The 108,549-nt window shown below is 59.2% G+C and carries 94 protein-coding genes and 10 pseudogenes; 29 read left to right on the top strand and 75 right to left on the bottom strand.

Annotation, left to right across the window (positions count from 1 at the left end; all coding sequences use genetic code 11):
- Positions 1 to 220: 220 nt before the first annotated feature.
- Complete coding sequence (locus tag AC3A5O_RS25780; RefSeq protein WP_487753901.1) at positions 221 to 1,396, top strand: integrase core domain-containing protein; 1,176 nt, start codon at positions 221 to 223, stop codon at positions 1,394 to 1,396.
- A 707-nt stretch (positions 1,397 to 2,103) separates the two neighbouring features.
- Here the strand turns inward: AC3A5O_RS25780 and mdeB are convergent.
- The 4 genes from mdeB to AC3A5O_RS25760 form a co-directional block, all read right to left on the bottom strand.
- Positions 2,104 to 4,803 (bottom strand): alpha-ketoglutarate dehydrogenase, encoded by a 2,700-nt coding sequence (mdeB, locus tag AC3A5O_RS25775; protein WP_487753900.1) that lies wholly within the window; start codon positions 4,801 to 4,803, stop codon positions 2,104 to 2,106.
- Positions 4,800 to 5,222: a hypothetical protein gene (locus tag AC3A5O_RS25770; RefSeq protein ID WP_487753899.1), complete on the bottom strand. Its 423-nt coding sequence runs from the start codon at positions 5,220 to 5,222 to the stop codon at positions 4,800 to 4,802. The genes mdeB and AC3A5O_RS25770 overlap by 4 nt, the downstream gene beginning before the upstream one ends.
- Positions 5,223 to 5,278: 56 nt before the next feature.
- Positions 5,279 to 5,740 carry a transketolase gene (locus AC3A5O_RS25765; protein WP_460078875.1) on the bottom strand — a complete coding sequence of 154 codons (462 nt, stop codon included), beginning with the start codon at positions 5,738 to 5,740 and terminating at the stop codon, positions 5,279 to 5,281.
- A gap of 170 nt (positions 5,741 to 5,910) precedes the next feature.
- Positions 5,911 to 6,927: a 1-aminocyclopropane-1-carboxylate deaminase gene (locus tag AC3A5O_RS25760; protein ID WP_487753898.1), complete on the bottom strand. Its 1,017-nt coding sequence runs from the start codon at positions 6,925 to 6,927 to the stop codon at positions 5,911 to 5,913.
- A 199-nt stretch (positions 6,928 to 7,126) separates the two neighbouring features.
- On the opposite strand from AC3A5O_RS25760, the gene AC3A5O_RS25755 reads away from it, so the two are divergent.
- The 4 genes from AC3A5O_RS25755 (at position 7,127) to AC3A5O_RS25740 (ending at position 10,583) form a co-directional block, all read left to right on the top strand.
- Positions 7,127 to 7,636 carry an Lrp/AsnC family transcriptional regulator gene (locus tag AC3A5O_RS25755; RefSeq protein ID WP_163006837.1) on the top strand — a complete coding sequence of 170 codons (510 nt, stop codon included), beginning with the start codon at positions 7,127 to 7,129 and terminating at the stop codon, positions 7,634 to 7,636.
- Between the two features lie 169 nt (positions 7,637 to 7,805).
- Positions 7,806 to 8,324 carry a transporter suffix domain-containing protein gene (locus AC3A5O_RS25750; protein ID WP_487753897.1) on the top strand — a complete coding sequence of 173 codons (519 nt, stop codon included), beginning with the start codon at positions 7,806 to 7,808 and terminating at the stop codon, positions 8,322 to 8,324.
- A 74-nt stretch (positions 8,325 to 8,398) separates the two neighbouring features.
- Complete coding sequence (locus AC3A5O_RS25745; protein WP_487753896.1) at positions 8,399 to 9,529, top strand: HlyD family secretion protein; 1,131 nt, start codon at positions 8,399 to 8,401, stop codon at positions 9,527 to 9,529.
- A complete protein-coding gene (locus tag AC3A5O_RS25740; protein ID WP_305470587.1) occupies positions 9,519 to 10,583 on the top strand; it encodes a DUF2955 domain-containing protein in 1,065 nt (354 codons plus the stop codon). Before AC3A5O_RS25745 ends, AC3A5O_RS25740 begins: the two co-directional genes overlap by 11 nt.
- Positions 10,584 to 10,600: 17 nt before the next feature.
- On the opposite strand, the pseudogene AC3A5O_RS25735 reads toward AC3A5O_RS25740, so the two are convergent.
- The 11 genes and pseudogenes from AC3A5O_RS25735 to peaA all read right to left on the bottom strand — a co-directional run.
- Positions 10,601 to 10,942: pseudogene (locus AC3A5O_RS25735) on the bottom strand (ATP-binding protein); the annotation flags it as partial.
- Positions 10,943 to 11,461: 519 nt separating this feature from the next.
- A pseudogene (locus tag AC3A5O_RS25730) lies at positions 11,462 to 11,797 on the bottom strand (response regulator transcription factor); the annotation flags it as partial.
- Between the two features lie 213 nt (positions 11,798 to 12,010).
- Positions 12,011 to 13,060, bottom strand: a pseudogene (locus AC3A5O_RS25725) (sensor histidine kinase); the annotation flags it as partial.
- A 1,286-nt stretch (positions 13,061 to 14,346) separates the two neighbouring features.
- A complete protein-coding gene (locus tag AC3A5O_RS25720; protein ID WP_305470585.1) occupies positions 14,347 to 15,447 on the bottom strand; it encodes an ABC transporter substrate-binding protein in 1,101 nt (366 codons plus the stop codon).
- A 471-nt stretch (positions 15,448 to 15,918) separates the two neighbouring features.
- Complete coding sequence (locus tag AC3A5O_RS25715; RefSeq protein WP_305470584.1) at positions 15,919 to 16,449, bottom strand: DUF2867 domain-containing protein; 531 nt, start codon at positions 16,447 to 16,449, stop codon at positions 15,919 to 15,921.
- A gap of 23 nt (positions 16,450 to 16,472) precedes the next feature.
- Positions 16,473 to 16,673 (bottom strand): annotated as a pseudogene (locus tag AC3A5O_RS25710) (DJ-1/PfpI family protein); the annotation flags it as partial.
- A 521-nt stretch (positions 16,674 to 17,194) separates the two neighbouring features.
- Entirely contained in the window at positions 17,195 to 18,883 is a 1,689-nt protein-coding gene (locus AC3A5O_RS25705) for an AMP-binding protein (protein WP_487753895.1), read from the bottom strand.
- An 84-nt stretch (positions 18,884 to 18,967) separates the two neighbouring features.
- Positions 18,968 to 20,086, bottom strand: a complete 1,119-nt coding sequence (gene peaD / locus AC3A5O_RS25700; protein ID WP_305470582.1) for a quinohemoprotein amine dehydrogenase subunit beta — start codon at positions 20,084 to 20,086, stop codon at positions 18,968 to 18,970.
- A 24-nt stretch (positions 20,087 to 20,110) separates the two neighbouring features.
- Positions 20,111 to 20,434 (bottom strand): quinohemoprotein amine dehydrogenase subunit gamma, encoded by a 324-nt coding sequence (qhpC, locus tag AC3A5O_RS25695; protein WP_007933151.1) that lies wholly within the window; start codon positions 20,432 to 20,434, stop codon positions 20,111 to 20,113.
- Between the two features lies 1 nt (position 20,435).
- Positions 20,436 to 21,866 (bottom strand): quinohemoprotein amine dehydrogenase maturation protein, encoded by a 1,431-nt coding sequence (peaB, locus tag AC3A5O_RS25690; RefSeq protein ID WP_487753894.1) that lies wholly within the window; start codon positions 21,864 to 21,866, stop codon positions 20,436 to 20,438.
- An 81-nt stretch (positions 21,867 to 21,947) separates the two neighbouring features.
- A complete protein-coding gene (peaA, locus tag AC3A5O_RS25685) occupies positions 21,948 to 23,528 on the bottom strand; it encodes a quinohemoprotein amine dehydrogenase subunit alpha (protein ID WP_305470580.1) in 1,581 nt (526 codons plus the stop codon).
- Between the two features lie 478 nt (positions 23,529 to 24,006).
- Here peaA and AC3A5O_RS25680 point away from each other — a divergent pair, with 478 nt between their 5' ends.
- The gene (locus AC3A5O_RS25680) at positions 24,007 to 25,497 is read left to right on the top strand and encodes an aldehyde dehydrogenase family protein (RefSeq protein ID WP_305470579.1); all 1,491 of its coding nucleotides are present in this window, start codon (positions 24,007 to 24,009) and stop codon (positions 25,495 to 25,497) included.
- Positions 25,498 to 25,614: 117 nt separating this feature from the next.
- On the opposite strand, the gene qhpG is transcribed toward AC3A5O_RS25680, so the two are convergent.
- The 6 genes from qhpG to AC3A5O_RS25650 all read right to left on the bottom strand — a co-directional run bounded on the left by qhpG (position 25,615) and on the right by AC3A5O_RS25650 (position 32,974).
- Complete coding sequence (gene qhpG, locus AC3A5O_RS25675) at positions 25,615 to 26,910, bottom strand: flavin-dependent monooxygenase QhpG (RefSeq protein ID WP_487753893.1); 1,296 nt, start codon at positions 26,908 to 26,910, stop codon at positions 25,615 to 25,617.
- On the bottom strand, positions 26,907 to 27,584 hold the full coding sequence (gene qhpE / locus AC3A5O_RS25670) for a subtilisin-like serine protease QhpE (protein WP_487753892.1): 678 nt from the start codon (positions 27,582 to 27,584) through the stop codon (positions 26,907 to 26,909). The genes qhpG and qhpE overlap by 4 nt, the downstream gene beginning before the upstream one ends.
- Complete coding sequence (locus tag AC3A5O_RS25665) at positions 27,574 to 29,292, bottom strand: ABC transporter ATP-binding protein (protein WP_305492149.1); 1,719 nt, start codon at positions 29,290 to 29,292, stop codon at positions 27,574 to 27,576. The genes qhpE and AC3A5O_RS25665 overlap by 11 nt, the downstream gene beginning before the upstream one ends.
- Positions 29,292 to 31,196, bottom strand: coding sequence for a sigma-54-dependent Fis family transcriptional regulator (locus tag AC3A5O_RS25660; protein WP_305470575.1), 1,905 nt, complete (start codon positions 31,194 to 31,196; stop codon positions 29,292 to 29,294). The genes AC3A5O_RS25665 and AC3A5O_RS25660 overlap by 1 nt, the downstream gene beginning before the upstream one ends.
- Positions 31,197 to 31,323: 127 nt before the next feature.
- Positions 31,324 to 31,953 (bottom strand): LysE family translocator, encoded by a 630-nt coding sequence (locus AC3A5O_RS25655; RefSeq protein ID WP_305470574.1) that lies wholly within the window; start codon positions 31,951 to 31,953, stop codon positions 31,324 to 31,326.
- Positions 31,954 to 32,017: 64 nt separating this feature from the next.
- Complete coding sequence (locus tag AC3A5O_RS25650; RefSeq protein WP_305492147.1) at positions 32,018 to 32,974, bottom strand: aromatic alcohol reductase; 957 nt, start codon at positions 32,972 to 32,974, stop codon at positions 32,018 to 32,020.
- A 96-nt stretch (positions 32,975 to 33,070) separates the two neighbouring features.
- Between AC3A5O_RS25650 and AC3A5O_RS25645 the strand changes: the two genes are divergently transcribed.
- Positions 33,071 to 33,529 carry a winged helix-turn-helix transcriptional regulator gene (locus tag AC3A5O_RS25645; RefSeq protein WP_305470572.1) on the top strand — a complete coding sequence of 153 codons (459 nt, stop codon included), beginning with the start codon at positions 33,071 to 33,073 and terminating at the stop codon, positions 33,527 to 33,529.
- A 127-nt stretch (positions 33,530 to 33,656) separates the two neighbouring features.
- Here AC3A5O_RS25645 and AC3A5O_RS25640 read toward each other — a convergent pair whose 3' ends face one another.
- The gene (locus AC3A5O_RS25640) at positions 33,657 to 34,823 is read right to left on the bottom strand and encodes an MFS transporter (protein WP_122568305.1); all 1,167 of its coding nucleotides are present in this window, start codon (positions 34,821 to 34,823) and stop codon (positions 33,657 to 33,659) included.
- A 95-nt stretch (positions 34,824 to 34,918) separates the two neighbouring features.
- Between AC3A5O_RS25640 and AC3A5O_RS25635 the strand changes: the two genes are divergently transcribed.
- The 3 genes from AC3A5O_RS25635 to AC3A5O_RS25625 all read left to right on the top strand — a co-directional run bounded on the left by AC3A5O_RS25635 (position 34,919) and on the right by AC3A5O_RS25625 (position 39,145).
- Positions 34,919 to 35,812 (top strand): LysR family transcriptional regulator, encoded by an 894-nt coding sequence (locus tag AC3A5O_RS25635; RefSeq protein ID WP_122568304.1) that lies wholly within the window; start codon positions 34,919 to 34,921, stop codon positions 35,810 to 35,812.
- Positions 35,813 to 36,261: 449 nt separating this feature from the next.
- Positions 36,262 to 37,509, top strand: coding sequence for an OprD family porin (locus AC3A5O_RS25630; protein WP_305492146.1), 1,248 nt, complete (start codon positions 36,262 to 36,264; stop codon positions 37,507 to 37,509).
- Positions 37,510 to 37,534: 25 nt separating this feature from the next.
- Positions 37,535 to 39,145, top strand: a complete 1,611-nt coding sequence (locus AC3A5O_RS25625) for an argininosuccinate lyase (RefSeq protein ID WP_122568302.1) — start codon at positions 37,535 to 37,537, stop codon at positions 39,143 to 39,145.
- Between the two features lie 125 nt (positions 39,146 to 39,270).
- Here the strand turns inward: AC3A5O_RS25625 and AC3A5O_RS25620 are convergent, their stop codons facing one another.
- A complete protein-coding gene (locus AC3A5O_RS25620; RefSeq protein ID WP_487753891.1) occupies positions 39,271 to 40,497 on the bottom strand; it encodes a cation:dicarboxylate symporter family transporter in 1,227 nt (408 codons plus the stop codon).
- A 121-nt stretch (positions 40,498 to 40,618) separates the two neighbouring features.
- Between AC3A5O_RS25620 and AC3A5O_RS25615 the strand changes: the two genes are divergently transcribed.
- Complete coding sequence (locus AC3A5O_RS25615) at positions 40,619 to 41,533, top strand: LysR family transcriptional regulator (protein ID WP_122568300.1); 915 nt, start codon at positions 40,619 to 40,621, stop codon at positions 41,531 to 41,533.
- A gap of 64 nt (positions 41,534 to 41,597) precedes the next feature.
- Here the strand turns inward: AC3A5O_RS25615 and AC3A5O_RS25610 are convergent.
- Together AC3A5O_RS25610 and AC3A5O_RS25605 are read right to left on the bottom strand one after the other, a co-directional pair.
- A pseudogene (locus AC3A5O_RS25610) lies at positions 41,598 to 41,789 on the bottom strand (response regulator transcription factor); the annotation flags it as partial.
- A 649-nt stretch (positions 41,790 to 42,438) separates the two neighbouring features.
- A complete protein-coding gene (locus tag AC3A5O_RS25605; RefSeq protein WP_305470568.1) occupies positions 42,439 to 43,872 on the bottom strand; it encodes an HD domain-containing phosphohydrolase in 1,434 nt (477 codons plus the stop codon).
- 114 nt (positions 43,873 to 43,986) lie between these two features.
- Between AC3A5O_RS25605 and AC3A5O_RS25600 the strand changes: the two genes are divergently transcribed.
- Positions 43,987 to 44,748 (top strand): alpha/beta hydrolase, encoded by a 762-nt coding sequence (locus AC3A5O_RS25600; RefSeq protein ID WP_122568297.1) that lies wholly within the window; start codon positions 43,987 to 43,989, stop codon positions 44,746 to 44,748.
- A 165-nt stretch (positions 44,749 to 44,913) separates the two neighbouring features.
- Entirely contained in the window at positions 44,914 to 46,473 is a 1,560-nt protein-coding gene (locus AC3A5O_RS25595) for a GMC family oxidoreductase (protein ID WP_487753890.1), read from the top strand.
- A 43-nt stretch (positions 46,474 to 46,516) separates the two neighbouring features.
- Here AC3A5O_RS25595 and AC3A5O_RS25590 read toward each other — a convergent pair whose 3' ends face one another.
- Positions 46,517 to 47,440, bottom strand: coding sequence for a LysR substrate-binding domain-containing protein (locus AC3A5O_RS25590; protein WP_487753889.1), 924 nt, complete (start codon positions 47,438 to 47,440; stop codon positions 46,517 to 46,519).
- Between the two features lie 117 nt (positions 47,441 to 47,557).
- On the opposite strand from AC3A5O_RS25590, the gene AC3A5O_RS25585 reads away from it, so the two are divergent.
- On the top strand, positions 47,558 to 48,331 hold the full coding sequence (locus AC3A5O_RS25585) for an SDR family oxidoreductase (protein WP_122568295.1): 774 nt from the start codon (positions 47,558 to 47,560) through the stop codon (positions 48,329 to 48,331).
- 134 nt (positions 48,332 to 48,465) lie between these two features.
- On the opposite strand, the gene AC3A5O_RS25580 is transcribed toward AC3A5O_RS25585, so the two are convergent.
- The gene (locus AC3A5O_RS25580) at positions 48,466 to 49,242 is read right to left on the bottom strand and encodes an EAL domain-containing protein (RefSeq protein ID WP_122568294.1); all 777 of its coding nucleotides are present in this window, start codon (positions 49,240 to 49,242) and stop codon (positions 48,466 to 48,468) included.
- A gap of 198 nt (positions 49,243 to 49,440) precedes the next feature.
- On the opposite strand from AC3A5O_RS25580, the gene AC3A5O_RS25575 reads away from it, so the two are divergent.
- Positions 49,441 to 50,181: an NAD-dependent epimerase/dehydratase family protein gene (locus AC3A5O_RS25575; RefSeq protein WP_305470565.1), complete on the top strand. Its 741-nt coding sequence runs from the start codon at positions 49,441 to 49,443 to the stop codon at positions 50,179 to 50,181.
- 64 nt (positions 50,182 to 50,245) lie between these two features.
- On the opposite strand, the pseudogene AC3A5O_RS25570 reads toward AC3A5O_RS25575, so the two are convergent.
- Positions 50,246 to 50,377 (bottom strand): annotated as a pseudogene (locus AC3A5O_RS25570) (LysE family translocator); the annotation flags it as partial.
- Between the two features lie 106 nt (positions 50,378 to 50,483).
- Complete coding sequence (locus AC3A5O_RS25565) at positions 50,484 to 51,389, bottom strand: LysR family transcriptional regulator (protein ID WP_122568292.1); 906 nt, start codon at positions 51,387 to 51,389, stop codon at positions 50,484 to 50,486.
- 111 nt (positions 51,390 to 51,500) lie between these two features.
- On the opposite strand from AC3A5O_RS25565, the gene AC3A5O_RS25560 reads away from it, so the two are divergent.
- Positions 51,501 to 52,352 (top strand): NmrA family NAD(P)-binding protein, encoded by an 852-nt coding sequence (locus AC3A5O_RS25560; protein ID WP_487753888.1) that lies wholly within the window; start codon positions 51,501 to 51,503, stop codon positions 52,350 to 52,352.
- A gap of 144 nt (positions 52,353 to 52,496) precedes the next feature.
- Here AC3A5O_RS25560 and AC3A5O_RS25555 read toward each other — a convergent pair whose 3' ends face one another.
- From AC3A5O_RS25555 to AC3A5O_RS25500, 12 genes and pseudogenes are all read right to left on the bottom strand, one after another.
- Positions 52,497 to 52,796: a hypothetical protein gene (locus AC3A5O_RS25555; protein WP_122568290.1), complete on the bottom strand. Its 300-nt coding sequence runs from the start codon at positions 52,794 to 52,796 to the stop codon at positions 52,497 to 52,499.
- Between the two features lie 104 nt (positions 52,797 to 52,900).
- Positions 52,901 to 54,121: an organoarsenical effux MFS transporter ArsJ gene (gene arsJ, locus AC3A5O_RS25550; RefSeq protein ID WP_487753887.1), complete on the bottom strand. Its 1,221-nt coding sequence runs from the start codon at positions 54,119 to 54,121 to the stop codon at positions 52,901 to 52,903.
- A 9-nt stretch (positions 54,122 to 54,130) separates the two neighbouring features.
- The gene (locus tag AC3A5O_RS25545) at positions 54,131 to 55,135 is read right to left on the bottom strand and encodes an ArsJ-associated glyceraldehyde-3-phosphate dehydrogenase (protein ID WP_122568288.1); all 1,005 of its coding nucleotides are present in this window, start codon (positions 55,133 to 55,135) and stop codon (positions 54,131 to 54,133) included.
- A gap of 45 nt (positions 55,136 to 55,180) precedes the next feature.
- Positions 55,181 to 55,897: an arsenical resistance protein ArsH gene (arsH, locus tag AC3A5O_RS25540; protein WP_305470562.1), complete on the bottom strand. Its 717-nt coding sequence runs from the start codon at positions 55,895 to 55,897 to the stop codon at positions 55,181 to 55,183.
- Positions 55,898 to 55,963: 66 nt separating this feature from the next.
- Positions 55,964 to 56,434 (bottom strand): arsenate reductase ArsC, encoded by a 471-nt coding sequence (locus AC3A5O_RS25535; protein ID WP_305470561.1) that lies wholly within the window; start codon positions 56,432 to 56,434, stop codon positions 55,964 to 55,966.
- 27 nt (positions 56,435 to 56,461) lie between these two features.
- On the bottom strand, positions 56,462 to 56,833 hold the full coding sequence (locus AC3A5O_RS25530) for a metalloregulator ArsR/SmtB family transcription factor (RefSeq protein WP_122568285.1): 372 nt from the start codon (positions 56,831 to 56,833) through the stop codon (positions 56,462 to 56,464).
- Between the two features lie 8 nt (positions 56,834 to 56,841).
- Positions 56,842 to 56,931 (bottom strand): annotated as a pseudogene (locus tag AC3A5O_RS25525) (arsenate reductase ArsC); the annotation flags it as partial.
- Between the two features lie 329 nt (positions 56,932 to 57,260).
- On the bottom strand, positions 57,261 to 58,331 hold the full coding sequence (locus AC3A5O_RS25520; protein WP_305470560.1) for a flavin-containing monooxygenase: 1,071 nt from the start codon (positions 58,329 to 58,331) through the stop codon (positions 57,261 to 57,263).
- Positions 58,332 to 58,368: 37 nt separating this feature from the next.
- Positions 58,369 to 58,719: an ArsR/SmtB family transcription factor gene (locus AC3A5O_RS25515; protein ID WP_122568283.1), complete on the bottom strand. Its 351-nt coding sequence runs from the start codon at positions 58,717 to 58,719 to the stop codon at positions 58,369 to 58,371.
- A gap of 223 nt (positions 58,720 to 58,942) precedes the next feature.
- A complete protein-coding gene (catA, locus tag AC3A5O_RS25510; RefSeq protein ID WP_487753886.1) occupies positions 58,943 to 59,872 on the bottom strand; it encodes a catechol 1,2-dioxygenase in 930 nt (309 codons plus the stop codon).
- A 41-nt stretch (positions 59,873 to 59,913) separates the two neighbouring features.
- Positions 59,914 to 60,204 (bottom strand): muconolactone Delta-isomerase, encoded by a 291-nt coding sequence (gene catC, locus AC3A5O_RS25505; RefSeq protein WP_122568281.1) that lies wholly within the window; start codon positions 60,202 to 60,204, stop codon positions 59,914 to 59,916.
- Between the two features lie 12 nt (positions 60,205 to 60,216).
- On the bottom strand, positions 60,217 to 61,344 hold the full coding sequence (locus AC3A5O_RS25500; protein WP_122568280.1) for a muconate cycloisomerase family protein: 1,128 nt from the start codon (positions 61,342 to 61,344) through the stop codon (positions 60,217 to 60,219).
- A gap of 114 nt (positions 61,345 to 61,458) precedes the next feature.
- Here AC3A5O_RS25500 and AC3A5O_RS25495 point away from each other — a divergent pair, with 114 nt between their 5' ends.
- Positions 61,459 to 62,334 carry a LysR family transcriptional regulator gene (locus AC3A5O_RS25495; RefSeq protein WP_487753885.1) on the top strand — a complete coding sequence of 292 codons (876 nt, stop codon included), beginning with the start codon at positions 61,459 to 61,461 and terminating at the stop codon, positions 62,332 to 62,334.
- 163 nt (positions 62,335 to 62,497) lie between these two features.
- Here AC3A5O_RS25495 and AC3A5O_RS25490 read toward each other — a convergent pair whose 3' ends face one another.
- The 10 genes from AC3A5O_RS25490 to AC3A5O_RS25445 all read right to left on the bottom strand — a co-directional run bounded on the left by AC3A5O_RS25490 (position 62,498) and on the right by AC3A5O_RS25445 (position 70,961).
- On the bottom strand, positions 62,498 to 62,995 hold the full coding sequence (locus AC3A5O_RS25490) for a flavin reductase (RefSeq protein WP_092169021.1): 498 nt from the start codon (positions 62,993 to 62,995) through the stop codon (positions 62,498 to 62,500).
- A gap of 10 nt (positions 62,996 to 63,005) precedes the next feature.
- Positions 63,006 to 63,965 (bottom strand): PDR/VanB family oxidoreductase, encoded by a 960-nt coding sequence (locus AC3A5O_RS25485; protein WP_487753884.1) that lies wholly within the window; start codon positions 63,963 to 63,965, stop codon positions 63,006 to 63,008.
- Between the two features lie 51 nt (positions 63,966 to 64,016).
- Positions 64,017 to 64,757 carry an SDR family NAD(P)-dependent oxidoreductase gene (locus tag AC3A5O_RS25480; protein ID WP_122568277.1) on the bottom strand — a complete coding sequence of 247 codons (741 nt, stop codon included), beginning with the start codon at positions 64,755 to 64,757 and terminating at the stop codon, positions 64,017 to 64,019.
- A gap of 11 nt (positions 64,758 to 64,768) precedes the next feature.
- Entirely contained in the window at positions 64,769 to 65,245 is a 477-nt protein-coding gene (locus AC3A5O_RS25475) for an aromatic-ring-hydroxylating dioxygenase subunit beta (protein WP_122568276.1), read from the bottom strand.
- 15 nt (positions 65,246 to 65,260) lie between these two features.
- Positions 65,261 to 66,535, bottom strand: coding sequence for an aromatic ring-hydroxylating oxygenase subunit alpha (locus AC3A5O_RS25470; protein WP_122568275.1), 1,275 nt, complete (start codon positions 66,533 to 66,535; stop codon positions 65,261 to 65,263).
- Between the two features lie 19 nt (positions 66,536 to 66,554).
- Positions 66,555 to 66,917, bottom strand: coding sequence for an IacB protein (locus tag AC3A5O_RS25465; RefSeq protein ID WP_122568274.1), 363 nt, complete (start codon positions 66,915 to 66,917; stop codon positions 66,555 to 66,557).
- A gap of 16 nt (positions 66,918 to 66,933) precedes the next feature.
- Positions 66,934 to 68,106, bottom strand: coding sequence for an indole-3-acetate monooxygenase (iacA, locus tag AC3A5O_RS25460; RefSeq protein ID WP_487753883.1), 1,173 nt, complete (start codon positions 68,104 to 68,106; stop codon positions 66,934 to 66,936).
- Positions 68,107 to 68,581: 475 nt separating this feature from the next.
- The gene (locus AC3A5O_RS25455) at positions 68,582 to 69,205 is read right to left on the bottom strand and encodes an NIPSNAP family protein (protein WP_122568272.1); all 624 of its coding nucleotides are present in this window, start codon (positions 69,203 to 69,205) and stop codon (positions 68,582 to 68,584) included.
- Between the two features lie 93 nt (positions 69,206 to 69,298).
- A complete protein-coding gene (locus tag AC3A5O_RS25450) occupies positions 69,299 to 69,829 on the bottom strand; it encodes a nuclear transport factor 2 family protein (RefSeq protein WP_305471180.1) in 531 nt (176 codons plus the stop codon).
- A 7-nt stretch (positions 69,830 to 69,836) separates the two neighbouring features.
- A complete protein-coding gene (locus AC3A5O_RS25445) occupies positions 69,837 to 70,961 on the bottom strand; it encodes an amidase (protein ID WP_354336503.1) in 1,125 nt (374 codons plus the stop codon).
- Positions 70,962 to 71,165: 204 nt separating this feature from the next.
- Between AC3A5O_RS25445 and AC3A5O_RS25440 the strand changes: the two genes are divergently transcribed.
- Complete coding sequence (locus AC3A5O_RS25440; RefSeq protein WP_122568270.1) at positions 71,166 to 71,642, top strand: MarR family winged helix-turn-helix transcriptional regulator; 477 nt, start codon at positions 71,166 to 71,168, stop codon at positions 71,640 to 71,642.
- Between the two features lie 139 nt (positions 71,643 to 71,781).
- The gene (locus AC3A5O_RS25435; RefSeq protein ID WP_122568269.1) at positions 71,782 to 73,266 is read left to right on the top strand and encodes an aldehyde dehydrogenase family protein; all 1,485 of its coding nucleotides are present in this window, start codon (positions 71,782 to 71,784) and stop codon (positions 73,264 to 73,266) included.
- 140 nt (positions 73,267 to 73,406) lie between these two features.
- Here AC3A5O_RS25435 and AC3A5O_RS25430 read toward each other — a convergent pair whose 3' ends face one another.
- A complete protein-coding gene (locus AC3A5O_RS25430) occupies positions 73,407 to 73,871 on the bottom strand; it encodes a nuclear transport factor 2 family protein (RefSeq protein WP_122568268.1) in 465 nt (154 codons plus the stop codon).
- Between the two features lie 213 nt (positions 73,872 to 74,084).
- The gene (feaR, locus tag AC3A5O_RS25425) at positions 74,085 to 74,984 is read right to left on the bottom strand and encodes a transcriptional regulator FeaR (RefSeq protein WP_122568267.1); all 900 of its coding nucleotides are present in this window, start codon (positions 74,982 to 74,984) and stop codon (positions 74,085 to 74,087) included.
- 237 nt (positions 74,985 to 75,221) lie between these two features.
- Between feaR and AC3A5O_RS25420 the strand changes: the two are divergent.
- The 3 genes and pseudogenes from AC3A5O_RS25420 to AC3A5O_RS25410 all read left to right on the top strand — a co-directional run.
- Positions 75,222 to 76,505, top strand: a pseudogene (locus AC3A5O_RS25420) (methyl-accepting chemotaxis protein); the annotation flags it as partial.
- Positions 76,506 to 76,607: 102 nt separating this feature from the next.
- The gene (locus tag AC3A5O_RS25415) at positions 76,608 to 77,363 is read left to right on the top strand and encodes a methyl-accepting chemotaxis protein (RefSeq protein ID WP_439653601.1); all 756 of its coding nucleotides are present in this window, start codon (positions 76,608 to 76,610) and stop codon (positions 77,361 to 77,363) included.
- A 152-nt stretch (positions 77,364 to 77,515) separates the two neighbouring features.
- On the top strand, positions 77,516 to 78,016 hold the full coding sequence (locus AC3A5O_RS25410; RefSeq protein WP_305481364.1) for a hypothetical protein: 501 nt from the start codon (positions 77,516 to 77,518) through the stop codon (positions 78,014 to 78,016).
- A gap of 3 nt (positions 78,017 to 78,019) precedes the next feature.
- On the opposite strand, the gene AC3A5O_RS25405 is transcribed toward AC3A5O_RS25410, so the two are convergent.
- From AC3A5O_RS25405 to AC3A5O_RS25375, 7 genes are all read right to left on the bottom strand, one after another.
- Positions 78,020 to 79,231 (bottom strand): MFS transporter, encoded by a 1,212-nt coding sequence (locus AC3A5O_RS25405; RefSeq protein WP_240998513.1) that lies wholly within the window; start codon positions 79,229 to 79,231, stop codon positions 78,020 to 78,022.
- 40 nt (positions 79,232 to 79,271) lie between these two features.
- Positions 79,272 to 80,579 carry an NAD(P)/FAD-dependent oxidoreductase gene (locus AC3A5O_RS25400; protein WP_122568264.1) on the bottom strand — a complete coding sequence of 436 codons (1,308 nt, stop codon included), beginning with the start codon at positions 80,577 to 80,579 and terminating at the stop codon, positions 79,272 to 79,274.
- 208 nt (positions 80,580 to 80,787) lie between these two features.
- The gene (locus AC3A5O_RS25395; RefSeq protein WP_305470553.1) at positions 80,788 to 81,984 is read right to left on the bottom strand and encodes a multidrug effflux MFS transporter; all 1,197 of its coding nucleotides are present in this window, start codon (positions 81,982 to 81,984) and stop codon (positions 80,788 to 80,790) included.
- Positions 81,981 to 82,229 (bottom strand): alpha/beta fold hydrolase, encoded by a 249-nt coding sequence (locus AC3A5O_RS25390; protein WP_436278744.1) that lies wholly within the window; start codon positions 82,227 to 82,229, stop codon positions 81,981 to 81,983. Before AC3A5O_RS25390 ends, AC3A5O_RS25395 begins: the two co-directional genes overlap by 4 nt.
- A 31-nt stretch (positions 82,230 to 82,260) precedes the next feature.
- On the bottom strand, positions 82,261 to 83,553 hold the full coding sequence (locus AC3A5O_RS25385) for an NAD(P)/FAD-dependent oxidoreductase (RefSeq protein ID WP_487753882.1): 1,293 nt from the start codon (positions 83,551 to 83,553) through the stop codon (positions 82,261 to 82,263).
- Positions 83,554 to 83,611: 58 nt separating this feature from the next.
- Entirely contained in the window at positions 83,612 to 84,034 is a 423-nt protein-coding gene (locus tag AC3A5O_RS25380; protein WP_092169062.1) for a RidA family protein, read from the bottom strand.
- Positions 84,035 to 84,067: 33 nt separating this feature from the next.
- The gene (locus AC3A5O_RS25375; protein ID WP_122568261.1) at positions 84,068 to 85,207 is read right to left on the bottom strand and encodes an ornithine cyclodeaminase family protein; all 1,140 of its coding nucleotides are present in this window, start codon (positions 85,205 to 85,207) and stop codon (positions 84,068 to 84,070) included.
- Between the two features lie 189 nt (positions 85,208 to 85,396).
- On the opposite strand from AC3A5O_RS25375, the gene AC3A5O_RS25370 reads away from it, so the two are divergent.
- Complete coding sequence (locus tag AC3A5O_RS25370) at positions 85,397 to 86,224, top strand: AraC family transcriptional regulator (RefSeq protein ID WP_305471178.1); 828 nt, start codon at positions 85,397 to 85,399, stop codon at positions 86,222 to 86,224.
- A gap of 245 nt (positions 86,225 to 86,469) precedes the next feature.
- Here the strand turns inward: AC3A5O_RS25370 and AC3A5O_RS25365 are convergent, their stop codons facing one another.
- The 6 genes from AC3A5O_RS25365 to AC3A5O_RS25340 form a co-directional block, all read right to left on the bottom strand.
- Positions 86,470 to 87,810, bottom strand: coding sequence for an MFS transporter (locus AC3A5O_RS25365; RefSeq protein ID WP_122568260.1), 1,341 nt, complete (start codon positions 87,808 to 87,810; stop codon positions 86,470 to 86,472).
- A 69-nt stretch (positions 87,811 to 87,879) separates the two neighbouring features.
- Positions 87,880 to 89,202: an MFS transporter gene (locus AC3A5O_RS25360; RefSeq protein ID WP_305470552.1), complete on the bottom strand. Its 1,323-nt coding sequence runs from the start codon at positions 89,200 to 89,202 to the stop codon at positions 87,880 to 87,882.
- 82 nt (positions 89,203 to 89,284) lie between these two features.
- Positions 89,285 to 90,163: an SMP-30/gluconolactonase/LRE family protein gene (locus AC3A5O_RS25355; RefSeq protein WP_122568258.1), complete on the bottom strand. Its 879-nt coding sequence runs from the start codon at positions 90,161 to 90,163 to the stop codon at positions 89,285 to 89,287.
- Between the two features lie 56 nt (positions 90,164 to 90,219).
- A complete protein-coding gene (kce, locus tag AC3A5O_RS25350; RefSeq protein ID WP_305492127.1) occupies positions 90,220 to 91,152 on the bottom strand; it encodes a 3,5-dioxohexanoate:acetyl-CoA acetone transferase in 933 nt (310 codons plus the stop codon).
- A 94-nt stretch (positions 91,153 to 91,246) separates the two neighbouring features.
- A complete protein-coding gene (locus tag AC3A5O_RS25345) occupies positions 91,247 to 92,035 on the bottom strand; it encodes an SDR family oxidoreductase (protein WP_305470551.1) in 789 nt (262 codons plus the stop codon).
- A complete protein-coding gene (locus AC3A5O_RS25340; protein ID WP_122568255.1) occupies positions 92,032 to 92,757 on the bottom strand; it encodes a GntR family transcriptional regulator in 726 nt (241 codons plus the stop codon). Before AC3A5O_RS25340 ends, AC3A5O_RS25345 begins: the two co-directional genes overlap by 4 nt.
- A gap of 256 nt (positions 92,758 to 93,013) precedes the next feature.
- Between AC3A5O_RS25340 and AC3A5O_RS25335 the strand changes: the two genes are divergently transcribed.
- Positions 93,014 to 93,532 carry a hypothetical protein gene (locus AC3A5O_RS25335; RefSeq protein WP_122568254.1) on the top strand — a complete coding sequence of 173 codons (519 nt, stop codon included), beginning with the start codon at positions 93,014 to 93,016 and terminating at the stop codon, positions 93,530 to 93,532.
- 181 nt (positions 93,533 to 93,713) lie between these two features.
- On the opposite strand, the gene AC3A5O_RS25330 is transcribed toward AC3A5O_RS25335, so the two are convergent.
- Positions 93,714 to 95,432, bottom strand: coding sequence for a RopAA-2 (locus tag AC3A5O_RS25330; RefSeq protein WP_240998512.1), 1,719 nt, complete (start codon positions 95,430 to 95,432; stop codon positions 93,714 to 93,716).
- A 202-nt stretch (positions 95,433 to 95,634) separates the two neighbouring features.
- Positions 95,635 to 96,009, bottom strand: coding sequence for a hypothetical protein (locus tag AC3A5O_RS25325; protein ID WP_305470548.1), 375 nt, complete (start codon positions 96,007 to 96,009; stop codon positions 95,635 to 95,637).
- A gap of 160 nt (positions 96,010 to 96,169) precedes the next feature.
- On the opposite strand from AC3A5O_RS25325, the pseudogene AC3A5O_RS25320 reads away from it, so the two are divergent.
- The 3 genes and pseudogenes from AC3A5O_RS25320 to AC3A5O_RS25310 all read left to right on the top strand — a co-directional run.
- A pseudogene (locus AC3A5O_RS25320) lies at positions 96,170 to 96,385 on the top strand (MFS transporter); the annotation flags it as partial.
- A gap of 218 nt (positions 96,386 to 96,603) precedes the next feature.
- On the top strand, positions 96,604 to 97,356 hold the full coding sequence (locus AC3A5O_RS25315; RefSeq protein WP_460078948.1) for a hypothetical protein: 753 nt from the start codon (positions 96,604 to 96,606) through the stop codon (positions 97,354 to 97,356).
- Between the two features lie 29 nt (positions 97,357 to 97,385).
- Positions 97,386 to 99,077: a thiamine pyrophosphate-binding protein gene (locus AC3A5O_RS25310; RefSeq protein ID WP_487753881.1), complete on the top strand. Its 1,692-nt coding sequence runs from the start codon at positions 97,386 to 97,388 to the stop codon at positions 99,075 to 99,077.
- On the opposite strand, the gene AC3A5O_RS25305 is transcribed toward AC3A5O_RS25310, so the two are convergent.
- The 4 genes from AC3A5O_RS25305 to AC3A5O_RS25290 are packed head-to-tail and all read right to left on the bottom strand — an operon-like array spanning position 99,060 to position 102,624.
- Positions 99,060 to 99,926 carry a sugar phosphate isomerase/epimerase family protein gene (locus AC3A5O_RS25305; protein WP_305492112.1) on the bottom strand — a complete coding sequence of 289 codons (867 nt, stop codon included), beginning with the start codon at positions 99,924 to 99,926 and terminating at the stop codon, positions 99,060 to 99,062. The two genes, AC3A5O_RS25310 and AC3A5O_RS25305, sit on opposite strands and share 18 nt — an antisense overlap.
- Positions 99,919 to 101,169: an NAD(P)/FAD-dependent oxidoreductase gene (locus tag AC3A5O_RS25300; RefSeq protein ID WP_487753880.1), complete on the bottom strand. Its 1,251-nt coding sequence runs from the start codon at positions 101,167 to 101,169 to the stop codon at positions 99,919 to 99,921. Before AC3A5O_RS25300 ends, AC3A5O_RS25305 begins: the two co-directional genes overlap by 8 nt.
- 9 nt (positions 101,170 to 101,178) lie before the next feature.
- The gene (locus AC3A5O_RS25295; protein ID WP_076384093.1) at positions 101,179 to 101,499 is read right to left on the bottom strand and encodes a MocE family 2Fe-2S type ferredoxin; all 321 of its coding nucleotides are present in this window, start codon (positions 101,497 to 101,499) and stop codon (positions 101,179 to 101,181) included.
- 36 nt (positions 101,500 to 101,535) lie between these two features.
- Positions 101,536 to 102,624: a fatty acid desaturase family protein gene (locus AC3A5O_RS25290; RefSeq protein ID WP_305492110.1), complete on the bottom strand. Its 1,089-nt coding sequence runs from the start codon at positions 102,622 to 102,624 to the stop codon at positions 101,536 to 101,538.
- Between the two features lie 162 nt (positions 102,625 to 102,786).
- Here AC3A5O_RS25290 and AC3A5O_RS25285 point away from each other — a divergent pair, with 162 nt between their 5' ends.
- Complete coding sequence (locus AC3A5O_RS25285) at positions 102,787 to 103,836, top strand: LacI family DNA-binding transcriptional regulator (RefSeq protein WP_487753879.1); 1,050 nt, start codon at positions 102,787 to 102,789, stop codon at positions 103,834 to 103,836.
- 366 nt (positions 103,837 to 104,202) lie between these two features.
- Positions 104,203 to 104,349 (top strand): annotated as a pseudogene (locus tag AC3A5O_RS25280) (IS4 family transposase); the annotation flags it as partial.
- Positions 104,350 to 104,431: 82 nt separating this feature from the next.
- Here the strand turns inward: AC3A5O_RS25280 and AC3A5O_RS25275 are convergent.
- The 3 genes from AC3A5O_RS25275 to AC3A5O_RS25265 all read right to left on the bottom strand — a co-directional run bounded on the left by AC3A5O_RS25275 (position 104,432) and on the right by AC3A5O_RS25265 (position 108,371).
- Positions 104,432 to 105,202: a hypothetical protein gene (locus AC3A5O_RS25275; protein WP_305470541.1), complete on the bottom strand. Its 771-nt coding sequence runs from the start codon at positions 105,200 to 105,202 to the stop codon at positions 104,432 to 104,434.
- A gap of 140 nt (positions 105,203 to 105,342) precedes the next feature.
- Complete coding sequence (locus AC3A5O_RS25270) at positions 105,343 to 106,995, bottom strand: N,N-dimethylformamidase beta subunit family domain-containing protein (protein WP_305470540.1); 1,653 nt, start codon at positions 106,993 to 106,995, stop codon at positions 105,343 to 105,345.
- A 53-nt stretch (positions 106,996 to 107,048) separates the two neighbouring features.
- Positions 107,049 to 108,371, bottom strand: coding sequence for an MFS transporter (locus AC3A5O_RS25265; RefSeq protein ID WP_487753878.1), 1,323 nt, complete (start codon positions 108,369 to 108,371; stop codon positions 107,049 to 107,051).
- Positions 108,372 to 108,549: the final 178 nt, after the last annotated feature.

The raw sequence follows: 108,549 nt of genomic DNA, 5'->3' as shown, positions 1-108,549 counted from the left end.
ACTGCGGTGCATGCACATGTTTCAACGGACCGGGTAATCAAGGCCGCCAAAACGAAAAGACCTTGAAAGGGATGGCCCTTACGGCGGGTCACTTTTGAAGAGCGCAAAAGTAACCAAAACGCTTTTGCCCGGTATGACTCACCCACATGGGTTACAAATCAGTTCACGCACATAGGTAACAGTTTTTAACTGGCATGGTCGATTTCGCGAGGATTTGACCATGCCTTGGAGAGAGCTGAAACCTATGGACCTCAAAGTGATGTTCATCGCTGAATATCTGTCTGAAAAGCACAGCTTTAGCCGGCTGTGCCAGGACTATCAGATCAGCCGAAAGACCGGCTACAAGTGGGTTGAGCGCTATGAACTGGAGGGGCCCAGTGGGCTCGACGAGCGCAGTCGCCGACGGCACAACCAAACCTATGTGGTGCCGCTGGTTGTGAGACAAGCAATCATTGAGCTTCGCTCTACTGGCGAGACGGTTCCGGGGCCTAAAAAGATCCAGAGCGACCTGATAAAGCGTTTTCCGGGGCAGGATCCGCCGTCGAAAACGACCATCTACAACATCCTTAAGACAGCGGACTTGATCGCGCCTCGGCCGTTGCGCCGGCGTGTCGCTGTCTACCCCAAACCTTTGCGTAAGGCCGAAACGCCTAACCAGCTCTTCAGTGCAGATTACAAAGGCCAATTTCTCACCGGCGCGGGTGTCTGGTGCTATCCGCTGACGATCATGGACCATGCCAGTCGCTTCTTACTTGCCTGCGAGAGCATGGCTAACACCAATCTCAAGGAGACCCAGCAAACCTTCGAGCGCGTTTTTCGGGAATATGGGATGCCTGAGCGCATCCGCACCGATAACGGCGTGCCGTTTGCCAGTACGGGTCGTGCCGGGCTGTCGCAGTTGTCAATCTGGTGGCTACGCCTTGGGATTATCCCCGAGCGAATTGAGCCCGGTCGGCCAGATCAAAATGGGCGTCATGAGCGTATGCACCGGACGTTGAAAAGTACGCTTCCCAAACCACCAGCCGTTGCCTGGGAGGCCCAGCAAAAACACTTTGATCGATTTATGCAGCACTACAATCACGAGCGGGGACACGAGGCGCTTGGCCAGAAAACCCCGGCCTCCTGCTATACACCCTCAACCCGAGCTTACCCGGAAAAATTACCGGAAATGGGGTATGCGAGCCATGTTGAGTGTTACCTGGCTGATAGTTGCGGAATCATTAGTCGAGATGGTCTGCGGATATACGTGGGGAACCTGCTCAGGCATCAAACTATTGGAATGGAGATGATCAAAGACGGAGTATGGAATGTGATCTTCGGCCCGGTGATCCTAGGTCACGTCAATGCCAGGGACGCAAAGAACGGCTACGTTTCAATCAAAGTGTCACCTATGTGAATGCACTTTTTTGTAACCCATGTGGTTGTCCCGTACATGCCCCACCACTTGGTGCCTCGCCTAGGCTCGGCATGCCCTCACTCCGGCATTGCTCCGTGGGCCCGCCGCGAAGGGCCATCCATGGCCCAGCGCGGCTATCCCGGCATCCATGCCGGGATGCCCACTCCACAATGCCTGCGTTCGGCCAGCGTGGTTTAACGGGGCGTCCAGATCAAGATCCAAAGCAAAGCAAAGCAAAGCAAAGCAAAGCAAGAGCGGTAGCATATCCAGCATCCATGTGGCTGAGCACCGCTATCGCGAGCAAGCTCGCTCCCACATGGGATCTTCTGCAGCAACAAAACTCATGTACACCGAAAACCCACTGTGGGAGCGAGCTTGCTCGCGATGACGCCGGCACATCCAACATCACCGCAAGCTGACACACCGCCTTCGCGAGCAAGCCCGCTCCCACAGGAGAAACGCGATCACCCAGAACCAGGTCGGCTATCAGGCCGCCTCGTGGTGGACGTTGATCTCGGACGCCCCGTTAACCACGATGCCTTCGTTCAGGCATGCCGAGCCTAGGCGAGGCACCGAGTGGTCGGGCAAAAGCGTTTTGGTTACTTTTGACTGGGCCGGCTTCCGGGCTCTTCAAAAGTGACCCGCTGTAAAAGCGGAACCATAAGCAGCCGTTACCGCAGCAACGGATATACACACCAACCCTGAAATCAAGCATCCCAAGGGACTACCGCGTCAACGTCAATGGCATAACGCTCAATAGCCTCGGCACAGACACTGGCGTCCAGACGCCCCTCATGCACCAATGCAGTCAGCGCACTCAAGACAATCTGGTGGCGATCCACTTCGAAGAACCTGCGCAACTGGTCGCGGGTATCGCTACGGCCAAACCCGTCGGTCCCGAGTACCGTGTACCGGACATCAAGATAACTGGCGATCAACTGCGGCAAGGCGCGAACGTAGTCCGTGCTGGCAATGATCGGCGCCGAGTCGTTGAGCGACGCCTGCAAATGGCTGCAGCGCGAAGGTTGTCCAGGATGCAATCGATTCCAGCGCTCCACTTCCCGGGCATCACGTGCCAACTCGGTGAAGCTGGTCACGCTCCAGACCTGACTGTCGATACCCCAATCGCTCGCCAGCAACTCGGCGGCGGCAATCACTTCACGCAGGATGGCGCCGGAACCCAACAACTGAACACGCCCACGCGCCCCCTCGACTTCATACCGGGCGAACCGATACATGCCCTGGATAATGGCCTGTTCGACGCCTTCAGGAAGGTTGGGCTGCGGGTAGTTCTCGTTCATCAAGGTGACGTAATAAAACTCGTCCACCTGACGCTCCAGCATCTGGCGCATGCCGTGATCCAGGATCACCGCGAACTCGCCGGCGAATGCCGGATCGTAGGCCCGGCAATTGGGGACCATCGCCGCCATCAGATGACTGTTGCCGTCCTGGTGCTGCAGACCTTCGCCCCCCAATGTCGTGCGGCCTGCGGTGGCCCCGAGCAGAAAACCGCGGGCCCGTTGATCCGCCGCCGCCCAGATCAGGTCGCCGATGCGCTGGAAGCCGAACATCGAGTAATAGATGTAGAACGGCAGCATCGGCAAACCATGTACCGAATAGCTGGTCGCCGCCGCAACCCAGGAACTGATCGCCCCTGCCTCGCTGATGCCCTCTTCGAGAATCTGGCCGTCCAGCGCTTCCCGATAGCTCAGGATCGAACCGATGTCTTCCGGCTCATATCGCTGCCCCACGCTGGAGTAAATGCCGATCTGCTTGAACAGGCTGGCCATGCCGAACGTACGCGCTTCATCCGCCACGATCGGCACAATGCGCGGGCCCAGTTGTTTGTCCCGCAGCAAACCACTGAGCATTCGAACGAACGCCATGGTGGTGGACATTTCCTTGCCTTGGGCACCGATGGCAAACCCGCCATAGCTACTGACGTCAGGCACCGCCAATGGTTCGGCAGTCGAAGGGCGCGATGGCATGTACCCACCCAATGCACGACGACGCTCATGCAGATAGCGCATTTCAGCACTGTCTTCAGCGGGTTTGAAGAAGCTCAACGAGGCGGCCTGTTCATCGGTCAACGGCAGGTTGAAACGATTGCGGAACGCGATCAGCGCCTCCCTGTCGAGCTTCTTCTGCTGGTGCACGGTCATCTTGCCCTGCCCTGCATCGCCCATGCCGAAGCCCTTCTTGGTCTGCGCCAGAATCACAGTGGGTTTGTTGCCTTCGAGCAGCGCGCTTTGATAGGCGGCGAAGATCTTCACCATGTCGTGACCGCCACGCTTCAGGCGGTCGATCTGTTCATCAGTCAGGCCCTGTGCCAACTGCGCCAACGCCTCGTTCTGACCAAAAAAATGTTCACGGTTAAAGCGCCCGTCTTTTGCCGCAAACGTCTGGAACTGCCCATCGACGGTGCTGGATAACGCCTTGACCAGTGCGCCATCTGTATCGCGCGCAAACAAACTGTCCCAGTCGGACCCCCAAACCAGTTTGATGACGTTCCAGCCTGCACCACCAAACAACGCCTCCAACTCGTCGACGATGCGACCATTGCCACGCACCGGCCCGTCCAGCCGTTGCAGGTTGCAATTGACCACCCAGACCAGATTATCCAGCCCTTCCCGGGCGGCCACCGTCAGTGCCGACATGCTTTCCGGCTCATCCATTTCCCCGTCGCCAAACACGCCCCAGACGGTTCGCCCGGCGTTGTCTTGCAGGCCGCGATGCTCCAGGTAACGCATGAAACGCGCCTGGTAGATCGAGCTGATCGGACCAATGCCCATGGAGCCCGTCGGAAACTGCCAGAAGTCCGGCATCAACCAAGGATGCGGGTAACTCGACAACCCTCGGGCCCCCTTGGCGCGTGCGCCGATCTCTTGGCGATAATGCAGCAGGTCCTGTTCTTCCAGGCGTCCCTCGAGGAACGCCCGAGCATAGACCCCTGGCGCCGAGTGCGGCTGATAGAACACCAGATCGCCACCGCGCCTTTCGGTTCGCGCTTTGAAGAAATGGTTGAAGCCTACTTCGAACAAATCCGCCGCGCTGGCATAACTGGCGATATGGCCGCCCAATTCGCCATAGGCGTGGTTGGCCCTGGCAACCATGGCCAACGCATTCCAGCGCATGATCGAGGCCAGCCGCTCTTCGATGGCCAGGTCCCCTGGAAATACCGGCTGGCGCTCGACACCGATGGTATTGATGTAAGGCGTGCCATGGCTGGGCCGCCAACCGAGGTCCGAGGCGCTTGCCACCGCCACTAGCATGTCGAGGATCTGCTTGGCCTGTGCCGTGCCGCTATGGGTGATAACCGACAGCAAGGCGTCCCGCCACTCAGCAACTTCTTGAGCATCTTCAGTGCTCTGGCCCGGCCATTGGGCATGAATATCGGACAGGTTCATGGGCATCTCCTGCAAATGTCGGGCAACGCTTCAAGGTGGCGCGAATAGCTCAATCGGGCGAGTTTTTTGACGTGCTCTACCGCATCAATGACGGAGCGCTCGGCCCAGTTGCCTTGCCCTATCTGGTAGATGCACGGATGGCCAATGGAAAGATTGTTTAACAGATACTCCTCAAGTACACCGCAAACGAGAAAGCTGTAATCACACCCCGTTACGTGTACTTCAACACACCTGTCAGTCCCGATATCCGGAGGTTCAACCTGCACCAGTGCAATATTGTCAAAACAGCTGAAGCCATGATGCATCAGATCAATATGATCACTGTCCATTGCGGACACTACGACAACGATGTGCGTACAGTTCGAAGGCTCACGCATCCACTTTATGGTTTTAGAACCACAGTCGGCAGATCGGCTCATGGGTTTGGCCTTTCTATTTGGGTAATCGATTCAGCCATGAATGGCGATGACTTTTGCTAGCTGAAACAGCGTTCCTGCAACCCGCTTTTCACCAGTGTCCGCGTCACCGATAAAATCTCTTCCACCTGTTTATCGATCGCTGCATGGGAGGCTGCGTCTCCCAGTTTGAGGACACGCAGTGGGTGACCGCAGACTGATCCCAGCCAGGTGAAACGGGGTATCGGGCTGGCTTCGACATCCAGTAAAAAACAGCCTTTGGATACGCCGTGCAGCAGTTGGCCGGCCCGGCAGGTGGTCGCCGGCGCCGACGCTATTGGGTTGGACCCAAATTGCAGCCAGTCGAGCATAAACGCCCTGGATTGCTGGACCACCAGATAAGCAACCTGGTCCCAGTCGTCGATCTCCATATGCAACTGGTCAATCATGTATTTGGGCAAAGCGGCGCTGGTCACGATGACGACCCGGGTATCGGCCAGCGGTTCTTTCACCCAGATTGCAGACTGCGATATCGCATGCATGGTGGTACTCCCGGCGTGATTCGTGAGCCTGGCTGACATAATCCCTTGTGGGAGCGAGCTTGCTCGCGATAGCGATTGTCAGTTACTTCTGTAGACACTGAACCAACGCAATCGCGAGCAAGCTCGCTCCCACAGGGGCTCCCCACAGGAAACTCCAAGCAGTTCTACACTTAGCCGTTACGAAACAGGAAGCTGTAGGCATTCAGCGCCGGTGCTCCACCCAAGTGTGCGTAAAGCACTTTGGAACCTTCGGGAAATTCACCACGACGCACCATTTCAATCATGCCATGCATCGATTTACCTTCGTACACCGGATCTGTCAGCACCCCTTCAAGGCTGCCGCACAGTCGGATGGCTTCCAACGTACCTTCGTTGGGCAAGCCATATTCCGGGTAGGCGAAACGCGTATCGAGCACCACATCCTCTTCCGTAATCTCGCGACCCAGCTCCACCAGCTCAGCCGTGTGCCGGGCGATGCGCAGGATCTGTGCCTTGGTCTGTTCCGGCTTGGCCGAAGCATCAATACCAATCACATGCTTGGAACGACCGTCAGCCGCGAAACCGACAACCATGCCCGCCTGCGTACTACCGGTCACCGAGCAGACCACGATGTAATCAAACTTGAAGCCCAGTTCTTTTTCCTGCTGCCGTACTTCTTCGGCAAAGCCGACGAAACCGAGGCCACCATACGGGTGCTCGGAACAACCCGCCGGAATCGGAAACGGTTTGCCCCCCTGCGCCACGACATCGCTCATGGCCTTTTCCCAACTTGGCCGGATACCAATATCGAAACCTGCTGCGTCAAGCCGCACGTCAGCGCCCATGATCCGCGACATCTCGATGTTGCCTACCCGGTCATACACCGCGTCGGAATAGTTCACCCAATTTTCCTGCACCAATACGCACTTCATGCCCAGGTGGGCAGCGACCGCAGCGACCTGGCGAGTCTGGTTCGATTGAATGCCACCGATGGAAACCAGCGTATCGCAGCCTTGCTCGAGCGCTTCGGGAATGAGGTATTCGAGCTTGCGTGTCTTGTTCCCACCAAAGGCCAGGCCACTGTTGCAGTCTTCACGTTTGGCATACAGCTCCACCTTGCCCCCCAGATGTTTACTGAGGCGCTTCAAAGGCGTGATGGGAGAAGGACCAAAGGTCAACGGATAACGTTCAAAACGATTCAGGTTCATGACTCTGCTCCTTGATATGGGATATCCAAGCGCCAGACCGAAAGGGAAAAGACCGCATTCCAGGCTCTTTCCGGAGGGGCTTCGATGAGTTCAATATTAAGAAGAATTCGAAAAATATGTGTTGCAAGTTTCCATCAATTGGAAAAACATAATTTCCATGAAGGCACATCAAACATACTTTTAATGCGTGGAATTCAATATGAGAGCAACAAACGCTCACAAGAACCCGGGCGCCACGGTCCCGGTGCCGCATCCATTGGATCGAACCGACCGCGCTATTCTCAAGGTCCTGCAACGGGATGCCTCCATCTCCAACGTGGCGCTCGCAGAGAAGGTGAAACTGAGTGCCCCGGCCTGCCTCAGGCGCGTCGAACGACTCAAGCAGGTCGGCCTGATCAAGAACATCGTCGCACTGCTGGACAATGAAGCGCTGGATGCGGGGATGGTGGTCTTGATCGGTGTAGTGCTGGACCGCTCCACACCGGAATCCTTCGCCGCATTCGAGGCGGCCGCGCAAAAAGTGTCCGGCTGCATGGAGTGCCATGTGGTGACGGGGGAGTTCGACTACTTCATGTTGCTGCGCACCAAGGACAGCAACAGTTTCAACCGGCTCCACGCGGAGCAATTGCTTTACCTGCCTGGGGTTCGTCAGATTCGCTCGTTCATGGGGTTGCGCCAGGTCTTGTCGACAACCCACATCCCCCTTTGAGGCTCCACTCAGGTCGCCTTGACCCACAGCCTCAGCGCCAACCTTTTTGCAATGGATTGGGGCAGGCGCAGAAAAACTGACGCGACTGAATGCGTTGGCAATCCAGCTGCTAAGCTCAATTTCGCTCCAGACCACAACCAATAACAATGTTAAAGAAAGGTAAGGCAGCATGACCACGGCACAGTCTCCGGCAACGTCCGCGAAATGGCGCTTCAAGTTAGGCATCGCCATTCTTTGTCTAATGCTCACGTTGTGGTTGTTGGTGCCGCTGGCCGCGGCCGCGGATGTGCCCAGCGCCACCATCGCGGCGATCACCGGTGCCCTGTTCATCATCAACAAGGTGCTGTTGCTGCTGGTCATCGCCGTGATGGGCAAGGCGGGTTTTCAAGAGCTCAAGCAGCATGTGTTCAGCTATGTGTCAGGCCTTGTGCCCAGCGCTGAGCAGGAGGTCAGCGTCACCCGCCACCGTATTGGCCTGGTGATGTTCTGCTTGCCGTTGGTGTGCTCCTTTCTCGAACCCTATGTCGATACCCTGGCGCCCGGTCTGCGCCCCAATAGCTGGGCATTGCAACTGCTCGGCGATGCACTGCTGGTTGGCAGCTTCTTCGTACTGGGTGGCAATTTCTGGGAGAAATTGCGCGCGCTGTTTATCCGTACCGCACGGGTCACTGCCACTGACCCGGTCTGAGCCAACGCCCCGGATCGCCTCTCCCCGGCGCGCTGCCAGTTTTTCTTGAGTTGCCATGACTTACAGGTGCCGACATGCCCGAAACACAGAACTCGCCAGTTTCCGTCGAACCTGAGCGCCAAACTGAACCGCCTCCTGAAAAGCCTGCGCCAGCCAATCCGCTGCGGCGCATTGCGCTAGGCGTCACGGTGTTGATCGCCGTGCTGTTTACCCTCTCCATTTTTATGGAGCGGCGCACGCCCTCGACGTCGCAAGCCGTGGTGCAAGCCTATGTGGTGGAAATGGCTGCCGAGGTGGGTGGCCGTGTGACAGAGATTGCGGTGCTCGACAATGCCCGGGTGAAGGCCGGCCAGGTGCTGTTTCGTATCGACCCGCAACCCTACAAGCTTGTCGTCAGCGAAGCTGAAGCACGGCTGGAGGAAACCGGCCAGACATTGGGTGCCAGTACCGCCTCGGTGGATGCCGCCCAGGCACAGCTGGTGTCGGCGCGTGCACAGCGCGACAACATACGCGAGCAAGCCCGGCGAGTGAATCAATTGGTCGAGCGCGGTGTGTTCGCCCCCGCCCGCCAGGATGAAGCCAAAGCCTCGCTGAGCTCCGCCGAGGCGGCCGTGAGCAAAGCCCAAGCCGACCTGGAACGATCGCGCCAGCAATTAGGGCCCAAAGGCAACGACAACCCGCAATTCAAACAAGCCCTGGCGGCGCTGGAAAAAGCCCGGTTAGATCTGGTGCGTACCGAAGTCATTGCACCGGCCGATGGCGTGATCACCCATCTCCAGCTCGCCGTTGGCCAGGTCGTCAGCGCTGGCCAACCGGCACTGACCTTCATCGACAGAACTACCGTATGGGTGTCTGCCGCCTTCAAGGAAAACAGCCTGGAACATGTGCAGGCTGACGACCCGGCGGAACTGGTGTTCGATGTATTGCCAGGTCGCGTGTTCAAAGGCCGCGTTGAAAGCGTGGGTTGGGGCGTCGCGCAACAGGACAGCAGCAACGCAGCCCTGCCCTCGGTGCGCAACGAGAGTGGTTGGGTGCGCGACCCGCAGCGCTTTCCAGTTCGCCTGATAGTGGAGGAACCTCACCCGATCGGCCCGCGTTATGGCTCACAGGTAACCGTGGTGATCTATACCGATGACAACCCCATGACTAACGCACTGGGGGCATTCATGACACGCCTGGGCGCCTGGCTGAACTATGTCAATTGATCGGCAAGTTGCGCTGGAGCTGCTGCGAATCAAACGCCAGGGATTGCGCGTCGCCCTGGCAGTGACCGTGGGCTTGTGCACGGGTCTGCTCCTGGACGACATTTTGCCTTTTCTCGCGCCGCTGTTCGCCATCCAGTTCCTCTTGGCCAACCGCCGTGCGCCAGCGCTATCTCAGGGATTGACAACGTTGCTGGTGTGCATGCTGGCCGGCGCGCTGCTGGTGTGTATTACCGGCATGCTCGGTGAGCGGCCGTGGGTGCTCCTGCCGGTGCTGTGGCTGTTCTATTTCGCCTGTTTTACCGCGCAAGGCCAACAACTGGGCGGCGCGGGACCGGCGCTGATGCTGGTCATTGCCATTGTGGTGCCGACGCTCGATATCGTGCAGCCTGATCTGGGCGAGTCCATCGTGCTAGTGCTGGTCAAGGCGGTCAGCCTGGGTTTGCTGCTGACTTGGGGCGCCCATGCGCTGCTGCCCGACCCTGCAAGTGAACACACCGACCCGCAAATCCCCCAGCCACGCGAGCTGACGCGGGTGATTCATCAGGCCATGGCCAGCGCGGCGATTCTGCTGGCCATGATTGCCCTGTGCCTGAGCGACCCGCGACTGGCCACGGCGATGGTCGTCCCCATCACGGTGGCCTCGTTGCTTAGCCAGTTTTCCCTTGGCATGAGCAGCCGCACCGCCCTTGGCCTGGTGATGGTCAACCTGCTGGGCGGGGTGGTGGCTTCCCTGGCCTTCACGCTGTTCGAACTGCGGCCGACCCTATGGCTGGTGGCGCTGATCCTGCTGCTGGTAAGCCTGCTGTTTGCCGGCCGAGCCGCCATGGGTAACGCCGCTGGCAAAGTATTCGGCGGGGGGCTCATGACCTTCCTTATTCTGTTCGGGCTCGGTGTATCACCGTTGCCGACAGAAACGCCCCAGCTGTTTTCCACCCGTATTGCCTACGTGCTATTTGCGGTTGTCTATGCCATTGGCCTGGCCACGCTGCTGTGGCCAAGCACCCATGCCGGCCGAGGCGACCAGTGCCCAGCGCAGCCGATCGTCGACCAGTAGTCTCTGCGGTCCGGTGTTCACCGCTTACTCAGCGAAGCCTCAAGAGGAATATCGAGAGTAAAGGTTGCGCCCTGTCCAACTCCGTCGCTATGCACCGTCAAGCTGCCACCCATTTCCTGCGCGGCCAGCGCGCAGCTGTGCAGGCCGAAACCGTGACCGTCTTTGCGCGTCGTGAAGCCATGGGAAAAGATACGCGGCAGGTGCTCAGGCGCAATCCCATTGCCGTTGTCGGCCACCGTGATACGCAATACCTGCCCTTCAGCGAGGGAGGCGCTGAGCGTGACACATGGGCTGCGATCGATCACGCCGTCCAACGCCTGCTTGGCATTACCGATCAGGTTCACCAGAATCAGCAGCACCCGGTGCCGGTCCAACGGCAACAGGGGCAAGTCGGCGATGTCCTTGACCATCGTCACCTCCTGGCGGGCCAGCAATCCAGCACTCATGCGCAAGGCATCGTCGATCAACGCTGCGACCGGCACTGTCTCGACAATACTGACGGCAACGGCATAGGACTGTTGGGCCGCGACAATGGTTTTGATGTGGTCAATGCCCTTGGTGAGTTGTCCGAGTTCTTCGATGATGCTCTGTTGCTCTGCCGCCACCACCCCCGCCAGCTTGAGCAGGTAGTCGGGCAGCATCTTTCCCTTGTGGTCTTTGGTGAGAAAGTCGCTCAGGTCGTGAACGTGTTCGTTCATCAACTGAGCCACCTTGCCCAGTCCCCGGGCTTTGGAGGTGCGCATCTGGCTGCTGACCAGTTCTGCCGATACGTTCACGCTGTTGAGGACGTTGCCGACGTTGTGCAGCACCGTCGTGGCGATTTCGGCCATGCCCGCCTGACGGGATTTTGCATGCAGTTCGGTTTGCACCTGGCTCATGCGCAGCGCCGCGCGTACGCGCGCCTTGAGTTCCAGCGGCGAAAAGGGTTTGGCAATATAGTCATCGGCACCACTCTCCAGCCCGGAGACGCAGGCCTCGCTACCGCCGCGGGCGGTCACCAGGATCACGGGCAAATGGGCAAAACCGGCGCTGGCCTTGATTCTGGCTGTCAGGCCAAAGCCGTCGAGCTTGGGCATCATCACATCCGAAACCACGACATCAATGGGTCGAAGCTGCAGCAGTGCCCAGGCCTGCTCCCCATCAGTTGCGGTGGCGACGATGTAATCGTCTCGCAAAAGCTCGCTGAGATAGCCCAGCATTTCCGGGCTGTCGTCGACCACCAGTACTCTGGATCGCGAGGCATGTTCCGGGAGCTGCTCGTCGTCGGCGCCTTGGGGCGAAGCTCGATCGTTGCGACTGCCACTGTGGCCGTCGTCGAAACGCAGGTGGCGCTGCTCGGTTGCGCTTGTCGTGCTCGGTGACGATCGCTGCTGCATAGGGCTGGCTTCGGTCGGCATGGTGTTCTGCTCAACCCCCAGCGGCAGTCGAACAAAGAAGCACGAACCCCGTCCGGGCTCGCTGCTGACACCGACTTCCCCCCCCATCAGTTCGACCAGATCCTTGACCAGGGCCAGACCAATGCCTGTACCGCTGTAGTGGCGCGTGGCGGAATTGTCGATCTGGGAAAAACGCTGGAACAGCAGCGGCAGTTTGTCAGGCGCGATGCCAATCCCCGAGTCTTGCACCGCGAGCTCAAATCGCTCGCCATCGAACGGCGTGACTGCCAGGTGCACGGTGCCGCCAGCAGGCGTGAACTTAATGGCATTGCTCACCAGGTTGAGAAGAATCTTCTCGAAGTGTTGGGGGTCCAGAAACACCGTACCCAGCGCGGGATCGATGCTGCAGGTCAAGGTGCAGCCTTTGCCCGCGGCCACCATGGCGGCGTCCTCGGCCAGAACACCCACCACCTTGTTCAAGTCAATGGGTGTTGGACACAGCTCAAACTTGCCCGCTTCGGCCTTGGAAAAATCGAGGATGTCGTTCACCCGGTTCATCAAGCGCAGGGCGTTGCGTTGGGCGCGGTCGATTTGCACATGCCAGTCCGCTGGCGGGGTAGTCGCCGCCGAGAGCTGCTCCAAGGGGGCGAGAATGAGGGTCAAGGGGGTGCGCAACTCGTGGCTGACCGTGGCAACGAAATCGCTCTTTGCCTGGTTAGCCGTCTCGGCCTGGTTGCGCGCCTGAATGAGTTCGATGGCCTGCGCCTCCAGTACCTCGGTCTGGTGGTGCAGCGTGTCGGTCCGTTCGGCGACCATTCTCTCCAAGGAGGCCTGGACTTGCTGGCGTTCGGCCTCGGCCTCGGCCTCCAGCACCCGGATGCGCAGGGCGTTCTCCTGGAACACCCGTACGGCGCGGGTCATGATGCCAATCTCATCGCCGCGTCCGGCGCTGGCGATCTCGGCGTTCAGGTCGCCAGCCGCAAGCCGGCGCATGACCGAGGCCAGGGCCACGATGGGCTGCGCGACGAATCGCGACGTACTCCAGGCGATGGCGCCGGCCAGCAGAATGGCGACGGTGCCGGCAACGATCGTCGCAAGCATGCTGCGATCATTGTGGATCAAGGCGTCGGAGCGTGCTTGGCCAGCGAAGCGCGCCACCAACAGGCCGGCGCTCCGTGCCTCGTCGCGAACCTGGTCGCGTGCGTCGCTCAAGGCACTGCTCGCTTGATGGAACCTGGCGAATGCCGCCCGGTAGCCGGCAATCTGATCGCTGACCGTCAGGGACGTAGCCTTGGCCTGCAGCCCCACGGACGCAGGGAGAACCCGAGAGAGCCGGGAGAGTTCGTCCAGGATATGGCTGACTGAGCCGGCGACCTCGGCCGACGGTGACAGGCGAAACGACAAGGTCTGCGCCTCCAGGGTGGCAACACGCTCGGCGAAACGCTTGGACAACGCGGCGGCATTTCGCAGCAGACCGGTTGCTGCCTGAATGTCGCTGGCGTCATGGGCGACGTGTCCATCCACGTCACCCAACATTGCCTCGAGGCGCTCGGCCATATCCCCGACGGTGGCGAGATACCGCAAAGCCTCGCCTCCCCGAAGCTTGGGCGCTTCGCCAAGGTGCTCGACCGCCAGGCTGGCAGCAGCGAGCGCCGTCGCCAATTGCTCCAGGGCCTCTCTCTCCTGCGGCGCTCCCATCAACTCGTGCAATTGCTCGACCACAGGCTGGAGCGCCGCGCTGGCGTTCCGCGCCGCAGTAGCGGCCTCCCCGTCACCGGTCACCAGCATCCTGGCCACATTGGCGGTGATGATCCGTTCGCCATTGCGCAGGATATCCAGGATGCGATGGGCGCTTTCGATGTTGCTCACCCGCGCCTCGTGCTCCACGGTGCGGGACTCAAGCCCTTTCAACCCATCGGCGATGCCCTGTTCGACGAGGATCGTCGCCTCTCGCATCCGGCCGTAGTGGGCTGTCATGTTCTCCGTTTCGCCGTCCATGGTCAGGCTCGCCGCCCGCAAGGCGGCGATCGCCGCAGCGAGCCGTTCCAGACTGCCCTTGAGCGATTGCGCCTCGGCCACCGCAATGGCGGAGAGGCCGTCGATCGCCGTCGCCACCATGCCTTCGGCCTGGGACAGGCTTTCCTGGTCGCGGGTAGCGATGAAGTTTTCCACCCGCCCGGTGGCCCCGTTGACCGAAGCCAGGATTTCCGCGGAATGGCTGGCGGAATCCACCGCACGTACCATGCCGCGCAGGCCGTAGAGGTTCACCAGCGACACCGCCAGCATCAGGAACACCAGCGCGGCGACCGCCAGGCCAATCCTGACGGCAATGGGCCTGTCCGTAGCGGGTCGGAATGTCGACATGGCGCCTCGCCTCCCGTGCGCCACTACTGCTTCGTCACCTCCGGCAAAGGCGTCGGCGGCGCCGTCTTGTTGATGGCCGCGTCGATCATCGCCACAACGGAAGCCTGGTCATAGGAAGGATTGGCAGCGCCGCCCACCGGCATCGTGGCGAGCCAGGCGTCCAGGTCTTTCCCATCGATACGCACCAACGGCACTTCGACGAACTTCGGCACCTGCTTGCCCGCCAAGATCTGCTGGGCCACCCAGAACCCCACCTGGGAGACGCTTGGGGAGGCAGAAACGGAGACCGTCTCGTAGCCATTGGCATCGCGCTCCTGTTTCCACAGGGCAAGTTCATCCTGACGATTTCCCATCACGATGATCGGCAAAGGGCGTCCTGCCGCCTTGAATGCCATGGCCGCGCCATAACCGTCGCCCCCTTGAGTCGCGACGGCATCAATGCTGGGCAGCGACGGCAGCGCCAGCGCCACCTCCTTGCGTGCGACGGAAGCGGTCCAGTTCCCGTACACAGTCTTGGCGAACTTCAGGCCCGGATAGTCGCTGGCGGCCTTGCGAATGCCGTCGCTGATGTTTTTATCCGTGGCATCGCCGGCAATGCCGCGGATCTCCAGCAACGTGCCGTTACCCTTGAGGCGCTCGGCGATATAATCGATTTCCACGCGGCCCATGGCGGACCAGTTGTAATCCACGGTATAGACGCAGCTTTCGGTGACGAGGCTGGCCATGACCACCACCACGATGCCGGCGTTGCAGGCGTCGCGGATCACCCCGTTGAGGGCGGTGTCGGACGCGGCCAGGACGACGATGGCGTTCACGCCCTTGACGATCAAGTCCTGGATATGGGCCGCTTGTTCCGACGCCGAGTTATTCGCGCTGACCACCGGAGCCTCGCGGATCAAGCCATCCTTTTGCGCCTGGACCGCGATCTCCTGCCAGTTTCGCACCATCACCTTGCGAAAATCGCTGCCTGCGTAGGAGTTGCTGAAGGCGATGCTATGGCTTGCGGTAGGGGCGCGGGCGATGCCACCGTCGGCAGCCAGGGCTGGATGGGCGGCAACCATTGCCAGCCCGGTCACGCAGCCAGCGAAGCGCCACAAGAGTTTGTGGATCGGTTTGGTGTTCATGTTGTTCTCCATCGTGCTTGGGGATTACCAAAAGTCATCCACCTGCACCTGCCGACAGCCTGGATCGACTGCTTGATCTGGTTTGGAGAAGTCGGCCTGCAGATTGGAGATTCGACCCTGTGAAGTTTGGAGCAGGCATTCAACTTGAGCTCGTAGTCGGACGGCCGCTAGCGGCCAGACCAAAAACCTCACGCAAATGCTCACGAACTGACGATGGGGCGCCCAGGGATCAAAATGCGCCGATGGGCACCTGTTACCAGATGGCTCATTCGGTCACTCCAACAGTAGAACCGGGCATGTAGTACTAGACACATACAGACTCCTTTCCTTGGCGGTCGATCATTGAAACCCGTAGATTGCCTGCAGTGGCAATGAGCATAGTCGCAACGTGCCCGATTCGCTCGCGGTCGTGGAGGATTTCAGAATGGACCTCTTTTCAGAGATCCATTTGTGCACACAGCGCTCTCAGCCTTAGGGGCAGCCAGCCAGAGGCCAACCGACGCGCGCCGCGCGCAGGAGGCTGGCCTTGACGACCAAGCGGTGAAAGGGGGCGATCACGAAAATGTAGACCCGGCCCAGACGGTTGTGGCATTGGACCACGGTTGAAAGAACGAGTTGGCGACTGCCTTCTGGCTCTGCCCCTTCAGAACATAGGATCGATATCCGGAAGTCGAGGTGCTTGTCGTCCTCGCCCAACACGATTTCAGTCTGGTTCGTGCTGTAGACCTTGAAGACGCCAACCCGATCAGCAAGGGTTGCCAAATGTTTGGCTGTCTTGAGACCAAAACAGGCAACGATAGTGTCTCGGATGTTCAAGAGCCATCCGATCCAGGATGGCTGATGGGAAAAGATGAATCGAGCCAGCAAATCTGGATTGCCGGATGTGCCCGCAGGGAGCCGAATCGCAAAAGCGTCCGCCAGGTTCATCGACTGGTAAAGATGGGTGATGCCGGACCTCGAAGGGACTGGCACCGCCTTAATGAGCTCAAATTCTTGGGGCATCGGGGTTCTCTCCTGAGTTCCAACTACCAATTAGACGACCTGCCATGTCGCGCTTCCTGTTGGAAGGCGCGCACTTCTCCTTGTCGGATACTGAGCCCGATCAAGGCATCATAGAGCGCTTGCTGTCCTGTGGGTAGAACAGGCAGCAAGGTCGCACGGCGCTTGTCGGCATCGAACCAGGATTCAACCAACCATCCCACCAGATAGCGAAGACTTTGTACGCACCTTGCTCACCGCTTGGGAAGAAGACTACACGGAGCGCATGCTCGCTTATGCGGCCCAGGGTCGCAGCGCGGGCGAAATATTGAGACGCTACTTGAGTATTGCCGCTGAGAAGCAACCTGGACGGGAGGTTTCCATCCGAGCCTGGTCGCTGCACGACCCGTTGGTAGGCGAGTTCCACAGCGTGTTGACACAAGAAGACTGGACTTCGCGATACGGACGTGCCGCCGCTTGGTCCCTATGCCAGGCCAAGCGGAAGTGATTGGACAGGTGGCCCACCTGTGCCTGATTGGCGGTCAACAGGCCGGGCTGCGGCGTGATGCCGCTCGCTTCAACGGTTTCCTGCACCGAGCCTTTTCACTTTTCGAGGGGCGCTTGCACCGTGGCGGGCCTAAATCATGAAATCAACTGGATAACTGAATAAATAACGTTTGCGTGCCGCTGCAAATGTATGGGGTAGCGACGTCGCTACCCATCTATCGGGTCCTGGCGATCAAAGCGGCCTGCGGCGAAGAGCCAATGACTATAAAAGGTCGCTTCTCGGTGCTCCCAGTTCCTCAACGCTGATTTCACGCATGCGGAATTTCTGCACCTTACCGCTGACGGTCATGGGGAAATCGTCAACGAACTTGAAATGGCGCGGCGTCTTGAAGTGAGCGATCCGGCCTTTGCAGTAATCGCGCAGCTCGTCGGCGCTTGCCTGGTGCCCCTCATGCAACCTGACCCAAGCTACGATTTCTTCTCCGTAAACGTTGTCCGGCACGCCGATCACCTGCACGTCTGCCACCGAAGGATGGGTAAAGAAAAACTCCTCGATCTCTCGCGGATAAACGTTCTCGCCCCCTCGTATGATCATGTCCTTGTTGCGTCCGACAATCTTCAAGTACCCCGCCTCATCCATGATTGCCAGGTCACCGGTGTGCATCCAGCGCGCCTCGTCGATGGCGTCGGCGGTGGCTTCCCGGTTATTCCAGTAGCTCAGCATCACGCTGTAGCCGCGAGTACAAAGCTCGCCTATGTGCCCGCGTGGAACGATCCGATTGTGCTCGTCAACGACCTTGCTTTCCAGATGCGGTTGGGTGCGGCCGACGGTAGTGACACGGTGTTCAAGATCGTCGTCCGGCCCGGTCTGGGTGGAGACCGGGCTGGTCTCGGTCATGCCGTAGGCGATCTGAATCTCCTTGAGGTGCAGTTCCTCGATCACCCGCTTCATGACTTCGATCGGACAAGTGGAGCCGGCCATGATGCCCGTGCGCAGATTGCTCAAATCCAATGACTGACGCTCCGGGTGGTCGAGCATGGCAATGAACATGGTCGGTACGCCATACATGCCGGTCGCTTTCTCCTGTGCGGCGGCCCGCAGGGTATCCAGCGGATCGAAGGCTGCGCTGGGGTAGATCATCGTGGTCCCATGGGTGACACACCCCAGATTGCCCATGACCATGCCGAAACAGTGATACAGCGGCACGGGGATCACTAAGCGATCGTGCTCGCTGAGTTTCAGGCTTTCACCGACCATATAACCGTTATTCAGAATGTTGTGATGACTGAGAGTGGCGCCCTTGGGAAAGCCAGTGGTGCCGGAGGTGTACTGGATATTGATCGGGTCGTCGAACTGCAGTTGCTCGCTGCATTGCCGCAATTGCTCCGGAGCCACTTGTTCCGCCAGATCCAATAGTCTCTCCCATGACAACATACCTTCAGCCGGTGTGTCGCCGAGGCTGATCACGCCACGCAATTCAGGCAACCGGCCACTTTCCAGTGCCCCCACGGCGCAGCGCTGGAGCTCGGGCAGCAGATCATGAAGCATCGCGTGGTAGTTGGAAGTCTTGAAGGAATCGGCACAAATCAGCCAGCGGCACCCCGATTGCTTGAGCGTGTACTCAAGCTCGGTCAGCCGGTAGGCCGGGTTGATGTTCACCAACACCGCACCCACCTTGGCGGCCGCGAACTGGGTGATACACCATTGTGCGCAGTTCGGCGACCAGATGCCCAACCGCTCACCCGACCTGAGCCCCAGCGCGAGCAACCCTCGTGCGCAATCTTCCACCTCCTCGGCCAACTGTGCCCAGGTGTAACGCAGCCCTTGATGTCGCACGACCAAAGCTTCGCGATCGGTGAAGCATTCCACCGCTCGGTCGAACGCCGCGCCAATGGTCATCGCCAGTAAGGGTTTGGTCTGCGGTCCACAGGTATAACTGGGAACACTCATATCGAATCTCTCTATACGGTCCAGGTGTGCGCCGCGGGCCTACATCACACAGGCGCCCTTGTTGAATGGCTGCCCGCTTTGTTTTTAACGCGTGAATATCTGGGCGGTGGTGATCGCCATGTCACCACCCGGCAATTTGATGTTGCCGATCTGCTTCAGGCTGTCGGCATCAAACACCGCTATGTCGTTGAAGGTACCGGCCAGGTAGATTTTGCTGCCGGCCTTGTTAAAGGAGATGCAGTAGTAGGAATGATCCAGAGTGGCGGCCTGAAGTAGTTTTTTCTGCTTGATGTCGTACTTGGCCAGACGGTTGAGCACGCCGAACATCAGGTTGGGGTCCTTGGGGGAGCGCATGCCACTGAAATAGATTTCCGTCAGGGGACCGAAGTCGGTGGTTTCGGTCTTGCCGGTTTTCAGGTCGATGCTGAACAGCCCATAAAGGTATTCGGCCGTGGCCGGGTCCTGCTGCTTGTCCTTGAATTTCGCGGCGGTGTAGAGCAGCGAAAAATCATGACGGTAGGTCTGTTGATTCCACACATAGAGCACGTCCGGCGCGCTGTAGTTCGGGCGTTTCCAGTGACGGCTGGGGATCAGCACCTCGAACTTGCCGCTGTTCACATTAACCTTATAGACATCCGCCCCCGCCACATACAGCGTGCCGTCGTCACCGCTTTGCATGATGGTCAGCTGCCGCGGCGCCGCAAAGCTGCGCACGGGTTTGGCATCCATGCCGGCATCGGTGGCGTAGACATCGAGCCGAGGTTGCTGCACTTCGTATCGGTCGTTGAGCATCAACGTCGGGTTGGCGATGGTGAACAGTTCCTTGCCGTCATGGCTGACGGTGAAGGCGAACATCGACTTCGCTTTTTCCCCCGGTTTCTGCGTGATGCTGGCGTGGAAGACCTGCTTGCAGCTGTCCAGCTCAACGCCGTAGACATCCGCGTAATGGTTGTTCAACACGTAAGCGGTCTTGCGATCCGGCGACAGCTGCACGGTGCCAGGGCCGAAGGCGTCCGGCATTTTGCAGGTTTTGAACAGGCTGTCGGTGGCCAGGTCGATCACGTGCAGATTGTTCGGATAATTGGTGGTCACCATGTATTCGTGACCGCTTTGGAGCGCGGTGTTTTCATCGGCCAGAGCATTGAGCGACATAGCGCTCAGGACACCGAACGCGGCCAAGCCGCAGGCTTTGATGCATTGCATGCTGGAATCCTTCTTCATGTCCAATCACTTGTCTTTTGGAAAGACAGTGCCGAGATTGCGCCAGTTTTCGTTGGACGCTTGGGCATCCTTGTTCCAGTCCGGGTAGGTGCTCATCATGTCCGGCACCTGGGCCGGCCACCAGCACGGGTCGGAGCAGCCATACAGGTCGGCCTCCATCGGCTGACACAGCGACGAGACACCGCCAAAGGCGTCGATTTCCCAACCTGGGTCGGTGGTCGAGGCGCAACCGGCGACAGAACTCATCGCCACCACTTCTTCAATACGGTTTTCGGCCGCGGCCTGATCGAGCTTCTGGGCTTTGTTGTTGATTGCCTTGAGATGTTTCATATCAGTGAGCCTTGCGCGGAGTGATGTAGCTGCTGATGAACGCAGGGTTGTGAGTCATGATCCGGGTGTAGACCTCAATGCCGAAGTCGACCCAGTCACGCATCAGTTCGCAGTAGTGATAGGTCGGATGAGTCGGGTCGCCATATCGGGCGTAGCTCTCGTGGTAGCAGCCGCCGGAGCAGAGATTGCGGATCTGGCAGTCTTCGCAACCGGTGTTGGTGCGGTCCAGGCGCTGGGACAGGAAGTCATTCAACTCGACCTGCTTGACCCCGCTGCGAACGTTGCCGAAGGTCGGCAGGCTCGAACCGGTAAAGCGGTGGCACAGGTTCAACTCACCCTTGTGATCCACCGCCAGCATCTTCAGGCCCGCACCGCACGGCAGAGCCTTTTTGTGGCCTTCGTGGATGTCGGTGATCAGCTGGTGCAGGTTGGAGAAACCGATATTGCGATGCTCCAGCGCCGCCTCCAGATAGCGCCGACCGAGCTTTTTCATGTTGGCGAAGACTTCGATCAGCTCGGCGCCGGACAGGTTGAAGCTGCTGATATCGCCGGAAGTCACCGGAGCGAAACCGACTTCGGCAAACCCCAGTTCGTTGAACAGGTGATCCCAGATGGTTTCAACGTCGGTGACGCCAGTGGTCAGGGTCACCCGGGCACCGACGGGGCGGCTGTTGTAGCGCGACAGCAACATTTCGGCTTTACGCCGCACCACGTCATACGTGCCCAGCCCGCCCACGGTGATGCGGTTACGGTCGTGCACGGTTTTCGGCCCGTCGATACTCACCGAGAGCCCGAAGCGGTGGGCGTTGAGGTAGTCCACGGTGTCTTCGGTGAGCAGCGTGGCGTTGGTGGTCATGACAAACTCGACGAACTTGCCCGCCTCGGCAAAGCGCTTTTCACAATAATCGACCATGTACTCGATCAGCTTTCGATTGCTCAGCGGCTCACCGCCGAAGAACACCACGGTGAAACGCTCTTCATCCGGGGATTCGCGCAGCAGCATTTCAACCGAAGCGACTGCGGTTTCAACGTCCATCTTCTTGCCGGCCGAGGGCTTGTCGAGGTCTTCTTTGTAGCAGTAGGTGCAGCTCAGATTGCAGCCCGTGTTGACGTTGAGCACCACAGTATTGATCGCGGTGCGCTCGACGCGTTTGGTACCGATGTCCGGGGTCAGTGGCGAGCCGTCGCTGACCAATTCCAGGGAGATCAGCTCACGCAGGGTTTCGGTGATTTCTTCACCGTTGAAACGTGCCGCCAGGCGCTGGATCAGGTCGTCCGACGAACAGCCGGGGCCGCGCAAGGTATCGATGATGGTGCCCGTCAGTTCATCGCTGGCGAACAGCGAACTGCTGGGAATATGGAACAGCATGCGGTCGGCGTCGACATGCACTTCGTGCAGATTGCGTTCGACCAGATTCAAAATAGCGCCCATTGCAAACCTCCTGTGCAAACCCCGATTCACGAGGCCTGCGGTCATTCCGAAAAGTGTCTGGAACCGCTAAAAACAGCCAACTTATGGAATGGGTGGATTGTTCCAGCGTTGCACGGTGACGATCATGTGGCCTTCGCCGGTCAGGGATCTCCCTGCGTCATCGACGGCGGCGATCACCTTGAGGTTGCCGGCATTGTTGGTGGACATTTTGCGCTGCGGGTTCGGCCCCGCATCGCCTGGGGTAAACACGCCGGTATCGGCCTGCATGGTGCCGGCAAACTTGACGTCTTCATCCTCTTTGGCACGGTCATCGAAGGCCTCGACCGTCCATTGCGCCGGGAACACACCGATGCGATATGGCTTGCCGTCAGCCGCCTTGCCCCAGGCTTCAGCATCGAAGCGGCCCTGGACTTTCGGCGTCGAACCACCGCCCTCGCCGATCCGCGCCACCGAGAACTCGGGCACGACTTTGACTTGCGCGATCTTGCTGTAGACCGACAACGTCGGGCCTTTCAACGTGCCGACCGTGACATGGCGCAGGCCCGGTTGCGCATTGGCAGCCGCCTTGAGTTTGACCCGCATGCGCACAGGCGTTTGCTCCAGCACCTGGACCACTTCCACGCCATTGCCAAAGCTCGGTTTACCGGTGAGACCGCTGCCAATCAGGGTAACTTCAGTTTCGCTGCCCGCCTTCAGATAACCCGGCTGCACCGCCAGCAAACGGTTGGAGCCCTGTTTGGCGGCGACGAAGTCCAGCCCCCGCTCGTCGTGCTCGGCCTCGAACATCCGGCCCTGCATGGCGTTGCCCTGGGCGGCGAATACCTGGCGCATGGTCACACCATCGATGGACACGTTGCCGCGCCATTCATAACCGGTGTAGAGAATCGCGCTGCCATCGCCGTTGAACGGGCTGCCGTCGGCGTATTGGCCTTTGACGCTGACCTTGAACGTGTCACTGCCATCGGCAGTCACACTCATGACGCCGGCCAGTTCGCCTTTACCCGGCAGGTGCCCGCTGAAGCTCCAGTCGCCGACCAGCGCCTCGGCTTTCGGCGCGCTACCCAGCCATTTTTTCCAGGCCGGGTTATCCAGCGGATACCGCTTGGCCAGCAGCGGCACCATCTCTTTGCGGGCCAGATCGAACCAATCGCGGTCGCGGGACAGGGCCTGGTATTCGAGGGACGGCCACTGACCGAGGTGAAAATTCACCAGGCGTTCCCATTCCTGAGCAGGTCGACGTTGCAGGGCAACCCGTGCACCGGAATGGCAACGGCCGCACATCTGGCTGGTCTGGTCATCGAATTTCTCGACGGTATTGAGCCGTCGCTCCAGCGCATAACGCACGCCGTCGGTTTCGCTCGGCGCCAGGCCCTGGGTGTCGGCCAGGTATTTGACCAGGGTGCGGCGGTCGTCATCGCTGATCTGCAAACCGTGCATGATTTGCATCCGGGCGATGCTCATCAGCCAGCCTTCCGGGGTTTTGCGCTGGTGGCTGATACGGCTCAGGGCGTTATCGGCTTCGGGGGTGTGACAGCCCTGACAGGTTTCCTTGAGGATGGTCTGGGCGTCGCGAGCTGCCAGGCTATAAGGCGAGTGCAGCGCCACGCAGGCCGCCACGGCCAGCAGACTGACACTCAGGCCTGATCGGAGTTTTCTCTTCATCAACGTCGAACCTCGCACGGTGCTTTCTTATTGTTGTGGCTTATCGTTTTTATGGTTTCTGCCGTCGGCGGCAACCCGCTGGCGGAGGCAAGAGAAACGTCTGCGATGAGCAATACACGGAGCGTGCCAGCTTAACGGCAACCTTATTAATCAATTAGTTACGGAATTATCCTGGCTTTTCAGCATGTCAGAAGGAGATCGCCTGCGTCTAATATCGCGACAGCTGTTTCAGTCTGAGACAAGCATAGATGCCCCCGGCTGGAACACTCATAGCCAACGACGATGTTTAGGTACAAACGGGCATTGCACGTCGTCTCATGTGGTGTCGCGATTTGCGACAAAACCCTGGGTGCCTACGTTCCCCTTTCATCACTAACCCCCCACCAACAAAGGGCTATCCGCCCGTTCCCGATACTTGGCACAGCCATTGCCAACCTTGGAGAAATCCCCGTTCTCACGCACAACAAGAGGTCTCATCATGCCCCTGCCTTATCTGCTTCCCGCCACCTCGGCCTTTGTCCAGCGCGCCCCACGCATGCTCATCGGCGGCGATTGGGTCGAGGCCGCCGACGGCCAGACCATGCCCCTGCACAATCCGGCCACCGGCGAAGAGCTGTGCGTGGTGCCACGGGCCACACCCGAGGATGTCGACCGCGCAGTGCTCGCCGCCCGTCAGGCCTTCGACGATTCGGCCTGGACCCGCACCCGCCCTCGGGAGCGGCAAAACCTGTTGTGGAAACTCGCCGACCTGATGCAGCGCGACGCCGAACTGCTGGCGCAACTCGAATGCCTGAACAACGGTAAAAGTGCGGCAGTGGCTCAAGTGATGGACGTGCAACTGGCCATCGACTTCCTGCGCTACATGGCCGGTTGGGCCACCAAGATCGAAGGCTCCAGCGTTGACGTGTCGCTGCCGCTGATGCCCAACGATCAGTTCCACAGTTTCATTCGCCGTGAAGCGGTGGGCGTGGTGGGGGCCATCGTCGCCTGGAACTTCCCCCTGCTGCTGGCTTGCTGGAAACTCGGCCCGGCCCTGGCCACCGGTTGCACCGTCGTGCTTAAACCTGCCGATGAAACGCCACTGACCGCGCTGAAACTCGCCGAACTGGTGCTGGAAGCCGGGTACCCCGAGGGCGTGTTCAACGTGGTCACCGGCACCGGTATCACGGCGGGCTCCGCCCTGACTCATAACCCGTTGGTGGACAAGTTGACGTTCACCGGTTCCACCGCCGTGGGCAAGCAGATCGGCAAAATCGCCATGGAATCCATGACCCGGGTGACCCTGGAACTGGGCGGCAAATCGCCGACCATCGTCATGGCCGACGCCGACCTGAAGACCGCGGCTGCGGGTGCCGCCAGTGCGATCTTCTTCAACCAAGGCCAGGTCTGTTGCGCCGGCTCCCGGCTGTATGTGCAGCGCAAGCATTTCGACAATGTGGTGGCGGACATCGCTGACATCGCCAATGCCATGAAGCTCGGCAATGGCCTGGACCCGAGTGTCGAAATGGGCCCGTTGATCTCCGCGCGTCAACAGGAACGAGTTTATGGTTACATCGAAAGAGGTCGGGAAAGCGGCGCGACCATCGCCTGCGGCGGTGAGCAATTCGGGCCGGGGTTCTTCGTCAAACCCACGGTGATTGTTGATGTCGACCAGCGGCATTCATTGGTCCAGGAGGAAATCTTCGGCCCGGTGCTGGTGGCGATTCCGTTCGATGACGAGGCCGACGCCTTGCGCATGGCCAATGACAGCCCTTATGGTCTTGGGGCGAGCATCTGGTCGAATGATTTGGCGGCGGTGCACCGGATGATCCCACGGATCAAGTCGGGTTCGGTATGGGTCAACTGCCATAGCGCCTTGGACCCGGCGTTGCCGTTTGGCGGCTACAAGATGTCGGGGGTCGGGCGTGAGATGGGTTACGCGGCGATCGAGCATTACACCGAGTTGAAGTCGGTGTTGATCAAGTTGTGATTGGCGGCGTTCTTTAGACCGCTATCGCGAGCAAGCTCGCTCCCACATTGGAATTGTGCTCGACGCAACTGTGGGAGCGAGCTTGCTCGCGATAGGCCAGCCCAGGCACCCCAAATATCAGGGCTTGAACCCCTGCCCCAATAACCAACCCCGAACCATCCTTCCCTGCTCCACCGTCAGCCCCTCCAACACTCGCTCGGCCGGCTCGCTGCGCAACCGTCGCACCAACGGTGCCAGCTCCACCCCGTGCACATGCCAGATCCCCAGCGGCTGATCCGCCGTGATCACCACCTCGGCCTCATCCACAAATCCGTCCCTGAGCACCGGCGCAGGCTCAATCTTCAGCGCGGAGAAATCCGCCTCGGCGTGGGCAACCTCAGCATCCGGCCACTGCCGCCGCGCCTGCCAGAAAGGCCGATCTGGCCAACGCTGCTCATCGGCATAAAAATCCCGGCCAATACGCGCAAACCGCAAAAACAACTGATCTACCCGCTGCTGATGAAAACGTCGTGCCAGGCACTTTCGCTCGGGTTTGCGCAACAGCGTGTTGATCACCGTTGGCGCCTGCAACGCCGAGGACAATGACTGAAAAATACCATTCCCCGACAGCGGATCCACCGCCATGGCCGCGTCGCCCACCCGAATCCAGTAATCGCCACAGACGCGCGGAGACAAAATCGCCGTGCTGCTGCGGGCATGCAGGTGCAAATTGGTTTGCGGCTCGCTCCCGAAAAATGCCCGGGACAACGCCGAATCCTGGCGGCGCTGACGGCAGTAATCGAGTAACAGCGCCTTACCCGGCAGCTCGGCACTGGCCACGTCCACCGTCCATTGCCAATAGCACTGGCCATCAGCCCGGCGCGCCATCCAGGCCCACCCGTCCTCAAGGCTTTCCACAGCGCTGGCGGTGCTACCCGCCACACCTTGCCAGCGATTGAGCAAACTGACCGTCTCTGGCCCACGAAGGCCTTTACCAAGGGCTGGTGCCTGACGTCCGCGGGCCTCCACCAGAAAATCCGCGACCAGTGCTTGGCGCCCTTGCAGTTCGATTCGATGCCCCGAAGCCTGCGACTGCACCTTCAACACTCGGCCTTCGATCAACTCGACACCGGCCAGGCGCAAATCCTCGCGCAAGCCTCGATCGAAGCTCGGGCGGTCCAGTAAAAATTCGATGTTCTGCGCATGCTGCTGACCGTTCCAGGACACCTGCCGTTGGGAAGGCAGCGCCGCATCCGCCAACGCTTGATGCAGCCCCGCACCACGCAAGGCATCCAGTACCCGCATGGAAACTCCTTCCAACGCCGCGAAGCGCCGCCACTCACTGACCAGCGTTACGGGGTACCCGAGCCGCCGCAGCCCCAGGGCCACCGCCGCCCCCGCAGGCCCCGCGCCAAGAATCACAATCGGTCTCATGCGCCGACACGCCGTTCCGGGCCGTGATAACGGGCGTTTTTTTGCAGCCATTGGACAATCTGGTCGTTGCTGGCCTCGGGATGTTCAATGAGGAAACCCGCAATGTGCCCGCTCAATGCCGCACAGCCGAGGCTCGCGCCGGACTGTCCCGGGTAGGAGCCGTGAACACACGCGGCGAAATCCGCCTGGGCGCTGTTGAGCCACGACCATTGCTGCTCGGTGCAACGGGCATCGCCGGTGACCCTCAGCACCTGCGGATAATTCGCCGGAAACACCCCTTCGCCCTGGGCCGGACTGGACGCACACAGCAGAATGCCTTGCGCCACCGCGACTGTGCAGGCTTCACGCAACAGGCTGCGATCCTGCCGCACGCCGAGGCTCAGATTGATTAACCGCACGTCCTGCGCCACCAGCCAATCGATGGCGGTAGCGATCTGCAAGGCGCTGGTGACACCACGTCGATCGAACACTTGGGCGACGCAAAAAACCGCCGTCGGCGCCCGCTGGCCGATGGCCGCGATCACCGCGCTGCCATGGCCCAGCGGATCGTCGCCTAAATCGCTTTCTGCCAGTCCATCTTCCAGCAGCGAGAACCGTCGACCGGCAATCACCTGTGCCCGTTGCGCCGCCGAATGACCACTGTCCACCACCCCAATCCGCAGTTCAGGTTTCATGCTGCACCATTTTTGACGTGAGCACGCCATCCAGCAGTTCGAAGTGCAGATCGGCATCGGCCAGGGTCGAGGGGCGATGGCTGATCAGAATCCGCGTGCGCCCGGCGAACAACCGGTCGATGGCCTCGATCACTTCGCGCTCGGTGACTTCGTCGACCGCCGAGGTTGCTTCGTCCAGCACCAGGATCAAGGGATCCTGCAACAGCGCTCTGGCGATGGCGATGCGCTGTTTCTGTCCGCCGGACAACTGCTGGCCACGCTCGCCCAAAGGGCTGTCGAGACCTTCGGGCAGAGACTCGATCAGGCTATCGAGCTGCGCCAACCGCGCTACTTCGGCAATGGCTTGGCGACTGGCGTCCGGCACGGCGTAGGCCAGATTGTCGGCGAGGCTGCCGCGAAACAGCACGATGTCCTGGCTGACCACGGCAATCCGCCGACGCAGCTGGAACAGGTCCAGTTCCCGCAGGTCGACCTCCCCCAGCAATACTCGTCCAGACTGCGGATCGTAGTGCCGCTGCAGCAGGTCGATCAGGGTCGATTTACCGACACCGGAGCCGCCGCTCAGGGCGACTTTCAAACCGTAAGGAATTCGCGCCTCGACGCCACACAGGGTGGTTGGACGACCGGGATGGCTGAAGTGCACGTTGTCGAAACGCAGTTCGCCAGAAGTCGGCATCGGCTGCGGCTTGATTGGGGTGAGTACGGTCGGTTCTTCACCGCGCAGCTCCATGACTCGGCCGAGGCTGACGGTCATCCGCTGAATCGCGACGTAGAGCCCAAGCAGGCTCTGGACCGGGCCGACCGCCATGCCCAGATAAGTCGAAAACGCGATCAGCGCACCCAGTTGCCAGGTCCCTTGCACCACCCAGTAACCGCCAATCAAAAACGCACAGGCCCGCGACAACGACGTCAGTGTGCCGGGCACCGCCTGGGTGAAAAACTCGGTGACTTGCAGGCGCAGAAGCTGGCTCATATACCCCTGGCCCAACGCCTCCAGCCGTCGCGCTTCGCGCTGTTGCTGACCAGCGGACTGGATGAATTTCATCACCGGCAAGGTCTCGACCATGAACGAGGACATGTCCGCCGAACGCTCGCGCAACTGCCGCACATCGCGCTCGACCTTGCGCCGCATCCAGCGTAGCCAGAGCACGTCCAGTGGGATCAGCACCAAGGCCAGCAGCGAGAGTTTCCACGACAGGGTCACCAACATCGCCACCGCGACCACCAGGCCGATCACGCTCGACACCGCAGAGAACAGCGAATCCACGGCAAAACGCTGGATCTCCGCGACATCGCCATCCAGACGCGACATCAAATCGCCGATTCGCCGCTGGCCGTAGAAACCCGGCGAGAGCATCTGCAAATGCCGATAAAGGTCATCGCGCAACGCAAACAGAATTCGCCCGGACAATCGCGTGTGCAAATACCGATTGATGCCTGACAGCGCCGTGCCCAACAGCCCGGCGACAATCATCAACCCGGCGATCAGCACCAACATCGCAAAATTGCGCGCCAACAGACCGTCGTCAATCAGCAGCTTGGTTAGCCAGGGTTGCACCAGTACCAGTGACGAGGCGCAGACCGACAGTCCAAGCAACCCGGCAATCGCCAACCGGTGCGGGCGCACGAAGCTGTAGAGCCAGCGCAACGCCGCTTGCAAGGCCGCGGGGTTCCGGCTGTCGATCAGCCGAACGATCAAGCGCAGCATCACGAGCGCAACTGTTTTAGCTTGCGATACAGGGTCGCGCGGCTGATGCCCAGGGCATCGGCGGCGGCCGAAACGTTACCTTGGTGCGTGTCCAGGGACTGACGAATCAGCTCCAGTTCATGTTCACGAATACTGCCGCTCTGAGGGCGTTCGCCGGCGGTCAGTTCGTCGAGCATACTGTCGGGCAGATGATCGAGGGTGAGCACGGTATCCCCCGGTTCACGCATGGCCAGGGCGGTGCGCAAAACCATTTCCAGTTGGCGAATGTTGCCCGGCCAGTGATAGCCGCCCAGCAAGCGGATCAAATCGTCATGCAAGACTGTCGTCGGCGCGTCGAGTTTGGCCAGCAAACGCTCGACCAGGCCATTGAAATCGTCGCGCTCGCGCAGGGCCGGAAGCATCACGCTGATGCCGTTGACCCGGTAGAACAAATCCTCGCGAAAGTGTTTGTCTTCCACCAGACGCTTGAGGTCGCGGTGCGTGGCACAGATCAGTGCGATGTCGATGTCTTGCTCTTCTCCGGCACCCAGCGGCGCGACTTTGCGGTCCTGCAATACCCGGAGTAAACGGGCCTGCAAGGCCAGCGGCATGTCGCCGATTTCATCGAGAAACAACGTACCGCCATGGGCCTGCTGCAGACGCCCGACCATGCCGCCCCGGCGCGAACCGGTAAAGGCGCCTTCGCGATAGCCAAACAGCTCCGACTCGATCAGGCCTTCGGGGATAGCCGCGCAGTTCACCGCGATGAAAGGTTTGTCGCAGCGCGTTCCAGCCATATGCAGCGCGCGGGCAATGACTTCCTTGCCGGTGCCCGTTTCGCCTAGCAGCAGCACCGGCAATTCATTGGCCAGGCCTTGGCGGGCCATGCGCAGCGCCCGGGCGTAACGGACATTGTTGCCGGCCAGGGACTCAAGATCGGGTTGCGGTTTAGCGGTTTTAGCGGGGGTGCGCGGTGGGAGGCTGACGTTGATCGAGCGCTGCGGCGCGCGCAGGGCTTTGTAGAAAAACTCACCTTTGGCGGTTTGCACACTGCCGATGCCGCCCTGATGCAGACGCGATAGTAGTTGCACGCCATCGACGCCCAAAAACTCTTCACAGCGTCGACCCACCAGCGCCGAACGCTCGGCGTGGAGCAACTGACACGCCTGGGCGTTGGCCGCGAGAACCTGCCCGCCGAGACTCACCGCGAGCAAGCCCTGCCAAGGGGATTCGAGATACTGCCGGCGGCTGTGGAAAGCGAGGACGATCTGATCCGGGTAACAGGTGTTGAACAGGCGACTTTCGATCTGGCTGACGGCCATGGCCAGCAACGCAGTGCTGTCCTGAACCCGGCCGAGCGGACCTTCGCGGGTCAGGTCAAGGACACCAAGGATGTCGCCCTGCGGGCAATAAATCGGCACCGACGTGCAGGAGAAATCGGTCAGGCGATCGAGGTAATGTTCGCCGCAATCAATCATCGTCGGCCGGGCTTCCACCAACGCGGTACCCAGCGCATTGGTGCCGCGCGCCGCTTCGCTCCAGCAAGCGCCCAGTGTGATGTCTTGCAGGTCGCTACCTTTGAAACGGTCGGCGCGCCCTTCGGCTGCCAGGATGGTGGCGTCGGAATTGGCGAGGATGATGAGCCCTTCCTTGCCCTGGCGTTCGGCCAGGTAATCGATGGCCGGCATCGCGGCATCGATCAACAACCGATTACTCTCCAGCAGCACTTCAAGGCTTGCGTTCGATTCCAGCGCCAGCTCTTGCTTGGCATTGAAATGCACGCCATGGCTGAGACTACGCCGCCACGAAGCATCGATTTCCGCGCGCAATACGCCATCGGGGACGGTGCCTTCGAGGTGCAGTTTTTCCCGAGCCAGCCGGGCTTCGCGATGAAGTTTGGGATGAGTTGTTTTTATCAGCGTCATCAAGCGCTCCGAATCGGTCCGCCCTGCGCCCTTCCATGTTCAGCGCCCTGTCGCCATCTTTACGTTAACGTCAGGGGATTGGCAAGTGCCTTACGGCATTTGCGCTTCATCCTTGGCGCGGTGAGGCTCAAGCCGGATTGGAAACCGCCAACTTGAGCCCAAACGCGACAAAAACGCCACCTGTGAGTCGATCCAGCGCCTTCAAGGCTGCCGGGCGCTTCAGGAAATTGCTCAGTGGCACCGTCGCCGCCACCAGAATGCCGAACCAGGCCAGCGTCAACAGCACGTGTAACGCCGCAAGGAAGAAGGAGTAACTGGCCACGCTCACGCCACTGGGGACAAACTGCGGGAGGAACGTGATGTAGAAGACACCTATCTTGGGGTTCAGCAGATTAGTCAATAAACCGCGAACAAAGGCGTCACGCGCAGAGGCAGCCACGTTCTCGCTCCCCTGCCCTTGCAGCGTTGTCCGAGGTCGCAGCAGCAGTTTGACACCCAGCCAGACGAGATAAGCGGCGCCGACAATTTTCAGCGCAAGGTAAGCCCACTCCGAAGCTTGCAACAGGGCACCGAGCCCCAGTGACACCGCGGCGCCCCACACCAGACACCCGAGCACGATACCGATAGACGCCATCGCCGCCGAACGTCGCCCCCCGGTCGCTGTAGCGCGAAGCACCATGGCGGTGTCCACGCCGGGAGTAACCGTGAGCACTGACGCAGCAGCGATGAAGGCAAGCAGCAGGGAGAAGTCGCTCATGTGGATGTCCATGGCAGTCGGCAGCCGTACGGTTATCCACTCTAGTGAGCCACTTGGCGTTTGGTCAAACGTTCTGTGTAGCCCGTCGGCCGAGGTTATTCCGAGCCCACTGCTCGGCGGTGGTGACTTGAATCGACTGCCGCTCGTTGAACGTGCCAACTTTCGGCCACGCCACGCCTCTGCCTTGGGCGAACACAGCGCGGTACTTTTTGATGTGATGAGTGGGGTCTTTTTCCAGCTCCTGGATCAGGTACGGAACAGTCCACACGTTACGTTTGAATGGACGCCCCAAAACACGTTCAAGGAGGCCCGCAACCTGCCCATACGTCACAGTGTCGCCAGAAAGGTAGACGATTTGATTGCGCAAGCGAGGTTCGAAAAAAACGATTTCCGCCGTCAGCGTACCGATGTCGTCGGGTGTCGTGAGCGTCACGCTGTTCTCAAGACTGCCCAGGGCGTTCACTGTGTCGTTTTCGAAGTCAACCACCTCAAATACCGGCTCGAACAGGAAGCTGGTGAACATACCCGTCGAAATGATGACCCATTCAGTTTTGTCTTGGGCGCGAAGCAGCTCGCGCACATCGAGCTGGGCATCGAACAGATCCTGGGGACTGCCCCGACCAATCACCTCGAAATCGACGCCAAACTGCCATGGTAAGTAGCGCTTCACACCGGACTTGAGCGCTGCCGTAGCCAACTTCATCGGGGTTTCTCGCCCCGCAACCATGCCTGCGCAGCCTATTACGGTATCGAATCGCGAGAAGACCTCAGCGAGCTGATCGATTGAATCACTCACCAGATCTGCCGCGACCATGTGGATGCCCAGGCTACGAAGCTCATCGATTTCTGCCTTTTTCTCAGGCACCTGAGTGTTGATGGTCGAATCCCTGAGCAGGACGCTGATTTTGGAGCCGGGCGCGCGCGTTGCCACCCGCGCAAGATTGCGCAAGACAGGAAGGCCAAGTTCACCGGCGCCTAGAACGAGAATGGATTGGGGGGAAAGCTGGGTCACTTCGGTCATGATGTCTCCTGAGACCTGTTACCTGTAGGATGAGCAAATGCTTGCACGATTCAGCAGCGCTCGTAAGAAGGCACACGTGTGATACCAGGGGAAGAAATGACCGATCATGAAACTCTTAGTCAGGCAGAAGCCATCTGCCAAACGCTTAGAGAAGATGATGATGGCGTCAGACGGGAAGTCCTCGCTCACGCGGGTAGCCGCTGGTCATTGGGCATTCTGCATGCCTTGGGCGTGTACGGTAAGATGCGCCATGCCGAGATAAAAAGGCAGATGACGGGTGTGACTCAGCGAATGTTGACGAAGACGCTACGGTCCCTGGAGCGTGATGGTCTCCTGATTCGGCGAGAGTTTGGTGAAATTCCGCCCCGCGTTGAATACGAGCTGACGCCACTGGGCATGGAGTTGTTGATCCGTATGTCCCCTATTTGGACCTGGGTCGTCGAAAACGTCGACGACTTCCGCAAGGCGCGATGCACTTTCGACAGTCAGGAGGGTAAAAAACCTTCATGGCAAATCCCCACGTCAATGCCAAGAGATCCAGAAGCGCCTGATTAATCGTTAGCGGTACAAGAGCGTCTTGAAGCGTCCGTCCAGCTCACCGTGCGTCAGTCAGGCCCGCATCCACTGATGCGGGCGCAGTCGATCAACCTCATTCGCAGCCCCACTTGCATTCGCGCCACCGTCACAACGCCGCAGCCACAACCACTCTGGAACGCCAGGCAAAAGCCAGCACCATCAGCAACCCCAAGCCAGCCATTGCCGCTCCGGCCAGGGCAATCGCCGGGTAACCCAACCCCGCGTTGATCACCGCGCCGCCCAGCGCCGCGCCAATCGCGTTGCCAAAGTTGAAGGCCCCAATATTCACTGCCGAGGCCAGATTAGGCGCGTCCTTGGCGGCTTCCATCACGCGCATTTGCAATGGAGGTACCAAGGCAAAACTGGCGATCCCCCAGATCAAGATGGCGACCGCAGCCGGTAGCGGCCAGCGCATCAATACGGTGAACGCCAGCAAGACGAGAATCAACACGCTCAGCGAAACGATCAGGGTGCGGTCTATCGAGCGATCCGCCGCCTTGCCGCCCCACATATTGCCCAGCGTCAGCCCCACCCCGAACAGCACCAGCATGGCCGTGATGAAAGTGGCGGAGGCATGCGTCTCACTGCTCAGGATCGGGGCGATATAAGTGAAAACGGTGAACATCGCACCTGAGCCGACGACGGTCAGGGCCAGCGCCCCCAACACCGGTCCACGGCCCAGTACCCGAATTTCGGCCAACACACCGATGCTTTGCGGCGTCGGCACGTTGGGCAGGGCGAACCACAACGCGGCCATGGCCACTACCCCCAGGCCGGTAATCCCCCAGAATGCGCTGCGCCAGCCGAACAGTTCGCCAAACCAGGCGGCCAGCGGCACGCCGCCGATGGTCGCCAGGGTCAGGCCCATGAACATGGCCGCGACCGCCCCGGCCCGTTTCTGCGGGGCGACCACGCTGGCGGCGACGATGGCGCCAACGCCAAAGAACGCACCGTGATTCAGTGAGGTCACCACCCTGGCGACCATAAGGCTGTAGTAATCGGTCGCCAGCGCTGACATCAGATTACCCAGTGTGAAAATCGCCATGAGTCCGATCAACAGATAGCGCCGGGGAATCCTGCCGGTGGTCAGGGTCATCAGCGGCGCGCCGAGCAGTACGCCAAGAGCGTAAGCACTGACCAACAGGCCTGCGGCTGGAATGGAAACGCCGAGATCCGCAGCGATGCCCGGCAACATGCCCATGGGGGCGAACTCGGTGACGCCGATGCCAAAGGCACCCATGGCGAGTGCGACAAGTGGTGGATTGATACGCATTGGAAGGCTCCTTATCTATGCCGCAGATGCTACGATCCAGCCTTTCCTGGCGGTAGATAGCATTTCTGGCAATCACCTTTGCGCAAGGAGCACAAATGGACTTCAACGGCAGATCCGGTGAAATGACTATGTTCGCCACGGTAGCGCAGGAAGGCAGCTTGTCGGCCGCCGCGCGTGCACTGGGGCTGACCCCCTCGGCGGTCAGTCGGGTCATCGCGCGTACCGAACAACGTCTTGGCACCCGCCTGCTGTTGCGTACCACTCGATCGATCACCCTCACCGCCGAGGGCGAGGCTTACCTTCGCGGCGCCCGGCGTATCCTGGCTGACATGGCCGAGGTCGAAGAAGCTGTCGCCGACCAGGGCGTGCCCAAGGGCCGGTTGCGGGTCAGTGCCGCCCTTGGTCATGGGCGACAGACCATCGTTCCTCTGGTGGCCGCCTTCAGCGCCCGTTACCCGAACATCGTCGTCGACCTCACCCTCGGCGACGAAGTCGTCGACATTCTCGGCGGCCAGGCCGACGTGGCGGTACGCTTTGGCCATTTGCCCGACAGCCCACTGACCGCGCGCAGGATTGGCGACACCGGCCAGGTGGTGGTGGCCTCGCCCGAGTATCTAGAGCGCCATGGCACACCCCTGGAACCGGAAGACCTGCTACGGCACAACTGCCTGCGCTTCAATTTCCGTCGCGCCGAACCCAACTGGCCGTTCACTCGCGACGGCAGAGCGTTTTCCCTGAAGGTCAGCGGCAACATCGAATGCAGCAGTGGTGAGGCGCTGGCACAACTCGCACGGGTAGGCGCGGGCATCGCGCGTATCGGCGATTTCACCGTCGCCGAGGACCTGCAGCGCGGCGACCTGATACCGCTGCTGGAAGAATGGAACCCCGGAGACCGGGAGCCGATTCATGCGGTGTTCGTAGGTGGCTCGGCGATGCCGGCGCGGGTGCGAGTGTTCGTGGACTTTCTGCTGGAACATCATCGGATGTGAGGGCTGTTAGCCGAATGATCCCTTCGGAAAATCGCAGCTATCGGCCCAGCGTGTGTGAAAACGCGTATGACGTCGCGGTGACGTTATGCAGGTTCGAGGACCTGCACCCACTGGCTTCTCAACTAACGCCTCAGGTCAGGCCTTTTCTCCAGTAGGTCTCAGTTCCTGAACAGACCACCCGTGATGATCGGCCATGACCTGAGAACGGCCAAGACAGGAAACGGCGGACTCTGTTGAAAAAATCGTCTCCGGTAGTTTAAGACTTTTTCAGGGAGTACTTGGCCGATAAACAAAAGCCGCTAGCCATATTCAAAACATCTGCAATCGACACTTTCTATATATTTTCAATCTGAAAGCCGACTCGTTAGCCTGCACTTGCCGGACGTCGTCTCCCTTCGCCCTCCGGTCACACAACTCTAAAAACAAAGCAGCAGCCAATGGGTATAACAATGACAAGATCCCCTATCGCCCTGGGGTTGACTTCGGCCACCCTGGGTTTGACCCTCGCCTTCCCTACCTTTGCTGAAGCTGACTTTTTCGAAGACAGCAAGGCCGACCTCGAACTTCGCAACTTCTACTTCAACAGTGATTTCCGCCAGGACGGTGCCAACCAGTCCAAGCGAGATGAATGGGCCCAAGGGCTGATTCTCAACTACCAGTCGGGCTTTACCGACGGGCCCGTAGGATTTGGCGTCGATGCCATGGGCTTGCTGGGTTTGAAGCTGGACTCCGGCCCTGATCGGCAAAACAGCGGACTGTTACCCGTGGGTAATGACGAGGCCCCGGACAGCTACAGCCGCATGGGCGCTACCGCCAAAGCACGGATTTCCAAAAGCGTGCTGAAAGTCGGGACCTTGATTCCCAAGCTGCCGACCGTGCTGCCCAACGACGGACGCCTGTTGCCACAAACCTTTCGCGGCGCGCAGTTGACCAGCCAGGACATCGACGGCCTGACCTTCGACGCCGGGCGCCTGACCAGCAACACCTTGCGTAATGTCAGTGGCCACGATGACATCGAAGTCGCCGGCAAAGGCATCAAGGGCGCCGTGCCCAGCGACAAATTCGACTTCGCCAGCGCCAACTACAAGTGGAGCAAAGACCTCGCCACCGGCTACCACTACGCCCGCCTGGAGAACAACTACAAGCAGAACATCTTCAACGTGGTGCACACCCTGTCGCTGGGCAAGTCCCATTCGTTCAAGACCGATTTACGCTACGCCGACTCCAGCAGCGACGGCCATACCAACATCGACAACCAGGCCTTCGGTGCGCGGTTCACCTACAGCATTCAGGGCCACTCGTTCGGCACGGCCTATCAGGTCATGAAGGGCACCACCGGCTTTCCGCACCTCGATGGCACCGACTCCTACCTGGTCAACTACGTGATGATCTCGCCGGATTTCGCCAACCCCGAGGAGAGGTCCTGGCAGGCTCGCTACGACTACGACTTCGCCGCCCTAGGCCTGCCCGGCCTAACTTTCATGACGCGCTACCTCAAGGGCGACAACTTCGAACGCTCCAAAGGCGTGGAAGGCACCGAGTGGGAGCGCAACACCGACATCGGCTACGTATTCCAGAGCGGCGCGCTGAAGAACCTCGGTGTGAAATGGCGCAACGGCACTTACCGCAGCAACGGCAAGGGCAATGACATCGACCAGAACCGGTTCATCGTCAGCTACACCCTGCCCCTGTTGTAACCCATTAAAAATGCGGAGCATTAACATGAACGCCTATAAGACACTCATCCACCTCGCCGTGGCCTTCGCCCTGTTCAGCAGTTACGGCGCCTACGCCGCCGACACCGGGCAGCTGCCCTGCAGCACGACTGAACAGTGCGCGGCCCAGGCCGCGAAAGTCGGCGCCACGACCGATACCTCGCAGGCGTCGCGCAAGGCCAAGGTCGATCCGACCCAAACCCAGTTTGCCTGGCTAAACCGTATCAACAAAGCCTCGATTGTAATGCTCACCGAAGAAGGCATCGTCAAGCCGAACATGGGCCACAAGATCGCTGGCGGCGTGCGTTACGCCATCGACCAGGCCGACCAGCCCGGCGGCAAGCGTCCCGATGATGTGCTGCAACTGGAAAAAATCATGACCGACAAGATCGGTCCCGAGGCGTCGCTGATCCATTCCGGCCGCAGCCGCCAGGACATGCTGGCGACGTTCCGTCTGGCCAAATTACGTACACAGGTACTGGCCTACAGCGAAGCACTGAACGCCACCCGCCAACGGATCCTGCGCCTGGCAGAGAAAAACGTCGACACCCTGGTGCCGGCCTATACCAACGGCGTGCAGGCCATGCCGATCAGTTATGCGCACTACCTGTTGGCGTTCGAAGCCGCGTTTGATCGCGATGGCCAGCGCATTCGTGAACTCTACAGCCGTCTCAACCTGAGTCCTATGGGCACTGCCGTGCTGGCGAACTCCGCCTACCCGCTGAACCGCGAGCGCCTGGCCGAGCTGCTGGGGTTTGATGGCGTGCGGGAAAACTCCTTGGATTCGAGCCAGGTCTCGACCTATGACATCCCGATAGAAGCGGCGAACCTGGCAGCGTCCTCGGCGATTCGGGTGGGCGCGATGATTGGCGACATCCATACCCAGTATCATCAGATTCGCCCTTGGCTGCTGCTGGATGAGGAGTCCACCTATACCAGCAGCGCGATGCCGCAGAAACGAAATCCAGGCTTGCTGATGCGCACCCGTGAGTCGGCCTCGGATGTAGTCGGGCTGTCGCAGACCGTAACCTTACGCGCCCATAACGTTACCACCGGCATGACCGACTACAAGTTCGCCTTCGATTCGCTGGGGCTGTTCCAGTCCACCGGCGAGATGTTCAAGAACCTGAATGCGGTGCTCGACGCGCTGCAAATCAATCCGCAGCGCGCCCTCGAAGAACTGGAGTCGGAGTGGTCCACATCGATGGAACTGGCCGACACCCTGGAGCGGCAATTCAAAGTGCCGTTTCGCATTGGCCATGGCTTCGCATCGCTGATCGTCACCGAGGCGCGCAGCAACGGCACCACGCCGAAGACTTTCCCTTATGCCGATGCGCAGAAGCTGTATCGCCAGGCGGCGGACAAGTACAACTGGACGCCCAACATCTTGCCGTTGGATGAGTCGGGCTTCCGGGCGGCGTTGTCGCCGACCCAAATGGTCAAGACTCGCAAAGGCACGGGCGGCCCGCAGCCGGAAGAGGTCAAGCGGATGCTGGCTGAGGCGCGTAAAACGCTCGATAGCGATCAGAGATGGCTGGCCGAGCGTCGCATAAAACTGAAAGACGCTGAAGACACTCTGAATAAGGCATTCGACAAGCTGGTAGACGCCAAAAACTGAACCGTAAAACACTGGAGACCAAGCCTGGGATGGCGCAGTGTCAGTCAGCCAACCTGACTGATGCTCCGCCATCGCAAGCCAGCCAGCGCCCGCATTTCGAACTGATGTGGACTTGGAAAATGTAGTTACTTCAGACAGGCAAATTCGCGTTTCAAGGCCTCACGATCGATGGAGTTTTGCCACCCACATATCGCCAGGCATGCCACGCCATTACCCAGCACATTGGTCAGCGATCGGCACTTCATCAACCGCTCCACCCCCAGCAGCAGCCCCACCCCTTCCAGCGGAACCAGTTGCAGAATGCTCAAGGTCGCAATCAAGGTAAACAACGCAGAACCGGCGACACTGGTAGCTCCCAGCGAGGTAAACAAAAAAATCAACAACGCCGCCAGCATCTCCGGCACGGCGATATCCACCCCCGCCTGATGCGCAAGAAACATGAACGCGGTGGTGAGATAAAGGTTTGTGCCGGACAAGTTAAAGGTATATCCGGTGGTCAGTATCAGGCGCACTAACTGGCTATCACACCCTAGTGTCTCAAGTTTCCCAATAAGCCCTGGAAGGGCGGCAACCGACGAGCCGGTAAACGTTACCAATAGCAACTCTTCCTTCAAGTAGACAATCAGCCTTGACAATTTGACACCTACCATCCGGGTGATGATCGCGAATACCACGACGATAAAAATCCCGCACACCAAATAAATAACAACTATAAACTTCAACAGCGGTATGACCGAACCTAGACCATATTTTCCGACGACAAAAGCCATGGCGCCAAATGCCGCCAGCGGCGCGAACGTCAAGACGATCCGCAACAGCCGGAACAGCACCTGTACGGCAGTTTCCAACCACCCCCGGCATCGATTGCCGAATGCGCCACAACGCTCAAGCAATAGCCCGCAAACCACAGCAAGAAACATCACCTGCAACATCCGATCCTGGGTGAAAACCCTGTAAATGCTGGTCCAAACGGTTGTAAAAGAGAGCTCGCGAAGAGAGTTTTCCAGCACGCTCTGTGCCGGCGCGGGGGCAAAAACGGCCGCGTGATCAAGGTTAAACAGCCCGCCCGTGGCCATTCCCAACGCGAGCGCAGCGATAGACATCATCTGGAAATACAGCACCACCCGGCCGACTACATGGGGGTGTTTGTGTTCGCGATTAAGGCCGGCAACACCGGTAGAAACCAATACAAACAGCAGGAACGGCATCAATAAGCCGACCGTTTTTATGAAGATGTCACTGAACAGTTTCATATCAATCGCCACGTCCGGATAAACCAGGCCCAGCGTCAAGCCGCAGGCAATGGCAATCAATATAGGCAGAGTTCCATTTTTGGCATGAGGGTTCGGCATCCGTACTCCAGGCGATTTTTATTTTTTGTTATTGTCGTGACAGCCCACTTTCGGCATATTGGTCACCCTGAAGATTCATTCAGATCGCAAATAATAAGGTCTTGTCACGGGACATACCACCATGGAACTTCGTCATTTACGTTATTTCATCATGGTGGCAGAAGAACGGCATTTCACTCGCGCCGCCGCGCGCCTGAATATGCAGCAGCCGCCCCTCAGCCAACAGATACGAGCATTAGAGCAAGAGTTGGGTTTCGAGTTGTTCAAACGCCACCCCAAGGGCGTCGACCTGACCGCTGGCGGCCTGGTTTTCCTTGATGAAGCGCGGGTGATTCTCTCACGTGTCGTACAAGGTTCCCTCAAGGCCTCCCGCGCAGCACATGGTATTGAAGGCACCCTGATCATTGCGTTCACCAGCTCGGCCTCCGCGCACCCGCTGATCCCGCGCATCATTCGCGCCTACCGCGAGCAATACCCCGGTGTAGAACTCTCGATCAAAGAAGGCAGCGCCCGTGAAGTCACCGAAGACACTACCGAAAAACGCGTCGACCTCGGTATCCTTCGCGCGCCGGTCACCGCCCCCCAGAGCCTGAGCTTCCATCGCCTGCTCAACGAGGAAATGCTCCTAACCCTGCCTGTCGGGCACTCGTTGCTCAAAGGACCTGACCCCAAAATCAGCATGATTGACCTCAAAGACGAACGCTTCATCCTCGTGCGCCGCCCCGGCGCACCAGGCATGTACGCCAACCTGATCAAGGCCTGCCAGAACGCCGGCTTCGAGCCGAAGATCGCCTTTGAAGTGGAGCGGATGCTTACCAACGTCAGCCTGGTGGCTGCCGGTGAAGGCATCTCGGTGGTGCCCGCCTCCATGCGCGACGTACACCGAGAAAGCGTGGTGTATTGCCGCATACGTGACGCACGGCCTCGGTTGCTGGCGCCAATTACTCTGGTACGGCGCACATTTAACCCCTCGGCGCCGTTGCAGAATTTTATTAGCTTGGCACGGGAGTTGGCCGGGGTTTATCGAAAGACATGAAAGGGGCCTGTTCATTCCCTTGGTCGCCTCCGAAGGCAGACACTCCACCCAGATGCGCTCTGAATCAGATCAACCCCAGGCTCAGCGCCTTGAGCGTGGCCGCTGCGCGAGTGGTGCACTGCAGTTTGCGGAACATGCTTTCGACGTGAGTGCGCACCGTACTCGGGCTGATACCAAGCTGGCGCGCCACTTCCTTGTTGCTGCCGCCCTCACTGATGCAGCGCAAGATTTGTGTTTCACGTTCGGAGAGTGGGCTGCTTGCTCTCGAGACCGCCATGGGGCGCGTGCCCTCCTCGCTCAAGCCGGGTTGCCGAGGTTGCTGGCTGCGCAATGCCTGCAAGGTCAGTGTTGCAACGCCCAGCCGATAGCGGATCTGCACGGCATCACCCTCGAAGCCGCGGACATAGTTGCGGCCATCGAGCCGCTCATAAGACTGAACCGCCCCCTGAGCTGCCAACGAGCACCCAGCTGCCTGGCCACAGGCTCGCGACGTCCAATGAGGCACCCCCGCGTTCTTTTCAAAACCGTCATCTGGAAATGCCCCAGGAATGAGCCAGATATGATCAGCCGCCATGGCACGGCTCTCGGCATCGCTTGACAAGCAACTAAAACCGTTCAGATCCATCATGCTCAGCTCCTGGTTATTTTATTCAAGCTTGTTCGTCAGGTCCGCCGCCTAATCTTAGGTAGATTTACTAAAAAACGTGTTGCATCTTTTTAGAAAAAATCGAAACAATATTTCGTATTAGTCCAGATAAACTATTTTTATTTCAAATCAACGACAAACTACGCAATAAAAATAACACCGCATCTACTCAGGCCTTTTTCCACCCGCACGCAAGTGCACCTGCCGAGACCACCGAGACTGTCAAGCGATTGAATCAAAAGACTTATTCGGCTCGGCCTCAAATCAACCCCAGCGTCAGGGCTTTGAGGGTCGCAGCCGCCCGGGTGGTACATTGAAGTTTTCGGAACACGTTCTCCACATGGGTGCGGACCGTGCTCGGACTGATGCCTAGCTGACGCGCCACTTCCTTGTTGCTTCCTCCTGTGCTGATACACCGTAGAATTTCGGTTTCACGCTCGGAAAGCAGACCACCGCTTGGCCTGCAGGCAGTTGTCATCGTGTCCCCGCGCGCCGCCGCGATGACCGCCTGACAGGCTCGTCGATCAAAGCGCCCCTGGTCCGCCTCGTCCAGTAACAAGCGGGCGGCATCGTCCTGACTGAAGGCTGGCCGCCACGGCCGCTCGCTCAGCAACGCTTGCCAAGCCAGGGCCGCGGCCAGCAAGCGATGTTCGCTTTGCAGCGCGTCACCATGGAGACTGCGGAAGTAACCACTGCCATCCAGTCGCTCGTAGGCATGGGCCGCTATCTGGCCCGACACTGCCAGCGCCGGTATCTGGCTACAGGCCCGCGACGTCCAGTAAGGCACCAACCGCACTTGCTCAAGATCGCCTTCCAATAACGCACCCGGGGCATTCCAGACTCGATTGGGCACTGCTGCGCGGCCAAGGCCATGGATCAGCGCCGCTTGGCCGAGATGGTCTACGGATGCCTCTGGCAACCCCGAAAGCCTGGCGGCCTCTTGGACCAATTCCGAAGAACGTCGCGAATACCCCGACAGCCATGGCAGCTTGAGATCGATCACATCGCTGACAAGGGTCAGTGGCACCGATGGTGCGGTGTGCCGCGACGCAGCAACATGTGGCGTGCGCAGTTGAGCGAGCCAATCTTCGGCGTGTTGCAGCATTTGGGCGGCGAGCGCTGCTGGATAGCGTCGATCACGCTTGCTGGCGATCCATTGCAATGCCACTTCCAGACCGTGACTGCGGGACAGGATTTCCAGATCACCGGCGAGCAACACTTGGTAAACCACCTCCGGCACCTGCGGATGACGCAGGCCGGACGGCCGTCCCTCGCCGTCGTATTGCTCAAACACATGACGCAGCCCGTGTTCGACTTCGGTGCTCAAGCCCAAGGTATGAGCGATATCACCGGACACCTCACAATGAATCTGCGCCAGCGGCGTGGACCTGCGCATCGCTCGCTGGCCCGCCGCGCTGAGGGTTTGCGTCAGCATCGCGTTGCGGCCCTCGACGTCATCGCCCAGCAGTCGGGTGAAGCCCTCGGCATTGGCGGTGCAGCCTGACCAGCGCAGCAAGGCCACCTGGCGTCCGATCTCGGTGTGCTCGCCAGCGCCATTGCACGCCTGCGCGAGCATCTGCACCAATCGGGCGGTGCGGCGCGACTGATCGAACGGCTGGCCCATGCTCAGGTCGCCCACCATGGACAACGCCAGGATGGCGTCTTCCAATTCGATACAGTCACCTGCTGACATGTCGTTTCCTCCGGGTATCCGATTGAACATTGTTGATGGCCTCGGATAAATGACCGATACCTCAGCCGCCGAGTATCGCTGAAACTGCGCTCACCCCATACAGGAGATCGCATCATGTTCAAACCCAAGGCCCTTGCCCTCACACTCGCCATGACCTGTTCATTGTTCGGCGGCGCGGTCCATGCCGCGGCGCAGCAACCCTCTGTTGTCATCGTCCATGGCGCTTTCGCCGACGGATCCGACTGGGGCAAGGTCGTCCCGCTGCTGCAGGCGGAAGGCATCAAGGTCACCGTGGTGCAAAATCCGTTGACCTCGCTGGCGGACGATGTCGCCGCCACGCAGCGTGTGCTGAACAACCAGGAGAACGACGTCGTATTGGTCGGCCACTCCTGGGGCGGTACTGTCATCAGCGAGGCTGGCACCGACAAGAAAGTACGCAGCCTGGTGTACGTCGCCGCGTTCGCTCCGGATGCCGGTCAAGCCAGTAAAGACTTGGGCAAGGACTACCCTGCCCCGTCCGGCGTGAAAGACATCGCCGCCGACAAAAACGGTTTCCTGTACATGACCACCGAGGGCATGGCCACCGGTTTTGCCCAGGATCTTTCCCCAGAGCAAACCGCGGTAATGGCGGCGACGCAAGGGCCGATCCGGGCCTCGGCCTTCGATGACAAAACCAGCGTCGCCGCCTGGAAAGGCAAGCCAACCTGGTACGTTGTGGCCAAGGAAGACCGGATGATCCAGCCTGATCTGCAGCGCGCTTTTGCCAAGAAGATCGGTGCCAAGGTCACCGAAATCGAAGCCAGCCACGTGCCACAACAATCTCGTCCGGCAGATGTCGCAAAAGTCATCATCCAGGCGGTCCAGAAGAGCCAGTGATTCCAGGCCCCTTCTGCGCCGGGATCGAGGGAAGCGCTGCTGCATCTGAATGGATTGCCACCGGTTTCAGGACAGGGTGGCCGGAAGCTCGGATGCAACGCACTTCCCTCGCAGCAGTCATCGCATCAGGCGAGCAATACCACACCGTCCAAGGAAACCCGCTCAATGCCCATGAATTCCGAGCAGCAAAAGCACCATTATGATTTTATCGTCTGTGGAGCAGGCACCGCCGGCTCCGTCGTGGCGGGACGGCTGGCCGAAAATCCCGAGGTTGAAGTATTACTCATCGAGGCCGGAGGCAGCGATGATCACCCCCACGTGCTGGAGCCGGGGAACTGGCCCCTGAACCTTGGCACCGAGCGCGATTGGAACTTCGTGGGTGCCGCAAACCCTCATCTCAACGACAGGAAAATCCCGCTGAATATGGGCCGCGGATTGGGCGGTGGGTCCAGCGTCAATGTCATGTTGTGGGCCCGCGGCCATAAAAACGATTGGGAAGATTTCGCAGCGCTCAGTGGTGATCCTGCGTGGAACTACGCGTCGGTCCTGAAGATTTATCAACGCGTGGAAGACTATCGGGGCACCGGCGATCCGGTGCGTCGCGGCAGGGGCGGACCGGTTCATGTCGCGCCTGTGCGAGACGCCCAACCGATTGCCAACGCCATGATCAGTGCGGCTGCCGGCATGGGTATACCGGCTTTCGAGAACCCGAACGGCGCCATGATGGAAGGCCGCGGAGGTGCGGCCTTGAACGACCTCATCGTCAAGGACGGCCGGCGTAATTCCATTTACCGCGCCTACGTCGCTCCACGCTCTGGTCAGCCCAACCTCACGGTCCTGACTGATACGCTTGTCAGTCGCGTGCTCTTCAGGGACCAACGCGCCATCGGCGTACAAACCATAAAAAATGGGCAGATCGAGTGCTTTTACGCCGATCACGAAGTCATTCTTTCGTTGGGGGCGGTCAACACGCCCAAAGTCCTGATGCAATCAGGCGTGGGACCGGAGGAGGAATTGCAGCGCCATGGTATTCCGGTCCTCCAGCATCTCCCCGGCGTCGGCGCCAATCATCAAGATCACGTGTCCTTTGCGGTTATTTTCGAATACGCGACGCCACAACCGGTGGGTTACGGCGGCTCGGAGGCGACGCTGTACTGGAGCAGCGAAAGTGCTTTGCATCTCCCGGACATGTTCCACTGCCAGGTCGAATTTCCAGTACCCAGCGCAGAGACCGCCTCACTTGGCGTGCCTGCACATGGCTGGACAATGTTCGCCGGCCTTGCCCACCCGGAAAGTCGCGGATGGGTCAAGCTCAGCGGCCCGAATGTGACGGATGCCCCCATCATTCAACCCAACACGCTGTCGCATCCCACCGACCGGCGCAACGCGCTGGAGAACATCCGTTTTGTCCAGGAACTGGGCGCGCAGGCCCCCTTCAAGGGCTTGGTGAAACGTGAAAGCCTGCCTGGAAACCTGGACACCCAGTCGCTCGAACACTACGCGCGCAACGCTGCCGTCACTTACTGGCACCAATGCGGTACGGCAAAAATGGGCCAGGACGCGATGTCCGTGGTTGATGGTCAATTGCGCGTCTACGGAATCCAGGGCCTGCGCGTTGCCGATGCGTCCATCATGCCCCATGTCACGAGCGGCAATACGATGGCCCCGTGCGTCGTGATCGGCGAGCGGGCCGTGGAGGCTATACGGGCCACTTACGACCTATGAGCTTCATGCATGCGCCCGTGACTCCGTTCGTGCGAACAAGCTGCTAAGGGCTGTTTCCTGCTGCCAAGGGTTGAATGTTGGCACGGGCCAAGTCGGTAAACGCCTTGAGCGCCGCCGAAGGGTTACGCCGGTTCGGGTAATACAAACACAAGTTGTCTCGAGCGGGTGTCCAATCCTCCAGCACCCGCTCAAACTCTCCGTTGTCGATTTCGGCTTGAACGTCCTGTTCCATGAAAAAACCGAGGGCCACGGCGGCCCCAACTACCGCCTTGGCAAGGCCAGGCTCGTCCAGCGTGAATTGCCCGTTAACATCCAGCCTGATGACCTCCCCGTCGCGTTCCAGATGCCAAGGAAAAATGGCACCGTTGGGCAGGCGGATCCGCAAGCAGTGATGAGTGAGTAGATCGGCTGGCGTCCGAGGTTGGCCGTGCACCTCGAAGTACGCTGGCGAGCCCACGATGGCATAACGTTGCGGTCGGCCCAGCGGGACGACAATCATGTCGCTGGGTACCAGATTGGCAGACCGCACACCGAGGTCGAAGCCGTCAGCGACGATATCCACCAGGCGCCCTTCGGTAACCAGATCGATGTGCACCTTAGGGTAACGCCGCGAAAACTCCAGAATCAGCGGCATCAGGGTCGTACGCGCGGCACTGGCAAAGGCATTGATGCGCAAGACTCCCGAAGGTCCGACATTGTGCGAGCGCACCGCCTCGAGCGCCGCGCGAACATCCTGTAGCGCCGGCCCGACTTGCTCCATGTACAGCCTGCCGGCCTCGGTGAGCGACACGCTGCGTGTGGTGCGGTTGAACAGCCGCGTTTCAAGGTTCGACTCCACCTTGGCGATGGTATTGCTCAACGCAGTCGTCGAAACACTCAAGTCGATAGCGGCTTGTCGAAACGAGGCCCGGCGCGCCACGGCCGTGACCGCCTCCAACTCGTTAAGCCCTACACGAAGATCCGGCATTTTATTGTCCTGATTATCGGGATTAGTCATTACATTTATGCCAGTTGAGCAAACTATCCCGTGGACGGCAAGATCATTGGGTGTCATCAACTCACCGTCAGAGATGGAAATTACGCCATGAATCTTGATTTGAAAGGCAAGCGCATTCTGGTTACCGGCGGCACCAAGGGTGTCGGCAAAGCGGTGGTTGAGCTGCTGCTCGACGAAGGCGCAAAAGTGCTGACCTCGGCTCGCCAGGCAAACATCGAAATGCCGCCAGACTTATGCATTCCGGCTGACCTGTCGACTCGGGAAGGTTGTGAGACCTTGGTGGCCGCGACCAAGCGAATATTGGGCGACGTCGACATCATCATCCACGTACTGGGTGGCTCATCGGCACCGGGTGGCGGCTTTGCTGCACTGGACGAGGAGCACTGGCAACGCGAGCTCGATCTGAACCTGTTTCCAGCCGTGCGCATCGACCGTGCCTTGTTGCCGAACATGCTCGAACGCAACGAGGGCGTCATCATCCACGTGACGTCCATTCAGAACCGGCTGCCGCTGCCTGAAGCAACGACCGCTTACGCGGCTGCCAAGGCCGCGCTTTCGACCTACAGCAAAAGCCTGTCGAAGGAGGTCTCGCCAAAAGGCGTGCGTGTTGTCCGGGTATCGCCGGGCTGGGTTGAAACCGAGGCGTCGGTTGCCTTCGCCGAGCGCCTGGCGAAAGAAGCAGGCACCGACTACGAAGGCGGCAAGCAGATGATCATGAACGCGTTAGGCGGTATTCCACTCGGCCGCCCTTCGAAACCTGCAGAAGTGGCGAACCTCATTGCCTTCCTGGCTTCGCCTCGCGCAGCATCCATCACGGGCAGCGAATTTGTCATTGATGGCGGCACTATTCCAACGGTTTGATGAGAGGTGTGGGGCGTTTCGGCTGTCCGCCCCAAAAGCCCCGATAACACCATCGTCGTTTACATTTTCATTTACTGGGGCGTCCATCTAATCAATCCACCCATCAGGAAACATGATTGAAAGGCTTGGACACATCAACCCAAGTCAAAACACCCAGCTGGGAGATGACCAACCTCGGGCCTTGCATACAAATACCCCTGCATCAGCTCGATCCCCATGCCTAGAAGCGTCGAGCTTTCTTCACGGGTCTCGACACCTTCGGCGATGACCAGGATACCCAAGCGCCTGGCGACCAGGATGATGCCTTCGACGATCGCTTGTTTGACCGTGTCTCGATCGATGCCTCGGGTCAGTGCCATGTCAATCTTCAGTACCTGGGGTTGGAACATGGCCAGCAGGTTAAGACCCGAATAGCCCGCGCCAAAGTCGTCGACGGCGGTAACGAAACCCTGGCGCTCGTACTCCACGAAAATCGATTTGAGGTGTTCAGGGTCGACCACCTTCTCGCCTTCGGTCACTTCGAACATGAGCCTTTCTGGCGGGAAATGGGTCAAGCGCGCCGCTTCCAGGGTGGCCCGGATGCACGTCTCTGGCCGGTATACGGCGTTGGGCAGGAAATTAATGCTCAGCAAGCAATCGGGAATATCCAGCAGGCCCAGCCTTGCGGCTTCCTCGATGGCTTTCACCCGGCAGGCCTGGTCGAATCGGTAGCGGTTGCTGTCGTTCACGAGCCCCAGGATGTAGCCCGCCGACTCGCCATTGATACCTCTGACCAACGCCTCATAAGCAAACGCAGCGTGTGTCCGAACGTTGAAAATAGGCTGGAAGGCCATGGTGAATTCAAACCCCAGCGCATCATGGTTGCGGCATTCGGCGCAGCCGAGCGATTGGAACGGAGGGCGTTTCGTCATGAGCAATATTCCGTGGCGGTCGTGATACATTCCTGCGGTTACAAGGAACTGTAGCCGACACCACCTGAGTCGGCACAGGCCGAAGTTTTTGAAGCGTTATCGGCCGGTCCCCCACCGTTCACCTTGATCGGTGCGACATGTATCGGGCACTGCTGATCTCAAATGCTCAATGCAGCTTAACGGTAAGGACACATACACATGAGCGCACGAAAAATTTTAGTCACAGGTGCGGCGGGTCGGATTGGCACCGCTTTTTGGACAGCGCAAGCCGATAGATTGGATTTGCGTCTTGCTGATATAGATGTGCAGACATTTCCGAAATCCGCACAAAGTTTCTCTCTCGATGTCAGGGATCAGTCAAGCTGCCTTGAGGCCTGCGAAGGCATCGATACCGTGATTCATCTAGCTGCCGACCCGAGTCCAGACGCTAACTTCATGAGTTCTCTCCTGCCTGTAAATATCGTTGGCACCTACAACATGTTGTTCGCCGCGAAGGCACAAGGTTGCAGGCGGTTCATATTTGCGAGCAGTGCCCAAGCCATTGAGGGTTACCCGAAGGACGTCCAAGTACATGAACATATGTTGCCCAGGCCAGGAAATCTTTATGGGGTTAGCAAAGCATTTGGGGAGGCTCTCGCATCGATGTATGCGAACGATGGTCAAATGACAACCCTTGCAGTGCGCATTGCAAACGTAGCCCAGTTTCAGCAGGGAGAGACCCACAGCCACAGGGATGTAGCTGCGTTTATCAGCATGAGGGATGTCGTAGCGCTACTTAGAAGTTGCGTGGATGCAGAGCTGAGCGGGTTCCATGTGATTCATGGCGTATCAGACAATAGATACAAGCGCCTTTCCATCGATAAGACCCGAGAAGTTGTTGGTTACGCACCCACTGACGACGGGTTTGAGATTTTAGAGGGACATGCTCTCCCTGATTGATTGGCACTCGTTTGCTGCGGCCCATTTGTAGTCAGAACTCATTCTGATGAGCAAAGGCGTGCTTTCAGGTATGGACAGGCAGAGCCAACCCGAAAAGTACAAAAAAACCACCGCAGACTTTATTGAATCGCCGCCCGGTTCGGGCTAACCAAGGCCTGACCTGGTGCGCAGCGCTGGTCACCAGTGAAAGCACGACAGCAAAGCCGAGCATAATTTACGTCGTAGTAATTCAACCGGCGCTGGGGGAGATGACCGGGTGAAAAGCCGGATCGAAGACTATGTTGAGTATTTTGAAGGCTTTCTCATCGACTAAGAGCTGCTACAAACTCAAGAAATGCCCGCACCTTGGCTGGCGGCAAATGCCGTGAGGGGTACAACGCGTAGAGAGGAAAATATTCATCGGGCCAATCCGCAAAGAGCTCAATGAGCCGTCCCTCACGCAACGCGGCCTCTACACCTAACTCCAATACCTGGGCCACAGCCTGCCCTTCCTCGCAGATTCGGTGCATCGTGCCTACGTCATTGACCATTAGCCTTCCGTGCGTTTTGACGCTCACACGCTCGTGGCCTCGATGGAATTCCCAAATGAACGGTTTGCCCGTCTGAGGATCTCGAAAATCGACACACACATGCTCCGAGCTCTCAAGCTCTGAGGGATGCAGTGGACGACCGTGTTTTTTCAGATAAGCCGGAGAAGCAACAGTGAGCACGCGTGTTTGCAGCAACTGTCTGCCAATTAGCGAGGAAGAAGGTTGCTCGCCAAAGCGCACAGCAAGATCAACTCCGTCGGCCACCAGGTCCCCCATCTGTTCTCGAGTCACGAGATCCAGCTCAATAGCGGGGTAGGCCGCCATGAAGCTTCCGAGGGCCGGGGCCAAGATCAGTCTGGAAAAATACGGGTCAACATTAACGCGAAGCCGTCCCCGCACTGCGGTTGCACTGCCAGATGCCATCGTTGCTGCTTCCTCCAATGCGGCGAGTAGTGGCGCTATTTCTTCATACAGTCGACGCCCTTCATCTGTGAGCTTTACCGATCGAGTGGTTCGGTCAAACAAACGGATCCCCAACCTCGTTTCGAGACGAGCGACAGCCCTACTGACCCCGGACTGGGTCATGTCCAGCGCATTGGCAGCTTTAACGAAACTCCCGCTATCAACTACGGCAGAGAGCACACCCATACCGTTGACCAAACGCCCGTCGAAACTCATTAATGATTCTCCGTCATTGAATCAATGACACTCATGATATCGAAGAAAACTCGCAAGCAACGCAATAATTCGCCCATAGCGACAACGGGTCGCTCTTAAAGAAGAACTCATATGTATACGGTAATGGGTGTTACAGGTCAGGTAGGTGCAGAAGTGGCTCGCAATCTGCTGGCTGCCAATAAGCGCGTCAGAGTCGTGGTACGTGACGCTGAAAAAGGCAAAGCATGGGCTGCCAAAGGGTGCGAGGTTGCGGTTGCAGACGCTAATGATGTGAATCCGCTGGCTGCCGCGTTCAGTGACAGCACCGGCGTATTCATTCTGCTGCCTCCCAACTTCGATCCTTCCGAAGGCTTTCCAGAAGCACGCTACATCATCGAGAACCTGCGCGCCGCGCTGGAAACAGCGAAACCTGAGAAAGTGGTGTGCATCTCCACGATTGGCGCTCAAGCACATCAGCCTAACTTGCTGAACCAGCTTCAAATCCTAGAACAGAGTTTTGGCACGCTGGACCTGCCGATCACGTTTTTGCGTCCAGCCTGGTTCATGGAAAACAGTCTTTGGGACATTGAGCCCGCCAAGAGCAATGGCGTGATCCCAAGCTTCCTTCAGCCATTGGATAAGCCAGTTCCTATGATCGCGACGGCTGACGTCGGCAAAGTAAGCGCTGAATTGCTGCAGGAAAGCTGGCACGGCAAGCGAATCGTGGAGCTGGAATCCGAGCAACAGGTTACGCCCAATGACATCGCGGCGACGTTGTCAGAGCTGCTGGACAAGTCGGTGAAAATGGAAGCGGTACCCAGCGATACCTGGGAAGCGCTGTTCCGCTCTCAAGGCATGAAAAACCCTCATCCGCGCATTCAGATGCTCCATGGTTTCAATGAAGGCTGGATTCGCTTTGAAGGCATCCCACGCAAGGGACGTGTTGAATTGAAAGAGGTTCTGGCGGCGCTTCTGTCCCGCTGATAGCTTTTGGGTGCGACGCGATGTTGCCTCGTGCCCAATGCCATCCTGGAAAACATGAGCCAGGAGCTGGCCTTGCCGCTTGCGTAACGGGCGGCAATTTAATCCAGAGTCCAATATATGACTCCTATCAGAGCCGCAGAGCGACTATTGATGAGTGTCTGCCTCTTCAGCCGGATAAAACTCGCCCTCCTTTCCCATCTTTTTCAGCCGTTCGCGCGCGATCAGCTCAACGCTGGCCACTGCGGCCTGATCGTCAGGGTCGACCAACTGCAAGCACAGGCGTCGGACATTCTGATCGTGGGTGCCCTCGCTGAGCATTTCGTGGGTGAAGACTTGTTCGCCACGCCATAGGCATAGCTGGGTATGAGTCCCGCCGAGCCATATCTCGTTGATTGATCTAAGGTCAGTGGTAGCCAATTGATCCACGGTGATTGTCTTATCCATTGCGCTGTACCTTAACAATGACTAGATACAGGTAGACTTACAGGCACAGCGGGCGTTCCCAGGCCGCCAACGTTTTTCCTTGCCGCTGCCCCATCAGAACGCCTTCAAATCGCCTGGGCATGCCTTGGTAATGCGATGGAAATCAGGGCGGCCAGCAATACGAACACGCTCGAGATCCACAAGCATGCCTCCAGACCGTACAGCTGATAAACCCAGCCGGAGAGCACGGTGCCGATCAGTCGTCCCATGGCGTTGGACATGTAGTAGAAACCCACGTCCAGGGATACGCCGTCTTCGTTGGCATAGGACACGATCAGGTAGCTGTGCAGGGACGAATTCACTGCGAACAACGCGCCAAAGATCATGAGGCCGCCTAGCAGTACCGTCTGCGGTGACCACCCGCTATCGAGCCCAAGCGCAATCAAGGCTGGTAGGCCCGCCAGGGCAAGTGCCCACACAAAAGCTGCACGACCATCCGGCACAGGCCCCCTTTTCTTACCGGTGATGTTGGGTGCGAAGGACTGCACAATACCGTAGCCAATCACCCAGGCCGCCAGGAAGCCGCCCACCTTCCAGAAATCCCAGCCGAACACGCTGCTCAGGTATACCGGCAAGGCCACCACGAACCAGACATCCCGGGCGCCGAACAGGAACATTCGCGCCGCCGAAAGGATGTTGACTGCCCGGCTTTTGGACAAGATATCGCGAAACTTGGGTTTGGCTTTTGCCTTGCCCAGGTCCTTCTTCAACAAAATCACGCTGCTGATCCAGATCAGCGCCAGGACGCCCGCCATGGCCAGCAAGGCGCCTTTGAAGCCGATCAGGGCCAGCAAGGCTCCACCCAGAAAGAAGCCGACGCCCTTGAGTGCGTTCTTCGAGCCGGTGAGGACAGCCACCCATTGATAGAGCGTGCCTTGCTGCCCATTGGGCACCAGCAGCTTGATCGAGCTTTTGGCGCTCATTTTGTTCAGGTCTTTGGCAATCCCAGAGAGCGCCTGGGCGCCCATTACCCAGGGGATGGTCAGCCAGGCAAGCGGAACCGTGAGCATCAGCAGCGCTGCGACCTGGATGCCCAGCCCGATGTTCATGGTCCGGTTAAGACCCAGTCGAGCGCCGAGATAACCACCCACCAGGTTGGTGATCACCCCAAAGATTTCGTAGAACAGAAACAACGCGGCGATTTGCAGTGGGCTGTAGCCCAAGGCGTGAAAGTGCAGCACCACCAACATGCGCAGGGCGCCGTCGGTGAGGGTGAAAGCCCAGTAGTTGCCCGTCACGAGCAGGTACTGCCGAACTTCCGGTGCGAGGGCTGACAAGGCTTTCATGACCGCTCCTCAGACTGCCAGACCGACCAGCCTGGCCAATTCGACGGCGCGGTTGGCATAACCCCATTCGTTGTCGTACCAGGCATAGAGTTTGACCTGGGTGCCATTGATGACCATGGTCGACAGCGCATCGATGATCGATGAGCGCGGGTCGGTACGGTAATCGATGGACACCAACGGACGCTCCTCAAAACCGAGGATATCTTTCAGCTCGTTCTCGGAAGCGTCCTTGAGGAACTGATTCACTTCTTCGACAGTAGTGGCCCGCTCGACTTCGAAGACACAGTCGGTCAGCGAAGCGTTGGCCAGCGGCACGCGCACGGCGTGACCATTCAGGCGTCCACGCAGCTCCGGGAAGATTTCGGCGATGGCGGTGGCCGAGCCCGTGCTGGTCGGAATCAGGCTCATGCCCGAAGCACGTGCACGACGTAGATCCTTGTGCGGCTGATCGAGGATGCTCTGGGTGTTGGTCAGGTCATGGATGGTGGTGATCGAGCCGTGACGAATGCCCAGCTTTTCGTGGATGACTTTCACAACGGGGGCCAAACAGTTGGTGGTGCACGAAGCCGCGGTAACGATACGGTGCTGCGCAGGATCGAACAGGTGCTGGTTGACGCCCATGACAACGTTCAACGCGCCCGGCTCTTTCACCGGAGCGCAGACCACTACACGCCTGACGCCCTGATCCAGGTAGGCCTGCAACACCGCCACGGTTTTCATCTTGCCGCTGGCCTCGATCACCAGATCGCAGCCCGACCAATCTGTCTCGGCAATCGCCTTGTTGGCCGTTACTTTGATCCGTTTACCGTCGATGACGACGTTGTCGCCGTCAGCGCTGGCTTCGTTGTTCCAACGGCCATGCACCGAGTCGAAGTTGATCAAGTGCGCATGGGTCAACGCGTCGCCCGCCGGGTCGTTGATCTGCACGAATTCGAACTCAGGCCAATTCCAGGCTGCCCGCAGAGCAAGGCGACCGATCCGACCAAAACCATTGATGCCAATTTTAATAGTCATGTTGTTGTGCTCTGTCTCTGTTGTCAGTGGGCGTTCGATTGGGTGTCAAATCGACCGCTGGTTAACACGCTTCATCAGTTCTTCTGCCGACTCCTTGCGCTCGGAATAACGATCCACCAGATAGTCCTGACGGTCGCGAAGCAATAGCGTGAATTTCACCAACTCTTCCATCACATCCACGACACGGTCGTAGAACGCCGAAGGTTTCATCCGCCCGTTATCGTCGAATTCCATATAGGCCTTCGGCACGGACGATTGGTTGGGGATGGTGAACATACGCATCCAACGTCCCAGCACTCGCAACTGATTGACCACGTTGAACGACTGCGAGCCGCCGCACACTTGCATCACCGCAAGGGTCTTGCCCTGAGTGGGTCGAACCGCGCCCATGGCCAGTGGCACCCAGTCGATCTGCGCCTTGAACACAGCGCTGATGTTTCCGTGACGCTCTGGAGAGCACCAGACCTGTCCCTCGGACCACAGCACCCAGTCACGCAGCTCCTTCACGCGAGGATGGTCGTCGGGTGCGTCATCTGGCAGTGGCAAACCTGACGGATTGAAAATCCGCGTCTCGGCGCCGAAGTGCTCCAGCAGTCGAGCGGCCTCCTCCACCAACAGACGACTGAAGGAGCGCTCACGAGTGGACCCGTACAGCAGCAAAATGCGTGGCTTGTGGATGGAGATTTTTTCGATGCCGAGCTTGTCTGTCGACGGTAGATCGATCAGTTCAGTATTGAGTTGGGGGATGTGGTTATCGTACATAGTCATTGTCCTGCGCAATGGCGCTCTTGGAGTCTTCGAACCAGCGGCGTTTCATTGCTCCTGTGGTTACAGCGTGCCAATGAGAGCCAGCTCTGCCTTGAGCTGCTCGGAACTCAGTTGAGAAAGCGGTAGAGCCAGGAAGGCTTGGATGCGGGTTCTGATTTGTTCCAGGGTGACTTCAAACGCCGCCTCTATCTCTTCTTGAGTTCCGTGGTATTGCGAAGGATCAGCCAACCCCCAATGGGCCTTGGTGGCCGGCCCGAAAAATACAGGACATGCCTCCCCGGCGGCCTTGTCGCACACCGTGATGACGAAATCAGGTGCCAAGCTCATATGGGCATCACTGGGCTTGCTGAACAGCCCGAGCGTCGAGATACCGGCCTTTTCCAAGGTTTTGAGACTCAGCGGATGCACTTCGCCTTTGGGTTGACTGCCTGCGCTGTAGGCTTTCATGCCGTCAGCTGCCAAGTGATTGAAGACCGCTTCACAAAGGATGCTGCGGCAGCTGTTGGCAGTGCAGAGAAAAAGGATTTTCATCGAGCGGTCTCGTAGTCGAGGACGGAATCAAGCGACCTTGTTTTCACAGCACACGGCTGCACGTTCAGGACGGTCACCCATTGCATCAAGGCGTTTGGCATCAGGGCTTAACCAATGCTTGTTGCTTTCGAACGTAGTGGTCAGCACTTGATGAACCCAATCGGGGAGATTGGGGTGCAGCCGGTAATAAACCCATTGGCCTTGCCGACGATCCGAAAGCAGACCGCATGTGCGCAACTGCGCCAGGTGCCTGGAGATTTTTGGCTGACTCTCGTTCAACGCGCAGGTCAGTTCGCAAACACAAAGCTCCCCTTCTCGAGTGATGAGCAGCATGGTGCGGACACGGGTTTCATCAGCCAGGCATTTAAAAACAGTGGTGGGTGTCAGATGGTCAGCCATGTCGATTCTCAGCGTTTGGTTCTCACCAAGACGAACATCTTGATGCGCTCATGAATTTCATGAGGCGTGTGGCGAAATGCGTCGGGCTTGGACTGCGTGCGGTCAGCGTTGACGGTACAAACGAACAGAACTCGGGTTTTGCTGGTCATCGTGAAGATCTCAGCTCACATATGGTTTTCCGAATATATGTTTTTATGCATACATGGTAAAGCCCTGCGACAAAGAAAACGCTGTAAAAATCGACTCCTGCCAATAACGCCACTCTTAAGCCCAGTACTTACGGGGCTAACAGAATATTTATCAGCAGAAAGCCCCATGCGCATCTGGATAGTCGAATATATGAATTTTGTAATAAGTATGTCATACACTTGAGGGTAGCCTCGGCTCCGATCCAACCAACCTGGAGCTTGAAAATCGATAACCGGCATCAAGCGAACACCGGGGCCGATGCATTGTCGATAAAGCGCATCAAGCCAGGAATGATGTGAGAAGCATCGGGTCCGACACCTCTAAGGGTGGCCGAGGCGAAGTTACGCTGCTTCGGTAATCCCACAAAATACAAACCCGGCACGTGCTCCGCCTGCCCGTTACGTTGTCTCAAGCGTTCATTGCCCGCCACGTGCAGACCCGCCAAAAAACCAAGGGTCGGACGAAATCCGGTCGCGAAAACCAGACTGTCCACTTCGGTGTGCTGCCCATCAGCCCAGATCACCCCCGTTGACGTTACCTCCGTGAACATCGGTTTACGCTCAAAAAGCCCATGCTTCATGGCTCGACGATAGGTGCCGTCATCCAGCACAGGGGTACTTTGATCATTCAGCCAACGAGTCTTCTCAAGTCCTGTCCACTTGAGCCAAGCATGAAAATCCATACCGAGGACCTTTTGCGGAAAAAACCGAATCGATTCCCGTGTCGCCAATACAACGCGACTGACTTGAGCCAACTCATGGGCAATTTGTACGGCAGAGTTGGCCGCACCGATGACCACGACGCGTTGATCACTGAAGCCCTCGGCATTTCGGTAATCCGCACTGTGTAAACGTTGCCCGCGAAAACTCTCCAGCCCTGGAATGTCAGGGGTGAACGGCTGATTGAATCCGCCCGTGCAAACGATCAATGCTTTTGAGCGCAAACACTGGCCATCAGATGCCTGAAGCAAAAACAGCCCATCGTCTCTACGCACGTTCTGGACGCGCGTGTTCTGGCGAATGGGTAGCTGGAAAGCGTTCGCGTACTGCTCCAGATAACGTACGACTTCATCGCGTAACGGGTAATGCTTGGCTTGCGCCGGAAAAGGCATTCCAGGTAACGATGAGTAAGCAGCAGGGGAAAAAAGTCTCAAGCTGTCGTAATAATTGCGCCAGTTTCCACCTGGCTGGCTCTCGGCATCCAGAATAAGAAACCTGAGATTCTGCTGCCGCAGATGCCAACCGCACGCGAGCCCAGCCTGGCCCGCACCAATAACGATGACATCCATGGACTCGTTAATTATGTTCATATATGCACATCCATACATATATACAGATAAATAAAAACTACTTTGGTGCACCAGGGCAGCAAAATGGAGTCAGACTTTTCATGTGCTGGAGAATGGCTTCGAGCCGTGTCACCACTGCCGGTCCATCCACCTCGTAGAACATTTGCCGACTGACCTTGGTGGCACGGACGATGCCCGCCTCTAATAGCACTTGTAGATGTCGGGACACCACTGAACGTTCTTGAGGCAGCCCTTCTGCAATCTCGGCGATATCCGCTCGCCCCAGTTGCATGACTCGCTTGAGCACAGCTACCCGCGACGGCTCGCACAGAGCTTTGAAAAAGGATCCATCGAGCGAGTCGATAGCAGCATCAATTGCACGGGTACGTGCGGAGGTTGGGTTTGTCATGCGGTGGACTATATGTGCAGACTCATGCACACGTCAACTTGTTGGTCTCCCGTCGGTACGCCCTCCACCAGGCCGGCCAAGGCCCCCCTGGCCAGGCCCAAGGCGCTCGATTGCTGCCGAGCTGCAGGGAATGCTGAACTCGGTCCAAGCCTGAGCACAACACAAATCAAGCGGGCTTGATCGCGATTGCGAGCAAGCCCGTGCACACATTTGTTTATCGCGTTCAATCCTGGAGTGCGCGAACGCGCTGCATGCGTTGCTGCTCTGCCGGCGCAGCGGCCACCTGCAGTTCAAAGTCAAAATCAATCTGCGCAAACCGCCCCTCCACGCCAAACTCCCGCGCCAGTTGCTGATCGTCACTGAAGCGGATCTCTGCAATCAACTCATCGCGCGTCGCATAGGCAAAGTCATCGTGCAGATACGGGTCGTCCGATAGATTGATTTGCGTGGTCAGGTGCCGATAACCCGGTGCCGAAATGAAGAAGTGAATATGCGCCGGCCGTTGCCCATGGCGCCCCAATTGGTCGAGCAACTGCTGGGTCGGCCCGGTCGGTGGGCAGCCATATCCCGACGGTACAATGCTGCGAAAGCGGTAGTTGCCCTGGGCATCGGTCTCGATGCGCCGACGCAGGTTGAACTCCGATTGCGTTGTATCGAACCAGGAATAGGTACCGGCGGTATTGGCCTGCCACACATCGACGATCGCCCCCGCCACGGGTTTACCATCGGTGTCGCGTACCTGGCCGCGCATGAACAGCGGTACCGCAGGATCCAAGCCATCATCCAGGCGTGCTTCGTGCTTGGACAACGGCGCACCGGCCACGTACAACGGACCTTCGATGGTGCGCGGCGTGCCGCCGGTCTTGCCCGCTTCTTCGTCGGCGGCGTCCATCAGCATATCCAGGTAATGCTCAAGGCCCAGGCCGGCGACGAGCAAGCCAGCCTCCTGGTTCTTGCCCAGCTCGTTCAGGTAGTTGACTGCCTTCCAGAACTCCATCGGGGTTACGTCCAGGTCTTCGATAATGTTCACGGTGTCGCGCAGGATCCGGTAGATCAAGGCCTTGGTGCGCGGGTTACCGCCGTCGTTGAGATTGCCGCTGACTTCTTCGAGAAAATGCTGGGCGTGGGCAGTCTGGGAAATTCGAACGGGCATGGTGTACTCCTCATCTTGTCGTTATTAGGTAGAAAGCAGGCTTAGCTGTCGTCTTCATGGATCGACGACGGATGCCGACACAGGGCGTTCACTTCGATGGCCATGTAGGGAAAAAGCGGCAGCTGCATTAGCAAGTCATGCAGATCCTGAACGCTATCGACATCGAACACGCTGTAGTTGGCATAGTGCCCGGCAATGCGCCACAGGTGACGCCATTTGCCCTCTTGCTGCAGCCGTTGCGCCAAGGCTTTTTCTTCGGCCTTGAGGCTGGCGGCACGTTCGGGGTTCATGTCGACGGGCAGGTTCACGGTCATTTTTACGTGAAACAACATGGCAGGCGCCTCTTAGTGTTTGTCACGACGAAAGAACGCCAGGCGCTCTTCATCGATGGCCAGGCCCAGGCCCGGAGCGGTAGAGACATGCAGCTGAAAATCGCGATACACCAACGGCTCGCTGAGAATGTCTTCGGTGAGCAACAGCGGGCCGAACAGTTCGGTGTCCCAGGCCAGCTTGTTCAGGGTGAGGAACGCATGGGCGGAGGCCAGGGTGCCGATACCACCTTCAAGCATGGTGCCGCCGTACAAAGCGATGCCGGCTGCTTCGGCGATCGCCGCCGTGCGCAATACCGCTCGCGGGCCGCCGTTCTTGGCAATCTTGAGGGCAAACACCGAAGCCGCACCTTCGCGCGCCAGGTTGAAAGCGTCCTCGACACATTCGATGGATTCATCCGCCATGATCGGCGCCGGACTCGACAGGTTCAGCCGCGCCATACCGCCACGGTTGTTGCGCGAGATCGGTTGCTCGATCAGGTCGATACCGTTGTCGCCCAGCACCTTGCACGCTCGCAGCGCCACGGCCTCATCCCAGGCCTGATTGACGTCAACGCGCACACTGGCGCGCTCACCCAACGCCTTTTTGATCGCGATCACATGGGCCAGGTCGCGCCCAACATCACCGGCACCGATCTTCAATTTGAAAATTCGGTGCCGGCGCAGGTCGAGCATCTTCTCGGCCTCGGCGATATCTTGCTCTGTGTTGCCGCTGGCCAAGGTCCAGGCCACCGGCAAGGCGTCACGCACACGGCCGCCGAGCAGTTCGCTGACCGGCAGGCCCAGGCGCTTGCCCTGCGCATCGAGCAAGGCGCTTTCGATACCGGACTTGGCAAAGGTATTGCCGCGAACGCTGCGCTCCAAGCGCAACATGGCCGCGTTGATATTGCTGGCGTCCTGGCCGATCAACAGCGGCGCGAAGTGGCGGTCGATGTTGATCTTGATACTGTCGGGGCTCTCGTTGCCGTAGCTCAGGCCGCCGATGGTGGTGGACTCACCGATGCCCTCGATGCCGTCGGCGCAACGCACGCGGATGATCACCAGGGTCTGGTTTTGCATCGTGTGCATCGCCAGCTTGTGCGGGCGAATGGTGGGGAGGTCGACGATAATCGTCTCGATCGACTCGATGGCGCAAATCGGCATGGTAATACCCGTTGGGTTCTTTATAGGTTTTAACCGATTCTGCGCCGCCTCTTTCCAGGCTTCCAATATAGAATTAGTCTTGATTAATACCCTGTAGGTATGAATGGAGCCATCATGGAACTGCGTCATCTGCGTTATTTCCAGGTGCTGGGCGAAACCCTCAACTTCACCCGCGCCGCCGAACGCCTGCACATCGCCCAGCCCCCGTTGAGCCGGCAGATCCAGCAATTGGAAGAGGAACTGGGGGTGATCCTGCTGGAACGTGGCCGGCCGCTGCGCCTGACCGAAGCCGGGCGGTATTTCTATGAACACGCCAATGTGTTGCTCGAACAGTTGAACAAGGTCTGTGACAGCACGCGGCGCATCGGCCAGGGCGAAAAAACCTGGCTGGGCATCGGCTTCGCCCCATCGACCTTGTATGGCGTGCTGCCGGAACTGATCCGACGGCTGCGCACCCATGAGGCGCTCGAGCTGGAATTGGGCCTGTCGGAGATGACCACCTTGCAGCAGGTCCAAGCGTTGAAGGCCGGGCGCATCGATGTGGGCTTCGGGCGCATTCGCATCGACGACCCGGCGATCGTCCAGCGCGTACTGGTGGAGGATCGGCTGGTGGCGGTATTGCCCGCCGGTCACCCGTTGCTCGCTGCGCCCGCCACCCTCGGCCAACTCGCCGCCGAGCCGTTTGTGCTGTACCCCGGCAACCCACGCCCCAGTTATGCCGACCATGTGATCGCGTTGTTCGACACTCACGGTTTGAGCCTCAAGGTGGCGCAGTGGACCAACGAGTTGCAGACCGCCATCGGCCTGGTCGGCGCTGGAATGGGCGTGACGCTGGTGCCGGCCTCCGTGCAACTGCTGCATCGCGCGGACATCGGCTATACGCCAGTTGTGGAAGCCACTGCGACCTCGCCGATTATTCTCAGCCGAAGGGTAAATGATAAGTCGCCGGGGCTCAGTCATTGTTTGCAGTTGGTGGAGGAATTGATCTGAACTCTTGTAGCCGACGTACAGTTGCGCCAGACGATTCCACACCGGCCCTGTCACACAACTCAAAACGGGCCGATGGGGAATCCGTCCGCCAGCACGCTGAGCGAACTGGCCGCCGACGCACCGAAGAAGCAGCCGCCCGTCCGGGCAGCACACGTAGTGAGACTCAGCAAGCCTTCGATGCTTCGCCCAGACGATGGTAGGCCCGGTTGAAGTACACCAGGCCCTCGTCCGCGCCGCTCTGGCGAATGGTCTGGATCTCGCAGTAAAAAATACTGTGGGAGCCCACCTCGTGGACCTGCACGATGCGGCAGTCGAAATTCACCAGCGCATCAAGCATCACCGGCGCGCCACTTTCCAGGGTGGTCCACTCTGTGACGGCGAAGCGTTCATCCATCGTCAGCGTGCGGTCGGCGAAAGCGCCGGAGAGTTGCTGATGATCACCGCACAGCGTGTTCACGCACACCGCGCCGTTACGCTTGAAATGCTCGTTGGAATGGGAAGAACGGTTCATGCACACCAACAACGTGGGCGGCGAATCGGTCACGCTGCATACCGCTGAGGCGGTGAAACCGAACCGGCCCGCCACACCATCGGTGGTGATGACCGACACGGCGCCGCCGAGCATGGCCATTGCATTGCGAAAATTGCTTACGTCTACCATGGTCGACTCCTCAGATATCCAACACGAGTTTTTTGGATTTTGCGCGCGAGCAACACACCAGGATCTGGTCGTTGCCGGCCTTCTCATCGTCAGTGAGGTACACATCGCGATGGTCCGGTTCGCCTTCGAGCACATCGCACAGGCAGGTCCCGCACACACCCTGCTCGCAGGAAATCTCGATCTTGATCCCCACCTGTGCCAGCGCGGCGAGAATGCTCTGCCCTTCGGCCACCTGCACGGTCTTGCCACTGCGCGCGGCGACCACTTCAAAGCTGCCGCCTGAGCTGTCCACCTCCACCTGGAAATACTCCTTGTGGATATGCGCCTCGGTGTAGCCGCGATCACGTGCCCCCTGGATCACCCAGTCCATGAAACCGGCGGGACCGCAGGTATACAGATGCACGCCCGCCTCGCCCTGGCCCAGCACCTTGTCCAGATCGAGCCGCTGTTCGACGCCTTCGTTGTCGAAGTGGGTGAACACATTCGCCGCAAACGGCGCGCCGGCCAGCTCAGCGAGAAACGCACTGCGACCTCGTTCACGCCCGCAGTAATGCAGTTCGAAGGCCTTGCCTGCCGCGTGCAGGCTGTAGGCCATGGCGATCATCGGCGTGATGCCGATGCCGCCGCCCAGCAGCAGCGAACGGCACGCATCGGCGGCCAGTGGGAACAGATTTCGCGGTGCACTGATCTGCAACTGGCGACCTTCGAGCAGGTACTCATGCACACCCACCGAACCGCCGCGCGAGGCCGGGTCCTTGAGTACGCCGAGGCGGTACATACGCGGGTCGGCCGGGTTGCCGCACAGCGAGTACTGTCGCACCAGCCCCGGGCCGATGTGGAGATCGACGTGCGCGCCGGCATCGAATACCGGCAGCGGCGCACCGTCACGACGGATCAGGTCGAGGACGACCACGCCGTCCCCTTGCAGCTCGCGCTTGCGCACGACTACGTCCAACAGTTCTTCAATCATGGCCGTTATTCCATGGAATTCGCAAAGGCCGCCGTGGCGGCTCGGTAATAGTCAGCGCATGAACAGGCCGCCATTCACGTCCCAGGTCGCCCCGGTGGTGAAATAGGCCTCGGGCCGCGCCAGTTGCACAATCAAGTCAGCCAGAAAATCCGCATCGCCCAGGCGCTGCACCGGAATATTCGCCAGCAGCCCCGCCAGACGCTCCGGCGGTATCGCCGCGCGCACCGCCGTCGAATCGATCGGCCCTGGGGCGATGGCGTTCACCGTCACCCCGTGTGCGGCAAATTCCTTGGCGAAGATTTTGGTCAGCGTCACGATGCCGCCCTTGCTCGCGGCGTAATGCGCGCCGGTTGCGGTGCCGCCGTTCTGCCCGGCCAGGGACGCCATGTTGATGATGCGCCCGTAGCCGGTTTCGGCCATGTACGCGCCCAGCACCTGGCAGCCCAAGAACACGCTGCGCAGGTTCAGGCCCACCACGGCGTCGAACTCCTCGGGGCTGATCTGCATCAGCGGCGTGGTCTTGGTCACCGCGGCGTTATTGACCACCACGTGCAGCGCGCCGAAGCGCTCCAGCACCTGGGCCAGACCGTTTTCGAAATCAGCCTTGCAGCCTGCGTCCAGTTGCAGCGCGAGGGTGTGCTCACCACCGGGGTCCAGCTGAGTGGCGCAGGCCTGGGCGGCCTCAAGCTTGATGTCGGTGACCACCACCCGATACCCGGCCCGCAGCAGGCCGGCACAGAAATGCTGCCCCAGGCCCTGCCCTGCCCCCGTTACCAATGCGATCTGGCTCATGTCGGCGCTCCTTAAAGGATGTAGCCGATACCGGCGAGGGCATCGTCACTGTTGATCAGGCTGACCACTTTGCGGTGGATCTTGAAACCGCGCTCACAACGGATCAGGTCGTAGGTCAAGTCGGCGCTGTAGAACTTCAGGCTTTCCTTGCGGAACTCACGCACGTTCTGCGCACAGCGCACGGTGACGTAATGACCGTCATCGCTCAGCACCCGGAAGCGCGACTGCATGCGCACCGTGCGCGGTTGCGGGCTGGTGGAGATCGACTCACCACCGATCAAACGCTGTACCCGCAGCTCACGCATATGATGGTCGTCGTAGGCGTAATTGAGGGTGTTCTCAAAGTCGGTTTCCCTGGGGTCGATGGGAATGATGTAGGTGCCTTTTTCGGTCCACATCTTCAACCAGCTGTCGTATTCACCGTGGTCGAGCATGTCGCCTTCCTGCCAGATGAAAGCGGTCACTTCTTGCAGCAATTGCAGGTTCATAAGGTTCTCCACGGGTCAGGCCGACATCATCTTCTTCCACTGCTGGTAGCCGGCGCGCATGCCGGTTTCGGCACTCACATCGGATACCAGCCCGTCTTCACTCGCCTGCTCGCCGGGCAAGCCCCGGTTGAGCATGATCCACAGGTCTTCACCGGCGCTGGCACCCTTCTGCACACGCTCCCAGGCCTCGGAATCATCCGGGGTGCCGAAGCCCATCGGCCCCTGGAAGTGCTCATGCAAGCGCAGGCGATAACGGTTGGCCACGGCCGGACCGCCGTCCATGGTGATCACCGAATGGTGGATTTCGGTCTCGGTCACCGAGATCGGTTGCAGCACCCGGAAGAACGCCATCGAGCACGCTACATTGGGAAACAGATTGAGGTTGAAGCCGGTACCGCCTACCGCGCGCACAATGCGGCGCACCTGTTGCTCCTCGATGCCTTCGTCGCGCAATTCGGCCGCCAACTCCTGGAAGCGCTCGGGGATCGGCTTGTCCAGGTCGGCTTCGAGATCGATCAGGTCAGGAATCATCACCATCACGCTGTGGCCGTTGCCCAGGTCCTCGACGTAGCCAGGCCCCTTGACGAAGTCGAAGAGCTCCATGGTCTGCTCATCCACCGACGACAGGAAACTCTTGTGCACCAACGGGAAGTGGTAGGCGTCGGTGGTGTTTTCCAGCTGGATCTTCCAGTTACCGGGGAAGCGGAAACGATGTTCCCCCGGAACCTTGATGCCATAGCCGGCGCCCTGCTTCATGAACAGGTCCATCCACTTCTTCGCCGCGCCGAGGTAATCCTCCAACGGCTCGATGTCGTCCTTGAAGGTGGCGAAGATCATGCCGGCGTAGCTTTCAGTACGCAGGCTGACCAGCGGCAGCTCGGCCTTGTCGATGCAGTCGCCATAGCTTTCCGGGTGCGGAATGCCGCGCAGCGAGCCGTCCAACGCGTAGCCCCAGCCGTGGTATGGGCAAACAAAACTGTTGGTCTTGCCTTTCTTGTGTTCGCACACAGTGGCGCCACGATGGCGGCAACGGTTGAGCAGCACGTGCACGTCTTTCTTGCGATCACGCACCACAATCACCGGCTGCTTGCCGATGTAGGTGGTCTTGTAGCTGCCGTTATCGGGGATCTCGCTGGCGTGGGCCACCCAGATCCAGGTGCTGTAGAAAATTTTCTCCAGCTCGGCGTCGAACAGTTGCGCGTCGGTGTACATCGACGTGTGGACGCGGTCGGCCTGCACCAGGTCGGCGGGATCGACGGCGAGGTTTACAGCGGGAATCAGCTTGGTCATGGGAGTGTCCTCGTCGGCATCAAGTACGCTGAATGATCAGCTCGCGCCCAACCCGGGCTTCAACCTTGGTGTAGCGCCAGAGCTTGTAAGGACCGTCGCCCACCGGCGTGCTGCGAAACAGATTGCACGCGGCATGCACGGTCTCGATGTCCGGCACGTCGGCCAGCAGATAGGTGGTCCACGGAAAGCCATCGGACGGCCCGACCATGCTCTGGTCGTCATCCATGTTGCCCAGCACCTTGACCCCGGCGAGGTCGTGAATGCCGTTCCACATAGCGCTGAACGCCGCCCACACCTGCAATTGTTCATCGCGCGGGGCATCGAAAAAATTCTGGTTGATGCCCATGCAGAACAGCACGCGCAACATCTTTTTATCGCTCATTTTTCTTTCTCGACGGTTAGAGATAGCCAGGCAGAGGCTGTTTGCCGAAGAACATGGCTCCGGCGTTCTGGTAGGTGATATCGCCCATGAATGCGTGCTGGGTCACCACCTGTGCATCGTTGACGCAGCGCGCCAGTGGGCTGTCGTTGTACACGCCGCTCATGCCTGAGAGCATCTGCGCGGTCCGCGCCACATCCGCGGCTACTCGGGTGGCATGGGTCGATGAGAGGCGAAGCAGGTTGATCGCGGCCGCGGGCACCGCATCGCCGGCCAGTACGTAGTCCCAGGCGCGATCGATGGACTCGTAGAAAAATGCCCGCGCGGCCCGCAGTCCGGCTTCCGCCCGGGCGATGTCGACCTGGGCCAAGGGGCGATCGGCAATCGCCGGTGCCCCGGTGACCGAGACACGTCCGCTGGCCATATCGGCCAGGGCGTCGAGTGCCGCGCGAGCTACGCCCAGGCCGACCACCGAAAGCACCTGAGTGGCGAATGACAGCGATGGGTAGCGGAAGAACGGCTCGTCCAGGTTCGGCAGGCCGCCGCGCACGAACGTCCACTCTTCGGCGACCCGTACATTTTCGGCCACCAGATCATGGCTGCCGGTGCCGAGCAAACCGACGGTGTCCCAGGTTTCTTCGATGCGGATCTCACTGCGCGGCATCACCGCGATACGTGGCAGGCCGAAGGTATCGCCGTTTTTCGGGGCGATGCCGACACCGACGATGTCCGCGCCCAGAGAACCGCTGGAGTACTTCCAGCGACCGTTGACCACAAAACCGCCATCGACTACTTCAGCCGGTTGCGGCGGAAAGATGCCGCCGGCGAACACCAGGTCGGGACCGTCGGCATACACCTTGGCGATGCTCTCAAGCGGCAGTGCCGCCAGGTAGACCGGGCTCATGCCGAAACTGGCGACCCAGCCGGCGGAACCGTCGGCCTGGGAGATGCGCTCGATCACCTGACAGAACTCCGCGGGCGAACACTCCAGGCCACCAAAGCGCTTGGGCACCAGCGCCCGGTAAATGCCGTGCTGCTTGAAGGCTTCGATTACATCCAGCGAGATGTAGCGCTGACGGTCGAACTCACCAGCACGGGCACGCTCACGCACCTCGTCAAGCAACACCTCAAAAGTGGGGCCACTGGCAAGCGAACTCACAACATCTACCGCTGGTTTTTTTAGCGAATGCATAGATTTACTCCGTCGACAGGAACGGTATGGGGCTGAGCTGAAAGTCAGTGCCGCGCTCGGATGGAAAAGCGCGCAGATCGAATGAGCGGTGCTGACGCAGTTGACGAGCCTTGGGTCTGAAGGACGACTGCGCGGGCAGAGCGAGCGGGATGAATCGGCATGGTGGTTACCTTTGTTTTTGTGGGTGCCGTTGAGGCGAATCTGAGCCAAGTTACGTGAATTGTCAATTGATTTATCACACTTAAAAACACCAAAAATCACGTATAAATAGACAAGAAAAAAACACAAAAACTAGACTATCTTGTTGTTTTATATAGATAACTATTACTTTCACCTAGTAAGAAAACAGCCTCATGATAAAAAAATATTTGTATTTTTTAGCTATCCTTATCGCAAAATCGAAAGACGACTGACACTCCGCTATCACAGGCAAGCCCGCTCCCACACTGGATATACAGGCGAACCACAGATGCCTTCAGCGCAACGGCGAGAACGGCGCCGGCAGGTAGACCGTGGAGTGCATCTGCAAGAGCTGCGGCGCGGAGTTTTCCGGCGGCCAGGCGCCGTCGGCCACGGCGCGGGTGCGCACATCAAGACGCTGTTCCAGCGAGCTGTAGGGCCAGATGTGCAGGTAGCGAGGAATCTGCCCGCTGGTGGCATAGAGCGCGGCATACACCGGGGAATAATCCGCCCCGGTGCGACGCGCTACGGCCTTGCCCCAACCCTGCAGCGTTGGCGCGAGCCCACTGGGTACGAGGTTGTATTCACGCAACTCGTAGAACGGGCCATGAACCCCGGGCGGCAACGGTTCGATAAAGGCAAAGGCGCTGTAATCATCGACTTGCTGGCCCAACACAAATGCACCAATCCCGAAGCCATCGGCCGCCAGTAGATACCGCTCGCGCTCGCGTTCGCGAGACTCGGCATCGTCGAACCCACGCAGGACCGCGATACGATTCTGCGAACCGATTTCCGACACCCAACAGCCCATCAAATGAACGCCCTCGCCCGCCTCTTGCAAACTCTGCTCAAGACGCGGCAAGGCTTCAGGCACGGTTCGTACACGCAAGGTAAAGGTCAATAGTTCGAACAGTTTCACGGCGGTCTCCAGAGATCATGCGCACGGCGCGACCGCCGTTATCGGCAGTCGCGAGACAATGGAAGGTGGGGGGTTGTCAGTGAGCGCGTCGGGTCACTGTGCAGCAGGCTGGGGCACCGGCAGCTCGGCGTCGCTGTTCCATGCCTGTACCGGGCGGCCGAACAGGTTCTCGGTCTGGAAATGCGCCATTCGCCACTGCCCATCTTCTTCGGCGAAGCGCACCGTCAGGCGTGCCGCATTGAGATGGGAGGCGCCGCTGGCGAAGGTGGACGTCTGCAACATCACCCAACTACCAACGACGGCGCCGTCCTGCACCTCGATCAGCTCGCTGGTGAGGAAGTGCACGTTGAGGGCAAAGTGCGCCGGCGTTTTCATGTAGCCGGCAAACATCGCCGCAATGGCTTCGCGCCCGCGGTAACCGCCGAAACTCTTGGTGTACTTGGCGCCCTTGCCCTCCCATATCGCATCCTGGGTGAACAGACCAGCCAGCTCGTCGAGCGGCGTGTGGGCGTCGAGTGCATCACACAGCACCATGTAGCGGTTCATGCAGGCGCGGGCGCTGTCCTGGATTTCAAAACGGCGCAGGCGTTGTTCCAGGTCTGCGCGTGGGATCACCGTGCTCATGCTCATCTCACCCCTCGTGGCTGGCGTACAGGCGTTCAAGCAAACGGCCGGCAATGGCCAGCAGCTGTTCATCGGCGTCCTTGGCCCCCACCAGTTGCAGGCCCACCGGCAAGCCCTCGGCGCTGGCCAGCGGGATGCTCAACGCCGGGTGCCCCGACAGGTTGAACGGTCGCACGAAGGCCGTCATGCCCAACACCGCCTGGGTGTCGGCTGCGTCGGCGAGGGTCAAGGGCAAGTCCGGCATGGTCGGCAGCACCAGCACATCGACCTGCTGCAATGCGGCGTCGACTTCGGCGCTGAACTGCACGCGCACCTGCTCGGCCTGAGCCAGCGCCGCGGCCGTGGTGTTGCCGGCAGCGGCCAGGCGAGCGGCGATGTCGGCGCCCACTTTGCCGGTTTCCAGCAAGTGCCCACAGGCATCGAAGGTCTCGCGGTTAATCACCACCATGCCGGCGTCATAGGCCGCCTTGAGGCTGGGCAAAGCAAGGGTTTCGCTGGGCAGTCGACTGCCGGCGATGGCCGCATCGATCACACGCTGTACCGCTGCGCTGGCCTGCACCGTCACGATGCCCAGGCGCGGCGTATTGGGTACCGACACAGGCTTGAAGGTTGGGTCGATCGCCAGCATGGCTGTGACCAGCATCGGCAGGCTCGCGGCAAACGGGCCAACGCAATCGAGGCTACTGTGCGCCGGCATCACCCCGCGACGGCTGACCCGACCGAACGTCGGCTTAAAGCCGAACACTCCGCAGCAACACGCCGGGATGCGCACCGAGCCCCCCGTGTCGGTCCCCAGGGAAAAATCCGCCAGCCCAGCCGCCACGGCCGCCGCCGAACCGCTGGAGGAACCCCCTGGAATACGCCCGGGAAAACGCGGGTTCGGCGCGGTACCGGTCCAGTGATTGATCCCCGTGGTGCCGAACGCCAGTTCATGCAGGCTGGTCTTCGCCACCAGGCGGCAGCCCTTGTCCAGCAGGGCCTGCACCACATCGGCATGGACCGTGGCCGGCGCGGCGTCAGCCAACGCCTGGCTGGATGCACGGGTTGGCAGGCCGGCAATATCGATGGTGTCCTTGACCATCACGGTCGGCCCATCGCCGCCAAGGGAAAGCTGTTCAATCACCAGGGTCATGTCACGTCACCTTCAGTGCCAAATGCGGAATCAAGACGCCCGATGCGCCGTTCCCTTTTTCACACTCACCGAATATCACGTGAATTGTCAATCAAATTTCAGCCCTACCATGCGACCTTCACCCGCACCCTCAATGCCTGAATAATCGCGCCGAAATCACAAGAAAAGTCTATTATTGGCCGCCTCCCCTGAGCTGAGCACACCATGACTTCTGCAAAAAAACCCGCAAATCGCTACGACCCCGGCAGCGAAAACTTTCACAAGGAAGACTTCCCGTACTACTGGCTGGCCATGGTGCATGGCCGCTACAGCCAGTACATGGAAAAGGCGTTGAAAAAAATCGGCCTGGATATCCCGCGTTGGCGCGTGCTGCTGATCCTCAAGGAGAACGGCCAGTCGAGCATTTCCGAGATCTCCACCCACGCGATCGCCAAGCTGTCGACCATCACCAGGACGGTCTATCGCATGAAGGAAGACGGCCTGGTGGATACCGCGCCCTGCGAGGGCGACGGCCGGGTCACCCAGGTCCGGATCACCACCGAGGGACGCGCGGCGATCGAACGCATCCAGGTGGCGACCAGTGACGTGTTCAAACGCAGCTTCACCGGCATGACTGAAGCGCAGATCCAACGCCTGAGCCGCTTGCTCAAAACGATGTTCGATAACCTCGGCGAACCTTGAGCCAGGCGCTGGCAGGGACTGTCAGGCATATCCAAGTTCCAGGCAGACTCGCACAAGCAGGCAAACGTGCATCCGCTTTTAATGCAGAGGTCTTTCGAGCGCCCTTCGGGCGCGACAACCCCCTCATTGGAGCGCCGCCATGCACATTGCCTTATTGCCTTCAGTCGCTGCCTTCCTGGCCCGCGACCATTCCAACTTCATCGACGGCGCGGTGCACACCAGCGCATCCACCCAGCGCATCGGCGTCATCGACCCCGGCACCGGCGAGACGGTCGCCCATCTGCGTGACGCCCAAGCCGAGGATGTAAACCTGGCCGTCGACAGCGCAGGCATTGCCTTCAAGGGCGCCTGGGCGCGCGTCACACCTTACCAGCGCGGTGTCCTGCTCAATCGCCTGGCCGACCTGATCGAAACCCATGGCGAAGAACTGGCGCAATTGGAAACCATGAGTTCTGGCAAGTCGATCAACTTGTCGCGCCATATCGAAGTGGGCCAGAGCGCGGTGTTCCTGCGTTACTTCGCCGGCTGGGCGACCAAGATCGGCGGCCAGACCATGAGCCCGTCGTTTCCCTCCATGGACGGCGAGCAATACAGCGCCTATACCCTGCGCGAACCCGTGGGTGTGGTGGCGGCCATCGTGCCGTGGAACTTCTCGTTGATGATCGGCGTGTGGAAACTGGGCGCCGCACTGACCACCGGCTGCACCGTGGTGCTCAAACCCAGCGAATACACCCCCCTGTCCTTGCTGCGCCTGGCGGAGCTGGCAATCGAGGCCGGAATTCCGGCTGGCGTGATCAACGTGGTCAATGGCCGTGGCCAGGTCGGCCAGCAGTTGATCGAACACCCTGGCGTGCGCAAGGTGTCGTTCACCGGTTCAGTGCCCACCGGCATAGCCGTGGGCAAGGCCGCCATGGCCGCCGACCTGACCCGAGTTACCCTGGAACTGGGCGGCAAGAACGCCGCTGCGCTGCTGGCCGACGCCAATGTCGATGACGCCGTGGCGCGCTTCGTGCAGTCGGCCTATGTGCACCAGGGCCAGGTGTGCGCATCGCCCGAGCGCTTGTTCGTGCACCGCTCCATCGTCGAGCAAGTGACGCAGAAGATTTCAGCAATGCTGTCGCAGATGGTCATCGGTTCGCCCTTGGATGAACACGCCCAGTTCGGCCCGCTGTCAAACAAACCGCACTTCGACAAAATCCTCGGCTTTTTCGACCGTGCCCTGCAGGGCAACCAGGTGGTGTGCGGCGCACGCGCCGTGGACCGCGCCGGTTACTACGTGGAACCGACACTGATCGTAGCCACTGGCAAGGACGATCCGCTGCTGCACGAGGAAACCTTCGGCCCGGTGGTGTGCGTGCTGGCGTTCGACGATGAAGAAGAACTGGTCACACTGATGAACGACAGCCCGTTCGGCCTCACGGCGAGTCTCTGGACCAACGACCTGTCCAAGGCCTTGCGCTTGATCCCACGGATCGAGGCGGGCACGGTGTGGGTCAACATGCACACGTTCGTCGACCCTAGCGTGCCGTTTGGCGGGATGAAGGCTTCGGGCATTGGTCGTGAATTCGGCAGTGCATTTATCGACGATTACACCGAACTGAAATCCGTGATCATTCGCTACTAAACAACATCGATAGCGACGCTGTTCGCAAAGCGCGGACTGACAAGATCAGAACCTGGTCGAGATCAGTACCGCGCTATACACATTGAGCTTGTCACCACCTAACTGCTTTCGGACGGTTGTGCGCGCCAGTACACTTTCTGTTACTGAGCGATTGCACCGTTGGCGAACATGTCCGCGACGATGAACCAATTGCCATGCTCTTTTTTCCAGACAAACAGGCTCTTCATCTTGAAGGGAGATTCGTTGCCCACTGGCGTCACGTCCCAGGTCACCCAGGTGTAGGCTGACTCATCGTTGAGTTGTACCAACCGGTTGAGATGGATGACGGTACTCTTCGACCCCTCCATCAGATGCTGAACCAGACCGGTAAGCTGTGCCCTACCCTGATAGAGTTCCGGGACACCTTCGCCGGTGATCTGGGTCTGCTCGGTGTAGACCTGCTCGACAACTGCCTTGGCATCTTTCTTCGGCCAGCTGGCGGCAATGCCGTCGAGTTTGCTCTCGATGATTGTGTGCAGCGGTGTGGGCGACTGCGCATGTGCGCGAGGAAAACCACAGGCCAGAGCAGCCAGAAGCACAAGGGAGGACGACACTTTTTTGTTCATGGGGCACCCGTTTCAAGATTGAATGGCTCAGATCGCTGTAGGCCAGGTTGTAACTGGCACACAGAAATCCTGAAGCAGATGGGCGCCGATTGATTGGTCGTGCTGGACGGCATTTTGCAAATCATTGCCAGTCGCGCTCAAATCGCGGCCAACAAAAAGCCGTGCGGATGCGACACAAAGACAATCACATCGCACGGCTCGCTGAACCCAAGGTCAGTGCCCCAGGCTTCTGTAGGTACTCGGTGTGAGGCCCATCTGCTTCTTGAAGGTCTTGGAAAAATGCGCCGAGTCGGCGAACCCCCAATAGCTGCCGATATCGGTGATTGAGCGATGCGCGCAAACGGGGTCACGAAGATCCTGCGCTGCTTTCAAAAGCCTCTCGCGCAGGATGTAACGGCAAACACTATCGCCACTCGCCTCGAACAGCCTGTAGAGCTGGCGGCTGGAAATACCCAGCTCTTCGGACAGCGACGCTGGCGACAGCCGCGGTGAGTCAAGCCTTTGCTGGATGACCGATTGCACTTCATGCAACTGCCATCCCGGCGAATGGTCGCTCGCCCGGTACTCCAGCACCGACTCAAGCAAGGCCACCAACGCCCCCTGCACGCCCTCGCCATCCTGCGGGCAAGACCAGTGAGCCAGCTCGCCTCCAGCGACCTGACGCACCAGCGTGCCAAGCAGTTGGCCACAGACACCCGTGGTCGACAGCTTGCCGAAACGGGTACGGTCCAGGCCTTTGAACAACTCACGCGGCAGAGGAATCGACACATGGGAAAACAACCCTTGGGGTGTCATTTTCACCGAGTCGGAAAAATCGAGCAAAGCGAGGTCACCTGCTCGCAGGTCAACGACCCGATCCCCCAGCTCAATGGCCATCGAGCCTTGTTGTTGTAACACAAGGAAACACCTATCCGACGAATCGCGCGCACCTACCCGAACTGATTTGGCAATCACATTGGCATTGCTACGAATGTGGGCGACAGCCGTGCTGCCTACCTGCGTGTGTTTGATTTCCCCAATGAAAAGGCTCTGGCAATGGTCATAGCGCGTTTCGAAACGGCCGCAGGCCGCGCGTACACTTTCGTTCCATGCCGACAACGCTTGACCACTCATAGATATTTTCTCCGGGGCTTGCCCAAACTTAGTGCGATTTTCACGTGATTTCGGTAACAAAAAACAGCATTTTCAAGGAGCAAGCACAGAGCGCGCCAACTCGTGAATAAAACAATTGAAGGGGCATTATTTGTCTGTCAACGCCAAGCCTTTGTGCCAGGGTGCCAGCCCATTTGGTTTGCAACCCAAGCCCGCTAGCCTGTGGTGTCAATCACGCGCCGCGGAATCGAACACACTATGAGCCTCGCATTGAGCATTCAAAACAAGATCGCCCTGCTGGCCAGCGTCTGCCTGGCTACAGTGGTGGCACTGGTCGTGGGGCTGTCCCTTGGGCAACGCCAGACCAGTGAGGACTTGATCGTCGACGCATCCGGCCAACTGTTGCTTACGGCGGCCCAGAACAACTTGCAGGCCCAAGGCCAGTCCCAGGCCCTGGCTATTCAACAAGGGTTCAGCCGGGCCTACGAGTTCGGTCAAGGTCTCAGTCGCCAGGTGATGCATCTGCGCGACCGCGCCGACAAGGACCCAGCAGCGTCCCGCGCCTTGAGGCAGGACCTGGCGCAGGTGCTGCATCAGGCAATTACCGAGCGCCCTGAATTGCTGGGCCTGTTCGTTGTCTTCGAACCCGATGCATTGGATGGGCGCGATGCAGAGTTCATCGGTCAGCAAGCGCTGGCCAGCAACGACAGCGGGCGCTTCTCGATGTACTGGCTACAGCCCTCGTCCGGAAAACTGGAAATGGTCCCGGGCGATGAAAAGCTCCTGGCCGATACCTCTCCAGGCCCCAGCGGCGCGCCGTTCAATACGTTCTACACCTGCGCCCGCGACCACGCCAAAGCCTGCCTGCTCGACCCCTACGTCGACAATTCGAGCGCACCGGCGCGGCTGGTCACCACGATTGCCTTGCCACTGATTGAAAACGGCAAAGTCGTGGCGGTAATGGGTCTGGACATCAGCCTGGAGACTCTGCAACGGGATGCTCAAAAAGCGAGCGCCACTCTCTATGACGGCCAGGGCGGCATTTCGATTATCAGTGCGGCAGGCTTGGTGGCCGGTGACAGCCTTCACCCGGAGCAACTGGGCAAGCCATTGCAGGCAACGCTTCCCGCTCAGGCCACGGATGTGCTCAAGACCATGCACGAGGCACAGGTTCGAACCCTTGAAAACGACCAACGAATCAGCGTGATCGTGCCGATTCGTCCCTTTGCCGATGCAACACCGTGGGGCGTGGTGGTCACCGTTGCAAAAGAGGTGCTGGCCGCCCCGGTGGTCACCTTGAAGGACCGGATGTACGCGCAGCGGGTAAGCAGCCTGCTGCTTGAACTCGCCCTGGGCATTGCCGCGGCAATACTGGGCGTCGCCATGATGTGGCTGACGGCCCGCAGCGTAACCCGCCCCCTGCTGCGGGTGGCTCGATTGCTCGAGGATATCGCCGATGGCGAAGGTGACCTCACGCGACGTCTGGCGTACCCGGCCAAGGATGAGCTGGGCCGACTGTGCAACGCCTTCGATCGGTTTCTGGATCAATTGCAACCGGTGATCGCCACAGTGCAGGGAGCCGTACACAACGCTCGCGAGACGGCCAATCAGTCGGCCCAGGTCGCCAGCCTCACACATGCCGGCATGCAGCAGCAGATTCGCGAGTTCGAACAAATGGCAACCGCTCTGCACGAGATGTCAGCGACTTCGCAGGATGCCGCCCAGAGCGCCGCGCAGGCGGCGGATGCCGCGCGGCATGCCGACCAGGCCACCAGCAATGGGGTGCGCGTGATCGAAAACACCGCCCAAGGCATCCAGTCGCTGGCCACAGGCATGAGCAACGGCATGGTGCGTCTGCAAGCGTTATCGTCGAGCAGTCAACAGATCGGCACAGTCATGGAGGTCATCCTCTCGATTGCCCGACAAACCAATCTGCTCGCCCTCAATGCCGCTATTGAAGCCGCGCGGGCCGGTGATGCCGGTCGTGGTTTTGCGGTAGTGGCCGATGAAGTCCGTAGCCTGGCCCAGCGCACTCAGGCGTCAGTCGAAGAGATCGGTGCCGTGGTCGAAAACCTGCACAGCGGTACCCACGATGTGACGGCGGCGATGCAGCAGAGCCATGACCTGGCCCAACGTAACGCCGTCGAGGCGCGCCTGGCCCTTGAAGCGCTGGAACAGATTCGCCAGGCGGTCAGCGTCATCACCGACATGAACGTGCAGATCGCCTGCGCCACGGAAGAACAGAGCAGCGTCGCCGAAGAGATCAACCGCAACGTCGTAGCGGTGCGTGATGTCACGGCCTCGCTGTCGACCCAGGCCGAACGCTCCGCGAGCATCAGTCAGCAACTGAACGAACTGGCCACTGAGCAACAGGCACTGGTGCAGAAGTTCAAGACCTGAGCGCAGACCAAGCAGAAGCTTTCACTCATTCAGGTGCTGTACGCGTACGCACTGGCCGCTGCCTTTTTCTATCCACCCAGGATGCACCTATGTTCAAGACCGCTTTGCTGACGTTATCGCTGACGTGCACACCTGTACTTGCCGAGACAAATATGAATTCAGATGTCGATGAAAACGCCTTTGTGGCACTGATGCAGAAGGAAATCACCAACCGAGCCACGGCGCGCTACGCCATCGGGGCCATTCTGGGGCGGGATCAGCCACAAGCGGCCGTACAGTTCTGGAGCAGCTATCAAGCACTGGAGGCGTTGAACGAGGAAGTCTATGCAGCGCCGACCGCACAATTGGGTGTGGAACCGAACCGTTTCAGCGCGTGGCTCAAAGGCCATTCAGCGGCGTTGTACTACTGGCTGGCACCCAAGCGCATGATCACGACCATGGCGCAGGCAACCGGGGAGTACTATCAGGAGCTACGTGCCGATGCCGCGCAGGTACCTGCACGGCATGAGGATTTCTATCAGTACGTATTACGCCAGGAGAAGGTTCAGGTTGAAGCCTTCACCCTGGCCGACAAGGATGACTACGCCACCGCCAGCGAACGCCTGGCGGCGTTCGTCGAGGCTCAGCGCAACACCCTGGTGCGCGCTGAGTAGCGCTTACAGTCGGGAAAGGACTGCGGTGTCTGAACCCTGGGTGCGCTTGAACGCAAGCTGTACTCTCAACACCGCAACACCGTAGATGGCCAGGACCGCCACCGAACAGGCGCCGGAGAACACCAATACTGCAGAGTAGCCGAATTCCTCGATCAGGAACCCGCCAATGGCCGGCCCGAATGCCGCACCGAGGGACAGGCACAGCGCGCCCAGTGCGACCAGCTTGCCCGACAGGTCGAACTCAGCCATGACGCCAAAGGTATAAGCCAGCACGAAGCTGATCGAAAAGAGAAAGCAGATAACCCCAGCAACGTACGTAGCAAGAGAAGAGAACTGCGCCAGGGCCACCAGGCCCAGCAGCTCCGCCAGGATGATCACGGCCACCGGCATGAAGCGCCCCACCTTCAGGCCAATCGCCGACGCGATGAAACCACCGCCGGCATTGATCAAAAAGCCCAATGCCAGCACCATCCCGATGGTATCGGAGGTCAGTCCGGTCTTTTTCCCCATGAGTTCAAGGAACGCCCACACAGACATGATGCCGGTCAGGAACACCAGGCTGGCAACCAGACTCAACCATACGATGGCTCGACTCTCGGCGCTGGCAATCAGCACGGAGGCATCGGACGCATCCAGTTGTCGCTCGCTGCGGCGCGGCACCCAGGGCAGCGGCAAGATGCCCATCACCACCATGGCAATGGCGATGGTGATCAACATGCCTTCAAAGCCCCAGACGGGCGCCACCGCCACCGGCAGCACGATGAGCAAAAAGGCACCCGGCACGGTCTCGATACCCAGCTTGAAACCAAACGCACGTTCAGGCTGAGAACTGTCACCGAAGATCGTCATGGCCAGGGCATACAAAGCACCTGTCCCGGCGCCGGCCAGGGCCATGATTACCAGCAGCATTTCATAGGAAGGGGCACGCAAAACAGACAACACCGCGCCCACCACTACAGCCGACGACAGTGCCGAAATAACCCGCCAACTAAGCTGGTGAATCCACAGCAAGGAGGCCAGCCCGAACGCCCCAAACCCCAGGTTCATGGCCATGGCGAGATTGCCCAGTTGATGCTCGCCAAGGCCGAAACGCTCCGCAAGCGCTCCAAACAGTACGGGAAGCACGTTCAATAACAGCGCGCCTGCGCCCGAGACCAGCCCTGCACACAGATAAACGGATACTTTATCGATCGGATTTTTTTTTGTAGTTTTCATTTTAAGTGTCCTGGCTTGATAAACAGAGGCTCAAGTTTGCTTAACGGCGGCCTACACGGTAGGCATTGAGTTGGCGAGAAACCTTGCCCAGGGAGCACAGCACAGCCCTGAAACGGTCCTTGCCGAAAATACGCTTGCGCGGAATCGAGCTCATCGCATCCCATGCTGGCGAGCCACCGCTCATGCCATCGGCGATAACCCTGGCGATCACCTGACTGGGTGTGACCCCGAACCCGGAGTAACCCTGCACATAGAACACATTCGGATGCCCTTCCAGCGTGCCGACCTGTGGAAACAGGTTCATCGTGCAGTCCATCGGGCCGCCCCATGCCAGATCGATCTTGGTATTGGCAAGGTAGGGAAACAACCTCAACATCTTTTTGTGGGTCCAGACCTTTAGGTCCAGAGGGACATACTCAAGCAGCATGCCGGCGGTGCCGTACATCAGGCGGTTATCCGAGGTGATCCGGTAATAATCGATGATCGGCGTGATATCGCTGAAGGCGCCACGGATCGGGCTGATACGCTCGACCATTTCGTCGGTCAGCGGCTCGGTGACCGTATTGAACGCATACACGTTGATGGTGGAACGGTCGAGTGAACGGTCCAGCTTGTTGAGGAAGGCCCCGCAGGCAAACAGCAGCTTGTCAGCCTTGACCGAACCTTTTGCCGTCCTCACGGTGACCTGGGGCCCGTAGTTCACCTCAAGCACGGGAGATTGCTCGAAAACTCTAGCACCATGGATTTCAGTCAATGCCTGAGCCTGCCCAAGCAGCAGGTTCAGCGAATGAATATGCCCATTGCCCATATGCTTGAGCGCGCAGGTATAGACGTCGGACCCGACAATACTGCGTACCTGTGAACCTTCCAGGTAAGTGATTTCCTGATCTGGGTTCAGGCTCTGGAAGTCTTTGGCCCAGGCCTGCAACAGCTTGCCCTGACGCTTGTTGAAGCCAAGGTAACCGTAACCATGCCGAAAATCCGCCTGGATGTCGTACCGCTCGATGCGTTGCTTGATCAGGCTCGCACCCAGGTCGCTGATTTCGAAGATCGCCTTGAGCCCCTCGGGGCCGACATCCTTTTCGATCGTCTCCAGATCATGGCCGATGCCCGCCATCACGTGGCCGCCATTGCGCCCCGAACCGCCGAAGCCCAGGTAATTGGCTTCCAGCACCACCACATTGGTAATACCCCGCTCGGCCAGCTCCAGTGCCGTGTTGATACCCGAAAACCCTCCCCCGATGATCACGACCTCAGCCTCGATATCATCTTCGAGGTCCCGATAATGCAGGTCGTACTTACGGGTCATGGTGTAGTACGAAGAAGGGTTTTCCAGAGACAACGACATGCCAGCCTACCTTTTTATTATCAGGGCCATACAGCGACGATAGCCTCCCTGGATGCATCGACAGCCAACATTGCATTGGCCGCGTAATGCGCATCCGAACGACACCGCTCTGCTTATCACGCCTATAGTGTGTAGCGGATTGGCTGGGCTGGCATGTCCAATATTGCCGGATTTTTGGTTAAGGCTGACAACTCATCCGCCAGTTGGCTCAAGCCTGCACTGCTACCGAGCGGGCAGGCGTACGGAGGGTGAAAACATAGGCTGCGAGGCAACCCAGCCCGCAACACCCCACCACCAGGCACATGGGCCACGACGTGCCGTCGGCCAAATGGCTCACCCACAGACTGGCCAGCGCTCCGGTAGCGAATTGCACCGAGATTCCCAGTGCGACGCTCGCCCCGGCCTGGCGTGGAAACAGCGCCATCAGGCAGGCCGTGCAATTGGCCCCGAGCAAACCGGTCACGCCCATGTAGAGCACCATGCAACACACGATGCTCGCCAGCCCGCCCCATTCGGTAAACCCTACGAGCAACAGCATCAGCCCAGCCCCGCCCGCCAGCACGGCGCCCACGCCCAGCATGCGTTGCGGCCCGTAACGGCCCACCCGGCGGGCATTGATGAAGGTCACCAGGATGATGCCGAGGATGTTCAGGGCGAACAATCCACTGAACACCCGTGGCGACACCCCGAAGTAAACGACATAAACAAAGGGCGAAGCAGTGATAAAGGCGAACATGCCGCCAAACGCCAGAGACATGCACAGGATCAACGCCACCGCCCTCGGCTGGCGGGCGATGGCAAGGTAGGCCGCAAAGGCCGCCTTAACCGACGCGCCACGCTCCTGCACCGGCAAGCTCTCCTTCAAGCCCAGCGCGACCATCAACAGGCACAGGCTGGACAGGATGAACAACGCGGCGAAGATCGTACGCCAGCCCTGGATCAGCACCAGCCAGGTACCAATCATCGGCGCGACCAGCGTCGCCATCATGGTCAACAGGTGCATCCACGACAGTACCTTGGCCGCCTGCACCAGGCCCACCAAATCCCTGGCGACAGCGCGGGCCAGCACCAATGCGCCCGCCCCGCCCAGCGCCTGAAGAAAGCGCCAGGCAATCAGTTGCTCGACACTGCCGGCAAACAGGCACCCCAGGGTTGCTACCACGTAGACCATCAGGCTGCCCAATAGCAGGGGACGACGACCATAACGATCGGACAGCGGACCGTAGAACAACATGCCCAGGCACAGCCCGGCGAGAAAAGCACTGATGGTATGTTGCACCTGCGCAGTGCTGCTCGACAGGTCCTGGGCGATTTGCGGAAGACTGGGCAAGTAAGTGTCGATCGAAAACGGCACGAAGGCCGTCAGCGATGACAGCAATGCAATCAGCCGCGCACGTGCGTTCATCGGCCCGGCCTCTCGAGGCGTTCAAGAAACGCGACGACCAGCCGATTGAAGACCTCACCTTGATCGTCATACACAGAGTGGCTGGCGTCCGCGACTTCGGCCATGCACGCCTGCCCATTGCTGTCGCGCATGGCTTGCAGCGTCGCCGCCGGCAGAACATCCGATCGCGCACCACGAATGAGCAAGGTCGGCCAATCCAGGGCACGCACCGCCGGATTGATGAAAAAACGGCTGTCCGGGGACATCGTTTTGCTCCGTGAGTGCAGGACCTGCGACTTAGAAACGATCAAAGCGATATGGGCTTGGATCGATGATCGGCGTATGCCCGCTGACGAGATCGGCTGCCAGGTGACCAGCCGCCGGCGAAGTACCGAAGCCGTGTCCGGAAAAACCGGTGGCCACGGTCAGGCCGGGAATTTGCGCGACCGGCCCTATCACCGGATTCGAATCCGGAGTCACATCGATGGTACCCGCCCAGGCCTGGGCTATCTTCGCTTGCTCGAACACCGGCCAGGCAGCCTTGAGGTTATTCATTGCATCATTATTGAGCCGCGGGTTGGCGGCCGGATCCTGCACGCGTACGCGTTCGAACGGGCTGACGCTGTCGGCTGACCAGCGCCGGGACAGCGCCAGGTCGTTGAAAAAATACTTGCCCAGCGACACGTTCAACACGCTGCGCTGTGCTCGGAACTGCGGCATGTATTGCTTGGCAAGTAACAGGTGGTCGAGCGTCAAAAAGGCGTCCAGCTTGCCGCGCTGGGTAATGATGAAGCCGCCGTCCTTGTGTTTGCGAAACGAAAAGTCCGGCGCCCCCACGGCAATTTCGGTGGGCCCTTGCATCGGATGGGTACGCAGCACCGAACAGGTCAAGGCCAGCGTCGGCAACGACACGCCGAGATTGCCCAGAAAACGCCGCGACCAAATCCCGCCTGCAAGCAATACCTGGTCGCAGCGGATCTCGCCTTTCTCTGTGACCACCCCACTGACCTTGCCGGCGGACATTTGCAGCGTCCGCACCGCACACTGCTCGATGATCACCACGCCCAGGGCCATGGCGGCCTTGGCAATCGCGCTGCTGGCCAACGTCGGTTCCGCGCGAGCATCGGACGGCGTGTAGATCCCGCCGGCCCAGTCATCCTTGCCGCCCGGCACGAGCTGCGCGATCTCGCGCTTGCTGAGCAATCGTGAATCAAGGGAGAGGTGCTCGACCGACTTGAGCCAGCCTTCATGCATCGCCATCTGCGCTTCGTTGCGCGCGACGAACATGATGCCCTCTTGCCGGTAGCCCACATCCGCGCCAACGCGCTCAGGCATTTGTGCCCACAAGCGGTCCGCGGCCAGAGCCAGCGGAATATCGCCGGCATGGCGACTGGTCTTGCGCACCCAGCCTAGGTTTCGTGAGGACTGCTCGCCGGCAATACGGCCTTTTTCCAGCACCACTACGGCAATATTGCGCTCGGCCAGGGTCAGCGCAGCCGTCAAGCCGATGATTCCACCGCCGATGATGACGACAGAGGTCGCGGTGGGAAACACGGTAGACGTATTCACGGGCGCAATAGTCGGGGCCATGATCAAGACTCGATAAGCAATGGAGGTTGGCCGCGCAAGCGCACGGCCGTGTAATGGTTTACTGCGACAGACGAATGACTTCGACTTGCGCCTTGGAGGCGTTGCGATAGGCAGTCACTTCCAGTTCCACCTTGTAGACCGTCGAACCCAACGGCGGGCACGTGACCGTACTGGCCGGGTCGACGCCGCGAAACTTCTCGCCGATCAGGGTCATGACTGCCGGCACATCCTTGGGGTCCTGGATGAACACCCGCGAGCACACCACATCGGCCAGGCTTGCATCGACGGCGGCCAGGGCGGTTTCGATGTTGGCGAAGACCTGGTGCGTCTGCTCGAGGATGTCCTCCGGGATCAGTTTGGTTTGCGGATTGCGGCCAGCGGTATTGGACACATAGATCCAGTTGTCCACCACCACCAGGCGCGAATAGCTGGCCTGGTCTTCAAATGGGGAACCGGTCTTGAGCTTGATGATTTTTGTCATGTCGAAGGTCTCGTCAGTTGGGTCAGGAATGGCTCAGCGCAGCACCGGGGTTTCCCACAGATTCAGTTTCACGCCGATGCCTTTTTCGATGGCATTGCGGTACACCACGGTGCCCCAGGCCACGTCTTCCACGGGCATGCCGCCCACCGACATGATGATGATCTCTTCATCGTTGCGACGGCCTTGGGCTTCGCCGGCGACGATCTTGCCGATGTCTTCGAGCTCGTCCGCCCGCATCTTGCCTTCGGCGATCATGTCCATGAAACGCACGCCGATCACCGGTACGCAGTGGTGCGCAGGCTTGGGCAACTCTTCGAACCAGGCTTCATAGAGACCGGTGTTATCCAGCACCTTGCGCACGTCGGCACGCTCCATCCCTTCATCCAGGGAGCAGGACGCCGGCATCGCCATGAAGGCCCCCGGTTTGACCCACTCGCGTTTGACGATTGGGTAGTTTGAGGGGTCGCCCACCTCACCAGAGCTACAATAAGTAACAAGGTCGGAGTCACGTACCACCTCTTCGAGGCTGTCGACCACTTGTATCGTGGTGACCTGTGGGTAGGTTTCCTTAACCCAGGCAATAAAATCATTCAGGCTTTTCTCGCCACGGCCCTTGATCTTCAAGGTATCGATTTGCGGGCATACGGCGATGAATGCGGCGAGCGTGGTCTTGCCCATCACACCCGGACCGAGCAGACCGACCACTTTCGAGTCCTTGCGGGCCAGGTGGCGCGCGCCGACGCCGGGAATCGCACCGGTGCGATACGCCGACAGCAGGTTGGCGGACATATGCGCCAGCGGTGCGCCCGTGTCGGGGTCATTGAGGGTAAACATCAGAATCGAGCGTGGCAGGCCTTTTTCGCGGTTGGCGATATTGGAGCCGTACCATTTGACGCCCGCGGTGCAAAAATTGCCGCCCAGGTAGGCCGGCATTGCCATCATGCGCCGGTCAGCGGTGGGCTTGGGCATGTTCGGGAACGGCGAATCCTTGGGAAAAACCACCATCGCGCCATGGGAATCATTGTTCGGGCCTGCCATGCGGTAATCACCGATGTACAACAGGCCGAACATCTCCTCCATGGTGTTCACACAGGCCAGCATGTCGGTCACGCCAGCGCGGATCATGTCCTGCTCGGACAGGTAGATGAAGTCTATTTTTGTAGTAGTTGACATAGTTATTCTCGAACTGAAGGTGATATCGCTGCGGTAGGCGCTGCTCCCACGCTATCGAGGTCGAGTATCAGGGCGCGGTTTTCGGCGGTATTGTAAATTTCGGACATTGACGCTTGTCCCTCCCGCACGTAAGAGTTGGCGCGAAAAATGCGTGATTATTCGCGTATTTTTCCACTCAAGGGTCCGGTCATGGTCAACCTGCGCGCGCCGACGCTACGGCACCGCACCGCGTACGAACAACCCTGGTTCGTGCTCAGTTCATCGCGGTATTCGGTAATACCTTCCGACCACCCGGCGATTTCGCATTTCTATGCCTTCGATGTCGCCCACTCAGCTGACCTGCTGGCGGTGCCGGACGGCTGCGTGGACATCGTGTTCGACTGTGATACCACACGCCCGAGTGTGAGAATCTGTGGCACTCCGCTGGAGGCGCAACGGGTTGAACTGCTCCAGGGGCATCATTACTTCGGTGTGCGCTTTTCGCCGGGGGTAATACCTGGTTTCATCAACGTACTGGCTGAGGACCTGACCGAACAGGAATGGGATCTGCTGGAAGTCTCTGCGTTTGCCCAGCGCATTTTCGAAAGCATCGTCAAAGCCCCGCAGTTGCACGAACAGGTGAAGCTGTTCAACGACTACCTGGCCCCACGCCTGATGGGCAGGACATCGAAACTCACCGCGATGGTCATCCAGCAGGCAATCGCGCGCCGTGGCGATCTACGCATCCAGCAGCTTGAAGACCTCAGTGGCTACACCAGTCGCACCATCCATCGCCAGTTCAGCCAGGACACCGGCCTGTCACCCAAGACCTTCTGCAGGATCATCCGCTGCCAGACAGCCCTCGACACCCTGAATACCCAACACGAAGTGTCGTTCTCGGAACTGGCTCTGGACCTGGGCTTTTCCGATCAATCGCACTTCCTGCGCGACTTCAAGAAACTGATCAGTACAACCCCTTGCGAGTACCAGCGCAAAATGCTGCAGAACGCCTATAACGACCGCATCAGCATCGCCTGAGCCCTGGCCCTGCTCGCCGGCAAAAAAAGCGGCCCCATAGCGTCTGCCCTATTGAAACTTGAGGGTTCGCGTTTCAACAAGGTGCCAAGGCAGCCGCCCAATCCTCATTTTTAGCGCTCGTAATGCTCGAGCCCACATTGAAGCCCTGCCGCCGCTCAGTGCGTCATCCACTCACGCCGGCATGCCTGCGGCGCCTGGGTGCCAGCACACTCCGAGCGACTGACAATATGTCAGTCAGAGAACGCTCATACAGGCTGCCGCCGGCCTTGCAGCCTTTGCTTATCGGCCTTGCGCTCATGGCCCTGACGTAAGCGCAATGCCGCTATTGCCGCAACCACCAGGATGATTGCCACGATTTTCATTCCATCCATCGCGTTGCCGGTACTTTGCTCGATCAACCCCATCACAGAGGGCCCGAAAAAACCGCCCAGCAGACCGCAAGAGTTGACGAACCCAAGGCCGCCGGCGAGCGCCGCACCTTTTAGCCGCGAAGCCGGGTAAAGAAAAATGATCGACTGCACGACGAAGAACATCACCGCCGAAAGACAGAAGCCCAGCAGGCTGATCACCGGTCCCGCCAGCGAGGCGATTCCCAGGCCAGCAGCCATGGTCAGCAATCCCATGACCAATATCTGTCGAGAGCGTTGCGGTGTAGTGGCGAATCGAGGCAGCGCTATTGCCCCCGCCGCTGCCGCCAACCAAGGCAAGGAAGTCAGCAATCCGATCTGCAAGGTGCTGAGGTCACCGTATTTGCCAATGATACCGGGCAGGAAAAAAATCACCGTATAGACCGTGATCTGATGGCAGAAGTAGACAAGGATCGCCAACAGGATTTGCGGAGTCAGGCATTGTTTGAACGAGTGGCCACCGCGACCGGCGCCCTCCTCCGCTTCAGCTGCCAGCCCCCGCTCGATCTGCTCGGCTTCAGCGGCGCTCAGCCACGGGGCCTTGTTCGGGCGGTCTGGTAATTTTTTCCACACAACCATGGCGAAAAACACGGCTGGCAGGCCCTCCAGCATGAACATCCACTGCCAGCCGCGCCAGCCCAAGACGCCGTCCAACTGCATGAGCGCAGCCCCCAACGGGCCGCCAATGATGTTGGCAAAGCACACACCCAGAAGGAAATAACCGGTAGCACGGGCTCGCTGTTCCCGGCCAAACCAATACGTCAGGTACAGCATGACACCGGGGAACAGGCCCGCTTCGGCGATGCCTAGCAACAAACGCAGGACGTAGAACGACGTTTCGCCTTGAACAAAGGCCATCGCTGCAGAGATCAAGCCCCAGGTCACCATGATTCGTGCAATCCAGAATCGAGCGCCGACCTTGTGCATGATCAAATTGCTAGGCACCTCCGAAAGTGCATAAGTGAGAAAGAACAATCCCGCTCCCAGTCCATATGCGGCAGCAGAAATACCCAGATCGACATCCAGTTGATGTTTGGCCAACGCAATATTGGTGCGGTCGAGGAAGCTCAATACGTAGGCGGCGATCAGCAGCGGCATCAATTTGACGAACATCAGTTTGTTTAATGTTGCTGAATCTCGGGGCAGAACAGATGTTTCGATGATTCTTGTGGTTGTCATCGCACAAAACCTCTTGGCCTTTACAGCCTCTGAAAATCCCGACGGTGCTGACCGCCGGGAGCAAAACGATCAGCGATCCAGCTGGGCGACCAGTACTTCTGGCCGATGAGAAAACAACTGCAGGAACGCCCCACCCAGTGCACAGCCCGCCATCACGAAGAAGCACACGGTGTAGCCGTTGAGGCTGGTCCAGCCACCGCCCATGCTGATCAGCGTCCCCATCAATACCGGTGCGATGCCGCCACCGATGAACATCGCCGTGGTGATGATGCCGTTTGCGGTCGATGTCGCAGAAGGCTGCGCGGAATCAGAGGCAACTGCGTAGTAGATCGGCCAGACCGCGTTGGCGACCAGACCGAACAGCAATTGCACGACGATGATGATCAGTGTCGTGTTGGCGAAGTAGAACGCACCGACACTGACGGCCATCCACAGTCCGCAGATGATCAATGTCACCCGGCGACCGATAATGTCCGACAGCGACGGCCAGACCAGTTGCCCAAGGATGCCGGTCAGCGTGAACACCACGCTCATTCCTGCCGACTCGGCCAGCGACAAGTGAAGTATGTTGTACAGGTACGCAGGCAGGACAATGTTGACGCCCATGTACACCACTTGCGTCAGCATGGTGTTGCCGGCGGTAAGGGCAATATTGCGGTTACTGAGCGTCGCCTTGAACGTTTTCCAGGCCTGGCCTTTGACGTTGGTCGAGGGCGTGCTGTCCGGCGGGGTCATGCCTTTGGCGGCGATGTCCACGTACAGCTTGGTGATACGTTCGGCGGTTGAGTAGCGCGACCAGAAAATCATCAATGGCAGCGCTACCACGAAGGCGAAGAAGAACACGTAGCGCCAGTTTTCTTCACCGAACGTGGTGATCACGAAGCTGGCGACAATACCACTGAGCATCGCGCCGATGGGGTAACCGGTATGGTGAGCGCCCAGAGCAAAACCGCGGCGTTCCACCGGCCACCATTCTGCGGTGTTACTGACGCCTACTGGTTCGCCCCAACCGGCTCCCAGGTTCACACCCACCCGCAAAGCGACGAAGCTGGCCAGGCTTCCACTGAGCGCCTTGAAGCCGGAAAAAAACGAAAGCGCGGTGTAGCCCAGGACCAGCGGCACCTGGAAGCGCGCCCGTTTCCAACCGCCGCCATAACGGTCACTCCAGATCGAACCTGGAATATCCAGGACCGCCAGGGCTAGCATGACGATAGTGGCCAGCGTGCCCCACTCGTCCGCCGACAAGTCGAAGTGCTTGGAGATTGTTGGCCCCAGGCGCAGCACAATCTCGCGGTCATAGGCGTTGAGAATCCAGATCAACCAGCACACCAGTAACGATACCCAGGAGAAACGATGGATCTTGCCCAGCGATGCTTTTTTATTATTTTGCATGGGAGAATCTCCAGGCGTGCCGCGCACGCCCTGTGAAGAGAGTTCAGTTGTCCTTAACGGTCAGGTCCGGTTTGGTGGCCGATCAGCTGGCAAAGCGTTTTTCGGCGATGCCCTTCACACCCAGCCCGGTGATGGCGAACAAAGCACCGCGTTGCTGGCCGTCTTCGGGAAAGCGCGGAAGCGGCGGCTTGGCCATTGAGGTGACAAACAGCGTGTCCAGATTCGGCCCACCGAAGGTCAGGCTGGTGACCTTCTTCACGGGCATATCGATGATGCGATCCACCTGCCCGTCTGGGGTGTAGCGCACCAGTTTTCCGGCGTATACCAACGCCTGCCACAGGCAGCCTTCGGCATCCACAGTGCAGCCATCCGCCGCGCCGCCGGCGGATGTGTCGACCTTGGCGAAGGTCCGACGGTTGGCGACTTTCCCTGTCGCATTGTCGTAGTCATACGCCCAGAGTTCACCAGACCAGGTGTCGGCGAAATAGAACGTTTCGCCGTTCGGGCTCCAGCATGGACCGTTGGACACGATGATGCCTTCGTCCAATGTATGCAGGCTCAGGTCCGGGTCGAGGCGATAGAGTTTGGCACTGGCCTCGTCCTCCTGAGTATCCATCGAGCCGACAATGAATCGGCCCTGACGGTCGACTTTGCCGTCATTGAGTCGATTATTCGGTCGGCCTGGCTCCGGGTCGATGATCAATTCAAGATCGCCAGTCGGCAAGTCGAGGCTATAAAGCCCGTTTTGCAAGGCGACGATCGCCGCGTCGCCGTTCTTGCGCAGGGCCATGGAACCGATTTTCTGCCCGACATCCCAGGCCCGCAGCTCGCGCCCATCCTCGGTGCAACGCAGAACCCGACCGTCGAAACTGTCGATCCAATACAGACGCTGCTGTTCGACATCCCAGACTGGACCTTCGCCCAGCGTAGTCTTCACATCGACGACGATTTCGATACGCATGTTTCACCTCTATCTTGTTGTTATTGAGATGGACGTCCGGCAACTGAAAACAGGGGTTAAAAATCGACCTGGTTCTTGCCCTTTAGGTTGAGCATTTCCCGGGCCTCATCCGGGGTCGCCACTCGTCCCCCTAACGCCTCGATCACCGTGCGAATGCGCTTGACCTGATCGGCGTTGGACGCCGCCAGTTTGCCCGGCCCGTCCCACAGCGAATCTTCAAGCCCGACGCGTACATGACTGCCCATCGACAGGCCCATCGTGCCCAGGGGAATCTGATTGCGACCGGCGCCCAGTATCGACCACTGGTACCCATCGCCGAACAAGCGGTCAGCCGTGCGGCGCATATGCGCCAGATCTTCAGGGTGACCACCAATGCCACCTCGTAGGCCAAACACCGACTGAATGAAAATCGGCGCTTTAAGCAACCCTCGCTCCAGGAAGTGCGCAGCGGTATACAGGTGGCCGATGTCGTAGCATTCAATTTCAAAGCGGGTGCGGTTTTCAGCACAGGTGTTGAGGATATGAGCAATGTCGCGGAAGGTATTACGGAAAATCCGATCGTCGCTCTCCGCAAGGTACGGCCGCTCCCAGTCGTGCTTGAACTCGGTGAAACGATCGAGCATTTCGTACAATCCGAAGTTCATCGAACCCATGTTCAGCGAAGCCAACTCGGGCTTGAGTTGCGCCACAGGCTGCAAACGCTCCTCCACACCCATGGTTGGCGCACCGCCTGTGGTGATGTTGATCACCACATCACTCTTGGCCTTGATTTGCGGCAGAAACTGGCGGAACAAATCCACATCTTGACTGGGCCTGCCGTCATGAGGATCGCGAGCGTGCAAGTGAACAATCGATGCACCCGCTTCAGCGGCACCGATAGCTGCGTCGGCAATTTCCTGCGGCGTGATTGGCAAATGCGGCGACATCGAAGGTGTATGGATGGCGCCAGTGACGGCGCAGGTGATGATCACCGGACGTTTTTTAGACATGAGTCTTCTCCATTCTTGTTCTTGACGAGAAAGTGGTCAGGGTTGCCCGGCTCCGAATAATGTCCGGCCGTTGTTGCAGCTGAGGTCGAGACGCTTAGAGGTACTCGACGTTGCCATCAACACTGATGGCCTGGCCGGTCACGTTGCGTGCGGCGGGTGAGCATAGGAACAACGCCATGGCCGCGACGTCTTCGGCGGTGACCATGCGTTTGAGCGAGATCTTTTTCAGGTATTCCTCGCGCATCTGGGCTTCAGGCACATTCATTTGTTCGGCGCGGGCACGAATCACACCGGCCATGCGCGGACCTTCGACGATACCGGGCAGCAAAGCGTTGACGCGGATATCGCTTTCGCCCAACTCGGATGCCAGGGACTTCATCAGGCCGACAATGGCCCACTTGGTCGCCGCGTACGGCGTGCGCCAGGCGTAACCCAAGCGGCCAGCCACTGACGCGATGTGGATCAAGTGCGCATTGGGTGACGCCTTGAGCAGCGGCACGGCGTGATGAGCAAAGCGGTATTGCCCGGTGAGGTTGATGTCGACGGTGCGCTGCCACTCTTCGTCGGTGATGGCGTCGATGCCCGCTGTAGGACCTGCGATCCCGGCATTGTTGATCAGTACATCAAGACCGCCGAACTGTTCGCGTTGAACCTTGAACACCGCTTCGATCTGCGCCGGGTCACCCACGTCCGCACGGGTGGCGACACTGCTCGGATACCGGTCGCGAAATGCTGCGAGGGCGGCTTCACTGACATCACACACGTGCACCTTGGCACCTGCTTCCATGTAAGCCGCCGCCAGCACTTCGCCAATCCCGGCTGCGCCACCAGAGATCAGCACCCGCAGGCCGGTATAGGGAATCAATCGATTGAGAACGCTCATGCCTTTTTTACTCCAGCAGAGACAGACGACCTTGAACGGCCGTTCTTGACGATCAGGCGCGCCAAGGAGTCAGCGGCCTGCATGATGTCGTCGGTGACCGCCGCTCGGGCCGCAGCCCCATCACGCGCGGCAAGAGCCTCGACGATGCGGTTGTGCGCTTCCATTGAGCGCTGAAGGTGCGCCTTATCGGGTGCAACAAGCGCAAAGCAGGGGCCCATGTGCAGCCAAAAATTTTCCACGGCTGCGATGGTCATTTCAGCTTTCGCAACCGCGTAGATGCGCCGGTGAAAGGCAAAGTTGGTCCACAGATAACGGGGCACATCGACGCTGTCGGCGGCTTGCTGCATTTGATCGCACAGATGACTGATCTCTTTAAGATCGGAGTCCTTGAGAAGAAGGACCGCTTTCTCGGCCAGCAGACCTTCGAGTGCAACTCGGGCATCGCGAATCTCTCGCAGCCGTTCGGGAGTCATCATGCGGACACGCAGACGTGAGGTTTCGGTGACTTCGAAGGCGTTCTCTGCGCTGAGACGATTGAGCGCTTCACGCACCGGCATCGGGCTGGAACCCAGCGCCTCGGCAAGACCGCGGATAGTCAGCTTCTGGCCCGGCTGGAAGCGACCGCTCATCAACGCTTCCCGAATCTGGCGGTAAATCTGATCCTGCAGGGTATCGCGAGAAACCTGACGCATGGTGGGCAGGAGGGTCGGACGATCTGTCATGAGTAGCGCTCACATTTGGCGTTCTTATAGGCCAAATATGTGATCACAAATAACATATGTCAAATTGTTTTTTGCCCTGAACTCGGTGTCAGGGACCCGCGATGACCGGGTCGCGAAAGCGTTTTTACACACTCGCATCAAGTCCAGACCCTGAATGCTGGTTGATACATCATCGAATACATTATTATCAGCCCGCTGTTCGACAGTCCCAAGCCCCGGAATGGTCAGGGCACCCAATGGCATCAGGGAGAGATGGATGTACCTCAATCAAAAGTCCAGCCGCTGTATCTTGCTGGCCGGCGTCTTGGTAATTAGCGGTTGCACTTCGTTTTTGCAGGGTAAGCAGTATGTCGTTCCCGGCCCCGATGAACCCTCCGCAACGGTTCGCCTCAAGGCTGGAAATGGTGCGAGACTGGATGCCATGACGTTCAGTGACAATGGATGCTATGCGGGTTACACCATCCTGCCCTCTAACGGCGACTACATCGAATCTCGGGTCGCCGTGAATAAGGAGCTGATCCTGACCTATGGGCAGGTCGCAGGAAGCAGCGTCTGTCAAATACCGTTCTCCTTCACGCCACAGAACGGCGCCACCTATACCTTGATCCAAGGCTCCTGGAGCAAGCCCAAGGCAGGCATTCTTCCAATCTTCAACCGCGACGAATATTTCTGTGGCGTAGGCGTCGTCAAGAAAGTCGGCGACCAGGAGAGCATCGAACCCATTCAACAGCTTCAAATCAAGACTGGGTTCGCATGCCTGAAGTTCGTTAAATAGGGACACCGCACGGCATCCGCTGCGAGGTGGTTGAACCATTTCGAGCTGATGCCGTTCTCCCCGTACAACGACAGTAGCCTTTTTTAAATGGACTTCTCCCATTCAAGACAGGCGCTCCGGGCTTCCAAATCTTGGATTTTCTACTGCTCGGGCGTCAGGGTTCTGCTCTGTGGAGTTGCTGCTACACGATATCGCCATCATCCTGGGCAGGCGGACGCGCGGGCGCTGAGGACGATGCTTGACCCTGCGTAACTGCGAGCGGCTGCATGGGCATGCTCTGACCAGGAGCGGCTTGGCCTTGAGAGGTGGCCGCGGGGCGTTGCCTCAAAGCTCCAATGCTTTTGTCCCAGGCCGATTGAGAGGTGCTGCCAATGGCACCAGCAACACTAATGATTCCATCCCCTGCCGCTTGAGCTGCACTTTTTGTGTGGTGGGTCGCTGAAACAGCTGTCTCTTTGGCAAATCTGGCGCCGGTGAGCGATGTCTTGAGTGCAAGCTCACCGCCCTTGACCGCCACCCTGCCAGCGGCATCTGCGCTCCCTTCTACTGCTTTTGGTACATGGGCATCGACAGCAGCGATGGCTTTTTTCGGCACTGACCCACCGAGTGAGGCGCCAGCTGCCCACAGCCCGAAAGCCAGGGTACCCAATACGTTCTTTACACCCTCCGAGGCGGCGGTAGCCGCCATTTTTCCCAGTTCCTTAGACTTGGCCAAGTTGGCTGTGGCGGTTGTAGCCGCGCCCATTGCAGAAAAACCGCCAATCAGGAGGCCATTTCCTACAACACTGACCGGGTCCAGTATCTCTTTCAAGGCGTCGCCGCTGATGACTGCATTCAGAGCCGTAGCCGCGCCTTCACCAAGCCGCGCGGAAACCATCTTAACCAGGGCAGTGGCATCGAGATCCTTCAAGGTCTCGAAGTCATCCAGCCATTCGGTATCTTGATCAATAGGCTTATGAGCCTGCCCTTGCGGTACAGCATCCCGACGACCATAGAGCATCGCAGGGTCAGCTAAATGGTTAGTGCGATCGCGGCTTACATTGTAATGCTCAATTGCTATACCCACGATGATAGCCGTGACTGGTCGTAGGGCGGGTTGCAGGATTGCATCCAGGTTCTCTTTGCCAGCAGCCGTCATGGCAAGCGTTGATGCGTACATTGCAGTATTACGCACGGCAAACCCGGTGAGCCACTTATTGGCTTCGTCGAAAGCATTACGCAATGGACCTTTGTCCAACGCCAGCAGCTTTTGCGCTACTGATGCTTGAAGCGCCGGGTGCAGTGTATCGCTCTCGGGTTTAAGGTAATAACCAGGCTTAAAGCCCGCGATCATCTTGTTACCGGCAGCATCCGCCATACCGGCATACAAGCATGACATGGCGTTCTCTATAGCCGCTTGGCGTACTGTATTGCCCTGCTTGCCCGCGACCTGGAGGATGGACGGTTTGAAATTACCGGCCTCGGTAAGTGCCGCAAAGGGCGTGCCCCCCAGCCCTGACTTTATTGACGCAAACAATCTGTCGGCTCTGGCTGCGTTTTTTTCCGCCTTCTCCATGTCATGGACGTTATAGCCCCCTGCCTCTAACCGTTGAGCACGATCATCGCGAATGGCCTTCAGCTCCGCATTGCGGGCGCTTGAAGCAGGGGCAGCGGGTTGATCGGAGCCAGCTTCTGTTTCAAGGTGAGCCTCGAAATGGTTTTGAAGCCGGGTGCTCATCGCTAACCCGATAGAGCCGAGGTTAGGCGAGTGAGAGGTCTGTTGCGTTACTTCCTGCTGTATCTCATCAGGTACACGAGTCAGCTCGCGGCTTGCACGTACATTAGGCGTATCCATGGCGTTATCACTCTTAGTGATCGGCAGATAGAAGAATGCAAATGACTCTGGCAGGAGCGGAGACATCCTTACACCTGAGTGGCCGTGGCGGGAGAAGCGTTCCAAAGGATGTGATAAAAATTAAAACTAAGCGGCTATTTGATATGCGCCAGTTCAAAGCCCAAGTCGTCCAGGGATACCTGCAACCTGGAGCAACGACTTCCAGGTTGGCCATCAATCACCGCATCAACTTCAACTTGATCGGCAAGGGGCTACCGATTTACCAGGATCAATCACCCGCAACCCCGCCGGCCTTCGTAGCGGCGAGCCGCCGATAGATCGCACGCGTGCCCCACGACATCATCACTGCCGGGATCGAAAGCAAAAGGGAATACAAAATGCCGACTGCCAGTAGCGGCCCCGCTTCAGATGTCATCACCACACAGGGAATCTGCCCGAACATTACGATGGGGCCTGCCAACCATCTGCGTGCTTGAAACAGCAGACCCAGGGTCAATGTCAGCACCAGGGACGCAGGATATAGAACAGTCCAAAAACATTGCGCGTCCCAAGGCTCATTCACTCCCGCAGACCATGACGCCGCCAGCCAGAAGCTCACGCTGATGACGCAAGCAACGATCGTCGCCAGCCACATACTTTTCAATAACGGTCTCCCTTCTAAGCTGCACTGCATTAGTCCTCACCCGGTTCGCACATCGGACACCAAGTGAAGAGAAATCCTAGTACTGGAACATAATGTTCCGCGTCTACGGCCCAAGGAAAAGGCTTCGCATTGAATTCTCGACGGGCCTCGGCAGTTTTAGGATGTCGCCCTATCGATGAATGTCGTGGTCTGGAACAGCGCGATGGCTGCCGGCGAAGTGTTGGATGACGTAATGCTCGGCCAATGGGGCGTGGGCTCGTTCCCTTGGGTGCTACTGGTACTGCTGCTGGCCGGTTTTGCTATCGCCCTCCGCGCTCGCGCCCATGGATTCACCCAAGGTGACAGGTACGCAGGCTCGGCGGTTGTCGGTCACTGATTCCTGTCTGTCATTCTGAAACCACAATACGCCACGAACAAGGAAGGCCACGACCAATAAGGATCCTTGACATGTTCCTGTCAGCCTCCGGTCACTCTGACGTCAGATCCTTGCCCCTAAAGTACCCCCAATGACTGCCCTACGGTGCCAGCGTTACAGGCACCAAGGACACATCGCTTTAGCTGAACCTATTGCCATCAGCCGGAAGGAGAAACGCAATGAGCCATCCTGATGCGCACGTCAGTGCTCTTGATCCATTTACTTGGCAATCGACGCTCGACAGCAATCTGGACAGAAAAGGCCTGTTGCTCCGCCTGTTCGCCGAACAGCGATTCATGGCCGCGCAGGTGCGAACCTGCAAGCTGGATCACAGGGACTATCTGCTTTCGCTGATTGATCCGGCATCGACGGTGAACGATGGCACTCGGCACTCATCAAGTGTCGACGGCCATCGAATGCGGAGCGTCATCACCGAAGCGGCAAAGAAAGCTCATTGGGGCAAGCCCCCAAGACATGGTCGGGCGCAAGGCATCGCTGCTCACTATGACGCGCAGACCTGCATGGCGGTCGTTCTCGATATCGAAGTGAGCGACGAAGGCCGCTTGATCATTCATGACGCGGTCGTTGTCGCGGACTTGGGTTTCTTGAAAAATCCTGGTCGCGTGCGCTCGCAGCTCGAAGGCGCTTGCCTGATAGGGATAGCGTTCGTGACATCCTGCGATTTTGAGCCGACCCTCGGAGATACCCGGCCTAAACCTGCCTATCGCACCCGTTGGCCACTCGTCTCATGGCTGCCAGGACAGATCGCGGTGCACCTGATCAATCCCACCGGGGCTCCCGAAGCCGGCCAGCCCAGCCAGACCAGTTACGCACCTGTCGCCCGGGCCTTGTGCAATGCGATTTTGAAGGCCACGGGTAACGGTTCGGTCCGGAGCCAGCTAACCGTCGCCACAGCAAACCAGCTAAATTAAAGCTTCCAGATCAGATGAGGTTCTGCGCCATGCCTTCAGGATCCAGTGTTTTTTTCAACAGCCGCGGGCAACGCGGCGCGGACCTGTTCGTCGAAGTGCTTCGCAGCGAGGGTGTACGTTACGTCTTCGGCAATCCGGGAACAACCGAACTGCCTTTGCTCGACGCCCTCTCAGGCGCCTCAGACACCCAATACATCCTCGGCCTCCAAGAGGCCTCAGTCGTAGCGATGGCCGACGGTTATGCGCAGGCATCCGGTCGCCCCGGCTTCGTCAACCTCCACACGGCCGGTGGACTCGGCAATGCAATGGGCGCAATTCTCAACGCGAAGATGGCGAATACGCCGCTTGTCGTCACGGCGGGCCAACAAGACACGCGACATGGCGTGACCGACCCGCTGCTCCACGGAGACCTCGTCGCTCTCGCCCGACCGAGCGTCAAATGGGCGGAAGAAATTCATCATCCCGAACACATCCCGATGCTGCTGCGTCGTGCGTTTCAGGACTGTCGCACGGGGCCGGCCGGCCCGGTTTTCCTTTCCCTGCCGATAAACGTGATGGAGCAACACACGGATGTAACGGCCGGCCCGCCATCGCGAATCGAGCGCGGTGCCGTGACCGGGGCGATTGAGGAATTGGCCGCTGCCTTAGCGGCAATTACCCCCGGTTGTCTGGCGATTATCGTTGGAGAGGAAGTGTTCCAGTCGAGCGCGGAAGTTGAAGCCGTGAAGCTCGCCGAAGCACTCGGCGCGCCGGTCTACGGGCCATCCTGGCCCGGGCATATTCCGTTTCCGACGGCTCATCCGCAGTGGCGGGGAACGCTGCCTGCGAAGGCTTCCGATATCAGGGAGACGTTCTCTGACTTCGACGCAGTCTTCCTGCTCGGCGGCCATTCGTTGATCAGCTATCAATATTCCCAGGGCCCCGCTGTTCCATCTCACTGTCGCCTTATCCAATTGACCGGCGATGGACACCAATTAGGCAGAGTCCACGAGACAGCGCTAGGGCTGATCGGGGATTTAAGACTCTCCTTGCAAACGCTGTTGCCAATACTGGACAAGCAATTGGTCCCTCACAGCGAGGCAATCGCAACGCTGCGAAACGTCGCAGGCCAAGAACGCGATACACGTCGTGCCGACGTCGTCGCTCGCGTCAGTCGCGAATTCAACACGCCGGTGACAACGCCTTTCGTGGCTGCCCACGAGGCTATCCGGGCAATCGGGCCGGACGTCTGGATCGTCGACGAAGCACCCGCCACGATTCCTCATGTCCGTGCCTGCCTGGACTCCCATTCGGCCCGCCAGTATCTTTTTACCCGCAGCGCCATCCTGGGCTGGGGCATGCCGGCGGCTGTCGGTACGTCGCTTGGCCTGGACCGCAGCCCGGTAGTCTGTCTGGTCGGTGATGGCTCGGCAATGTACTCACCGCAAGCACTCTGGACGGCGGCGCATGAACGGCTGCCGGTCACGTTCGTTGTCATGAACAACGGCGAATACAACATTTTGAAGAACTACGCTCGTAGCCAGGCGCACTATCTGAGTGCAAGCACTCACCGGTTCATCGGCATGGACCTCTGCGACCCGGCGATCGATTTCCTGGCCCTCGCCTCTTCCATGGGGATCCCTTCCCGCAGGATCGAGCGCGCCGGCGATATTGCAGGAGCTGTCGAAGAAGGTATTCGCTCAGGCTGCCCGAATCTCATTGAACTACCGATCATGCCCTGAAGGAATGGGCACACCTTGTCCCTGCTGACACTCACCCCAAACACCACGCATCAGTTCCTTCAGCATCAGCGCTTCGCCCCAGCGATCCGTTATATCGCGCCCATCACTCCCCGTGATCGCATAGGGTGGCGGGCCAAGCTCGCAGGTGAAGGACAGGCTCGCGGGTGTGTTCGGTCGCGCCAGCCAATCCTTGATTCCGTAACGCCACCAGCCCAGAAACCGGTCCAACCAAGGGCGATGCTGGGCGAAGGTCAAGGGCACCTGGACCTGCTCACTATTAGCGACCCGCCCGTGAAAACCCCAACTGTGTCGCAAGATGGTGTGAATCTGTTCGTCGTCTTCGGCAGTGGCCGACTCAGGCAGTTCGCGGCCCACGACGTAATGGGACAAGTCAGCCAACAATTTGAGGTCGGGCATCTGCGCGAGCAAGTCGAGAGTGAACAACAGGTCACTGGTGAGACGATAGCGGTGGGTTTCCAGCAGGATCGGAAAGTCCACCTGCTCGGCCAGACGCTGCCAGCCTTCGATCAGGGTGATCGCCTGTGCCAGCGTGCGCGGCCGGACGTCGGCTTGCAGCGTGAGGTGGTGGCAGCCGTAGCGGGAGGCAACCTCAAGCGCTTGCGCCAAGTCACTCACGGTGCGGGGAAACAGTTGACCTTCGATTTGCAGGCCTTGCGCCTTGGCAGCGGCATGCAGACGTTCGGCCTGTGGCGCGATCCAGAAATGGTCGGTGATCCCATCGAAGCCAGCAGCGGCAATCTTCTCCACCTGCGCCTCAAGGGAAAGATCGCATTGACCACGGTGATCTTGCATGGCCCACAGGGACTGAAATACCAGGAATTCACGCATGTCTGGGCCTTAGCAGATGTTTGAGCGACACATCGGCGTCGGCCAATGCGTCCACAGAGAGTGGGGTCAAGTTGGCAATCAGCCGTTCACACAACTTGATGTCCTTGGCAACGCTGTTGCCCTGCCCCCAACCGCAGGCGCCTTGCAAACGTTGCTCGGTGTCCAGGTAGAACAGCAGCAGACCACCGTTTGCCAGGATGCGCACGGCCGAAGGTGGCGTCGGTGAGATCACGCCCACCGTCTGCAAGCCCCAGTCGTACTGATCAGACCAGAAGCCGGGAACCCCCTCGAACGGCAACTCGCCGCCCAATAGATTCAATGCCGCGTGACGGCCCTGGGTCTCGGCATTGCGCCAGGTTTCCTGGCGCTGGAATAACGCGTCGGCGTGCAGGCGAAACTCACACACATCGCCAGCGGCAAAGATGTCTGGCGCGCTGGTGCGCAACTGGGCATCGACTCGAATTCCCTGACCCACCTCAAGCCCCGCCGCCGCGGCCAGTTCGATGTTGGGTTGCATGCCGATACCGACCACCACCCAGTCACAGGGCAGCACCTGGCCGTCCACCAGTTGCACCGCCTCAGCGCGTTCATTGCCTTGTACCCTTTCAAGCGCTACGTTCAGCCGCACGTCCACGCCCTGTTGCCGATGCAATTCCAACAAGGCCTGGGACACAGCTTCAGGCAATACTCGCCCGGCCAGTCGTGGCCCGGCTTCCAGCAACGTCACCTGACAGCCTAAGGTCCGGGCCGTTGCCGCGACTTCGAGGCCGATAAAGCCACCGCCGATGATCACCAGGCGCGTGCCGGGCCTCAATGCGCTGCGCAGGGCCAGGGCTTCGTCATGGGTGCGCAGGTAGAGCACGTTGGCCAGAGATTCAGGTATCTGGGACAAGCGACGCGCTCTCCCTCCGGTCGCCAGCAGTAATCGGCTGTAGGACAGCCAACGTCCGTCGCTCAATTGCAAGCGGTGGTGCTGCGGTTCCAGACTTTTTACCGGGTTGCCCGCCAAGTGGTCGATATTCAGTTCCGTGAGCCGGCTCTCCCCCCACAGGCTGCAATCGTCCAGGTCCATCGTGCCCTGCAGCAAGCCCTTGGACAGCGGAGGACGCTCGTACGGCCGATGGCGTTCATCGCCGATCAGGATCAGCCGACCGGTATAACCCTGCTCGCGCAAGGTCAGCGCCGCGCGGCCACCGGCATGGCCGGCGCCGACGATAATCAATGGAGCATTCATGGCGTGCACTCCTGGCGGTCAGGCCGAAATGGCGAGCAGAACCCGCCCTCCGTCGACCCGTACCGGATAGGTCTTGAGATTGACGCACACTGGCGCCCCCAGGGCTTTGCCGTTGCGATAGTCAAAGCGCCCGTTGTGCTTGGGGCACTCGATGACGTGGTCCATCACCAGGCCGTCAGCCAGGTGGATCGACTCGTGAGTACACAGGCCAGCAGTGGCAAAAAACTCGTTGTCAGCAGATCGGTAGATGGCATAGGTATGCGGACCGTGGTCGAAGCGAATGACGTCCTCTTCATTGATTTCGCCCACGGCGCATACATCGATCCATTGATCGTTCATGGCGTTTTCTCTTGTTCGGGATACAGTCGGAAGGTGTCAGCCCAGCGTGGCTTCAGCCTGTGGATGAGCGTCGGTGGCAGGCCTTGAGCTACCGACGGGGCGTCGCACGAAATACGTCGGGTCCTTACGCTGCTTCAAGAGGGTCGGAATGATTTCCTTGAAGGCCTCGCCTATGTTGGCGTAAGGCGGCGGGCAATCGTGGCGGATCTCTTCATGGAGTTGCGCCAGGGCGTGGTACGGCACCATCGGGTACATGTGGTGCTCAAGGTGATAATTCATGTTCATGTACAGAAAGCGCAGTACCCGGTTCATATAGATGGTGCGGCAGTTGCTGCGGTGGTCCAGCACGTCTTCCGCCAGGCCCACATGTTGGGTGAGGCCAAACAGGTAGGACAACCAGCCGCCATACAGGATGGGCAGGCCGATATACATCAGCGGCAACCAGCTGTGCAGGTAAAGCGCCGCACCAAAGACAACGGCGTAAATCACGAGCCAGATACGGGCCGCCAGGAACACCTTGGACCATTCGGACTCAGGGATGAACGTCTGTTCCTGGGCATCCATTTTGCCAACCGCGTGCCGGCACACGCCTCCCATCGTCTTCAGCAGCAACGGGATCTGGAACAGGCTCAGCAGCATCATGAACAAGCTCGGTGGACGCGGTTCGACGATTTCCGGATCGCGGCCGACGACGATGGTGTCGGTATGGTGCCGGGCATGGCTCCAGCGCCACACATGGGGCTCGAACATGCACATGAAGCTCGCCACCTGGTAGAGCGCATCATTCATCCAGCGGGTCTTGAAGGCGGTGCCGTGACCGGCTTCATGCCAGCGCGGGTTGGAGGCGGTGGCGTACAAAACCCCATACGCCAGGAAAAACGGCACACAAGCCCAAGTGCCCCAGAACCAGTAGCCGCCGAAGCCGGTGGCCACCAGGGTCAGCAGCCAGATGGCGGTGTCGAGCAAGGCCGGGCCGTCGCGGCGCTGCATCAGTTGCTTCATGCGTTGACGGGAAATGGGCGACTGGTACCAACTGGCCGATACAAGACCTTTTTCGGCCGCGCGGGCGGCTTCAGGGCCGGTCAGGCGATAGTCCCGGGGAGAGGCTGTGTTGTCTTGAGGCATTGTTATTGTTCTCCGCAAGCGTGAGATGTCAGGTGCTTTGCGTAAAAAAATATAGAGAGCGTGGAAGGTCCCCTCAAGGTCTTGAATACATTCCCTATCAAGCTATCATCCAGCTCCTACAGGGCTTGATAGTTTTCTATCAAGACGCGTTGAAGGCTCATCATGAATAACAATAAACGCCCCACCATCGCCACGGTCGCCGAACACGCAGGCTTAAGTGTCGCCACCGTCGACCGCGTGCTCAACGCTCGCGCCCCGGTTAATCCAGCCACTGCCGAACAGGTGCTTCAGGCCGCCGAAGCCGTGGGTTATTTTGCCGCGCGGCTGATCGGCCAGCGCATTCTCGAACGTCGCCCCACGTACCGCTTCGGCATCCTGCTGCTGGGCACAGCCCAGGCGTTCTACGCCAACCTGGCCCAAGCCATCGCCGAGGCCGCGCAGCGCCAGGTCGGGGCCAACCTGACCTGCCAATTCGAATACGTTTTTGATCGCACCCCCAGCGCCATCATTGCCCAGATCGAACAGTTGGCGGTGCAATGCGACGGCCTGGCGGTGGTCAGCTTCGCCCACCCGCAGATCAACGCCGCCCTTGCCCAGATTCGCGAAGCCGGCGTGCCCGTGGTGGCATTGCTGTCGGGCATTCATGAGGCGGCGGCCGAACCCTATGTAGGCCAGGACAATCAGGTAGTCGGGCGCACGATGGGGTGGCTGCTGGCCCGCACCTGTGGCGCGCGCAAAGGCAGCATCGGCGTTCTGCTCGGTGGCCATCGCTTTCTTGGCCACCAGGAGCGGGTCGAAGGTTTGCACAGCTACTTGGCCGAACACGCACCTGGGCTGCGCCCGCTGGAGCCGCTGATCAATCTGGACAACTGCGACATCACCGAAGAAGCAACCCTCGACCTCCTGGTTCGGCATGACGATTTGCGCGGGCTATGCGTGGTAGGTGGCGGTGGCGACGGGATTATCAACGCGTTGGCGCAACTGCCCAAGCGCCCGACGCTGTGCTGCATTTTGCAGGAGTCCACTGAGCTGTCACGCCAAGCCCTGGCCCAGGGTTTGGTCGACGTGGTGATCGACTCTCAGCCGCGCCAGACTGCAACGGCGCTAGTGAATCTACTGGTGGAATTGCAGACTGTGGAGCAGTTCGATCCTGTGCGTCACCGGGTGCATATTCCGCTGCAGATCGTGACATCGGAGAATTCCCTAAGCTGATGAGCTGTCGGCACAACTTGTTCGGCCCTTGATGGCGCGGTTAACCGCCACTTACTACGGCTTCAGCTGACTTCTGCACATTCAATCCCGCCCCCCTCGACGCTCGGCAACACAGTGGCAGACGGGCAGACCTCCCAGGGTAATTCGCGCGACCTTTCTGCTGATGCCTGTCGGATCTATGTCACAGCCTGGCCAGTGAAACAGGCACAAAAAAAGCCACTCATCTGAGTGGCTTTTTTCTGAATCTTGGAGCGGAAACGAGACTCGCATCTGGTGTCCGACTCATTGAAATCTAAGGGGTTTCTTTTCTTGCCAGAGCAGGAAAAGACTTGATTCTGGACTTGTTTTTTGAGGGTATCAAGGCACATTGCCGCTCAGTTAATCGTCATGGCAGCGGCGAACCCGACATCAACGACGGGCAGACGCTAGGCAGAGTTAAGAGCGAGGATTGGAGGGATATTTCCGGGTCACCGTCCAAGGCCGTAGGGGCCAAGGACGGTGAAGAGTTCATAGACCCGGTTTCCGGCGGATCATAAGGCTGCTCCGCTTAAGTGACCAGCATTACGCCAATGCGGGGCTTTTTGTTTGGACAGGCTCAATCATCTGCCCCAGCGTCATCAAACAGTTGCTTGTCGAGATTCAAGACCTTGTCCATCACCTCCTGAGGACTGCCCTTACCCTCGACGGTATGGGTCTTGTAGTTGAAATCGAGTGCTATCCAACCCTGCAGCTTCGCCTCGTAACTATTAGGATATTGTGCCTGCACAATAACGGGCAAACCCTTGTAATGTTCAAGGGCTGCAGTAAAGAATTCCGTCAGTTTCCCGGTTCCGTTATATTCCGCCATAGCATTGGCAACAACCTTCTGCCGCCAAGCAGATTCCTGATCGAATGACTCTCTCCACGCCGCGCGGCGTTCATTAGTCGTAAAACTTCCACTGTCATCATAGATAATCAATGAGAGCTGATCGCTCGACATACCCGCAAATGGATTTTTACCACTGCCATTGACGAACTGCGTTGCATTGGCCGCACGAGCCAATAACACAGGGTCCTGAGTGTCAGGCACTTCAGCATCATTGGCTTTTTTGTTGATAAAATAGCCATCACCGGAAATCTTGCTCAAAAGCTCATTCGCTTTCGCGCCAAGCTCTTTCCTGCTCAAACTCGAATCTCTAGCCGCCGCACGCGCGGCACTCTCACTCAACTGCACAGAGAGTGAAGAAAGGCTACTGGTATCTTTCTGACTGCCACTCGCAGAGTTTTCAGTTGTCACCTGACTTTTCGTCAGCGATTCATTTTGGTTCGCCGCCACATTGGAAACCTGCGAACCAGAAAACGCATTTGAATTAATTGAACCGACCAAGATAATGTCCTCCCTGTTATCAGCCATCCCTGAAAACGTGGCTAGTAAATTTATTATCGGCAGCACTCAAAAAGACTGTAATGCTTCATGTGACGCTATTCCAAAGCATCAACCATCTGTCATGGACATCGGCGAACCTTCTACGTCTTGCGCAAAAAACGATCGAGCACGTTTTTTGTGATCATCACGGTGTAAATGTCTGCCTGCATAAGCCCATGCACCCATTCGCACGTGGCAGCGGTAAAGACCTCACCTCGACCTTTATGAAAGTGCACCACCATGCCGGCCCCGCGGCTGTGCAGATCGATGCTGGCCTCGCTAAGGCCGGGCGCCAGGATGGAAGCACGAAACCGAGCATCACCATCGCCGAGCATGAATGAATAGGCATCCTCGGATCGGCCGTGCTCGGCATTGGTCGCCCAGCCCATGGCGAGGATTTGCAATCCGCGGGGTGCACCGTCTGTGCCGAGCGGTTCAGGGAGGCCGTCGACAAACGTGTATTCCAGGCCATCCACCTCATAACCAAAGATGTTGGCTTCGTCTCCGAACATGTCCGCGTAACCCAGGCCCGTCCCCATAAACGCCCAGTGCTGGGGCCTGAAGACCGTATACCCACGCGGGTTGCGCGGTGCCATTGCTCCAAAGCCTACATATATCCCCCGCAATGCATTGACCCCAAACGTTCTCGCCCCGGGGTGATTCACCCTCGGATCTTCCCAGGCGCCAGTGAGCCGAGGTGGGTCAGTCGCCGCCACAGGATCAAGCGCGCCGGCATCGTACTTGTAGGCCACCTGCCGCTGGCCCTCATCCTCCAAGCGGATCTGCCACATGAAATTGCCAGCAAAACGCGCGACCTTGCCACCTCCCTCGACAAAGGCGTCGACATGGTCGCGCATTTCCCACGTCCAGTATTCGTCGTGCCCCGCGAAAACGGCGCAGGTGTAGCCCTCAAGAGCGTGCGGGTCGTGATGCAAATCGTCCTGGGTCAGGATATCGACCGTGTAACCTTGCTGTTCGGCCCAGACAACAAAAGGTCTTTCGTAGGAGGCCCACCCCGCCAGCGCGTAGTACTTGGCGTAGCCGTTAAGGGATGCCCATTCGATGAACTCGTAGCGCGCCGGCCCGGGTTGGCGCTGCCGGGTCGCGTTGACGGAACGCGGGGCATCCTCCGGCAGCCAGACCTGCCCTCGCGCCCAGGGGCGCTGTGCCGACAGCAACGGCGCGCGGCCACGGGGCGTGCCGGGGTGGAGACCGAAGTAATGGTTAGCGCCGCCCCAGTCGTTATAAGCGGCCCAGGTCGATGTGGCCGCGACGAGCACCAAGGCATCGGCGCGCTTGTGCGCCGTCTTGACGATGAACAGGTGATGCCCGAGGACACTATCAGCGCTATCCCGTACTTCCACTACGTAGCCACCCGGCTCGGCATCAGTTGGGATTGACCACCGCATGAATACCGGCCATTGGCACCCATGCTCATAGGCACGCTCGGGCAACGGGTGGAATAGAGCTTCAAGGCTGTCGGTTTCATGCAGCGTGCGAGCGATGGCTCCATCACGATAGATCCTGAGTCTCACTTGCGGGCAGTTCGAAGACAGATACAGGCACACCGAACCACCCGGGTTATAGGAGCGGCGATCCGAGTAGCACCAAGCGGCCGCCGGGCCCGACTCGGAAGGGACTTCGACCCAGGTTTCTCGCGCGGCCTGACGTGGCCCCGACGTCTGGCTGACGGTCACGCTCGCGCCCGGTCGTTCACCTCGTGCAGCAGCGTTTTTGAGGTCTGTTGAGTTCATTGAATCGCACTCCTTGGGGTTCGCTGATCCTGCGGATCGACAAGCCAATTGATTTAGTCCTGAGAGGCCATCGACGGCCGTGAGCCAGCAGTCACTCGAGCGCCGGGCGCCTCGATGTGCGCAAGATCGATGCCCGCCGTTTCGTCGATAAGAAAACCTGCCAGGACGGTGACCAGGCCCAACCCCATGACGTAGCAGATATACAGATAGCCAAGGTCGGCGCCGCTGAGGTAGCTGTGTAAATAGGGGGCGGTGCCGCCAAAGATCGCCACCGAAACCGACGACACCAACCCAACGCCCTGCGCCCGTGCCTGGGTCGGCACCTGCTCCGACAGCACGGCGGGGAAAATCGCCGCGATCAACGACCAGGCCCCAAGGCCCACGACCTGGGCCAGGAACAGCGTGTAGGGTTCAGTGGTCACCATTATCGAGATGGGATAAGTCAGTAGGATCACGCCCAGGCCCCAGGCAATGACCATGGGTTTGCGACCGAAACGATCGGACAGCATTCCGCAGATTGGCAGCCAGCACACACAGAGGATCTGCGCCAGAAGGCTGGCCATGTAGGCACCCGTAGCGTCCATGCCGTGGGCGATCGCCGTCGAAGCGCCAAACGTGACCCAAGCGTAGTAGGTGACGTTAGCGGCCGCTGCGAGCATGACGATGTTGCGCGCGACTCGCAGCATCTCCCCCCTGGACAACTTGCGCAGCGGCCGAGCCAGGCCCTGCTGCTCTACGAACACATGGGACTCTTGCGCACCGCGACGCAAAAACAGCGCGTAGATACCCAGTAGCCCACCGACGGCAAAGCCGATCCGCCAGCCATAGTCAGCCATCGCCTGCGCGCCCAGCAGCCAGGTCAACGCCGCCATGGCCGTCGCCGCCATCACCCCCAGTGTCACCCCGACATAGACTGAACTGGACCATAAGCCACGGTGTTTGCTTGGGGCGATCTCGGCGACATAGGTGTAGGAAACCCCTGTTTCGCCGCCATGGGCGAGCCCCTGCATGAGCCGGAAAAACAGCAGCGCGACCGAGGCATACAGGCCAATGCTTTGGTAGTCAGGGATAACCGCGATACCAAGGCTGCTGATCGCCAGTAACAACATCGTGATCACCATGATGGTCCGGCGCCCCAATCGGTCGCTCAGCCGGCCAAACAACCACCCGCCGATGGGACGAGCGACAAACCCCACCGCAAACACCGCAAGGGTCGCGAGCATCGCTGAGCGGGCATCGGTTTTGTCGAACAGATTGCTTGCCAGGTACACCGAAAAGGTCGCGTACAGCGTCCAGTCGAACCATTCGAGCGCATTGCCTATACCTGCCGCGCGCAAGGATTTCAGGCGTCCTTGGTGGGACGTCGCATTGTTCATGTTTTATCTCCGGGTTACGGACGGTATCGGGGTGGCTTGGAGAGCCGGATCAAAGGTGCAGTGCCGGCCTGACCTGGGCACCGCCACCAGCAGAAGGGACTCGGACACGCCACGCAATCAGCAACGCGGCCAGCAGCATCAGCACGGCCGCCGCTACGAATACGCCTGCGCTGCCACC

The organism is Pseudomonas sp. Soil_N_39 (assembly GCF_057655955.1).
The sequence above is the reverse complement of the archived record's forward strand: the minus strand, read 5'-3'. Positions and strand labels throughout refer to the sequence as shown.

Bases quoted from the DNA above. Each gene is read 5' to 3' on its own strand.
- AC3A5O_RS25780 (WP_487753901.1), top strand. From the start codon at position 221: ATGCCTTGGAGAGAGCTGAAACCTATGGACCTCAAAGTGATGTTCATC.
- mdeB (WP_487753900.1), bottom strand. From the start codon at position 4,803: ATGAACCTGTCCGATATTCATGCCCAATGGCCGGGCCAGAGCACTGAA.
- AC3A5O_RS25770 (WP_487753899.1), bottom strand. From the start codon at position 5,222: ATGAGCCGATCTGCCGACTGTGGTTCTAAAACCATAAAGTGGATGCGT.
- AC3A5O_RS25765 (WP_460078875.1), bottom strand. From the start codon at position 5,740: ATGCATGCGATATCGCAGTCTGCAATCTGGGTGAAAGAACCGCTGGCC.
- AC3A5O_RS25760 (WP_487753898.1), bottom strand. From the start codon at position 6,927: ATGAACCTGAATCGTTTTGAACGTTATCCGTTGACCTTTGGTCCTTCT.
- AC3A5O_RS25755 (WP_163006837.1), top strand. From the start codon at position 7,127: ATGAGAGCAACAAACGCTCACAAGAACCCGGGCGCCACGGTCCCGGTG.
- AC3A5O_RS25750 (WP_487753897.1), top strand. From the start codon at position 7,806: ATGACCACGGCACAGTCTCCGGCAACGTCCGCGAAATGGCGCTTCAAG.
- AC3A5O_RS25745 (WP_487753896.1), top strand. From the start codon at position 8,399: ATGCCCGAAACACAGAACTCGCCAGTTTCCGTCGAACCTGAGCGCCAA.
- AC3A5O_RS25740 (WP_305470587.1), top strand. From the start codon at position 9,519: ATGTCAATTGATCGGCAAGTTGCGCTGGAGCTGCTGCGAATCAAACGC.
- AC3A5O_RS25720 (WP_305470585.1), bottom strand. From the start codon at position 15,447: ATGAACACCAAACCGATCCACAAACTCTTGTGGCGCTTCGCTGGCTGC.
- AC3A5O_RS25715 (WP_305470584.1), bottom strand. From the start codon at position 16,449: ATGCCCCAAGAATTTGAGCTCATTAAGGCGGTGCCAGTCCCTTCGAGG.
- AC3A5O_RS25705 (WP_487753895.1), bottom strand. From the start codon at position 18,883: ATGAGTGTTCCCAGTTATACCTGTGGACCGCAGACCAAACCCTTACTG.
- peaD (WP_305470582.1), bottom strand. From the start codon at position 20,086: ATGCAATGCATCAAAGCCTGCGGCTTGGCCGCGTTCGGTGTCCTGAGC.
- qhpC (WP_007933151.1), bottom strand. From the start codon at position 20,434: ATGAAACATCTCAAGGCAATCAACAACAAAGCCCAGAAGCTCGATCAG.
- peaB (WP_487753894.1), bottom strand. From the start codon at position 21,866: ATGGGCGCTATTTTGAATCTGGTCGAACGCAATCTGCACGAAGTGCAT.
- peaA (WP_305470580.1), bottom strand. From the start codon at position 23,528: ATGAAGAGAAAACTCCGATCAGGCCTGAGTGTCAGTCTGCTGGCCGTG.
- AC3A5O_RS25680 (WP_305470579.1), top strand. From the start codon at position 24,007: ATGCCCCTGCCTTATCTGCTTCCCGCCACCTCGGCCTTTGTCCAGCGC.
- qhpG (WP_487753893.1), bottom strand. From the start codon at position 26,910: ATGAGACCGATTGTGATTCTTGGCGCGGGGCCTGCGGGGGCGGCGGTG.
- qhpE (WP_487753892.1), bottom strand. From the start codon at position 27,584: ATGAAACCTGAACTGCGGATTGGGGTGGTGGACAGTGGTCATTCGGCG.
- AC3A5O_RS25665 (WP_305492149.1), bottom strand. From the start codon at position 29,292: ATGCTGCGCTTGATCGTTCGGCTGATCGACAGCCGGAACCCCGCGGCC.
- AC3A5O_RS25660 (WP_305470575.1), bottom strand. From the start codon at position 31,196: ATGACGCTGATAAAAACAACTCATCCCAAACTTCATCGCGAAGCCCGG.
- AC3A5O_RS25655 (WP_305470574.1), bottom strand. From the start codon at position 31,953: ATGAGCGACTTCTCCCTGCTGCTTGCCTTCATCGCTGCTGCGTCAGTG.
- AC3A5O_RS25650 (WP_305492147.1), bottom strand. From the start codon at position 32,974: ATGACCGAAGTGACCCAGCTTTCCCCCCAATCCATTCTCGTTCTAGGC.
- AC3A5O_RS25645 (WP_305470572.1), top strand. From the start codon at position 33,071: ATGACCGATCATGAAACTCTTAGTCAGGCAGAAGCCATCTGCCAAACG.
- AC3A5O_RS25640 (WP_122568305.1), bottom strand. From the start codon at position 34,823: ATGCGTATCAATCCACCACTTGTCGCACTCGCCATGGGTGCCTTTGGC.
- AC3A5O_RS25635 (WP_122568304.1), top strand. From the start codon at position 34,919: ATGGACTTCAACGGCAGATCCGGTGAAATGACTATGTTCGCCACGGTA.
- AC3A5O_RS25630 (WP_305492146.1), top strand. From the start codon at position 36,262: ATGACAAGATCCCCTATCGCCCTGGGGTTGACTTCGGCCACCCTGGGT.
- AC3A5O_RS25625 (WP_122568302.1), top strand. From the start codon at position 37,535: ATGAACGCCTATAAGACACTCATCCACCTCGCCGTGGCCTTCGCCCTG.
- AC3A5O_RS25620 (WP_487753891.1), bottom strand. From the start codon at position 40,497: ATGCCGAACCCTCATGCCAAAAATGGAACTCTGCCTATATTGATTGCC.
- AC3A5O_RS25615 (WP_122568300.1), top strand. From the start codon at position 40,619: ATGGAACTTCGTCATTTACGTTATTTCATCATGGTGGCAGAAGAACGG.
- AC3A5O_RS25605 (WP_305470568.1), bottom strand. From the start codon at position 43,872: ATGTCAGCAGGTGACTGTATCGAATTGGAAGACGCCATCCTGGCGTTG.
- AC3A5O_RS25600 (WP_122568297.1), top strand. From the start codon at position 43,987: ATGTTCAAACCCAAGGCCCTTGCCCTCACACTCGCCATGACCTGTTCA.
- AC3A5O_RS25595 (WP_487753890.1), top strand. From the start codon at position 44,914: ATGCCCATGAATTCCGAGCAGCAAAAGCACCATTATGATTTTATCGTC.
- AC3A5O_RS25590 (WP_487753889.1), bottom strand. From the start codon at position 47,440: ATGCCGGATCTTCGTGTAGGGCTTAACGAGTTGGAGGCGGTCACGGCC.
- AC3A5O_RS25585 (WP_122568295.1), top strand. From the start codon at position 47,558: ATGAATCTTGATTTGAAAGGCAAGCGCATTCTGGTTACCGGCGGCACC.
- AC3A5O_RS25580 (WP_122568294.1), bottom strand. From the start codon at position 49,242: ATGACGAAACGCCCTCCGTTCCAATCGCTCGGCTGCGCCGAATGCCGC.
- AC3A5O_RS25575 (WP_305470565.1), top strand. From the start codon at position 49,441: ATGAGCGCACGAAAAATTTTAGTCACAGGTGCGGCGGGTCGGATTGGC.
- AC3A5O_RS25565 (WP_122568292.1), bottom strand. From the start codon at position 51,389: ATGAGTTTCGACGGGCGTTTGGTCAACGGTATGGGTGTGCTCTCTGCC.
- AC3A5O_RS25560 (WP_487753888.1), top strand. From the start codon at position 51,501: ATGTATACGGTAATGGGTGTTACAGGTCAGGTAGGTGCAGAAGTGGCT.
- AC3A5O_RS25555 (WP_122568290.1), bottom strand. From the start codon at position 52,796: ATGGATAAGACAATCACCGTGGATCAATTGGCTACCACTGACCTTAGA.
- arsJ (WP_487753887.1), bottom strand. From the start codon at position 54,121: ATGAAAGCCTTGTCAGCCCTCGCACCGGAAGTTCGGCAGTACCTGCTC.
- AC3A5O_RS25545 (WP_122568288.1), bottom strand. From the start codon at position 55,135: ATGACTATTAAAATTGGCATCAATGGTTTTGGTCGGATCGGTCGCCTT.
- arsH (WP_305470562.1), bottom strand. From the start codon at position 55,897: ATGTACGATAACCACATCCCCCAACTCAATACTGAACTGATCGATCTA.
- AC3A5O_RS25535 (WP_305470561.1), bottom strand. From the start codon at position 56,434: ATGAAAATCCTTTTTCTCTGCACTGCCAACAGCTGCCGCAGCATCCTT.
- AC3A5O_RS25530 (WP_122568285.1), bottom strand. From the start codon at position 56,833: ATGGCTGACCATCTGACACCCACCACTGTTTTTAAATGCCTGGCTGAT.
- AC3A5O_RS25520 (WP_305470560.1), bottom strand. From the start codon at position 58,331: ATGAACATAATTAACGAGTCCATGGATGTCATCGTTATTGGTGCGGGC.
- AC3A5O_RS25515 (WP_122568283.1), bottom strand. From the start codon at position 58,719: ATGACAAACCCAACCTCCGCACGTACCCGTGCAATTGATGCTGCTATC.
- catA (WP_487753886.1), bottom strand. From the start codon at position 59,872: ATGCCCGTTCGAATTTCCCAGACTGCCCACGCCCAGCATTTTCTCGAA.
- catC (WP_122568281.1), bottom strand. From the start codon at position 60,204: ATGTTGTTTCACGTAAAAATGACCGTGAACCTGCCCGTCGACATGAAC.
- AC3A5O_RS25500 (WP_122568280.1), bottom strand. From the start codon at position 61,344: ATGCCGATTTGCGCCATCGAGTCGATCGAGACGATTATCGTCGACCTC.
- AC3A5O_RS25495 (WP_487753885.1), top strand. From the start codon at position 61,459: ATGGAACTGCGTCATCTGCGTTATTTCCAGGTGCTGGGCGAAACCCTC.
- AC3A5O_RS25490 (WP_092169021.1), bottom strand. From the start codon at position 62,995: ATGGTAGACGTAAGCAATTTTCGCAATGCAATGGCCATGCTCGGCGGC.
- AC3A5O_RS25485 (WP_487753884.1), bottom strand. From the start codon at position 63,965: ATGATTGAAGAACTGTTGGACGTAGTCGTGCGCAAGCGCGAGCTGCAA.
- AC3A5O_RS25480 (WP_122568277.1), bottom strand. From the start codon at position 64,757: ATGAGCCAGATCGCATTGGTAACGGGGGCAGGGCAGGGCCTGGGGCAG.
- AC3A5O_RS25475 (WP_122568276.1), bottom strand. From the start codon at position 65,245: ATGAACCTGCAATTGCTGCAAGAAGTGACCGCTTTCATCTGGCAGGAA.
- AC3A5O_RS25470 (WP_122568275.1), bottom strand. From the start codon at position 66,535: ATGACCAAGCTGATTCCCGCTGTAAACCTCGCCGTCGATCCCGCCGAC.
- AC3A5O_RS25465 (WP_122568274.1), bottom strand. From the start codon at position 66,917: ATGAGCGATAAAAAGATGTTGCGCGTGCTGTTCTGCATGGGCATCAAC.
- iacA (WP_487753883.1), bottom strand. From the start codon at position 68,106: ATGCATTCGCTAAAAAAACCAGCGGTAGATGTTGTGAGTTCGCTTGCC.
- AC3A5O_RS25450 (WP_305471180.1), bottom strand. From the start codon at position 69,829: ATGAGCACGGTGATCCCACGCGCAGACCTGGAACAACGCCTGCGCCGT.
- AC3A5O_RS25445 (WP_354336503.1), bottom strand. From the start codon at position 70,961: ATGACCCTGGTGATTGAACAGCTTTCCCTTGGCGGCGATGGGCCGACC.
- AC3A5O_RS25440 (WP_122568270.1), top strand. From the start codon at position 71,166: ATGACTTCTGCAAAAAAACCCGCAAATCGCTACGACCCCGGCAGCGAA.
- AC3A5O_RS25435 (WP_122568269.1), top strand. From the start codon at position 71,782: ATGCACATTGCCTTATTGCCTTCAGTCGCTGCCTTCCTGGCCCGCGAC.
- AC3A5O_RS25430 (WP_122568268.1), bottom strand. From the start codon at position 73,871: ATGAACAAAAAAGTGTCGTCCTCCCTTGTGCTTCTGGCTGCTCTGGCC.
- feaR (WP_122568267.1), bottom strand. From the start codon at position 74,984: ATGAGTGGTCAAGCGTTGTCGGCATGGAACGAAAGTGTACGCGCGGCC.
- AC3A5O_RS25415 (WP_439653601.1), top strand. From the start codon at position 76,608: ATGCAGCAGCAGATTCGCGAGTTCGAACAAATGGCAACCGCTCTGCAC.
- AC3A5O_RS25410 (WP_305481364.1), top strand. From the start codon at position 77,516: ATGAATTCAGATGTCGATGAAAACGCCTTTGTGGCACTGATGCAGAAG.
- AC3A5O_RS25405 (WP_240998513.1), bottom strand. From the start codon at position 79,231: ATGAAAACTACAAAAAAAAATCCGATCGATAAAGTATCCGTTTATCTG.
- AC3A5O_RS25400 (WP_122568264.1), bottom strand. From the start codon at position 80,579: ATGTCGTTGTCTCTGGAAAACCCTTCTTCGTACTACACCATGACCCGT.
- AC3A5O_RS25395 (WP_305470553.1), bottom strand. From the start codon at position 81,984: ATGAACGCACGTGCGCGGCTGATTGCATTGCTGTCATCGCTGACGGCC.
- AC3A5O_RS25390 (WP_436278744.1), bottom strand. From the start codon at position 82,229: ATGTCCCCGGACAGCCGTTTTTTCATCAATCCGGCGGTGCGTGCCCTG.
- AC3A5O_RS25385 (WP_487753882.1), bottom strand. From the start codon at position 83,553: ATGGCCCCGACTATTGCGCCCGTGAATACGTCTACCGTGTTTCCCACC.
- AC3A5O_RS25380 (WP_092169062.1), bottom strand. From the start codon at position 84,034: ATGACAAAAATCATCAAGCTCAAGACCGGTTCCCCATTTGAAGACCAG.
- AC3A5O_RS25375 (WP_122568261.1), bottom strand. From the start codon at position 85,207: ATGTCAACTACTACAAAAATAGACTTCATCTACCTGTCCGAGCAGGAC.
- AC3A5O_RS25370 (WP_305471178.1), top strand. From the start codon at position 85,397: ATGGTCAACCTGCGCGCGCCGACGCTACGGCACCGCACCGCGTACGAA.
- AC3A5O_RS25365 (WP_122568260.1), bottom strand. From the start codon at position 87,810: ATGACAACCACAAGAATCATCGAAACATCTGTTCTGCCCCGAGATTCA.
- AC3A5O_RS25360 (WP_305470552.1), bottom strand. From the start codon at position 89,202: ATGCAAAATAATAAAAAAGCATCGCTGGGCAAGATCCATCGTTTCTCC.
- AC3A5O_RS25355 (WP_122568258.1), bottom strand. From the start codon at position 90,163: ATGCGTATCGAAATCGTCGTCGATGTGAAGACTACGCTGGGCGAAGGT.
- kce (WP_305492127.1), bottom strand. From the start codon at position 91,152: ATGTCTAAAAAACGTCCGGTGATCATCACCTGCGCCGTCACTGGCGCC.
- AC3A5O_RS25345 (WP_305470551.1), bottom strand. From the start codon at position 92,035: ATGAGCGTTCTCAATCGATTGATTCCCTATACCGGCCTGCGGGTGCTG.
- AC3A5O_RS25340 (WP_122568255.1), bottom strand. From the start codon at position 92,757: ATGACAGATCGTCCGACCCTCCTGCCCACCATGCGTCAGGTTTCTCGC.
- AC3A5O_RS25335 (WP_122568254.1), top strand. From the start codon at position 93,014: ATGTACCTCAATCAAAAGTCCAGCCGCTGTATCTTGCTGGCCGGCGTC.
- AC3A5O_RS25330 (WP_240998512.1), bottom strand. From the start codon at position 95,432: ATGTCTCCGCTCCTGCCAGAGTCATTTGCATTCTTCTATCTGCCGATC.
- AC3A5O_RS25315 (WP_460078948.1), top strand. From the start codon at position 96,604: ATGAGCCATCCTGATGCGCACGTCAGTGCTCTTGATCCATTTACTTGG.
- AC3A5O_RS25310 (WP_487753881.1), top strand. From the start codon at position 97,386: ATGCCTTCAGGATCCAGTGTTTTTTTCAACAGCCGCGGGCAACGCGGC.
- AC3A5O_RS25305 (WP_305492112.1), bottom strand. From the start codon at position 99,926: ATGCGTGAATTCCTGGTATTTCAGTCCCTGTGGGCCATGCAAGATCAC.
- AC3A5O_RS25295 (WP_076384093.1), bottom strand. From the start codon at position 101,499: ATGAACGATCAATGGATCGATGTATGCGCCGTGGGCGAAATCAATGAA.
- AC3A5O_RS25290 (WP_305492110.1), bottom strand. From the start codon at position 102,624: ATGCCTCAAGACAACACAGCCTCTCCCCGGGACTATCGCCTGACCGGC.
- AC3A5O_RS25285 (WP_487753879.1), top strand. From the start codon at position 102,787: ATGAATAACAATAAACGCCCCACCATCGCCACGGTCGCCGAACACGCA.
- AC3A5O_RS25270 (WP_305470540.1), bottom strand. From the start codon at position 106,995: ATGAACTCAACAGACCTCAAAAACGCTGCTGCACGAGGTGAACGACCG.
- AC3A5O_RS25265 (WP_487753878.1), bottom strand. From the start codon at position 108,371: ATGAACAATGCGACGTCCCACCAAGGACGCCTGAAATCCTTGCGCGCG.